General features: G+C 63.2%; 105 protein-coding genes, 2 tRNA genes, 1 pseudogene and 1 riboswitch (2 of these 109 cut by a window edge). Of the genes and pseudogenes, 57 read left to right on the plus strand and 51 right to left on the minus strand.

Going from position 1 to position 113185, the window contains the following annotated elements:
- Both BLW25_RS09615 and BLW25_RS09620 read right to left on the minus strand, forming a co-directional pair.
- Positions 1–452, minus strand: partial view of an HAD family hydrolase gene (locus BLW25_RS09615; RefSeq protein WP_092898524.1) — the 5' portion only. The gene continues 241 nt to the left of window position 1, outside the view; the window shows 452 of its 693 coding nt (coding positions 1–452); its start codon is at positions 450–452; the stop codon falls past the left edge of the window.
- A 111-nt stretch (positions 453–563) separates the two neighbouring features.
- Positions 564–845 carry a DUF3572 family protein gene (locus BLW25_RS09620; RefSeq protein ID WP_092898526.1) on the minus strand — a complete coding sequence of 94 codons (282 nt, stop codon included), beginning with the start codon at positions 843–845 and terminating at the stop codon, positions 564–566.
- 466 nt (positions 846–1311) lie between these two features.
- Between BLW25_RS09620 and BLW25_RS09625 the strand changes: the two genes are divergently transcribed.
- Positions 1312–2697 carry a diguanylate cyclase gene (locus BLW25_RS09625; protein ID WP_092898528.1) on the plus strand — a complete coding sequence of 462 codons (1386 nt, stop codon included), beginning with the start codon at positions 1312–1314 and terminating at the stop codon, positions 2695–2697.
- A 260-nt stretch (positions 2698–2957) separates the two neighbouring features.
- On the opposite strand, the gene pdxY is transcribed toward BLW25_RS09625, so the two are convergent.
- Positions 2958–3812, minus strand: coding sequence for a pyridoxal kinase (gene pdxY, locus BLW25_RS09630; RefSeq protein ID WP_092898530.1), 855 nt, complete (start codon positions 3810–3812; stop codon positions 2958–2960).
- A gap of 248 nt (positions 3813–4060) precedes the next feature.
- Positions 4061–4256, plus strand: a riboswitch (cobalamin riboswitch).
- Positions 4257–4365: 109 nt separating this feature from the next.
- Between pdxY and BLW25_RS09635 the strand changes: the two genes are divergently transcribed.
- The 5 genes from BLW25_RS09635 to BLW25_RS09655 are packed head-to-tail and all read left to right on the plus strand — an operon-like array spanning position 4366 to position 11051.
- On the plus strand, positions 4366–6507 hold the full coding sequence (locus BLW25_RS09635; RefSeq protein WP_143040485.1) for a TonB-dependent receptor: 2142 nt from the start codon (positions 4366–4368) through the stop codon (positions 6505–6507).
- Positions 6508–6518: 11 nt separating this feature from the next.
- Positions 6519–7472 (plus strand): DUF6925 family protein, encoded by a 954-nt coding sequence (locus BLW25_RS09640; protein ID WP_092898534.1) that lies wholly within the window; start codon positions 6519–6521, stop codon positions 7470–7472.
- Positions 7469–8329, plus strand: a complete 861-nt coding sequence (locus tag BLW25_RS09645; RefSeq protein ID WP_092898536.1) for an ABC transporter substrate-binding protein — start codon at positions 7469–7471, stop codon at positions 8327–8329. Before BLW25_RS09640 ends, BLW25_RS09645 begins: the two co-directional genes overlap by 4 nt.
- Positions 8329–10260 (plus strand): Fe(3+)-hydroxamate ABC transporter permease FhuB, encoded by a 1932-nt coding sequence (gene fhuB / locus BLW25_RS09650; protein ID WP_092898538.1) that lies wholly within the window; start codon positions 8329–8331, stop codon positions 10258–10260. Before BLW25_RS09645 ends, fhuB begins: the two co-directional genes overlap by 1 nt.
- Positions 10261–10265: 5 nt before the next feature.
- Positions 10266–11051, plus strand: coding sequence for an ABC transporter ATP-binding protein (locus tag BLW25_RS09655; protein WP_253188544.1), 786 nt, complete (start codon positions 10266–10268; stop codon positions 11049–11051).
- Between the two features lie 128 nt (positions 11052–11179).
- On the opposite strand, the gene BLW25_RS09660 is transcribed toward BLW25_RS09655, so the two are convergent.
- The 6 genes from BLW25_RS09660 to BLW25_RS09685 form a co-directional block, all read right to left on the minus strand.
- Positions 11180–13297: a TonB-dependent receptor plug domain-containing protein gene (locus BLW25_RS09660; RefSeq protein WP_253188341.1), complete on the minus strand. Its 2118-nt coding sequence runs from the start codon at positions 13295–13297 to the stop codon at positions 11180–11182.
- Positions 13298–13438: 141 nt separating this feature from the next.
- Positions 13439–14224 (minus strand): ABC transporter ATP-binding protein, encoded by a 786-nt coding sequence (locus tag BLW25_RS09665; RefSeq protein ID WP_092898544.1) that lies wholly within the window; start codon positions 14222–14224, stop codon positions 13439–13441.
- A complete protein-coding gene (locus BLW25_RS09670; RefSeq protein WP_092898546.1) occupies positions 14212–15216 on the minus strand; it encodes a FecCD family ABC transporter permease in 1005 nt (334 codons plus the stop codon). The genes BLW25_RS09665 and BLW25_RS09670 overlap by 13 nt, the downstream gene beginning before the upstream one ends.
- A 16-nt stretch (positions 15217–15232) precedes the next feature.
- On the minus strand, positions 15233–16276 hold the full coding sequence (locus BLW25_RS09675) for an ABC transporter substrate-binding protein (RefSeq protein ID WP_092898548.1): 1044 nt from the start codon (positions 16274–16276) through the stop codon (positions 15233–15235).
- Positions 16273–16731 (minus strand): SAM-dependent methyltransferase, encoded by a 459-nt coding sequence (locus tag BLW25_RS09680; RefSeq protein ID WP_092898550.1) that lies wholly within the window; start codon positions 16729–16731, stop codon positions 16273–16275. The genes BLW25_RS09675 and BLW25_RS09680 overlap by 4 nt, the downstream gene beginning before the upstream one ends.
- Positions 16724–16933 (minus strand): TOBE domain-containing protein, encoded by a 210-nt coding sequence (locus BLW25_RS09685; RefSeq protein WP_092898552.1) that lies wholly within the window; start codon positions 16931–16933, stop codon positions 16724–16726. The genes BLW25_RS09680 and BLW25_RS09685 overlap by 8 nt, the downstream gene beginning before the upstream one ends.
- Positions 16934–17116: 183 nt before the next feature.
- Here BLW25_RS09685 and BLW25_RS09690 point away from each other — a divergent pair, with 183 nt between their 5' ends.
- The 5 genes from BLW25_RS09690 (at position 17117) to BLW25_RS09710 (ending at position 21964) form a co-directional block, all read left to right on the plus strand.
- A complete protein-coding gene (locus BLW25_RS09690) occupies positions 17117–17857 on the plus strand; it encodes a metallophosphoesterase family protein (RefSeq protein ID WP_092901822.1) in 741 nt (246 codons plus the stop codon).
- Positions 17854–19263, plus strand: a complete 1410-nt coding sequence (locus BLW25_RS09695) for a bifunctional serine/threonine-protein kinase/universal stress protein (RefSeq protein WP_092898554.1) — start codon at positions 17854–17856, stop codon at positions 19261–19263. The genes BLW25_RS09690 and BLW25_RS09695 overlap by 4 nt, the downstream gene beginning before the upstream one ends.
- A gap of 83 nt (positions 19264–19346) precedes the next feature.
- Complete coding sequence (locus BLW25_RS09700; protein ID WP_092898556.1) at positions 19347–20138, plus strand: dimethylarginine dimethylaminohydrolase family protein; 792 nt, start codon at positions 19347–19349, stop codon at positions 20136–20138.
- Positions 20081–21142, plus strand: coding sequence for a hypothetical protein (locus tag BLW25_RS09705; RefSeq protein ID WP_253188342.1), 1062 nt, complete (start codon positions 20081–20083; stop codon positions 21140–21142). The genes BLW25_RS09700 and BLW25_RS09705 overlap by 58 nt, the downstream gene beginning before the upstream one ends.
- Before the next feature lie 300 nt (positions 21143–21442).
- Positions 21443–21964, plus strand: a complete 522-nt coding sequence (locus BLW25_RS09710; protein WP_092898560.1) for a hypothetical protein — start codon at positions 21443–21445, stop codon at positions 21962–21964.
- A 57-nt stretch (positions 21965–22021) separates the two neighbouring features.
- Here BLW25_RS09710 and BLW25_RS09715 read toward each other — a convergent pair whose 3' ends face one another.
- The gene (locus BLW25_RS09715) at positions 22022–22837 is read right to left on the minus strand and encodes a response regulator (RefSeq protein ID WP_092898562.1); all 816 of its coding nucleotides are present in this window, start codon (positions 22835–22837) and stop codon (positions 22022–22024) included.
- Positions 22838–23025: 188 nt separating this feature from the next.
- Between BLW25_RS09715 and BLW25_RS24325 the strand changes: the two genes are divergently transcribed.
- From BLW25_RS24325 to BLW25_RS09725, 3 genes are read left to right on the plus strand one after another with little or no spacing between them, the layout of a single operon-like run.
- Entirely contained in the window at positions 23026–23202 is a 177-nt protein-coding gene (locus BLW25_RS24325) for a NepR family anti-sigma factor (protein WP_171909517.1), read from the plus strand.
- 59 nt (positions 23203–23261) lie between these two features.
- Positions 23262–23864, plus strand: a complete 603-nt coding sequence (locus tag BLW25_RS09720) for a sigma-70 family RNA polymerase sigma factor (RefSeq protein ID WP_253188343.1) — start codon at positions 23262–23264, stop codon at positions 23862–23864.
- A complete protein-coding gene (locus tag BLW25_RS09725) occupies positions 23861–25696 on the plus strand; it encodes a sensor histidine kinase (protein ID WP_092898566.1) in 1836 nt (611 codons plus the stop codon). Before BLW25_RS09720 ends, BLW25_RS09725 begins: the two co-directional genes overlap by 4 nt.
- Before the next feature lie 155 nt (positions 25697–25851).
- Here BLW25_RS09725 and BLW25_RS09730 read toward each other — a convergent pair whose 3' ends face one another.
- Genes BLW25_RS09730 through BLW25_RS09740 form a run of 3 tightly spaced genes read right to left on the minus strand, consistent with a single transcriptional unit; the run spans position 25852 to position 27723 of the window.
- A complete protein-coding gene (locus tag BLW25_RS09730) occupies positions 25852–26769 on the minus strand; it encodes a hypothetical protein (protein WP_092898568.1) in 918 nt (305 codons plus the stop codon).
- Positions 26762–27253 carry a phage holin family protein gene (locus tag BLW25_RS09735; protein WP_092898570.1) on the minus strand — a complete coding sequence of 164 codons (492 nt, stop codon included), beginning with the start codon at positions 27251–27253 and terminating at the stop codon, positions 26762–26764. Before BLW25_RS09735 ends, BLW25_RS09730 begins: the two co-directional genes overlap by 8 nt.
- On the minus strand, positions 27250–27723 hold the full coding sequence (locus tag BLW25_RS09740; protein WP_143040486.1) for a hypothetical protein: 474 nt from the start codon (positions 27721–27723) through the stop codon (positions 27250–27252). The genes BLW25_RS09735 and BLW25_RS09740 overlap by 4 nt, the downstream gene beginning before the upstream one ends.
- A 1273-nt stretch (positions 27724–28996) precedes the next feature.
- Between BLW25_RS09740 and BLW25_RS09750 the strand changes: the two genes are divergently transcribed.
- The gene (locus BLW25_RS09750; protein WP_394328431.1) at positions 28997–29809 is read left to right on the plus strand and encodes a lytic murein transglycosylase; all 813 of its coding nucleotides are present in this window, start codon (positions 28997–28999) and stop codon (positions 29807–29809) included.
- A 461-nt stretch (positions 29810–30270) separates the two neighbouring features.
- Here the strand turns inward: BLW25_RS09750 and BLW25_RS09755 are convergent, their stop codons facing one another.
- Positions 30271–30699, minus strand: coding sequence for a VOC family protein (locus tag BLW25_RS09755; protein WP_092898578.1), 429 nt, complete (start codon positions 30697–30699; stop codon positions 30271–30273).
- A 325-nt stretch (positions 30700–31024) separates the two neighbouring features.
- Here BLW25_RS09755 and thyA point away from each other — a divergent pair, with 325 nt between their 5' ends.
- From thyA to BLW25_RS09775, 4 genes are all read left to right on the plus strand, one after another.
- Positions 31025–31921 carry a thymidylate synthase gene (gene thyA / locus BLW25_RS09760; RefSeq protein ID WP_092898580.1) on the plus strand — a complete coding sequence of 299 codons (897 nt, stop codon included), beginning with the start codon at positions 31025–31027 and terminating at the stop codon, positions 31919–31921.
- Between the two features lie 310 nt (positions 31922–32231).
- Entirely contained in the window at positions 32232–32711 is a 480-nt protein-coding gene (locus BLW25_RS09765; RefSeq protein WP_092898582.1) for a dihydrofolate reductase, read from the plus strand.
- Between the two features lie 110 nt (positions 32712–32821).
- A complete protein-coding gene (locus BLW25_RS09770) occupies positions 32822–33169 on the plus strand; it encodes a hypothetical protein (RefSeq protein WP_092898584.1) in 348 nt (115 codons plus the stop codon).
- Position 33170: 1 nt separating this feature from the next.
- Entirely contained in the window at positions 33171–33500 is a 330-nt protein-coding gene (locus BLW25_RS09775; RefSeq protein ID WP_092898586.1) for an arsenate reductase family protein, read from the plus strand.
- A gap of 310 nt (positions 33501–33810) precedes the next feature.
- On the opposite strand, the gene BLW25_RS09780 is transcribed toward BLW25_RS09775, so the two are convergent.
- Both BLW25_RS09780 and thrS read right to left on the minus strand, forming a co-directional pair.
- Positions 33811–34017, minus strand: coding sequence for a cold-shock protein (locus tag BLW25_RS09780; protein WP_092898588.1), 207 nt, complete (start codon positions 34015–34017; stop codon positions 33811–33813).
- A gap of 278 nt (positions 34018–34295) precedes the next feature.
- Entirely contained in the window at positions 34296–36242 is a 1947-nt protein-coding gene (thrS, locus tag BLW25_RS09785) for a threonine--tRNA ligase (RefSeq protein WP_092898590.1), read from the minus strand.
- Positions 36243–36853: 611 nt separating this feature from the next.
- Here thrS and BLW25_RS09790 point away from each other — a divergent pair.
- Both BLW25_RS09790 and BLW25_RS09795 read left to right on the plus strand, forming a co-directional pair.
- Entirely contained in the window at positions 36854–37636 is a 783-nt protein-coding gene (locus BLW25_RS09790) for an alpha/beta fold hydrolase (RefSeq protein ID WP_092898592.1), read from the plus strand.
- A complete protein-coding gene (locus tag BLW25_RS09795) occupies positions 37633–38634 on the plus strand; it encodes an alpha/beta hydrolase (protein WP_092898594.1) in 1002 nt (333 codons plus the stop codon). Before BLW25_RS09790 ends, BLW25_RS09795 begins: the two co-directional genes overlap by 4 nt.
- An 88-nt stretch (positions 38635–38722) precedes the next feature.
- On the opposite strand, the gene phaZ is transcribed toward BLW25_RS09795, so the two are convergent.
- Positions 38723–40042, minus strand: coding sequence for a polyhydroxyalkanoate depolymerase (phaZ, locus tag BLW25_RS09800; RefSeq protein WP_092898597.1), 1320 nt, complete (start codon positions 40040–40042; stop codon positions 38723–38725).
- 159 nt (positions 40043–40201) lie between these two features.
- Between phaZ and phaC the strand changes: the two genes are divergently transcribed.
- The 4 genes from phaC to BLW25_RS09820 all read left to right on the plus strand — a co-directional run bounded on the left by phaC (position 40202) and on the right by BLW25_RS09820 (position 44532).
- Entirely contained in the window at positions 40202–42013 is a 1812-nt protein-coding gene (gene phaC / locus BLW25_RS09805; protein ID WP_092898599.1) for a class I poly(R)-hydroxyalkanoic acid synthase, read from the plus strand.
- Positions 42014–42366: 353 nt separating this feature from the next.
- Positions 42367–42816 (plus strand): phasin family protein, encoded by a 450-nt coding sequence (locus BLW25_RS09810; RefSeq protein ID WP_092898601.1) that lies wholly within the window; start codon positions 42367–42369, stop codon positions 42814–42816.
- Positions 42817–43005: 189 nt separating this feature from the next.
- Entirely contained in the window at positions 43006–43563 is a 558-nt protein-coding gene (gene phaR, locus BLW25_RS09815; RefSeq protein WP_092898603.1) for a polyhydroxyalkanoate synthesis repressor PhaR, read from the plus strand.
- 24 nt (positions 43564–43587) lie between these two features.
- Positions 43588–44532, plus strand: coding sequence for a LysR family transcriptional regulator (locus tag BLW25_RS09820; RefSeq protein WP_092898605.1), 945 nt, complete (start codon positions 43588–43590; stop codon positions 44530–44532).
- 76 nt (positions 44533–44608) lie between these two features.
- Here BLW25_RS09820 and BLW25_RS09825 read toward each other — a convergent pair whose 3' ends face one another.
- The 7 genes from BLW25_RS09825 to BLW25_RS09855 all read right to left on the minus strand — a co-directional run bounded on the left by BLW25_RS09825 (position 44609) and on the right by BLW25_RS09855 (position 53804).
- On the minus strand, positions 44609–45787 hold the full coding sequence (locus tag BLW25_RS09825; protein ID WP_092901825.1) for a DegT/DnrJ/EryC1/StrS family aminotransferase: 1179 nt from the start codon (positions 45785–45787) through the stop codon (positions 44609–44611).
- A gap of 194 nt (positions 45788–45981) precedes the next feature.
- Positions 45982–46554: a sarcosine oxidase subunit gamma gene (locus tag BLW25_RS09830; protein WP_171909519.1), complete on the minus strand. Its 573-nt coding sequence runs from the start codon at positions 46552–46554 to the stop codon at positions 45982–45984.
- A complete protein-coding gene (locus BLW25_RS09835) occupies positions 46547–49474 on the minus strand; it encodes a sarcosine oxidase subunit alpha family protein (RefSeq protein ID WP_092898609.1) in 2928 nt (975 codons plus the stop codon). The genes BLW25_RS09830 and BLW25_RS09835 overlap by 8 nt, the downstream gene beginning before the upstream one ends.
- Positions 49464–49757 carry a sarcosine oxidase subunit delta gene (locus tag BLW25_RS09840; RefSeq protein WP_092898611.1) on the minus strand — a complete coding sequence of 98 codons (294 nt, stop codon included), beginning with the start codon at positions 49755–49757 and terminating at the stop codon, positions 49464–49466. The genes BLW25_RS09835 and BLW25_RS09840 overlap by 11 nt, the downstream gene beginning before the upstream one ends.
- 126 nt (positions 49758–49883) lie before the next feature.
- On the minus strand, positions 49884–50402 hold the full coding sequence (locus tag BLW25_RS23945; protein WP_143040487.1) for a hypothetical protein: 519 nt from the start codon (positions 50400–50402) through the stop codon (positions 49884–49886).
- A gap of 392 nt (positions 50403–50794) precedes the next feature.
- Positions 50795–52045 carry a sarcosine oxidase subunit beta family protein gene (locus BLW25_RS09850; protein ID WP_092898615.1) on the minus strand — a complete coding sequence of 417 codons (1251 nt, stop codon included), beginning with the start codon at positions 52043–52045 and terminating at the stop codon, positions 50795–50797.
- Positions 52046–52370: 325 nt separating this feature from the next.
- Positions 52371–53804, minus strand: a complete 1434-nt coding sequence (locus BLW25_RS09855) for a Glu/Leu/Phe/Val family dehydrogenase (protein ID WP_092901828.1) — start codon at positions 53802–53804, stop codon at positions 52371–52373.
- Positions 53805–54126: 322 nt separating this feature from the next.
- Here BLW25_RS09855 and BLW25_RS09860 point away from each other — a divergent pair, with 322 nt between their 5' ends.
- The 8 genes from BLW25_RS09860 to BLW25_RS09905 all read left to right on the plus strand — a co-directional run bounded on the left by BLW25_RS09860 (position 54127) and on the right by BLW25_RS09905 (position 63537).
- The gene (locus BLW25_RS09860; protein ID WP_143040488.1) at positions 54127–56082 is read left to right on the plus strand and encodes a VWA domain-containing protein; all 1956 of its coding nucleotides are present in this window, start codon (positions 54127–54129) and stop codon (positions 56080–56082) included.
- Positions 56079–56669 carry a TadE/TadG family type IV pilus assembly protein gene (locus BLW25_RS09865; protein WP_092898619.1) on the plus strand — a complete coding sequence of 197 codons (591 nt, stop codon included), beginning with the start codon at positions 56079–56081 and terminating at the stop codon, positions 56667–56669. The genes BLW25_RS09860 and BLW25_RS09865 overlap by 4 nt, the downstream gene beginning before the upstream one ends.
- Positions 56670–56742: 73 nt before the next feature.
- The gene (locus tag BLW25_RS09870; RefSeq protein WP_143040489.1) at positions 56743–57276 is read left to right on the plus strand and encodes a hypothetical protein; all 534 of its coding nucleotides are present in this window, start codon (positions 56743–56745) and stop codon (positions 57274–57276) included.
- Positions 57277–57492: 216 nt separating this feature from the next.
- On the plus strand, positions 57493–57777 hold the full coding sequence (locus tag BLW25_RS09875; protein ID WP_092898623.1) for a hypothetical protein: 285 nt from the start codon (positions 57493–57495) through the stop codon (positions 57775–57777).
- Positions 57778–57851: 74 nt separating this feature from the next.
- Positions 57852–59165, plus strand: coding sequence for a homoserine dehydrogenase (locus tag BLW25_RS09880; protein WP_092898625.1), 1314 nt, complete (start codon positions 57852–57854; stop codon positions 59163–59165).
- Between the two features lie 101 nt (positions 59166–59266).
- Positions 59267–60232 carry a class II fructose-bisphosphatase gene (glpX, locus tag BLW25_RS09885; RefSeq protein WP_092898627.1) on the plus strand — a complete coding sequence of 322 codons (966 nt, stop codon included), beginning with the start codon at positions 59267–59269 and terminating at the stop codon, positions 60230–60232.
- A 1381-nt stretch (positions 60233–61613) separates the two neighbouring features.
- Positions 61614–63362: a single-stranded-DNA-specific exonuclease RecJ gene (gene recJ / locus BLW25_RS09900; protein ID WP_092898631.1), complete on the plus strand. Its 1749-nt coding sequence runs from the start codon at positions 61614–61616 to the stop codon at positions 63360–63362.
- Between the two features lie 100 nt (positions 63363–63462).
- A tRNA-Glu gene (locus BLW25_RS09905) sits at positions 63463–63537 on the plus strand.
- Here the strand turns inward: BLW25_RS09905 and BLW25_RS25320 are convergent.
- The 3 genes from BLW25_RS25320 to BLW25_RS23950 all read right to left on the minus strand — a co-directional run bounded on the left by BLW25_RS25320 (position 63497) and on the right by BLW25_RS23950 (position 66220).
- Complete coding sequence (locus BLW25_RS25320) at positions 63497–64306, minus strand: tyrosine-type recombinase/integrase (RefSeq protein WP_092901831.1); 810 nt, start codon at positions 64304–64306, stop codon at positions 63497–63499. The two genes, BLW25_RS09905 and BLW25_RS25320, sit on opposite strands and share 41 nt — an antisense overlap.
- Before the next feature lie 356 nt (positions 64307–64662).
- Entirely contained in the window at positions 64663–64860 is a 198-nt protein-coding gene (locus BLW25_RS09915) for a hypothetical protein (protein ID WP_092898633.1), read from the minus strand.
- A 640-nt stretch (positions 64861–65500) separates the two neighbouring features.
- Positions 65501–66220: a hypothetical protein gene (locus tag BLW25_RS23950; protein WP_143040490.1), complete on the minus strand. Its 720-nt coding sequence runs from the start codon at positions 66218–66220 to the stop codon at positions 65501–65503.
- Between the two features lie 254 nt (positions 66221–66474).
- Between BLW25_RS23950 and BLW25_RS09925 the strand changes: the two genes are divergently transcribed.
- The 6 genes from BLW25_RS09925 (at position 66475) to BLW25_RS09945 (ending at position 69213) form a co-directional block, all read left to right on the plus strand.
- Positions 66475–66849, plus strand: a complete 375-nt coding sequence (locus tag BLW25_RS09925) for a plasmid mobilization protein (protein WP_143040491.1) — start codon at positions 66475–66477, stop codon at positions 66847–66849.
- Positions 66846–67001: a hypothetical protein gene (locus tag BLW25_RS24335; RefSeq protein ID WP_171909520.1), complete on the plus strand. Its 156-nt coding sequence runs from the start codon at positions 66846–66848 to the stop codon at positions 66999–67001. The genes BLW25_RS09925 and BLW25_RS24335 overlap by 4 nt, the downstream gene beginning before the upstream one ends.
- 3 nt (positions 67002–67004) lie before the next feature.
- Complete coding sequence (locus BLW25_RS09930) at positions 67005–67394, plus strand: hypothetical protein (protein WP_092898639.1); 390 nt, start codon at positions 67005–67007, stop codon at positions 67392–67394.
- A 28-nt stretch (positions 67395–67422) separates the two neighbouring features.
- Positions 67423–67785, plus strand: coding sequence for a hypothetical protein (locus BLW25_RS09935; RefSeq protein ID WP_092898641.1), 363 nt, complete (start codon positions 67423–67425; stop codon positions 67783–67785).
- A complete protein-coding gene (locus BLW25_RS09940; RefSeq protein ID WP_092898643.1) occupies positions 67782–68708 on the plus strand; it encodes a relaxase/mobilization nuclease domain-containing protein in 927 nt (308 codons plus the stop codon). Before BLW25_RS09935 ends, BLW25_RS09940 begins: the two co-directional genes overlap by 4 nt.
- A 133-nt stretch (positions 68709–68841) precedes the next feature.
- On the plus strand, positions 68842–69213 hold the full coding sequence (locus BLW25_RS09945) for a hypothetical protein (protein ID WP_092898645.1): 372 nt from the start codon (positions 68842–68844) through the stop codon (positions 69211–69213).
- Positions 69214–69234: 21 nt separating this feature from the next.
- Here BLW25_RS09945 and BLW25_RS09950 read toward each other — a convergent pair whose 3' ends face one another.
- From BLW25_RS09950 to BLW25_RS24920, 3 genes are all read right to left on the minus strand, one after another.
- The gene (locus BLW25_RS09950; RefSeq protein WP_092898647.1) at positions 69235–69783 is read right to left on the minus strand and encodes a hypothetical protein; all 549 of its coding nucleotides are present in this window, start codon (positions 69781–69783) and stop codon (positions 69235–69237) included.
- A gap of 94 nt (positions 69784–69877) precedes the next feature.
- Positions 69878–71254, minus strand: coding sequence for a protein rep (locus tag BLW25_RS09955; RefSeq protein ID WP_143040492.1), 1377 nt, complete (start codon positions 71252–71254; stop codon positions 69878–69880).
- A 955-nt stretch (positions 71255–72209) separates the two neighbouring features.
- Positions 72210–72647 (minus strand): GNAT family N-acetyltransferase, encoded by a 438-nt coding sequence (locus tag BLW25_RS24920; RefSeq protein ID WP_253188546.1) that lies wholly within the window; start codon positions 72645–72647, stop codon positions 72210–72212.
- Between BLW25_RS24920 and BLW25_RS24925 the strand changes: the two genes are divergently transcribed.
- The gene (locus BLW25_RS24925; RefSeq protein WP_253188563.1) at positions 72636–72962 is read left to right on the plus strand and encodes a hypothetical protein; all 327 of its coding nucleotides are present in this window, start codon (positions 72636–72638) and stop codon (positions 72960–72962) included. The genes BLW25_RS24920 and BLW25_RS24925 overlap by 12 nt on opposite strands.
- On the opposite strand, the pseudogene BLW25_RS24930 reads toward BLW25_RS24925, so the two are convergent.
- From BLW25_RS24930 to BLW25_RS09975, 4 genes and pseudogenes are all read right to left on the minus strand, one after another.
- Positions 72915–73154: pseudogene (locus BLW25_RS24930) on the minus strand (MarR family transcriptional regulator); the annotation flags it as partial. The gene BLW25_RS24925 and the pseudogene BLW25_RS24930 sit on opposite strands and share 48 nt — an antisense overlap.
- A gap of 520 nt (positions 73155–73674) precedes the next feature.
- Positions 73675–74142 (minus strand): hypothetical protein, encoded by a 468-nt coding sequence (locus tag BLW25_RS24935; protein ID WP_253188345.1) that lies wholly within the window; start codon positions 74140–74142, stop codon positions 73675–73677.
- Positions 74143–74692: 550 nt separating this feature from the next.
- The gene (locus BLW25_RS09970; protein ID WP_092898654.1) at positions 74693–75385 is read right to left on the minus strand and encodes an MgtC/SapB family protein; all 693 of its coding nucleotides are present in this window, start codon (positions 75383–75385) and stop codon (positions 74693–74695) included.
- A gap of 835 nt (positions 75386–76220) precedes the next feature.
- Positions 76221–76427, minus strand: coding sequence for a cold-shock protein (locus BLW25_RS09975; protein WP_092898656.1), 207 nt, complete (start codon positions 76425–76427; stop codon positions 76221–76223).
- 220 nt (positions 76428–76647) lie between these two features.
- Here BLW25_RS09975 and BLW25_RS09980 point away from each other — a divergent pair, with 220 nt between their 5' ends.
- On the plus strand, positions 76648–76902 hold the full coding sequence (locus tag BLW25_RS09980) for a DUF982 domain-containing protein (RefSeq protein WP_092901834.1): 255 nt from the start codon (positions 76648–76650) through the stop codon (positions 76900–76902).
- A 595-nt stretch (positions 76903–77497) separates the two neighbouring features.
- Here the strand turns inward: BLW25_RS09980 and BLW25_RS09985 are convergent.
- The 7 genes from BLW25_RS09985 to BLW25_RS10015 all read right to left on the minus strand — a co-directional run bounded on the left by BLW25_RS09985 (position 77498) and on the right by BLW25_RS10015 (position 84591).
- Positions 77498–77573: transfer RNA gene (locus tag BLW25_RS09985), tRNA-Lys, on the minus strand.
- Positions 77574–78221: 648 nt separating this feature from the next.
- Complete coding sequence (locus tag BLW25_RS09990; RefSeq protein WP_092898658.1) at positions 78222–79550, minus strand: sulfite reductase subunit alpha; 1329 nt, start codon at positions 79548–79550, stop codon at positions 78222–78224.
- Positions 79534–80571: an FAD:protein FMN transferase gene (locus BLW25_RS09995; protein ID WP_092898660.1), complete on the minus strand. Its 1038-nt coding sequence runs from the start codon at positions 80569–80571 to the stop codon at positions 79534–79536. Before BLW25_RS09995 ends, BLW25_RS09990 begins: the two co-directional genes overlap by 17 nt.
- Before the next feature lie 12 nt (positions 80572–80583).
- Complete coding sequence (locus BLW25_RS10000; RefSeq protein ID WP_216279346.1) at positions 80584–81225, minus strand: PepSY-associated TM helix domain-containing protein; 642 nt, start codon at positions 81223–81225, stop codon at positions 80584–80586.
- A gap of 8 nt (positions 81226–81233) precedes the next feature.
- Positions 81234–81776 (minus strand): DUF2271 domain-containing protein, encoded by a 543-nt coding sequence (locus BLW25_RS10005; protein WP_092901839.1) that lies wholly within the window; start codon positions 81774–81776, stop codon positions 81234–81236.
- A gap of 105 nt (positions 81777–81881) precedes the next feature.
- Entirely contained in the window at positions 81882–82496 is a 615-nt protein-coding gene (locus tag BLW25_RS10010; protein WP_092898662.1) for an EF-hand domain-containing protein, read from the minus strand.
- A gap of 91 nt (positions 82497–82587) precedes the next feature.
- Complete coding sequence (locus BLW25_RS10015) at positions 82588–84591, minus strand: TonB-dependent receptor plug domain-containing protein (RefSeq protein ID WP_092898664.1); 2004 nt, start codon at positions 84589–84591, stop codon at positions 82588–82590.
- A 457-nt stretch (positions 84592–85048) separates the two neighbouring features.
- Between BLW25_RS10015 and BLW25_RS10020 the strand changes: the two genes are divergently transcribed.
- Entirely contained in the window at positions 85049–86476 is a 1428-nt protein-coding gene (locus BLW25_RS10020; RefSeq protein ID WP_092898666.1) for a YncE family protein, read from the plus strand.
- Positions 86477–86561: 85 nt separating this feature from the next.
- On the opposite strand, the gene BLW25_RS10025 is transcribed toward BLW25_RS10020, so the two are convergent.
- Entirely contained in the window at positions 86562–88220 is a 1659-nt protein-coding gene (locus tag BLW25_RS10025) for an alpha/beta hydrolase (RefSeq protein ID WP_092898668.1), read from the minus strand.
- A 69-nt stretch (positions 88221–88289) separates the two neighbouring features.
- The gene (locus BLW25_RS10030; RefSeq protein ID WP_092898670.1) at positions 88290–89168 is read right to left on the minus strand and encodes a MurR/RpiR family transcriptional regulator; all 879 of its coding nucleotides are present in this window, start codon (positions 89166–89168) and stop codon (positions 88290–88292) included.
- Between the two features lie 254 nt (positions 89169–89422).
- Between BLW25_RS10030 and BLW25_RS10035 the strand changes: the two genes are divergently transcribed.
- From BLW25_RS10035 to BLW25_RS10075, 9 genes are all read left to right on the plus strand, one after another.
- Positions 89423–89929, plus strand: coding sequence for a TRAP transporter small permease subunit (locus BLW25_RS10035; protein WP_092901842.1), 507 nt, complete (start codon positions 89423–89425; stop codon positions 89927–89929).
- Positions 89929–91275 carry a TRAP transporter large permease gene (locus BLW25_RS10040; protein ID WP_092898672.1) on the plus strand — a complete coding sequence of 449 codons (1347 nt, stop codon included), beginning with the start codon at positions 89929–89931 and terminating at the stop codon, positions 91273–91275. Before BLW25_RS10035 ends, BLW25_RS10040 begins: the two co-directional genes overlap by 1 nt.
- 46 nt (positions 91276–91321) lie before the next feature.
- Complete coding sequence (locus tag BLW25_RS10045; RefSeq protein WP_092898674.1) at positions 91322–92365, plus strand: TRAP transporter substrate-binding protein; 1044 nt, start codon at positions 91322–91324, stop codon at positions 92363–92365.
- A gap of 202 nt (positions 92366–92567) precedes the next feature.
- Positions 92568–93935: a glutamine synthetase family protein gene (locus tag BLW25_RS10050; protein ID WP_092901845.1), complete on the plus strand. Its 1368-nt coding sequence runs from the start codon at positions 92568–92570 to the stop codon at positions 93933–93935.
- A gap of 70 nt (positions 93936–94005) precedes the next feature.
- Complete coding sequence (locus BLW25_RS10055) at positions 94006–95388, plus strand: aldehyde dehydrogenase family protein (RefSeq protein ID WP_092898676.1); 1383 nt, start codon at positions 94006–94008, stop codon at positions 95386–95388.
- A gap of 1 nt (position 95389) precedes the next feature.
- Positions 95390–96559: an iron-containing alcohol dehydrogenase gene (locus tag BLW25_RS10060; RefSeq protein WP_092898685.1), complete on the plus strand. Its 1170-nt coding sequence runs from the start codon at positions 95390–95392 to the stop codon at positions 96557–96559.
- Positions 96560–96628: 69 nt separating this feature from the next.
- The gene (locus BLW25_RS10065; protein ID WP_092898687.1) at positions 96629–97879 is read left to right on the plus strand and encodes an NAD(P)/FAD-dependent oxidoreductase; all 1251 of its coding nucleotides are present in this window, start codon (positions 96629–96631) and stop codon (positions 97877–97879) included.
- A gap of 78 nt (positions 97880–97957) precedes the next feature.
- Positions 97958–99313 (plus strand): phospholipase D-like domain-containing protein, encoded by a 1356-nt coding sequence (locus BLW25_RS10070; protein WP_092898689.1) that lies wholly within the window; start codon positions 97958–97960, stop codon positions 99311–99313.
- Entirely contained in the window at positions 99310–100050 is a 741-nt protein-coding gene (locus BLW25_RS10075) for an endonuclease/exonuclease/phosphatase family protein (RefSeq protein WP_092898691.1), read from the plus strand. The genes BLW25_RS10070 and BLW25_RS10075 overlap by 4 nt, the downstream gene beginning before the upstream one ends.
- Here BLW25_RS10075 and BLW25_RS10080 read toward each other — a convergent pair.
- Both BLW25_RS10080 and BLW25_RS10085 read right to left on the minus strand, forming a co-directional pair.
- Positions 100038–100829, minus strand: coding sequence for a sulfotransferase family protein (locus tag BLW25_RS10080; RefSeq protein WP_092898693.1), 792 nt, complete (start codon positions 100827–100829; stop codon positions 100038–100040). The two genes, BLW25_RS10075 and BLW25_RS10080, sit on opposite strands and share 13 nt — an antisense overlap.
- A gap of 79 nt (positions 100830–100908) precedes the next feature.
- A complete protein-coding gene (locus BLW25_RS10085) occupies positions 100909–101895 on the minus strand; it encodes a 2-hydroxyacid dehydrogenase (RefSeq protein ID WP_092898695.1) in 987 nt (328 codons plus the stop codon).
- Positions 101896–102025: 130 nt separating this feature from the next.
- Between BLW25_RS10085 and BLW25_RS10090 the strand changes: the two genes are divergently transcribed.
- The 3 genes from BLW25_RS10090 (at position 102026) to BLW25_RS25325 (ending at position 105862) form a co-directional block, all read left to right on the plus strand.
- Positions 102026–102715 (plus strand): SH3 domain-containing protein, encoded by a 690-nt coding sequence (locus BLW25_RS10090; RefSeq protein WP_253188353.1) that lies wholly within the window; start codon positions 102026–102028, stop codon positions 102713–102715.
- A 167-nt stretch (positions 102716–102882) separates the two neighbouring features.
- Positions 102883–103785 carry a cation diffusion facilitator family transporter gene (locus BLW25_RS10095; RefSeq protein WP_092898697.1) on the plus strand — a complete coding sequence of 301 codons (903 nt, stop codon included), beginning with the start codon at positions 102883–102885 and terminating at the stop codon, positions 103783–103785.
- 175 nt (positions 103786–103960) lie between these two features.
- Positions 103961–105862, plus strand: coding sequence for an aminotransferase class I/II-fold pyridoxal phosphate-dependent enzyme (locus tag BLW25_RS25325; RefSeq protein WP_366268011.1), 1902 nt, complete (start codon positions 103961–103963; stop codon positions 105860–105862).
- A gap of 32 nt (positions 105863–105894) precedes the next feature.
- On the opposite strand, the gene BLW25_RS10105 is transcribed toward BLW25_RS25325, so the two are convergent.
- Positions 105895–107040: an MFS transporter gene (locus BLW25_RS10105; RefSeq protein WP_092898701.1), complete on the minus strand. Its 1146-nt coding sequence runs from the start codon at positions 107038–107040 to the stop codon at positions 105895–105897.
- A 238-nt stretch (positions 107041–107278) separates the two neighbouring features.
- Between BLW25_RS10105 and BLW25_RS10110 the strand changes: the two genes are divergently transcribed.
- Positions 107279–107878 carry a 50S ribosomal protein L25/general stress protein Ctc gene (locus BLW25_RS10110; RefSeq protein ID WP_092898703.1) on the plus strand — a complete coding sequence of 200 codons (600 nt, stop codon included), beginning with the start codon at positions 107279–107281 and terminating at the stop codon, positions 107876–107878.
- Positions 107879–107960: 82 nt separating this feature from the next.
- Here the strand turns inward: BLW25_RS10110 and BLW25_RS10115 are convergent, their stop codons facing one another.
- Both BLW25_RS10115 and BLW25_RS10120 read right to left on the minus strand, forming a co-directional pair.
- Positions 107961–108275: a heme-degrading protein HmuQ gene (locus BLW25_RS10115; RefSeq protein WP_092898705.1), complete on the minus strand. Its 315-nt coding sequence runs from the start codon at positions 108273–108275 to the stop codon at positions 107961–107963.
- Between the two features lie 36 nt (positions 108276–108311).
- Entirely contained in the window at positions 108312–109022 is a 711-nt protein-coding gene (locus BLW25_RS10120; RefSeq protein WP_092898707.1) for an FkbM family methyltransferase, read from the minus strand.
- Positions 109023–109135: 113 nt separating this feature from the next.
- On the opposite strand from BLW25_RS10120, the gene pth reads away from it, so the two are divergent.
- Both pth and BLW25_RS10130 read left to right on the plus strand, forming a co-directional pair.
- Positions 109136–109852 carry an aminoacyl-tRNA hydrolase gene (gene pth, locus BLW25_RS10125; RefSeq protein ID WP_092898709.1) on the plus strand — a complete coding sequence of 239 codons (717 nt, stop codon included), beginning with the start codon at positions 109136–109138 and terminating at the stop codon, positions 109850–109852.
- A 69-nt stretch (positions 109853–109921) separates the two neighbouring features.
- Positions 109922–110206 carry a hypothetical protein gene (locus BLW25_RS10130; protein WP_092898711.1) on the plus strand — a complete coding sequence of 95 codons (285 nt, stop codon included), beginning with the start codon at positions 109922–109924 and terminating at the stop codon, positions 110204–110206.
- Between the two features lie 70 nt (positions 110207–110276).
- On the opposite strand, the gene BLW25_RS10135 is transcribed toward BLW25_RS10130, so the two are convergent.
- From BLW25_RS10135 to acs, 3 genes are all read right to left on the minus strand, one after another.
- Positions 110277–112061 carry an MFS transporter gene (locus tag BLW25_RS10135; protein ID WP_216279347.1) on the minus strand — a complete coding sequence of 595 codons (1785 nt, stop codon included), beginning with the start codon at positions 112059–112061 and terminating at the stop codon, positions 110277–110279.
- A 282-nt stretch (positions 112062–112343) separates the two neighbouring features.
- Positions 112344–113015 (minus strand): adenylate kinase, encoded by a 672-nt coding sequence (locus BLW25_RS10140; protein ID WP_092898715.1) that lies wholly within the window; start codon positions 113013–113015, stop codon positions 112344–112346.
- A protein-coding gene (gene acs, locus BLW25_RS10145; protein WP_092898717.1) for an acetate--CoA ligase crosses the window boundary here: on the minus strand, positions 113012–113185 show its final stretch. The gene runs 1791 nt beyond the window's last position; the window shows 174 of its 1965 coding nt (coding positions 1792–1965); the start codon falls outside the window, past its right edge; it ends in the stop codon at positions 113012–113014. Before acs ends, BLW25_RS10140 begins: the two co-directional genes overlap by 4 nt.

Below are 113185 nucleotides of genomic sequence, written 5' to 3' on the forward strand. Positions count from 1 at the left end.
TGGCCGCTGTCATAGCCGGCGATGAAATCAACCAGCCCGGTCAGCCCATGCGCCGCCATATGCGCCCGTGCCGGACGTTCGGAATCATTGGTGACGATGCCAAGTTTCAGCCCGCGCCCCCGCAGCGCGGTGAAAAGCGGCACCAGCGGCACCGCCTCGACCATCCCCGCCAGGGCTGCCGCCTGGTCGATCCGCCCGGTCAGTTCGGCCAGCCCGGCCCCGGGCAGATGCGGCTGCAGCGTTGCGGCAATATCCGCCGCCGTCGCCGCGATGACCGGGCTGTCAGGGTGAAAATCATTGGTATCAGGCAGATAGCCCACTGCCGCCGCCAGCCGGCTGGCATGATCCGCATCGGTCGCGATCTGGGTCAGAAAGCTTTGCGCCCAGGCGCCCCAGCTTTTGCGGAAGTCGAAAAGCGTGCCATCCTTGTCGAAAAGCAGGGCGTCGATCATCACTCGGGTTCCTCTGGCTGCGGCCCTTTGCACCATAGGACCGGGGGGATGTATCAGGATCGTCTCACAGATCGCAGCAGCCGCCGAAAAATACGGCCGGATCGGGGCGGCTCAGGTCCAGTCGGGCACCTCGCCCCCGGGCAAAGCCGCCCGCGCTGCCGCCACCTCTGCGGGCGCATGCCCCGCCCCGGCCGCGAACTCAATGACCCGCGCATCATCGCCCAGCAGGAAATCCATCACCGCCGCCAGGACCTCTGTCTCGCCGGCCCGCGCCTGCAATTCCAGGATCCCGATGCCGCTTTGCTCCAGGAACGGGCCAATCCGGTCTTCATCCGCCGCAAGCCAGGCCAGGGCCTGAAGGGCCAGGATCTGCGCGTTTTCCTGCTGCGTCATCGGGGGGATCTCCTGCTGTCATCGCGCGCATCTGAAGCTTCATCCATCCCACAGCCATGGGCGGCCAGCAATGCCGCATGTCCCGGCTGGGCCGGGCCGGGTCGCGAAAAAAGGCAGGGAACCCACACGGGGTCTTTGGAAAGATTGCTGACAATTTACCTTCCGGGAGAATGTTTTTCTAACCGTGACCCCGGCCTCAGACCTGGTCCTTGCTGTTATCCAGAGCTTTACCCACAGATTCCAGGATTTATCCGCGAAAGGTGAGCAGGATCGAAGCGATTTGAAAGGATTTATTAACCATCCGCATAACAAGATCCTGACTGATGAAACCGCACTGTCTTTCCTGCATCCGACCAACCGATGATCCTCAATCAGACTTGCCGTCCCGCCGCCCCCATCCTCCGATAGCCCCCGTCATTGCCCGCCGCGCCCCGTTCCGACCGACCTTCCAGCAGGGAAGCCTGATATGCCACGCCGTATCCTGATCGCGGACTCTATCCCGGCAAACCGGGTCATCTTCCAGGTCCGGCTGAGCGATGGTTTTTTCCGGCCCCTGCTGACGGCGGATGCCACCTCCTGTCTGCGCGCGGCACGGCGCGAACGTCCCGATCTGATCGTAATCGATTGTGACCTGCCCGATATGCCCGGCCCGCAGGTGATCACCGCGCTGCGCAGCGATCCGCGCACCCGCAACCTGCCGGTGATTGCCCTCATCGCGCCAGACACGCCAGAGGGCCGGCTGGCCGCGCTGCAGGCGGGCGCCGATGACGTGATGGTCAAGCCTCCCGATATGTTTGTCCTGCTGGCGCGGATCCGAAATCTGCTGCGCCAGCGCGAGGAAAGCCAGATGATGTCGCGCGCCTGGGGGTGCGAGATCCCCGAAATGCTGGGCCTCGCAGACCGCAAGGGCAGCTTTCTGCCGGTCGGCCCAGTCGGCCTGATCGCCGCCCGGCCCGAGACCGCGCAGGCCTGGAAACAACAGCTGGACCCACGGCTGCGTGATCATGCGCGCGTACATGCCCCTGCGGAAGTGGCGAGCTATGGCGAACAGGCGGCCCATACCCATGTCTTCCTGATCGAGGCCGATACCGGCACCCATGGCGGCGGTCTGCGACTGATGACCCAGCTTTCCGGCATCTCACATTTCCGCCACAGCATGTTCTGCATTCTGGCGCCGGAAACCAGTGACACCGCCGCCCTGGCCTTTGATATGGGCGCCCATGACGTGATCGACCCTTCTGTCAGCGCCGAAGAACTGGATCTGCGCATCCGCCTGCTTTTGCGGCGCAAGCAACAGGCTGATGCCGAGCGGAGCTCGATCGAGGCCGGGTTGCGGCTTGCGATCATCGACCCGCTGACCGGTGCTTACAACCGCCGCTATGCTTTCCCGCGCCTGGCAGGCATCGCCGAACAGGCGGCCGTCGAGGGCAGCGAATTCGCGGTGCTGGTGATCGATCTCGACCGGTTCAAATCCGTCAATGATTGTTATGGCCATACCACCGGCGACACTGTCCTGGTCGAAGTGGTCCGCCGCCTGCGCGACAATCTGCGGATCGACGATATGCTGGCGCGGATCGGGGGCGAGGAATTTCTGATCGCCCTGCCCGAAACCACTGCCGCCGAGGCGCAGCGCATTGCCGAACGGCTGCGCTGCGTGGTCGGCGCTACACCGGTCGATGGCGGCAATGGGGTCGCGCTCAGCGTGACGGTCTCCATCGGCGTGAAAACCGGCGGCGGCCCGATGGCGCCTTCCGAGGATATTACTGCCATGGTGGATGCGGCCGATGGCGCGCTTTTGCGGTCGAAGACCCTGGGCCGCAATGTTGTGACGCTCAGCCATTCCCCGGTGTGACGCCAACACGTGACGCCATCCTGTGGCGCCCCGATGATCTGGCCCGGCCGGAAGTGCCCGCGTCCAGCGCCTTGCCAAAACCGGACGCCAGACCTCGCCGTCGCGTCCTCAGGCCAGGCAGGCCGCAACTGTCTGTGCATGAGAGCTGCGGGCAGCCCCTGCGCCATGGTCAGGAAGACCCGCTGGCGGAAACCGAGGCCACGGCCGCCCCGCTGCGGTCACCACAGGCAGAACAGCGCGGACGCTCCCGCTGCGTCATCTCAGCGGCGGATCGCCGCCAGTTCCGCGAGGCCCGCAAGGAATTCCGCGTTGCTCAGCATGACCTCCTGCCGGCCTAGCGCCGCCGCCTCCCCCATCGCAACCCCGGTGAGCTTTTGCGCAAAAACAACGGCTTCTGAGAGAGAACGACCACGCCCCAGCCCGGCGATGATCAGCGCCGCGAACAGATCCCCGGTCCCCGACAGCGCCAGCGGCAAATGCGGCGCGGGGTGACGGCTGACGCCTTCCGGCGTAATCACCACGCTTTCAAGACAGCCCTCGGGGCTGTCTTCCAGCACGCATCCGGTCGCAATCACCCGCGCCCCGGGGCGCAGGTTCAGGCCCGCCCGCGCCAGCGCCAGATCTTCGAGCCGCGCGATCTTCTGCCCCGACAAGAGTGACAGCTCAAACGGGTTCGGCGTGGTCAGATCGGCCAGCGGCAGCAATTCATCGCGGATCACCGCCACCACCGCTTCGGGCACATAACGCCCCGGCTTGGCATCGCCGATCACCGGATCGCAGAGATAGACCAGACGCGGGTTGATCTCGCGCGCTTTCGCGATGAAGTCCGCCGCCATATGTGCGATCGCGGCCGAGCCGATATAGCCCGTCACGATGTAATCGGCCCGTTCGGGGAGCCCACGCTCCATCGCGCCCAGAAGCAGATCGGCGAAAAAATCCTCGGGCAGCGCGCGGCCGCGCAGGCTCGGGTAATCGGGGGTATTCGAGAACACCACTGTCGGGATCGCCGCCACCTCCAGCCCGGCCGCACAAAGCGGAAACAGCGCCGCCGAATTGCCGACATGGCCGAACACGACCTGGCTCTGGATCGAAATGACGAAAGGCGGGGTCTGCATTGCTATGTCCTTCCCGCGCAGGATCCCGGTCATGGTTCGGGGCGCGCGGGCAGAGGTTACAACCGCTCGCGCGCAAAAGGCCATGGGGTAAACCCCGGGTCTCAGGGGAATTTCCGCAAAGATCTGCCGTCATGCGCTGATGACGGGTCCGGGATGGCGGATCCCTGGTCCGCCTCGCAGGACAGGTCCCGGATGCGCCCCCTGTAACGCGCCCGTGATAACTGGCGTTGACAGACCACCACCCCGGCGGGTAGCGCTGAGGCGACGGTTCCCGCGAGGGAGGAAAGAGGGAACGCAGCAGGGCATCCGCCCGATCTGCGGCTGCCCCCGCAACTGTGAGCGGCGAGGGTTTCGCAATATGCCACTGGGGTTCAGGGACCCTGGGAAGGCGCGAAATCCACAGACCCGCGAGCCAGGAGACCTGCCGTCGGCCATATTCACGGGCAGGCGCATCAGGCGGGGGTTCCTGATGGCAAGGATGACATGCGGGTGATTGCCCGCCTGGTCCTGGCAGTCTGCAGTGACGAGCGATTCACCTTTCGGGGTAAAATTCATGCCGTCCATTTCGCGCCGCACATCTGTGCGGCTTTTGCTGACACTTACCGCTCTCACCCCCATCACCGCTGCGCCGGTGCTGGCCGAAGAGACCACCATCGGCCTCGGCACCATCTGGCTGCCGGTCGATGACGAGGCGGGCCAGGGGCTTGAGGCCACCGCGCCCACCGCGAGCCGGCTGGGTGAAAAGATCCGCGATATTCCTGCCGCCGTCGAGGTGATCGGCACCGAGACCATGGCCGAACGCGGTCTCCATTCGATCGCCTCCGCCGTATCGCAGACCGCAACCGGGGTCACCTCGATCGCTGCACCGGGCTATGACAATGCCTTCGCCGCGCGCGGCTTTCAGGGCACGAGCTCGGTGATGATGCTGTTTGACGGCACCAGGCAGTTTCCCGGGCGCGGCAATATCTCTTTCCCGGTCGACAGCTGGCTGATCGAGGAATTCGAGGTCCTGAAAGGCGGCGGCTCGGTGATCCATGGGCATGGCGCGATTGGCGGTTTCGTCAATGCGATGCCCAAACGCCCGTTTGACGGTGCGCCGCGCCATCTGTTGACCGCGCTTGCAGGGTCAGATGGCAGGCTGCGCTTTGGCGCCGACAGTGGCGGCTCGCTCTCGGACACACTTTCTTACCGCATCGCGGTGATTGCAGATGGCTCCGACGGCTGGATCGACGGTGCGGATGACAGCCTCGGCGCCGTGACCGCTGCGCTGAGCTGGAAGGCGACGCCTGATCTGACCTTCACCCTGTCGGCAGATTACGCGAAGCGCGAGCCGATGACCTATTATGGCACGCCCCTGCGCAACGGCATCCTCGTCGCCGGGACCGAGGCGCTGAACTACAATGTCGAAGACGCGAAGACTGACTTCACCGATCACTGGCTGCAGCTGAAAACCGAATGGGCGCCTTCGGACTCGGTCCGCGTCTCGGCTGTGCTGTACCGCATCGGGTCTGACCGCAGCTTCCGCAATGCGGAAACCTATGAATGGGATCCGGTGACCGATACGGTATCGGTCGGCGAATTCGTCGCCATCGACCAGGATCAGGATCAGACCGGCTTCCGGCTGGATGCCGGCTTCCGCCACGGGATCGCGGGCTATGACAGCCATACGGTGATCGGCTTTGACCTGAACCGCTCGAAATCCGGCTATGCCAGTGCCTTCAACTTCGGTTCGGTCACGGTCGACCCGTTCAACCCGCGCCCCGGCCGCTTCCCCGCCAGCCTGACCCCGGTGGCACAATACCGCTCGACCCTCGACCAGCGCGCGGTCTTTCTGGAAAACCGCACCGACCTTGGCCAGGGGCTGGCGCTCAGCCTTGGCCTGCGCCAGGACTGGTTCGATCTGAGCCGCGAGGGTATCGCAACCCCCGCATCGAGCTTTGACGCCAGCTACAAGGCCCCATCGGCGCGGGTCGCGCTCAGCTGGGCGGCGAATGAGACCACGGTGGTTTACGGCCAGCTGGCCTGGTCCACCGACCCGGTGAACATGCCGCTGATGGATTACGCCGCGAATTTCCGCGACTTCGATCTGACCACGGGGCGGCAATTCGAGATCGGGATGCGCCAGAGCTTTGCCGATGGCCGCGCCGAATGGTCGCTTACCGCCTATGATATCGTGAAGCGCAATGTGCCGGTGCTGGCGCCGGGGTCTTTCACGCTGCAACAGGCCGGGCAGCAATCCTCACGCGGGATCGAGCTGGCAGCCAGCGCCACGGTGACCGACACCCTGCGGCTCAGTGGCAATATTGCCCGCACCAAAGCGCGGTTTGACGATTTCACCTTCTTCGATTTCAACACCTTTTCCTGGGTGGATTATTCGGGGAATGTGCCGATCCTCGTGCCGGAAACCTCGGCCAATCTCTGGGCATCCTGGGGTTTCGCCGATGCCTGGACCGCGCATCTGGGTGTGCAATTCGTCGGCAAGGCCTGGTATGACTACGCCAATACCGAGAAACGCGGCAGCTTCTCGCTGATCAATGCCGGGCTTGACTGGCAGGCGGGCGAGACCTCGACCCTGTCATTGCGCGTGACGAACCTCTTCGACAAGAGCTATGCGGCATATCTCTACCCCGAAAAGGGTCAGGTGGTTCTCGGTGCGCCGCGCCGGTTCGAGTTGCAGCTGACCTCGAAGTTCTGAAAGCCGCCCCCATGACCGACGCCTCACAAGACGAGACCTTCGCGTTGCTTGCCCGGCTTTTCGGGGCCGAAGGGCATTTGTGGAGCATCGGCACCCTTGCAGGGTTCATGGGGTTTGACCTGACCGGTATCCCGCAAAACATCGGCGGGGCACTGGTGCTGGAAGGTGAGACCGGGCGCGCCCGTCTCACCCCCGGCGGAAAGCTCCTGGCGTTCGAGACCCTCAGCAGCGAGCCGAAGGGCTGGAACCACGGGATCGCGCTCTGCCAGGCGGGTGGGCTGCCCCCCCGCCCCCGCGACCGCCACCTCAGCGTGGTCGCGGATGATGCAGCCCTGGTTGCCGCAGACCAAAGCGCGCCGGCGCTTGATCTGGGGCTGGGCCATGCCGGGCTTCGCTGCCTTTTTCGACCTGCGGCGACGGCCCGCGCCCAGGCCCTGCTGCTGGCCGGCCAGCACTGGAACGATTGCCGCGAGGCGCTGGCCGCGCTGCCGGGTGCCTGGATTGCCGAGACACCCTTTCTGCGCGCCGAGCGGGTGGCGGATGGCACCTGCCCGATCCATGCGATCCCTTCGGCCGGGATCCGGGGCCTGACCCATGCCGCGACCACGCCGGTACCAGAGGGCTGGCTGCCCTTTGCCCATATATTCCCGCCGCATCCGGCGCGGGTGCGCCCGGGGCTGCGCCGCCCGTTCGATCCCGATATCCATACCGTATTCCAGTCCATCCTCGCGCGTCATGGCCGCCCCGACCTGACGGCGCTGAAAGCTGCGACCCGCGCGCGGCTGCAAAGCAGCCTGCCACCCGAGGTGGCCGACGCGCCCGGCCAGAGGCCCGACCGCCACGCCCAGGCCGTCATCCGCGTCACCCTGCGCCAATGGCTCGCCGAAACCGGCCTGGCCCCGCCCGGAGCCTGGCTCTCGCGTTATGACCGCCCGCTTCTGGCTGCGGTCCGGAACCAGACATGACCCAATTCCCCCCACTGACCCGGCGCGGGGCGCTGGCGTTCGGGTTGTCGGCGCTCCTTCCGACCCTTGCGCCGCGCGCGACCCGTGCACAGGGCGCGCGCGCGCTCCGTTTTGTCACGACCGAACTGATCCTGACCGAAACCGCGCTGGCGCTCGGGCTCACCCCACTCGCCGCCGGCAATCTGCCGCTCTATCGCCGCCTTGTCGGCGTTCCGGCATTGCCCGATGGCCTGCATGACCTCGGCCCGCTCAATGAGCCGAATATGGAGCTGCTGGTTCACCTCGCCCCCGATCTGATCATCGCCGCCGACTGGCAACGCGGGCCGCAGGCAGGGCTGGAGCGGATCGCGCCGGTCCTCTGGCTCGAGACAATGCCCTTTTCCCGCCCCGGTCTTGAGATCGCGACCGATCTGGCCCGAGAGATCGCCGATGCGGGGCAGATCAGTGCGGATAACCTCGTGACCGGATTTGACCGCGCGCGGAACCGCCTGACCCGGGCCATTGCCAGCCGCAACCCACCCGCCGTTCTGCTGGCCCGCTTTCTGGAAGATGGCCGACATGCGCTGGTTTTCACCGAAGGCTCGCTGCCCGGGGATCTGCTGGCCGGGGCCGGAGGACGCAATGCGCAGCCCGGCAGCGGCCCGCCGGGTGCCTTCCCCCTTGGCCTCAGCGAGATCCTCGCGACCGGCGCCCCGATCCTCGCCACCGGGCCGTTGCCGCAAGGCGCGCTCTTCACCCGCGTGATCGAAAGCGGTGCGCTGCGCGCCATTCCCTTGCCGCCGGTCTTCCCTGCCGGCGGCCTTGCCTCGGCCACACGGCTCGCCGATGCCCTTACCAACGGGATTGGGCTGATCTGATGCGCGCTTTGCTGATCCTTTTGCCCGGGCTGACCGCCCTGGTACTTTTCGCGCTGAATGCCGGGACTGCGCTGCCCGGCCGCTGGCCTGCGGCGATCCTCTGGGCGGATCCGGGCGATATCCCGGCGCTTATCCTGCATCTGAGCGCCGCGCCGCGCCTCGTCACCGCCGCTCTCGCGGGGGCCGCGCTCGCGCTGGCCGGTGCTTTGCTGCAGCGCGTTTTCCGCAACCCGATTGCCGAGCCCGCGACGCTGGGGATCACCGCCGGGGCGCAATGTGCGCTGACGCTGACACTGCTGAACGCGCCGGGCCTTGCGCCGGCCTGGCTGCCGCTGCCGGCTTTTGCAGGCGCGCTTGCGGCGCTGGCGCTGGTGATGGCTCTGGCCGCGCTTCAGGGCGTCTCGTCGCTTACGCTGATCCTGTCGGGGCTGGTGGTGACCACGAGCCTTGGCGGGCTGAATGCCGTGCTGACGCTGTTTCACCATGAGGTGCTGCAAAGCCTGTTCCTGTGGCAGGCGGGCTCGCTGGAGCAGGAGGGCTGGACCATTGCCACGCGGCTTGCCCCGGCACTGGCGCTGGCGCTGGTGCTCGCGCCTTTCGCGCGGCGGCCGCTCGGGGTGCTGGCGCTTGGCGATCAGGGCGCGCGGGTGCTGGGGCTGGCGCCGGGCGGCTGGCGGGTCATCCTGGCGACGGCGGCGGTGAGCCTCGCCGCGCTGGTGACCGCGCTGACCGGGGTTTTCGCTTTTCTTGGCATCATCGCGCCGCTGGTGGCCCGCGCGCTGACCGGCCGGACGCCGGGTTCCGGCGTGATTGCGATAACGGGCGCCGGGATCCTGATGCTGGCGGATCAGCTGGTCCAGCTGATCCGCCCCTGGATCCCGCTGCAGACCGGCACGCTTCTGGCCCTGATCGGGGCGGTGCTGATGATCGCGCTGTTGCGCAAAAGCAGCCAGCCCGCGCCGGAGCATCTCCTGCCCGCTTTGCCGCGCCGCGCGCGGCCTGCACCCCGGCTGCCCCTTCTTCTGCTGGGGCTTCTGGCGCTGTTTGCCATTGCCCTTGCCATCGGGCGCGGTCCGGAAGGCTGGGATATCTCGCCCCTCGCCATGCTTGACTGGCGCTTGCCGCGCGTGGCCGGCGCGGCGGCAGCCGGGGCAGCCTTCGGTCTTGCGGGATGCCTGATCCAGCGACTGACCGGCAATCCGCTGGCCAGCCCCGAGCTTCTCGGCATCAGCGGCGCTGCGGCACTTGGCCTCGTGCTGGCCGTCGTGGTGACGGGGGGCGGCGGACGCGGGCTGCTTTACGGTGCCACCAGTCTTGGTGCCCTCGCAGGTCTGGTCCTGATCCTTGTGGCAGGGGCGCGGCTGCGGTTTTCATCCGAAGGGCTGCTGCTTGCCGGGCTGGCGGTCTCGCTCCTGCTGTCGGCGGTGCTGGCGATGCTGCTGGCCTCGGGCCATCCGCTCGCGAGGCAGCTGATGACCTGGCTCTCCGGCTCCACCTACCGGATCGCCCTTTCGGATGCCGTCATCGCGTTAAGCGTGACGTCCGGGCTCCTTGGCGTCGCGCTGCTGCTCCGCCGCTGGCTCGACCTGCTGCCTCTCGGGGCGGACGCCGCACGCCTGCTGGGGCTGCCGCTGACACGGGCCCGCGCAAGCGTGGTGGTGCTCGCGGCGCTGTCCACGGCTGTCGGCACGATCCTGACCGGGCCGCCGGGCTTCATCGGGCTGATCGCCCCCGCCATCGCGCGGTTTTGCGGCCCGCCCCGCGCCGGCGCACAGCTGCCGCTTGCCACGTTATGCGGCGCCGCGCTGATGGTTCTGGCCGACTGGCTTGGCCGCAATCTGGCCTTCCCCTGGCAGATCCCTGCGGGGATGATGGCGCTGCTTTGTGGCGGGGTTTTCCTCATGATCTTTCTCGCAAGGAGACCGGCGTGACCCGCATGACCATTGGCGACCCCGTTGGATTTCATCTGGAAAATCTGGGCCTTACCCTGAACGGCCAGCCGGTTCTGCAAGAGATCAGCCTGCGCCTGGCCCCCGGTCGGGTCTGTGGCGTGATCGGGCGCAACGGCTCGGGAAAGTCGAGCCTGTTGCGGGTGCTCGCCCGGCTATCCCCGGCCGATGCCGGAACATGCCGCCTTGACGGCAAACCGCTTGCCGACTGGAAATCGCGCGATTTCGCCTGCCGCGTCGCGCTGATGCCGCAAAGCGCGCCCGCCACGGCGGTCATGGTGTTGCAGGATTTGGTGGCGCTTGGCCGCTATCCCTGGCACGGCGCCTTTGGCCGTACAGGTACCGAGGACCGCGCATCCATTGCGCAGGCCATCGCGCTTTGCGGGCTGGAGGGTCTGGCCACGCGCCCCCTCGACAGCCTCTCGGGCGGTGAGGCGCAACGCGCCCGACTTGCGATGATGCTGGCCCAGGGCGCTGACTGGCTGTTGCTTGACGAACCCTCGGCCTCGCTCGACCTGGCCTGGTCTTTTGACCTTTTATCCGCCCTGCGGGGCCTTGCGCGCGATGCCGGGCGCGGTGTGGTAATCGCGCTGCATGACATGAACCTCGCGGCGCGGTTCTGCGATGATCTGGTGGCACTGAAGGGGGGGCGGGTGACCGGCGCCGGACCGGTCGCCGATGTCTTCTGCGCGCCGATCCTGAGCGAAACCTTCGGCCTTGCTGTCACTACGGGCAGCCTTGCAGGCCTGCCGGTCGCGATCCCCGCTCCCTGAACGGTCGCGCGCCCTGTTCTCTCCCTCAGGCCCCATGAAAAACGCCGCCCCCATCTGGTGGGAGCGGCGTTCAGAAGACTGACCCCTGTAAGATACGTGAAGCCCGGCCAGCCCGTCTGCGGGATAGATCAGAACCTGATCTGAGAGGTCAGGTAGAAGGTGCGCCCGGCCTCGGGATAGCCCTCGACCACCGAGACATTGCGGTCAAAGAGGTTGCGGATGCCAAAGCCCACATTCGCCTGATCGCTGACCTGCCAGGCCATATCGAGATTGGCCAGCGCGAAGCCTCCCATTTTCGTATAGATCGGCGCGTTGCGGTTCCCCGAGCCAATCGCCGGATCCGACCAGCGGCCGCCATAGACCTCGACCGAGGGCGAGACCGTCAGGCGGTCCAGCGCCTGCCAGTCAAGTCGCAGATAGGCCTTGTGGTCCGGCAGATCGGTCACTTTCGCGGTGGTGACAATCGGATCTTTGACGCTGGTATGCAGGTAGGTGTAGTTCGCCGTCAGCGCGACAGTGTCATTCACTTCCCAGTTCGCCGCGACCTCAAAGCCCTTATAGGTGCCTTTCGCAAGGTTCTGGCGCTGCGATTGCGGAAGACCGGAAATCGGATCGGTCGTCCCCAGATCAATCGACTGGATCAGATCGGTGATGCGGCTGTAGAACACCGCGCCTTCCAGCTGCACCGGGCCAAGATCGCCCTTATAGCCCAGTTCGAAATTCAGCGCGCGCTCCGCATCCAGATCCGGGTTGGGCACCATCGAGCCGAAACCGGTCGAATAGCGGTGGAAGAGCGTCGGGAAGCTGGTCCTGGACGAGACGCTTGCATGATATTCGCCGCCAGCACCCGGGGTCCAGATCGCAGCCAGCTGCCAGTTCACTGCATCGACCGAAACCGTCGGCTTGCCCGGATTGGCAGCAGTGCGGTCGGCCTCGAGCACTTTCGCCTTGTCATAGGACAGGCCTGCAACAATGCGCAGCTCGTCATTGACGCGCCAGGTGTCCTCGATCGCCAGCGAGAGCGTCTCTTCCTTGCTGTGCTCGGTCGGGTCGATCCGTCCCAGCGTCGGATGGTCGGGGCGCGCGTAATTGGTGGAACGGTGGACATCGCGGCGGAAGAAGGACGCGATCCGCAGATCGTGATCGCCAAAGCTCAGCCCATATTCGACGCTGCCGCCGACCGAATAGTCGTCATAGATGCTGTTGAAGGCCCGCGGCAGGGTCTGGGCGGAATGGTTCGCATTGTCCCAGGCCGAGAGCGTATTGTCGAACGTATTGTAGAAAAGCTTGGTCTTCAGCGTACCGGATCCGACTTCGGTCGTCGAATAGAAAGCGATGCTGCTGATATCCCATTGCGGCCAGGTCCAGTCCCGCTGGTTCGACCCCGGACCGGTGCCCGGATAGCCCATGACCGGCAAAAGCGTGCTGTAAGGCGCCGATTTCGACCCTTCCTGGCGGGTATAGCTCAGAACATATTCGTCGGTCGCATTGGGCGTATAGCCGACTTTAAGGTTCAGACGGCTGTCATCGGTGGCGCTGTCTTTGCGCAGACCTTCGCCCTGATAGGGGTAGCGCGGATCAGGCACATAATCGCGCGACAGATAGAAGCCGTCGACATTGCGCCGCATGTAAGAAACCTGGCCGTACCAGAATTCCTGTTTGGTGCCGAGCGAGAGATAGCCCGTGCGCCCCGTCACATCGCCGCGATTGCCGGCCTCAAGGCCAAGCCGTGCCTCGCCCTCGAAGGGCTGCGTCGGTTTGCGGGTCACGAGGTTGATCGCGCCGCCCATGCCGCCCGGGCCGTTGATCACCGAGACATAGCTTTTCTGCACCTGGACCTCGGCAAGATCCGGGGTCAGGAAGCGGCCATGATCCAGCCGGTTATCGGCGGGCAGATAGATGCGGATGCCGTCGATCGACAGCGGCACATGCCAGCGGTCAAAGCCACGCACGAAAACCTCGCGCTCGTTTCTGGATCCGCCGCCCGAGGGGGTGGAAGACACACCGGGCAGAACGCTGAGCGTGTCATCAAGCGTGGCGCGGTTCTGTTTCGCTGCCTCTTCGCCGGTCACTTTGGTGACCGAGCCGCCCTGACCTTCGTCATCGACGCCAAGCCAGATCGTGCCGAGCGCGAAGGCGGTTTCCTCGGAAGACTGGGCGAGAACAGGGGCGGAAAGCCCGGGAAATAACAGGCCTGCAATCACCAATCGCTGCAACAAAGACATTGGGAATCCTTCCAGTGGCATGGCTTTTTATCCGCGCCCGCCCACCCTTCGGCGGATTTTCGCGAATCGATATGTATGATGAAATATATCGTCACGAAATTGGCAAGAAGCCCGGGCGCAGGATTCGGGCTCTTTTTCCCGGGCGTAGCAATCCGATCACTGTCAGTAGAAATGCGGCCTTCCGTCAGGCCCCTCGATCCGGCGCACCGCAATGCCGTAAAGCCGGCTCAGGGCGGCTTCCTGCATGACATCCGAGACCGGCCCCGAGGCGATCACACCGGCGCGGCTGACCAGCAGCGCCTCATCGCCCAGCATCGCCGCCTGGCCCGGATCATGGGTCGAGACCACCACCGCCTGGCCCGCTGCCGCCAGACCAAGGATCGCGGCCTCCACCGCTTTCACATTGGCAAAATCGAGGCTGGCGGTCGGCTCGTCCATCACCAGAACCTGCGCTTCCTGCGCGAGGGCGCGGGCGATCAGCACCATCTGACGCTGGCCACCCGAAAGCCGCGTGACATCCTCATCCGCCAGATCCGCAATGCCGAGCCGGTCGAGCGCGGCCAGGGCGCGGGCCTCTTCGGCGCGCCCGGGCCGGGCAAAGGCACCAAGGCCCACCGAAGCTCCCATCAGCACAACATCCCGCGCCGTATAGGCAAAAGGCGAGGCCAGCGCCTGGGGCACATGCGCCAGCCGTCCGGCAATCTGGCTGCGGCTCAGGCCGTCCAGATCGGCACCACCCAGCAGGACCTTGCCCGCAACCGGCGGGATCAGCCCCAGAAGGGTGCGAAACAGCGTGGTTTTCCCTGCCCCGTTCGGCCCCAGAAGGCACAGAACCCGCCCCGCATAAAGGTCGAACCCAATGCCCCGGATCAGCGCCCGGGCGCCATGGCCAACCGCCAGATCACGCGCCGACAGCAGCGGCGCGCCAGCCCCAGTCAGCCGTTCCATGCCCGCGCCCCCCTTGCCAGCAGGATCACGAAAACCGGCGCGCCAAGCACGGCGGTCAGGATGCCCAGCGGCACTTCCATCGGCGCGATCATCCGTGCGGCGGTATCGACCAGCACCATGAATGATGCCCCCGCCAGCAGCGCCGCCGGCAACATCCGGTCAAAACGCGGCCCCGCCACCAGCCGCGCCATATGCGGCACCATAAGCCCGATCCAGCCGATCACCCCCGCCAGCGCCACCGCCGCCGCCGTGATCAGCGTCGCCGCCGCAATCACCACAAACCGCAGGCGCCCGGCCTCGATCCCCATCGCACGGGCCTCGTCATCGCCCATTGCCAGAAGCCCGATCCGCCAGCGCAGCGCGATCAGCGGCACAAGGCCAAGCACCACCGCCGGCGCCGCTGCCAGCAGATCGACCCGCTTGACGCCGGCAAGGCTCCCCATCAGCCAGAAGGTGATCGCCGGAAGCTGTTCATCGGGATCTGCGAGCAGCTTCACCAGCGAGATCCCCGCCCCTGCCAGCGCGCCGATCACGATACCGCATAAGACCATGACCAGAAGCTGCGCGCCGCCTCTGAGCGCCAGTGTCAGCCCGATCACCAGCGCCACCGTTGCAAGGCCAAAGCCAAAGCCCATCAGCTGGATCGCCATCACCGGCAGGCCCAGCAATATCCCGAGAACCGCACCAAACCCTGCCCCGGCCGAGACGCCAAGGATATCGGGCGAGACCAGCGGATTGCGGAACACCACCTGATAGGCCGCCCCCGCCGCCGCCAGCCCCGCCCCGATCAGCGCCGCAGAAATCACCCTCGGGCCGCGGATATTCCACAGCACCACCTGCGCCTGGCGGTCCTCCGCCGCCCCGGTCAGGCCTCTGGTCAGCCCCCCGGTCAGGACGTCGAAAATCTGGCCGGGGCTGAGCGGATAAGGCCCGAGGCCGATCCCCAGGATCAGCGCGAAAACCAGCGCCAGCGCCAGCAGGGAAAGCCGCATTCTTCTGGTTCCGATCCTATTCGCCCAGCAACGCGTCCAGCGCTGCCGCATCTGGCGTGACCTGGTAGAAGAGCGTGTAGAAATCCGCGATCTCCTGGCGCAGATCGCCCTGTTTCGGATCTCCTCCGGCCAGGTCCGGGTAGAAGACATGTGCCAGATATTTCAGCCCGATCAGCCGGTTGACCGAAGGCGGCGCATCGATAAATCCAAAGGGTTCACCGGGAGCAAGATAGACGCGGCCCTGATCGACCGCCGGGATCCCCTGCCATTCCGGCATCTTGCGCACATTGGCCGCGAAATCGCGATCCACAGTCAGGATGATATCCGGCGCCCAGGCCTGGATCTGTTCGGGCGAGACCGTCACCAGCCCGCGCGTCTCGGCCTCGACCACGTTGATGCCGCCCATCCGTTCAATGATCTCGGCATTGATCGAGCCGCGCGCCGGGCTCTCCAGCCCCTCCGGACCACGGGCCAGGTAGACGCGGGGGCGATCTGGCGCGGGCACCTGCGCAAGCAAAGCGTCCGCCTCCGCATAAGCGGCCTCGGCGTAAGTTGCGAGCAGCTCGCCCCGTGCTTCGACCCCAAGGATCGCCGCCATCTCACGGATCGCCTGCGGCGTCGCTGCGAAACTGCCATCGATCAGCACATAGGGCAGCCCCGCCTGATCCTGCACCCGCGTCGCGAGGTCGCGGTACGTGGCATTGACGGTGCCGAAATCGACGATCAGCTCGGCCCCGGTGGTCAAAAGCACCTCAAGGTTCAGCGTATCGCCCTTGCCGGTCAGCCGCCCGAGCGCCGGCAGGCCGCGCGTCTCAGGCAGAAGATAAGGCAGATCGACGGGTTTTGGCGCCATCACCCAGCCGACCATCGCTTCGGGCTTCAGCGCATAAAGCAGCACCGAGGCGGGCGGCCCGGCGGCAAAGACCTTTTCCGGATTCAGAGGCACCAGCACGTCGCGGCCGGTGGCGTCGGTGACGCTTTGTCCGTCAAATGCCAGAACCGGCGCGGCCAGAGCGACAAAAACCGCGGCCAACACGGCGCGGCGGGTTGGGAAGCTCATGGAATCGCTCCGAATTCGCCTTTGATATCAACAAGCGGCGTGCGATCGACACAATCGAGACCGCGCACATGCAGAACCGCGCCTTCAACGCGCAACAGCCGCACCACCGTCGCCGCTATCGGATTGGGCCGGACCGGCGAGCGCAGCGAGAATGTCCCGACCGAGGCATCGCCAAAATTCGGGTTCTGCCGCATGAGATCGCGGCGCGAGAGATGCATCCAGTATAGCAGCTGGATCCGCTCGCGCCCCTCGACCCCCGCCAGACCCTCGATCCAGCGCGGGTCAAGTTCTACCCGGCAATCGGGGCCGGTCTCGGGATCACCCCGGCGCGGGCATTGGCTGCGATCCGTCCAGGGGGTGCGCAGCCGGCCGATGAACCAGATCGAGGCGTCGAATGCCCCGGGGAGTGGCACCGCCACCTCATGCGGGCGCAGGTCGGTCACGTGGTCAGTCATCGGTGCCGATCATCACATCCGAGGCCTTGATCACCGCCGAGGCCTTTGCGCCCACGGTCAGACCCAGCTCTTTCACCGCCTCATTGGTGATCGCAGCCGTAACAATCGAGCCGCCAAGATCAAGGCGGACATGGCTCGTCACCGCGCCGGTGACAATCTCGATCACCGTTCCCGGCAGGACATTTCGGGCGCTCAGTCGCATCTCGGTCTCTCCCCCTGATGGCGGCCATATGGCCGCGCCTTATGTATGGTGCAATACAACGGAGGGCGCGGCAAGCCCCGGCGCCCCGACCAGTTTGCCAGCCTGGTGCAAAGCTGCGCGGAAAATATGCGTTTTGCCCGGGGCCGCGCTCTGCCAGGATGGGCAGAGCAACCGGAGAACCGCATGCGGATCGCCCTTCTCAGCGATATTCATGGCAATCGCGAAGCGCTGGAGGCTGTGCTTGCCGATGCTGAGGCGCGGGATATCGGGCGCTGTGTGATCCTTGGCGATATAGTCGGATATGGCCCGGATCCGGCCTGGTGCGTGAAGCGGGTCCAGAAGCTTGAGGCCGCCGGCGCTCTGGTGATCCGGGGCAATCATGATGCCGCCATCGCAGGATCGGCGCGCGATATGAACGCCACGGCGCGGGCATCCATCGACTGGACGCGGCCACGGCTTTCCGCCGCTCAGACCGGCTGGCTTGCCGCGCTGCCGCTGACGATCCGCGAGGAGGACCGGCTTTACACCCATGCCTCGGCCCATAGCCCAAGCGACTGGATCTATGTCACCTCGGAACGCGATGCGATGGCAAGCTTTCGCAGCACTGACGCCTGCGTGATCTTTTGTGGTCACGTTCATGTGCCGGCGCTGTACAGCAGTGACATCCATGACCGGATCCAGGCCCATGCAGAGAAACCCCGGATCCCGGTGCCGCTTTTGTCGTCGCGGCGCTGGCTGGTGGTGGCAGGCTCGGTCGGGCAGCCCCGTGATGGCAGCCCCCAGGCCGGCTGGGCCATCTTTGACACCACAACCCGCGAGCTCAGCTTTCGCCGCACGCCCTATGATACCGCCGTCACCGCCGGAAAGATCCTGGCTGCCGGCCTGCCCGAAGAGCTTGCCCTGCGCCTGAGGAGCGGCGAATGAGCCGCAGCCAGAAACGCCCGGTCGAGGGGCTTCAGATCGACGGATTCACCCTTGGCCCGCTTTTGCATCGCGGCGGCTTTGCCACGATCTGGGAGGTCACCCATCCGAACCATCCCGGGCCAATGGTGATGAAAGTGCCGACCATTCTCGACGGTGATGACGGGCCGACGATTGTGGGGTTCGAGATCGAACAGATGATCCTGCCACGCCTTTCGGGTCCGCATGTGCCACAGCTGATCGCGGCGGGCGATTTCGCGGTCATGCCCTATCTGGTGACGGCAAAACTGCCGGGCGCCTCGTTCCAGGAGCTGTTTGACCGCGCGCCGCTGCCGCCCGATCAGCTTGTCGCGCTGGCCATCGAGATCGCGTCGGCGCTGCATGAGGTGCATCGCCAGCGGGTGATCCATCTGGACCTCAAGCCCGGCAATCTGATGCGCGACGAGGCCGGGCGGCTGGTGCTGATCGATTATGGCCTCGCGCGCCATCTTGATCTGCCGGATCTGCTGGGCGAGGAATTTGCCATTCCGATGGGCACCTTCCCCTATATCGCGCCCGAACAGTATCTGCATCACCGCGATGATCCGCGATCGGATATTTTCGCTTTCGGTGCCATGCTTTACGAGCTTGCAACCGGAAGGCTGCCCTTTGGCCAGACCACCACGCTGCGCGCCGTACGCCGCCGGCTCTGGCGAGATCCGCTGCCGCCACGCGCCCTGAACCCCGAGCTGCCGCCCTGGCTGCAGGAGATCATCCTGCGCGCGCTGGAGGTCGAGCCGGAAGAGCGCTTTCAGTCGGCGGCGCAGATGGCCTTTGACCTTGGCCATCCCGATCAGGTGCAGCTGACCGCGCGCGCGACAAAGCTGAGCCGCGACGGGATCTGGCCGGTCCTGCGGCGACGCTGGCGCGCGCGACGGATCCGGGGCTACCTGCCTGCCCCGACCGCCGAAGACACCGCCCGCGCCCAGGTGGTTATGGCCGCCGTCGACCTCTCGCCCGAGATGGAGGCTTTGTCACAGGAGATCCTCAGCGCCACGCGCGAGATCCTGCATTTCCGCCCCGAGGCGCGGCTCGCCTGTGTCAATGTGCTGCGCAGCGCGCGGATCCAGCTGGATCAGGGCACCGATGAGGCGGGCAACAATCTGCATGTCGCCCGCCTTGTCGCACTGAAAGCCTGGGGCGAGGCGCTTGGCCTGCCCGAAGGCCGCGTGACTTATACCGTGCTCGAGGCCCCCGACCCCGGCAATGCGCTGACCGAACACGCGACCCGTATCCTTGCCGGTCATATCGTGATGGGCGCGCGGGCAAGTTCGGCGCTCCGGCGCTATCTTGGCTCGGTCTCGGCCCAGGTGGTGGCCGAAGCGCCCTGCACCGTGACCATCGTGCGTCTGCCCGCCCCCGGAGGCTGAGACCTCTGCGCTGAGAGCTGGGCCTTTTCGTGCCCGCCAAATCAGGCTAGCCATGGTCGGAACAATTTTCCCGGGGAAATCCGATGCCGCGCTCCTATTCTTTCAGCCACGCAATCAGCCGAAAACCGGCGCAGTCGATCATCCGGGGGCTGCGCGCCGTGGATACCGGCAACCCGGACCTTGCCCTGATGGAAGCGCATCACACCGCCTATATCGCAGCTTTACGCTCCACCGGGGCCGAGGTGACGGTGCTGGACGCGCTCGACGCCTATCCGGACAGCGTTTTTGTCGAAGACACCGCACTCTGCCTGCCTGAAGGGGCAGTGATCATGCGGCCCGGCGCGCCCTCGCGCCTCGGCGAAGCGGCCGAGATGGAGCCGCATCTGCGCGCACTTTACAGCGAGATCCGCCGCATCGAGGGCGAAGACAGCTTCATCGAGGGCGGCGACATCCTGATGGGCGAGACCGAGATCCTTGTCGGCCGCTCGGCGCGGACCAATGAAGCCGGGATCGCGGAGCTTGCGCGTCTGGTCGCCGATTGGGGCCAGGTGGTGCGCGAGGTCCATACCCCCCCGGGCGTGCTGCATTTCAAGACCGACTGCTCGCTGATGGATGCGGAAACCGTGCTCGCGACTGATCGGCTGGCGGCGTCGGGCTGTTTCACCGGCTATAAGGTGATCGCGGTTGCCGAAGGGGAAGAGGCCTCGGCCAATGCGATCCGCTTCAACGGGATCGTGCTCTTCCCCGCCGGCTTCCCGAAGACCCGCGACCGGCTGGTGGCGGCGGGCTACGAGGTGGTCGAGATCGGCAATTCGGAATGCCAGAAAATCGATGGCGGCATGTCCTGCCTGTCGTTGCGCTTCACGCCGCGCTGAGCGGGGTGGCTCCGGTGCCCCCTGCCCGCCCGTTCAACATCGCCGCCGTGGTGCAACGCGGCCGCCTTGGCTATGAGGCGCTGTTGCTCGCGGCCTCGCTGCGCGCGACGGATCCCGGTTTTCAGGGGCGGCTCCTGCTGGCCGAGCCGCAGCCGGGCCCTCTCTGGCCCGAAGATCCGCGCCTGCCGAAAGGCGCGCTTCGCGACCGGCTGGAAGAGCTGGGCGCCGAGTTCGTGCCCTTTGACAGCAAAGTCTTCGGCGCCGCCTATGCGATCGGCAACAAGATCGAGATGCTGACCGCCCTTCCCGATGAGCCTTTTCTGTTTCTCGACACCGATACGCTAGTGACGGGGCCGCTGTCGACGCTGGCACCGGATTTCTCGCGCCCCTCGGCGTCAATGAAACGCGAGGACACCTGGCCGGTGATCGAACTTTACGGCCCTGGCTATGCCGAGACCTGGGCCGCGCTTTATGACCGGTTCGGGCTGGATTTCGCGGGTTCTCTGGATCTGTACTGGCCCGATGAACACTGGCAGCGCTACATGTATTTCAACGCGGGCTGGTTCCTGCATGAAAGCCCGCAGGACTTTGGCCGCCGGTTTCTGGATTACGCGGAGACCATCCACAAGGACCGCCCGGCGGCGCTGGTCTGTCAGGAGCTCTGGCCCTGGCTGGATCAGATCGCGCTGCCGCTGGTGATCGCTTCTTTCGGCGGCGGCAGGCCAGAGGCTGACCTGGCCGGGCTCGATGGCGATCTGACGCTGCATTACCGCACGCTGCCGCTGCTTTATGCCACCGGGTCTGATCGGGCGGTTGAGGTGCTGGAGACCGTCGCGAAAGAGAAAGAAAACCGCCGCCTGCTGCGCGACTGGGAACAGGCAAAACAGATGGTCTATCAGAACCGGGGCCGCAAGGCGCGGGCGCTGTTTGACCAGAGTGATCTGCCGCGCCGCGAGAAGGTGATCCGCAACACGCTCAGACGCGAAGGGCTCTGGCTGCGCTGAGACGGCTGCGCCGAGATGCGGCCAGGCCGGTTTCCGCGTGCAGCTTGCGCCAAAACCGGCATGATTTCGCGCATTCCTTGTCCACCATTTCGCCTGACCGGCGGCCCTTCCCCGCCGAAATCTATCAGAACTCCTTTAAAATCATAAAGATAGAAAAGAAGACTTCCGGTTCCCTGCTCTGATCCGCCTCTGCGGCACGGGAACCGGGATGCTGGCCACCGTGTTTTCCCTGCATCTGGAACCGTGCCGCGTAAGATCCCGGACTTTCCCGGACGTGGCCGCAGAACAGGAGTATTTCGCATGACGTTTACTGTGACCCGGATGAAAACCACCATCGCCGGAACCATGGCCGCCGCCCTGACAATGACCACGCTGGCGCTGCCGGCCTTTGCCGTTGATCGCGCGGATGCTGTGAAAAGCATCGAGGTGACCGCAGATATGGGCTCGGTTCAGAATACCGCCGCAGCCACATATTGGGCAACGCTCGACAAGGATCTCGAAACCGCGATCCTGACCAAAGTGACCGACCGGATGGGCGATGAGGGCGCCGCGATCACCGTCGATATTGACGAGGTTTCGCTGGCCAGCGGCTTCGCGGAAACGCTTGGCCTGGCGGATTCGAAGCTTTCGGGCCTCGTCAAGGTGTCCGACCCGACCCAGCCGGGGCGCGGCGATTCCTATACGCTGACGGTTGACATGAATTCGACACTGCCTGCGCTTGGCGCCGGGTTCGATATCGCCTCACCCGAAGTCGATACCGCCGCCGTCTATGCCGCGATGCTTGATACATTTGCGACCCAGGTGGTGACCAACCTGAAGTAACGCAAAAAGGCGCGGGAGCAATCCCGCGCCTTTTCAACCTTTGATGCCCTGCCCTTGTCAGCTGTTCAGGGTCTCGGTCGAAGAAAAGAACATCGCCTGGCTCACCGCCGAGCGCACCTGCTCCTCGGTATAGGGTTTGTTGATCAGGAAGGTCGGCTCCGGCCGCTCGCCCGTCAGCAGGCGTTCGGGGAAGGCAGTGATGAAGATCACCGGGATCGATCCGAGATCGGCCAGGATATCATTGACCGCATCAATGCCCGAGGAATTATCCGCGAGCTGAATATCGGCAAGGATCAGATCCGGCACCTTTTGGGCGGCAAGCGCCACCGCCTCGCCGCGGGTCCTCGCAACGCCGGTTACCGCATGTCCCATCGCCTCGACGATGGCGGTGATATCCATCGCGATGATCGCCTCATCCTCGATCACCATGACCTTACCGAGGATCGAACTGGCCATTTCGGCAAAGGCGCGCTCAACCAGCGCTGTGGCGCTGGCGGTGTCAACGCCAAGGATCGCCGCAACCTCGGCCGGACTGAAGCCCTCGATGGTCTGCAGCAACAGCGCCTCGCGCGAATTCGGGGTCAGCCGCGCCATATGCTGCTGCGCCGCAACCGCCAGACGATCTTCTGCGGCAGTTACCGGAGAATCGGCTTTTTGCCAGACCTCATGAAAGCAGGCGAAAAGCCCGACCTTCACCGAAACCGCCCTCAGCACCGGGGACGGATCCGCCAGAACCGCCTCGATTGCGGCAATGGCATAGGCATCGCCGCTGGCCTGGTTGCCGGTCAATGCGCGCGCATAGCGCCGCAGATAGGGCAAATCCTGCGCAACTGCGCGGGAAAGATCTTCGCCAGACGTCACCTGGCCGGCCATTTGCCCCCCGGCAGACATCGCAGCCGAAGCATCACCTGCCGCTGCCCCCGTCGTGGCTCCCGTAGGAGCCCGGGCCGGAGCCCTGGAATCGGCCATAAAAAAATCTCCGTTCTGCGTACTTCTTACGGAACCAAACGCGATGAAGCGGCGTTTGGTTCCGTAGAGCAATGGCAGGACCACGAAAAAAAATGCTACCAGGCAAACCCGCAGTCGCGACAGATCGCTCAGCGATCCGCACTCAGATCGATGAAAATCTGAGGCGGGTCTATGATGAGGTCCTGACTGAAGCAGTGCCTGACCGCTTTCTGCAGCTGCTCGCCCAGCTGAATTCTGGCCCGCCTGCCAATACCGATACCGATAAATGACCCCGCCAAATGACCCCGCTTCCGGCCGGACTGCCGGGTCCGGAGCCACGCAGGACAAGGTGGTAAAAGACAGGACCGCGAAAGATCAGTCTCCTCCTGCTCAGGCCGTATCTGATCCGCGCGAGCAGCTCGCAGCTCTCCTGCCCAATCTGCGGGCATTCGCGATCAGCCTGTCGCGGAATGTAGTTCTCGCCGATGATATTGTGCAGGAGACCATCCTGAAAGCCTGGTCGAATATGGACAAATTCGACCCTGCAACCAATCTGGAAGCCTGGCTCTTCACCATTCTGCGCAATACCTATTATTCGTTCCTGCGCAAAACGCGCCGCGAGGTGCAGGACAGCGACGGCGTCTTCGCCGGCAGCCTCTCTGAAGCCCCGGCCCATGACAGTCGTCTCGCCTATGGCGATTTCCAGCGCGCCTTTGATCAGCTGTCGCCGGAGCATCGCGAGGTTCTGATCCTGATCGGTGCCTCCGGCTATTCAGTGGAAGAAGCGGCGCAGATGATGGGCGTGGCACCGGGAACCGTCAAAAGCCGCGCCAGCCGCGCACGCAAGCGCCTGTCCGAACTGATGGGCCTTGCCGAGGGCGAGGATCTGTTTTCTGGCTTCAGCAGCGTCACCGCTGCCGTGATCAGCCGGCCGACCACCCCGGCGACATGAAACTCTTCGCGGCACGTGAGATCACGTCCGGCCTTGCGCTGCGGCTGGCCGCGATGGTTATGCTCGCCCTTTTGCCGCTTGGCCTGCTGGCGCTGGCCCAGACCTATATGACAATGCGACAGACCGACGAGACCCGCCTTGCGGCCTCTGTCGGACGGACCCTCCAGGAAGCACTGCACGAGATCCGGCTGATCCGTGCCTCGCAGGTGACCGCCCAGCTTTTGGCCAGCAGCCTGCGCAATCATCCCGCGGATTGTGCCAGCCGGATCGCGGCCTATGCGACCAGCGACGGGCGCATCTCGCGCGCGGGGGTTGTCTCGGCAGATGGCCGGATGGTCTGCAGCTCTGACGGCAGCACGCGCGATTTCTCGCAGACCGAGCGCTTTGCCGAAATCCTTGCCTCGGACCAGCCGCGCATCTTTCACGACCCGCAATGGTCCGACCCCGGGCAATCCGATATTTCTCTGACCTGGCCGCTTGGCGATGTCTCGGAGCAGCCTGAGGGGTTTGTCCTGCTCTGGCTCCCCGAAAGCGCGCTGATTGACCTGCCCGATGACCTCGTTTCCCTTCCCGGTGGTACAATACCCAGAACCAGCGACCGACCTCTGGCCCTGATCGCAGCCAACGGCGCGGGCGAGGTGATCTATGCCTCGACCGGGATTGCCAATGCCGGGTTATATCTGCCCGGCCAGGCCAGCCTGAAAAGCCTGATCCCGCAGAAAGCCCATAGTTTTTTTGACCACCCCGAAGGGTGGGAAACCCTGATGTACTCCTGGGTGCCGGTCAATCGCGATCTCTTTTTGCTGGGCGCCTGGCCCTTGCCGGTCGAGGAAAATTTCCTGAACCGTCATGTGCTGCCTTATCTTTTTCCGGCGCTGATGTGGCTGACCGGGGTTGGCGTGACCATTCTCGGCGTCGAGCGGCTGGTCACCCGCCATGTCCGCCACCTGTCGCGGGCGATGCGCGATTTCACCTCGGGGAACCGGCTCTCCACCCAGGATGTCACCCTCGCACGGCCCCCCGCCGAAATTGCCAGCCTGGCCGAGGAATACCGCTCTCTGACCGCCACGATCCTGCGCGATGAGGCCGAGCTGGAAAACCTCGTGCGACAAAAGGATGAACTTCTGCGCGAGGTGCATCACCGCACCGGCAACAGTCTGCAACTGATCGCTTCTTTTCTGCGGATGCACCGGCGCGAGGCAGAGGACGAGACCATGCGTCTTGTGCTTGACGATCTGCATAACCGGGTGATGTCGCTTTCTTCGGTGCATCTCGGGCTTTACCGGATGGCAGGGGGAACCGGGGTCACCGTCGATCTTCTGATGGCCGAAGTGATCACCAAGGTCGATCTGATCCATGGCCGGGCGGGGATGAAAGGGGCGGTCCAGGCGGATCTGATGCCCCTTCTCCTCCAGGCGCAACAGGCGGTGCCGCTGGCACTGTTACTGGCCGAGATCCTCTCCTGTTTCCCGCCTTCCGAGGCCGGAAATCAACCGGTGCGGATCAGGCTGAGCCATGGCCGCGCCGATGATCCGCCGGGGCCTGCATCTGCCGATGTCGCAAGGCCCGACACCAAGGTCGTTTCTGGCGCGGGCACCGAGATCGCCCGGCTTGAAGTCTCCGGCGCGATTTCCGCGCGGGGCCGATTGACCGGTGAACATGCCGGGGCCCCTTCTGTGATCGGCGCAAGGCTGATCCGCGGATTTGTCACGCAGCTGCCCGGGGACCTGCAGATCATCGAAGACAGCGCGCGGGTCCGGGCGGTGGTCACTTTCGCCTATGATCCGGCCCTGACGCAGGTGGCAGAGGCTGCCACCATCAGCCGCGCCTGACAAAGGGCGCGCGGGCACCGAAGCGCGTCGCATCCTGAAACAGAGCGCCGCCCCTGCCTTACAGAAAAGCCGCCCGAAACACCGCCCGGGCAGCCCCCCTTTGCAACGGAACCACGACTGCTCCTCAGCCTGACGCCTGATACCGATCGATGCCTTCAGGCCGCGCCCGCATTTTTCTCACGCAATGCCGCGTCCGCCGGTGTCTCGTCGCGCCCTGTCGCGCTGCTTTCGTCCCGTGAGACGGTCTCGTCCACCACTGACCGCAAGGTCGAAGTCAACCGCGCCACAAGCAGGCTGAGCTGCTCCAGATCCTCACGCAGCTCTTCACGCGCCTCGGTGTCTTCCATCCCGGCTTCATCGCGACCTCCTGCCGCAGCCGCTGCAGATGGCTGGCCCCGCGACAACAGGCTGGCGACAAAGCCACCTGCCGCCGTCAGCGCGGCGCCGGCCGTGACGATCTTCCCGACCCGGCCAAGCGTCGCCCCAATATGTCCGGACGCACCGGCCCCATCCTTACCGAATTCGCGCCTGCAGGCAGCCTCGCGCGCGGCCAGCGCCGCAGTTCGGGTCTCTGCATCCAGCCCGTCCAGGCCCCGCCCGATTTCATGACGGATCGCATGGTCCAGCGAGGCCGCGATATCTTCGAGACTGTCACGCGCCGCAACGTCATCCAGCGCACCGCTGTCTCTGGAGCGCTCCACACGGGCGCGCAACCGGTCGGCCTCCTCCCGCAGCGCGGCGATCCCGTCCAGCCATTCCGGGCGCGCCTCGGGCGAGGACGTCGCGCGGCGCCGAACCCCGCTCCAGGCGAGCCAGGCCAACCCCGCGCCGGCCAGCGCTGCCGCGCGCGGATTGGCCCGGATGGCGGCGCCTGCCGCCTCGATCACCGGCATCACCGCCGCGCCCGGCTGCGCGGGACCTGAATGGCCTGACACATCCGGGCCTGATGCACGGCCCTGTCCCCCCCCGAAAAACCTTGTGATATTAAAATTTTGTCTGAGCGCCGCAATGGCCTCGGCCAGATCCTGGCGGCTGCGGGCGATCTCTTCACCGATCCGGTCCCGATCATCCATCTTGCGTTCCTCCACCATTGGGTTCCCGTTCACGTGCCCCCCGCTCACCGGAAACCCGCTCACTGGCAACCCGTTCGCCGGCTGCCGGTTCCTCCGCCGTGCCACGCCGAAGTGCTCCGCCTCGCGCGAAGATTTCACGACGCGCGAAATAGGAGGCATGGCTGATGCGGCGCAATTGCCACCAGATCAGACCGGCGGCGATGAGGCACAACCCGAGCCCCAGCACCAGCGAGGCCCAGACCGGTGCCAGCCCTGCCATAACGAGAAGCGCATGACCCGCCGCTGCCAGCTGAACAAGCCCCAGCAAAACCAGCGCAAACCCGATCAGAATAACCACCAGTGCCCGGATCACGATCAGCGCGATCTCGCGCGCCTCGGCCTTGCGCATCGCGATCTCGCCGCGCAAAAGCCGCATCGCGGCACCGGCGATCTGCAGGATCAGACCACCAGGCGTCGCCTCTTCATCTTCCGGAGCGCCACTCAATCCCTGCGATCTCCGCGCGGGGTCAACAGTCGCGCAAGGGCAAAGCCCGCCAGAGCCGCACCTGCCATGAAGACCCCGGGATGCCGCTTTGCCATATGCCGCAGATCAGCCGCGATATCACCGGCAGCACTGCCTTTCAGCCGCGCCGCCACATCTGACGCCGCTTCAGACGCGCGCGCCGGAATGTCACGGGCATAGCTTTCCGCCGAAGAGGCCGCCTTGCGCAATTTGTGATTCAGCCGCTCGCCGGATTCGGTCAGCGCATCGCGCGCGGACGCAGCCCGGTCCAGCACCGCCTCACCGGCCGCACGTGCCGGACGGCTTATCCGCCGCAAAACTTCCTGCCCGCTGTCCTGAACGCTTTCGGCAGCATCGGTCACCGCCTCGGCCATGGTCTTTGCCGCGCCGGACTGTCTGGCAGCCCGTTTGGCCGACGCTTGCCGCGGGGGTTGCTTGGGGGATTGTGCCATTTCAACGCTCCTGTCTTCGGGTTTCGTCTTAAGGTCCCGGCTTTTGCAGATGTGGCTGATCAACCGTGACCGCAATCCTATTGGAGACAATTCGGGGTCTCCTGTCGCCAGAAGATCGGCAAGCAGGCCGTCTTTCGCCGATACTGAGCTTCAGCTTCGGCAATTCTTCCGGGTTTTGCAATTGTGGATTGTGTCACGGACCGAGGCAAAACACGCGCCGGATGAAAAGATCAAAAGGTCAATTTTTTTTTGGGTTTTAGCGGGAACCGCGCGTGCTGCGCTGCGTTAACGATTTGACAGGACATGGAGCAGGCTGAAAGGCATAACTCTTTGACCAGGCTAAAAAATATGGTGCCGCAACTGCATAAAGGATTATGAAAGGGTGAAGGGAACGAAAATATGCACCGGCAAGATTTTGCCGGCTTATCTTTCGAGAAACCGATCCTGTAGCAAACCCTTCTTCCCAGACCGATAAAAGGCAGGAGCAGGGGTGGCAAAACCCCGCATGGCCCTGCCCCGACCAGGTCGCGAAACTCAGGCTCAGCCCCTGAAAAACGGAGCGTTTTAAGGCGGCACCAACCGCCCGCCGTCGTGCTGTCTGCTGGCAGGTGACGGTCAGAGGACAGATGTGCTTTGCCGCCCCCAAAGGTTCAGGTTCAGAGCATATCCAAAACCCGCAGCCAGCCCCCAGACTGGCTCGGTCGCACCCCCGGTCAGGGAGGCGAACAGGACGTGGCTTTCGGCATTACGAGTAATTTGTTTATGTGCCAGTCTCCGAAAGCAACGACCACAAAACGACGGGCCCGGCGCCGGGTAATCAGTGCGATTTTTTTAGTTGCCGGGCCCGTCACCTTATCTTGCGCCGTTGCGCGGGATAGCCTGAGGCCGCTGTACCTCCACTGTATTCGGTTATGTGACCGGGGGGCAGCGGCCTTGCATTTCATCTGTGCCATTTTTTTGCAGCGAACCGGGCTGGCCGATGAAACCCAGTATGAAACCCATGGAATCATTCTCGTCGCTGCACGTCCGGGGAATGCGTGCAAAGCGGGATTCGGAACGGCTTCGGCCCTGATCCGCCTGCCACAGGGTCGCCAGGGCATTCTGCATATTGTGGTGCCGACGCAGTCCCGCACGACAGCATCCGGAATTCCCGACCCCTGCCATCAATCTGCTCAGCTCCTGGCAATAATGTGAGAACAGCCCTGCCGGCAAATGCTTGATTATGTGCGCAATCGCATTAGACTTGAGCGAAATTCAGCCAGCAGGTGAACAAGTGCGCCTTTCCAGTATTCTCAGCGGCCTTTCTGCGACGAGCGCCGTGCTCATCGCTCTCTCCTCTCCGGCTCTCGCGGCGTTTTGTTCGGACAGCGGCGGTCGCTATGAAGAGTGGAAGCCCGTTATCGCCCAGGAAGCCCGTGCGGCCGGCGTCGGAGAGCGCGGCATCCAGGCCCTGATGGGCAGTTCTTATTCCAAGGCCACGATTTCGGCCGACCGGAACCAGAAGAGCTTTAAATATTCGCTTGAAAAATTCATGCAGGTGCGCGGCGCCGATACGATCGTGAAACAGGCGCGGTCGCGCAAGGCGAAGAATGCCGATTTCTATGCTTCGATCGAGCGGCAATATGGCGTCCCGGCTGGGGTACTTCTGGCCATTCACGGCATGGAAACCGCCTTTGGCAATTATATGGGCGATACCAATGTGATCTCCGCCATTGCCACGCTGTCCTATGACTGCCGGCGCAGCGACTTTTTCACACCTCATATGATTGCCGCCCTGATTCTGGTTGATCGCGGCTCGATCAGCCCGCAGAGCATTGGTGCAAAGCATGGCGAGCTGGGACATACTCAGTTCCTTCCCGGCAATGCGCTGCGCTATGGTGTTGATGGCAATGGCGACGGAAAGATCGACCTGAACAATGTGACCGATGCCCTTGCTTCTACAGCGAATTTCCTGCGCCAGAAAGGCTGGCAGCCCGGTCAGGGTTATCAGGAGGGCCAGCCGAATTTCGCGGTGATCCGCGAATGGAATGCCGCAACCGTCTATCAACAGGCCATCGCCATCATGGGCAGCCGTATCGACGGCTGAGCCTGGCGCTGACAGCACGGGGGTGCCCCCGTGCTGTTTCCACCTGCGCGCTGGCGATGCTGCCTTTGCCGGTTACGCTGGCATGGCCCAGATCGACAGTGATCCGCCAGTCGGCATTCAGCAGCGGCCTATGCCACAGCACCGCGCAAGATATCATCCCATGCGCCGGTCGGGGCCTGATCGCCCTGCCCCGCAGACCAGGCGGCAGCGGTGCGACCGGCAGCAAGAAAAGCTGCGAGGGCGAGTGGTTCAGCCGGGGTGACAGAGATACGGCTCGCTCATGCGGCGCGATGGTCCCGCAACTGATGTCGACAAAGCCCGCCAAGCGGGCCAGTTGCCCTGGCCTCCGGCAATCGAAATGGCAGCGGCAACAACGCGTTAGCCAGTTTCGCCAGCGGATGGAGGCGGCCTTCAGAGCAGCGTCCCCTGACCTGCCGCAGATCAGGGGGCGCTTCACAGATTTACCAGTGACCGATATTCTGCTTCGAGCTCCAGGGCTCTGCCGGCGGCAGCGCGCCGCCCTTTTGCAACAGCTCGATCGAGACATTGTCGGGGCTGCGCACAAAGGCCATGCGACCGTCGCGCGGGGGGCGGTTGATCACAACGCCATTGGCTTCGAGATGCGCGCAGGTGGCGTAAATGTCGTCGACCTCATAGGCGAGATGCCCGAAATGACGGCTGTCCGAGGGCAGCCCGTCATCGCCATCCCAGTTGAAGGTCAGCTCGACCGGGCATTCCGGCTGGCCGGGCGGCGCGAGAAAGACCAGCGTGAAGCGGCCACCCTCATTGTCGGTGCGGCGGGTCTCTTCCAGCCCGAGAAGCCGGTAGAATGCCATGGATTTCTCAAGGTCCAGCACCCGGACCATGGTGTGAAGATAGCGGATCGTCATCCTGATTTCCTTTGCCAAAGGGTGTGTTATGGCTAACACGGCACAGGGCAAGGCGACAGACGGGATTTCCCGCCGATGTCCCGCATCTGGCGCAGTGCCGCATAGCAGCCCCGTCGCACCGATCTAAGCCCTTGCTCAAAATGTCAATTTTTAGCGCAGGCAGATCGAGGCTTCCCGCCCCTGGATCTGTGATATTGCCGAAGCCTGCGGGCCTGCCTATAGTCCGGGGAAGTCAGGCCCCGTGGCCCGCGCGCATCGCCCTGTCGGCTGTCGAATGGCAGCCCCCGGGCCAGACCCGCCACCACCTCACCAGGAAAGCCCCGCAGTGCGACACCCGGAATATCAGTATCTCGACCTCATCGAGCGCATTTTGCAAAGTGGCGATGAGAGGGTCGACCGGACGGGTGTCGGCACGCGGTCAATCTTTGGCGCAATGACCCGGTTTGACCTCTCCGCCGGGTTAGCCCCCATCCTGACGACGAAAAGGGTCTATTGGAAAACCGCGATCAAAGAGATGCTCTGGTTCCTGAAAGGCGGCACCAATATTCAGCCGCTCCTGCAGGAAAATGTGCGGATCTGGACCGACTGGCCGCTTGCGAAATACCGCAGGGAAACCGGCACGGAGATCTCTCAGGAGGAATTTGAGCGCCGCATCATCGAGGATGACGCTTTTGCGAAAACCTGGGGCGAGCTTGGCCCGGTTTATGGCAAGCAATGGCGCAAATGGGTCGGCTCGGATGGGCGCGAACATGATCAGATCGCGACGCTGATCCATACGCTGCGGACAAATCCGTCCAGCCGCCGGATGCTGTTCCACGCCTGGAATGTGGGTGAGCTGGAGGAGATGGCCCTTCCGCCCTGCCACATGGTCTATCAATATCACGTCACCAGCGATGGCAGACTGAACAGCCTTTGTTTTCAAAGATCTGCCGATCTTCTGCTGGGGGTTGCCTTCAATTGGGTCGGGGCTTCTGCCCTGCAACTGATGATCGCACAACAGGCGGGGCTGAAACCCGGCGAGCTGGTCTGGTGCGCGGGCGATGTTCATTTGTATCTCAACCACCTGGACCAGGCCCGGGAACAGCTGCAAAGAGAGCCCCGCGAGATGCCGAAGCTGCGGATCATTCGCCAAGTTGCGCGCATTGAAGACTATCGGATCGAGGATTTCGAGGTCGAAAACTATGCGCCTCATGCGGTTATCAAAGCCGAAGTTGCGGTCTGACCGCCCCTCAGAGATGTAAAATCCTGCATCCGAAGCGCAGTGCGGGCCCGGCCCCTTCGCAGTTCCGGTCGCCCCGAAACAGGCTTATAGCTTTCCATCATTCGCCCCGGCTGTCGGGCAGGGAGATCACAGTGAAATCAAGACATTCCGGGCGGATCAGAACGCCGCTCACCATCGCCCACCCGCCACTTATGCAGGCACGCCCTATGCAAAGCGTCAGTAAAGAGGCCGGTGAAATCCGGCCTGCCCCCGGCGGTGCCTGTCTCTTTTCAACCCTGACCGGGCGTAATGGCGCCAGAGGCGGTGCTTCATGCTGAGCCTTATCGTTGCCCGCTCGAAGGAAGGTGCCATCGGCCGCGACGGTGATATTCCCTGGCACGCGCCCGAAGATCTCGCTTTTTTCAAGCGCGAAACCCTTGGGGGGGCGGTGATCATGGGGCGGCGCACCTGGGAAAGCCTTCCCTTCAAGCCTTTGAAAAATCGTGACAACATTGTCGTCTCTTCGACAATGGAAACAGATTTCGCTGTGCCGTCGCTGGAAGACGCCCTCGCCCGCGCTGTGGCACTCGGCCATCGCCGGATCTATGCGATTGGCGGCGCCAGCATCTATGCGGCGGCGCTGCCGCTGGCCGACCGGCTGCTGATCACCGAGGTTGATCTCTCGGTCCCCGATGCCGATACGTTCTTCCCACGCTTCGCCCCGGAGGACTGGCGGCTGGCGGGCTCGCAGGATCTGCGCCGCGAGGCACCGTCATGCCGGCTGGATGAATATCTGCGGCGCCAGCGCTGAAGCCGCCCACAGCTGGTATATCCGGGAAAGACAGAACCCGGCCAGGGCGGAGGCCCCTTCCGGGACCGCCGCCTTTGAGCTAGGCTGCCGCCTGATACAGGAGTTCCCCCATGTTCTTGCGTATATCCGCCCTTGCCATGATGCTCGCCTCGCCTGCTATGGCGCAGATGTATTACGAACCTTTCGAACCCAATGCCGAGCGCACCCGCGTCACCGGCGGTTACGAGCGCTATCAGACCCATGTGCTGAAACTGTCGAAGCATCGCTATGCGGTGCTGTTCCAGCCGGGCTTTACCGATTTCGACACCGCTGTTCGCGCGGTGACCCCGCTTTGCGCGGCGCAGGGACGTGTGGCCCAGGGCGACAGCAGGGTCGCGCCGGTCGATGTGCTTCTGGAGAACGGCGCACCTGCTGTGCAACAGGGCATCCGCGTAACCTGCGTGAAATCGGAGAAGTGATATGATCCTTTACGGCATCCCGACCTGTGACACCTGCAAAAAGGCGATCCGCACGCTGGAAGCCGCCGGGCGTGACGTCACGTTCCGCGATATCCGCAAGGATCCGCTCTCGGAGGCCGAAATTCAGGAGATCGTCACCGAATTCGGCGAGCGCGCGATCAACAAACAATCGACCAGCTACCGCGCCTTTTCCGATTTCCTGAAAGCATCGGAACCGGAGGCGCAGATCGCCGCACAGCCCACCGTGATGAAGCGTCCGCTGATCCGCGACGGGGTGAGCTGGACCATCGGCTGGGACGAGGCCATCGAGAGCCGTCTGACCGCAGGTTGATCCCGGTCAGAAAAGCGCGGTAAAATCAGGGGGAAATCGTTGCGGGCCAGAGGTTTCGGACCAAAGGCCGACGACGCGTCTTTCGCAAATCTCCCCCTGCCCTCGTGCGGGAAACGCCGGGTTCCCCATTTGCAGGTAGAACCGAGCTGTCTTGCATCCGGTTCAGTTACCGCGCCCGGCGAACCGGACGGCGGCAAAGACTTTGCGTCCTTAAGACTTTCGTCCTCAAGACTGGCAGGCAACTGACGGGAAGGCCGGCTCCGCTCAGGGTCCGGCCGCGCCATCAGCGCTCAGCTGTCAACGCGGGCGGTCAGAGCAGTTTCAGTTCGCTGGCCGAGGACTTGCCGTCACGTCCGGTTTGGAGCTCGTAGCCGATCTTCTGATTGTCGTTCAGACCCTTGAGACCGGCGCGTTCAACCGCCGAAATATGCACGAACACATCTTTGCCGCCATCATCGGGCGCGATGAATCCGTAGCCCTTCGTTGCGTTAAACCATTTTACGGTGCCAGTCGGCATTCCCGTCTCTCCCTTAGTAACCCTCCGGGCTGCGGAATTGCGGCCCGGTCGTAGCCGCCAGGTCTTCCGGGCCTGTCAGGGTAGAGAGGCTAGTCAGAAAGTCTGTCGTTACAGGGGCAGGATGCCACGGAGATATTGGAAATCAAGAATTTTGCCGCGATTTCACAGGGAATCGCGGTTTCATGCCGGGTTTCAGAGCGGGATCTCTTGTGAAACCGGCCGATCCCGGTGATTTTTCTGACCATTTGATCGAAAAACCACCAGAATCGGGCCGTTCCTCAGTTCAATGGCGGCGGCAGCGCGTCAAAGGCCAGCATGGTAAGAGCGGATTCGAATCCCATGTTTTCGGTACGGTTTTCGCCCAGGCGGCGCAGCGAGACACTGCGCTCCTCGACCTCTTTCATACCGACGGCCAGAATCACCGGCACTTTGCCGACGGAATGCTCGCGCACCTTATAGTTGATCTTCTCGTTGCGGGTATCCGCCTCGGCCCGCACTCCGGCCTTGCGCAGCGCTGCGACAACTTCGTTCACGTAAGGGTCGGCATCCGAGACGATCGAGGCCACAACCACCTGGCGAGGCGCCAGCCAGAACGGCAGTTTGCCCGCATAGTTCTCGATCAGAATGCCGATAAAGCGCTCGAACGAGCCGAGGATCGCACGGTGCAACATATAGGGGCGGTGTTTAGCACCATCCTCGCCGACATATTCCGCATCCAGCCGCTCGGGCAGGTTCGGGTCGACCTGGAACGTGCCGCATTGCCATTCACGGCCAATCGCATCGGTCAGTTTGAAATCAAGCTTTGGCCCATAGAAAGCGCCATCGCCGGGGTTGATCTCATAGGGCAGACCGAGATTCTCAATCGCGGATTGCAGCGCGCCCTCGACCTTGTCCCATTGCGCATCGGTGCCGATACGGACCTCGGGGCGGGTCGAGAGTTTGATGTCGAATTTTTCAAAGCCCAGGTCGCGATAGACGGTAGACAGCAGTTTGATGAAAGCGCCGCATTCCGATTCAATCTGATCTTCGGTGCAGAAGATATGCGCGTCATCCTGCGTAAAGCCACGCACCCGCATCAGCCCATGCATTGAGCCCGAGGATTCGTAGCGGTGGCACGATCCGAATTCGGCCAGACGCAAAGGCAGGTCGCGGTAAGATTTCAGACCCTGATTGTAGATCTGGACGTGGCAGGGGCAGTTCATCGGCTTCAGCGCGTTGATGCGCTTTTCCTTCGCGCCCTCTTCGTCGACCTCCACGATGAACATATTCTCGCGGTAAGCTTCCCAATGGCCGGATTTCTCCCACAGCACCCGGTCGACGACCTGGGGCGTGCGGATCTCCTGATAGCCCGCGGCGCGGAGCCGGCCGCGCATGAAATCTTCCAGCCCGCGCCAGATCTGCCAGCCATTGGGGTGCCAGAACACCATGCCCGGCGCTTCTTCCTGCAGATGGAACAGATCCATTTCGCGGCCAAGCTTGCGGTGGTCGCGTTTCGCGGCCTCTTCCAGCATGGTCATATGCGCCTTGAGGTCGTCGCGGTTGCGGAAGGCCACACCGTAAATGCGCTGCAGCATCGGCCGGGACGCGTCCCCCAGCCAATAGGCGCCGGCCACATGGGTCAGCTTGAACGCATCCGCCGGCACCTGGCCGGTATGTTGCAGATGCGGGCCCCGGCAGAGATCCTGCCAGTCGCCATGCCAGTACATGCGGATGTCTTCATCGCCGGGGATCCGGTCGAGAAGCTCCACCTTGAAAGGCTCGCCGCGCTCTTCATAATATTTACGGGCACGCTCGCGCTCCCAGAGCTCGGTTTTCACCGGCTCCCGGGCATTGATGATCTGCTTCATCCGCGCCTCGATGGCGCCAAGGTCTTCCGGCGTGAAGGGTTCTGCCCGGTCGAAATCATAGAACCAGCCCTGATCGCGGACCGGGCCGATGGTGACTTTCACATCCGGCCAGAGCTCCTGCACGGCACGCGCCATGATATGGGCGAGGTCATGGCGGATCAGCTCAAGCGCCGGGGCCTCATCCTTCATCGTATTGATCGAAAGGGCGGCATCCGCCTCTATCGGCCAGGCCAGATCCCAGTGCTTGCCGTCGACCTGTGCCGAGATCGCTGCTTTCGCGAGCGAGGGCGCAATCGAGGCCGCAACCTCGGCAGGCGTCACACCGGCCTCATAGGTCCGGACATTGCCATCGGGAAAAGTAAGGGAAATCTGGGCCATCGGCCTTGCTCCTCGTCGGTCTGGCGCCCACTGCGCGCCCGGTTGCGGGTTATATCCGCGCCCATTTGCGCCTGCGCCGGTCCAAGGTCAAGCGCCCTGGCGGAAAATTTGCGATGGCGACCATTGAGCGCCGCAACAGCTTTGCCGTGCCTGTTGCTCTAACCAGATGCGGGCGTTTACGCAGAAAAAGCGCCACGTGATCCCGCCGCCGGTGATGCGCGACCAGACGGCAAGCGACAGGCGCAAAATGGCTTTCGGATCGCAGTCTTGCCGCACTGTCGCGAAGCGGTTCCACTGGCAGTCGAAGGACGCTTCTACCCGCCAGGATGCGCAATTCTTCCGCAGTGCATCGCCACCCGACATATCCCGAACAGCCCTGATGCCGACAGGCCGCGCCGGTGATCGTCCCATATTGCGAAGCAGACAGCTCAGTCAGTGTAATGATTTCGACGTCAGACACCTGAGGCCAGACCCGTGCCACGGGCGCGGAAACCGAAACGGTTTCCGGCACGATTTCTTTGAAGAAATCGTGAGGCGCGCGATACTGGCGGGGGTAGTTCGGCTCTGATAGGCTGCGGGTCGCGCGAAAGACGCCCGTGAAGGAGCAGCAGTTGACCCAATTCCTTACCTCGCCCCAGGGCCGCAGGCTCGCCTTTTCCCAATCGACCGGAAGCGGCCCGACTGTGGTATTCCTCGGCGGGTTCAAATCCGACATGCAGGGATCAAAGGCCCTGTTCCTGGAGGCCTGGGCACGCGACCAGGGCCATGCCTTCCTGCGGCTCGACTATTCCGGTCATGGGCAATCCTCGGGTGATTTCGAGGCGGGCTGCATCGGCGACTGGGCCATGGATGCGCGCGCGGTGATCGGGGCCCGGACGGAAGGCCCGCTGATCCTTGTCGGCTCGTCCATGGGCGGGTGGATCTCGCTCCTTCTTGCCCGTGCGATGCCGGAACGGATCGCGGGCCTTGTCGGCATCGCGGCCGCCCCGGATTTCACCGCCCGCACCTGGGCGGAAGCGCTGACTGACGCCCAACGTGATCAGGTCACCGCCGAGGGCAGGATCGAGATCGCCTCGGATTACGCCGATCACCCCTATATCTTTACCCGCAGGCTGTTTGAGGATGGTGCACAGAACCTGGTGCTGGAGCACCCGCTGCCGCTCCCCTTCCCGGTGCGGCTCCTGCAGGGTACTGCGGATACTGATGTGCCGCCTTCGGTCGCGCTGAAGCTCCTTGCGCATGCCGATTGTCCGGATCTGCAGCTTTCTCTGGTGAAGGGCGCGGATCACCGTTTTTCGACCCCGGACTGCCTGGCGCAGATCGCGGCCAGCGTGAGCGAAGTCATCGCGCGCGCAGCCGGGCCGCAGGCAGCACAGGACAGGGCCGCGCGGTGATACACCGCCTTTTCACCGCTTTGCCGGTGCCCGCACGGCTTGTCGCCGTATTGCTGATCGCCATGGCGCTGATCGCCGCGCTCTGGGTTTTCGCCCCCCGCGAAAGGGTCGGGCGCGACATCAGTTTTACCCCTGCGGTCCTGGGCGATGATCCCGAGGTCTGGCTCCAGGTGAGCGAACAGCAATATGCCGATATCCGCCCGGGCGCCGCGAAGCGCATTCTCTGGGCCGGTGAGAAAGGCCGCAAAACGCCGCTTGCCATCGTCTATGTGCATGGTTTCACCGCCTCGGCCGAGGAAATCCGCCCGGTGCCGGATGAGGTCGCCCGCGCGCTTGGCGCCAATCTCTATTACACGCGGCTGGCCGGCCAGGGGCGCGCGCCTGAGGCCATGGCCGGGGTCGAAGCCGGTGCCTGGATTGAAGACATGGCCGAGGCTATGGCGATCGGGCGCATGCTGGGCGACCGGGTGATCGTGATGGGCACCTCGATGGGGGGCGCGCTGACCGCATTGGCAGCGACCGACCCGCAGCTTTCCGAAGCCATGGCCGGGGTGGTGCTGATCTCGCCCGCCTTCGCATTGCACAATCCGGCAAACTGGATGATCGACGCGCCCTTCCCCCGGCTCTGGACACCTTTGGTTCTGGGGGCGACCCAATCCACAGCACCGGTCAACAGCGGGCATGAGAAATTCTGGGCGACCCGCTGGCCGACCGCCGCGCTCTACCCCCTGGGCGCCCTGATGCGCGAGGCGCGCGCGGCCGATTTCACCGCTGCGATGATGCCGCTTCTGGTGCTTTACGCGCCCGCAGATCAGGTGATCGATCCCGCCGCCATCGCGCCGGTCATTGCGACCTGGGGCGGATCGGTCGCGGTGAACGAGCGCCGGATGCAGGCCGGCGATGACCCCTATGCCCATGTTATCGCGGGAGATATCTTCTCACCGGGGCAAAGCGAGGCCGTGGCAGAGCTGATCGTGATCTGGGCGCGCGGGCTCTGACCCCGCCTGCCCGCCGCCATGAAAGCAAAAGGCCCCCGTCGGGGGCCCTTTGCCATATATCTCGCATGATCTGTAGCTGGCCCGGGGCTCAGCCCGCCAGATCGGCCGGATTGTCCCGGACGCTGGCCAGCCGGATCGGCGTCACGGTTCTGGCCCGTTTGCGTTCCGGCTTCGGGGCGGCCGCATTGGCATCGATGAAATCCAGCACCAGCGGACGGATGTTCAGCCGCCAGGATTTGCCGGCGAAGATACCATAATGACCGGCGCCGGGCTCCAGATGCTGCGCTTTTTTCTCAGGCGGCAGGCCTGTCAGCAGATCGAGCGCCGCAAGGCATTGGCCGGGCGCGGAAATATCGTCATTCTCACCTTCAACGATCTTCACCGCCACACGGGTGATGGCCCCGATATCGACATGCCTGCCCTTCACGGTAAAGGCGTTGCGCGCAATCTCGCGGTTCTTGAAGATCCGCTCGACGGTCGAGAGGTAGAACTCTGCGGTCATGTCCATCACCGCGAGATATTCGTCATAAAAGCGGTTATGCCCGTCCTGGTCCGAAGCCTCGCCCCGCGCCTCGCGCATGATCTGGTCGGAAAACGCCTTGCTGTGGCGTTCCCCGTTCATCGAGATAAAGCCCGCCAGCTGCAACAGCCCCGGATAGACCAGCCGCCCCGCGCCCTTATACTTAAAGCCGACGCGCTGGATCATCATATGTTCCAGCTGGCCCATGGTGACGCGGTTGCCGAAATCGGTCACTTCGGTCGGCGCCGCATCGGGATCGACCGGCCCGCCCATCAGCGTCAGCGAACGTGGCTGCGCATCGGGATCTTCCTGCGCGAGCCAGGCGGTGGCCGCAAGCACCAGAGGCACCGGCTGACAGACCGCAACGACATGGGTGTCCGGCCCCAGCTCTTTCAGGAATTCCGCGATATAAAGCGTGTAATCCTCGACATCGAAAGTGCCCGCTGACACCGGAATGTCACGCGCATTATGCCAGTCTGTGACCCAGACATCTGCATCCGGCAAAAGTGACGCAACCGTAGACCGCATCAGGGTGGCATAATGGCCCGACATCGGCGCAACGATCAGGATACGGCGCGCCATCGGATCGCGGCGCCGCACCGAGAACTGCAACAGATTGCCAAAGGGCCGTTCCAGCACGATTTTCTCGTCAACCAGGTGATCCTGGCCCTCTGGCCCGACCACGGTACGGATGCCCCAGTCGGGCTTGGCCACCATCCGCGCAAAGCTGCGCTCGGTCACTTTGCCCCAGGCCGCCATCATCGGAAGCATCGGATTCATCGAAAGCGCGAAGACCGGATAGCTCGCAAGCGCCTGCATGGACGCGCCCAGCCACTCATTTGTGTTACGGGCGCTTTCCATCACGTCATAGGTGGCCATATACTTCACGTCACGTCTCCATACCCGCCGGGATTTGCCCGGCCTGCGACCGGAGAACTCCCGTACCTGCGCCCTCATGTGCGACTGGTCCGGGCCCTCATGGTCAAGGCGGGGCGGGGCTGGAGTCGTTATGCTGCGCAGCAGCAAAGTTAGGGGGGAATTTTTTGTATGACAACTACCGAAAGAAAAGAAGAAACGGATAGTGTCGCACGGATGGAACGGCTGAATGCCAATCTTGCCCGTATCGAAGAGCTGACGCAGCGCCTCACCGCCGCCATTTCCGCCCGGCGCAGCCATGATGCCGCCCTCGATGGTCCCGCCTCGGATGTCTATCTCAAAGCCGCCGCTTCCTGGGTTGCGGGCATGATGCGCGACCCAGGCCGCATGCTGGAACAACAGATCGGCTATTGGGGCAAGACCCTGAAACATTATGTCGAAGCAAATCAGGTGCTTGCCAAAGGCGAATTCAAAGCCCCCTCTGATCCCTTCCCGAAAGACCGCCGCTTTGCCAACCCGCTCTGGGAGACCCATCCCTTCTTCAACTACCTCAAGCAGCAATATCAGCTGAATTCAGAGGCGATGACCGGCGCGGTCGGCCAGATGGAGACGCTCTCGCCCGAGGATAAAAAGCGGGTCGATTATTTCACGAAACAGATTGTTGACATGTTCTCGCCGACGAATTTCCTCGGCACCAATCCCGATGCGCTGGAACGCGCGGTCGAGACCGATGGCGAAAGCCTTGTCCAGGGGCTTGAGAACCTCGTCCGTGACATAGAGGCCAACAGCGGCGAGCTGATGGTGACGCTCGCTGATAAGGAGGCCTTTACCGTTGGCGGCAATATCGCGACGTCTGAGGGCGCGGTCGTCTATCGCAACCGGATGTTCGAGCTGATCCAGTACACGCCGACAACCGATAAAGTTCACAAGACGCCGCTGCTGATCTTTCCGCCGTGGATCAATAAATTCTACATCATGGATCTGAAGCCGCAAAACTCGCTGATCCGCTGGATCGTCGATCAGGGTTTCACGCTGTTTGTCGTGTCCTGGGTGAACCCGGATGCGTCTTATGCCGATGTCAGCCTCGACGACTATATCCGCGACGGCTATCTGCGCGCGATGGCCGAGGTGCGGCGCATCACCGGCGAAAAGCAGATCAATGTCACCGGCTATTGCATCGCCGGCACCACGCTGGCGCTGACGCTTGCGCATCTGCAAAAGGCCGGCGACAAGACGGTCAAGACCGCGACCTTCTTCACCACCCTCACCGACTTTTCGGATCCGGGCGAGGTGGGGGTCTTTCTCGACAATGATTTCGTCGACGGGATCGAGCGGCAAACGGCCCAGGACGGGATCCTGTCGAGCCTGTTCATGCAGCGCACCTTCAGCTTCCTGCGTTCGAATGACCTGATCTACACGCCGGCGATCAAAAGCTACATGATGGGCGAGGCACCGCCGGCCTTTGACCTGCTTTACTGGAATGGTGACGCCACCAATCTGCCGGCGCGGATGGCGGTCGAATATCTGCGTGGATTGTGCCAGCAGGACGGGTTCGCAAAGGGCGAGTTCCCCGTTTTCGGCGAGCCGGTGAACCTGGGCCAGGTTCAGGTGCCACTTTGTGCGATCGCCTGCGAGACCGATCACATCGCACATTGGAAGGGCAGCTTCAACGGCATCAAACAGATGGGGTCAAAGGACAAAACCTTCATCCTGTCGGAATCCGGTCACATCGCCGGGATCATCAATCCGCCCTCCAAGGGGAAATACGGCCACTGGACCAGCGCGGCCCAACCCGGGGGAACACCCGAGGCCTGGCTCGCAGGTGCAGAAAAGACGCCGGGCAGCTGGTGGCCCCGCTGGGGCGCCTGGCTCGCCGCCTCTTCCGGTGCGATGGTGAAGGCCCGCGCGCCTGGCGGGCCGGAAAACCCGGTTCTTTGCCCGGCACCCGGAACCTATGTGAAACCGGCCGCGGCTCAGAACTGAGCCCCGGATGCATCTGGTTATGCCCCTTGGGCGATTCGAAAAAGCCAGGTTTTCCTGGCTTTTCCTGTGTCACCCCGCCAGAAATGAGCGATCTCCCGCTACGTCACCCTTGCTTCTGCCGAAGCCCCGATCCGCCTCAAAGGCGCACCGGAAAGCAGGGCAGATAAAAATAGCGTTGAATCACAATTGCCTGCGAGAAAGGCGTCGTGGCAGCCTTTGTCACTGCCCTGTGACCCGGCCATGTTAATGCTGCATTGCAGAATAATCCTTGAAATGCTGCGCTGCAGCATGTATATAGTCCTTCAGGAAACGGGCTGACCCGCTGCAACCGCCCGATATACAGGAGAATTGCAATGACCAAGACCACCGACTTCACCAAAGTGTTCCAGGACGTCCTGGCTTCTTTCCCGGTTGACGCTTCGGCTTTCCAGAACGCATTCAAAACCCAGGCCGCTTTCGGCGAGAAATTCTCGAAAGTCGCTCTCGAAGCCGCCGAGAAATCGACCGAACTGTCGGCCGTCTGGGCCAAAGAGACCTTCTCGCGTCTCTCGGACATCACCAAAGCCAAGACCGATCCGGCTGACTACACCAAAGCTGTGACCGATTTCGCCTCGAAAGCTGCCGAAGCTGCTGCCGAAAACATGGCTGCCTTCGCTGAAATCGCGAAAAAAGTCCAGGTCGAAACCGTCGAGCTGCTGCTGGCCGCCGGCAAGGAAGCCCAGGACGACGCATCTGCCGCTGTGAAAAAAGCCGCTGCCGACGTGCAGTCGGTTGCCAAAAAAGCCACCGCTGCCGCGAAGTAATCGCAGCCTCGAAACAGTCCCCGGCCGGCGCGCGCCCTCCCCGGGTGCCGGTCAGGATCCAGGTTTGAGCGGGCTCGGACGAGCCCGCTCTTGCTTTTTGATCAGACGCGCCGCTAAGCTTCTCTGCAAGCGCAAACGGAATTGATGCCCTGCAGCGTCGGTCACCGTAAATCCCGGGAGGAGAGCAGAATGTCCGCCACTGACAAGCCATTGCTGATCAAGCGCTATGCCAGCCGTCGTCTCTATAATACCGAGACCTCGGATTATGTGACGCTGGAGGATATTGCCGGCCTGATCCGCAAGGGGCGCGAGGTGCAGATCATCGACCTGAAAACCGGCGATGACCTTACGCGGCAATATCTGCTTCAGATCGTGGCGGAACATGAATCCAAGGGCCAGAATGTGCTGCCGGTGAATGTGCTCACCGATCTTGTGCGCAGCTATACGACCGGCATGCAGGCGGTGATGCCGCAATTCCTTGCAAGCTCGTTTGAAATGCTGCGCAACAGCCAGTCGAAAATGGTCGAGAACCTGTCCACTTTCCCAAATCCGATGGCCACGATACCGGGCTTTGATGCGCTCCGGAAACAGCAGGAGGCCTTCCTCAAGACCGTGATGAACGGTATGCCGGGCTGGCCCGGGGCCACGTCTGCACCGGAAGCCGAGCCGGAAGGGGAAAAGGGGGAAGACCTCGCCGATATCCGCAAGCAGCTGGCCGAATTGCAGGCAAAGCTCTCGAAACTCTGACCCCAGCCCGCTGCGGAGGCCAAAATGGCGGAAACCGAGGGCCGTGTAACGCTCTGGGGCATCGAGGTGTTCCTCGCCGCCGCCGAGGAAGGTGCGATTTCCGCAGCCGCGCGGCGGCTCGGGGTCAGCCCGTCGGCGGTCAGCCAGCAGCTGAGCGGGCTTGAAGCTGCGCTTGGCACGGTGCTGCTGGATCGCGGCGCGCGGCCGGTGCGGATGACCCCGGCGGGGACGATGTTCCGCCGCCATGCCCAGACCATACTGAATGCAGCCCAGGAGGCGCGGGCGGAACTTGCGCGATCTGATCTGGCCGGGCTGACGACGCTGCGACTTGGCATGATCGAGGATTTCGAAGCCGATGTGACGCCCCGGCTTTTATCGGCGCTGGCACGCGAATTGCCGGGCTGTCGCTTTCTGCTCGAGACCGGGCCATCGCACCGTTTGCTGGAAAAGCTCGACGCACGGGCGTTGGATATCGTGGTGGCAGCGGATCTGCCCGGCGAAGTGACCTGGGAAGGCGAGCGCGAGCAGCATCCAATCCTGCGCGAGCCGTTTCTGGCAATCCGGCCGAAAAGCGGAGCGGCGGATCTGCCGCTGATCCAGTATTCCGCCAGGCATCTGATGGGCCGCCAGATCGCGGCGCATCTCTTGCGCGAAGGCCAGCGCCCTGCGGCGCGATTCGAGCTCGACAGCTATCACGCGATCCTTGCCATGGTGGCCGGGGGCGAAGGATGGGCCATTCTGCCACCGCTGGCGCTGCATCAGGCGCGGCGCTTCCGCGCCGAGGTCGAAGTCTCGCCTCTGCCCTTCGCCGCCCTGTCGCGCAGCCTCTCGCTGATGGCCCGCGCGGGCGTCCTGCGCGACATCCCGGCCCTGATCGCGGGCCGGTTGCGGATCCTTGTGCGCGAGGAAGTTCATACCCCTGCGCTGAAAGACTGGCCCTGGCTGAAAGACCAGCTCTCGGTCCTGTAACCCACGGCCCGCCACAGACGCGCCGAACGAAATCTTCAAAGATTTCGTGCCGGTTCCTTGTAAGGAACCGGGCGTTTCAACCTTTGACGGCTTTCACCGCGTCAAGCACCGCCATTGCCAGATAGTCCAGGTCCTCGCGGCTGAGCCGCACCGGCAGCCGCATATCGCAGGCCCGCATCAGCATCGCCCTGGTCATCGGCAGCTCGGGCGTCTCGCCAAGGAACTGCCAGTTCCAGAAGGCCCGTGCATTGCCCTCGGAGAGGCCGAAAATCTGCACCGGCACACCACGCGTTTTCGCTTCGGCCTGGAATTCCCGCGCCTCGGTATCGCTCCATTCGCCGATCAGGCTGAACTGGATCGAATCCGGCGCGCGTTCCTCTGGCGCCAGTGCCTGCGGCACAGAGAGCCAGGGGCTTTCATTCAGCAGGAATGCCACATGGTCGTGATTGGCCCGGCCCTTCGTCACCCGATCCGCCAGCATCGGCAATTGCGGCCGGATCACTGCCGCCGATAGGTTCTGCATCCGCACATTGTACAAAGGCAGCTTGTTCTGCCAATGGCCGAAGCTGTTTTGCAGCCCGCCATGTTTCTTCCAGTTTTCCTCATAGGCGCCCGACATGATGATCGCGCGCGCCGCGAGTTCCGGATCATCGGTGATCATCATGCCACCTTCGCCGGCATTCACCATCTTGTAAGACTGAAAGCTGAAACAGCCCGCCTTGCCGATCGTTCCCAGCTTCTTCCCGTGCCAGAGTGTGCCAAGGCTATGGGCCGCATCCTCGATCACCGGGATACCCGCCGCATCGGCAAGCTGGCAGATGGCATCCATATCCGAGGTATGGCCGCGCATATGGCTGATCAGCACCGCATCGGCATCGGCAAGTTTCGCTTTGAAATCAGCGATATCGAGACGCATATCCTGGCCCACTTCGACCAGAACCGGCACGCATTCCGCATGTACAACGGCCGAGGGCACCGCCGCAAAGGTAAAGGCCGGGATCAGCACTTTCGCACCGGGTTTCAGATCCAGCGCTTTCATCGTCAGGAAGAGCGCCGCTGAACAGGAGGACACGGCGAGGGCATATTTCGCGCCCAGAAGTTCGGCGAATTCGGCTTCCAGCAGCGCGACCGGCGCGTCTTTCGGCGCATTGTAGCGGAAGAGGTCGGCCGATTGCAGCAGCTCCTCGATCGCCGCACGGGCCGCCGCCGGGATCGGCTCTGCTTCATGCAGATCGGGGGCGTTGTGGGCGTTCATACGGGGGGTGTCTTCGATCACCGGGTTCTGACCATCGGCAGCCATGTTCAGCTTTCCTGAAAACTCTCTTCAGGAAGCATTTAAACCCGCGCCTTGCGACATGCCAGTGACGAATTTTTAACTGGCCGGTTTCCGCCAGTCTTTTCTCCTCTCGCGCATGCTGAAAAGGGAAAGATTTACCCTTCCCTCATCCCTCAGCCTGTTCTGGCCGGAGCCGATGCGCCGCCCTGCACGGCCACTGCACGGGCCGCAAGATGCTCCAGCACTTCGACCAGCTCAGCCCAGGCGCTGCGTGCCATGGACCGAAACACCCGGATATGAAATTCCGTCTCGCCTTCGCGCAGGATGATTGCCGGGATATGGTTCAGCCCGGTCCGGACCACATGACCAATCGGGAAAGCTGCGAGCCGCAGATCCGGCGTGACCAGCCGCGCAAGCGCCGCCTCACCGCCCGCCCCCGCAAGCGAGAAGCCGGCCCAGGCGCCGGACTGATCGGTCACCGCTGCCGCCAGCCCCTCGGGCGGGCGCCCGCCGAGGAGGAAGGCCTGATCGCGCCCGGTCCAGATCAGGCTGAGGTCCCCGGCACTGTTGCTGCGCCCCGGCGCCGGAAATTCAAGCCCGAGGGTCGCCAGCGCGGGCGTAAGATCCTCGCCCGGAAAGGGCGCAATCGACCAGACCGGCGAGGGTGGCAGCACAGAAAGCACCAGCCCCGCCCGTGTCACCGGCCCCTGCCCGTCCAGCGCCGCTTTTGCGATCAGTTCAGCCACGCATCCGCCCTCCATCCGCGTCGAAGAACACCGGATGGGTGACTTCGCATTCCACATCAATGCCGCGCAGATGGTCGACCAGCCGGATCTTCTCGCCATGCCGTGCGCGGCCATCGGTCAGAAAGGCCAGCCCGAGCCAGCTGTCGAGCGTCGGCGACCAGCAAACCGAGGTGACATAGCCCTGGTCATTCTCACGCTCGACGGCAAAACCCGGGCGGAAGAGATGCGCGCCGGCGGAAATGGCCCCGGAAGCCTTCAGCCCGACCAGCTGTTCGCGTTCGGGCCCCCAGAGGCCGGGGCGCTGGCTTGCCGCGCGACCGATGCAATCCTTCTTCGTGCTGACCATGGCCCCAAGGCCGACATCATCAGCCGAGACCCGGCCATGGATCTCGGCATGGGTCAGGAAGCCCTTCTCGATCCGGAGCACATTCAGCGCCTCCATCCCGTAGGGGCCGCCGCCCATGGTCTCGGCCCGGGCGACCAGGTCACGAAACAGCGCCTCGCCGTAATCGACCGGCACCGCCAGCTCATAGCCTTCCTCGCCGGAAAACGAGATACGGAACAGCCGCGCCTCCACCCCGCCGACCGTGACCGGCCGGACCCCCATGAAGGGCAGATCGCCCAAAGGCTGATCCAGCACCGTGTCGATCAGCGCGCGCGCCTTCGGGCCGGCAATGGCGAATTGCGCGAAGGCCTCGGTGACCGAGATCACCCGCAGCTTCCAGGTCGCGCAAAAGGCCTGCTGCACGAAATCGAGATGGCGCATCACCTGGCCCGCCGCGGTCGTGGTGGTTGTCATCAGATAGTGGGTCTCTGACAGGCGCGCCGATGTGCCGTCATCCATGACAAGCCCGTCCTCGCGCAGCATCAGCCCGTAGCGGACCTTGCCGACCGGCAAGGTGCTGAAGGTATTGGTATAAACGAAATCGAGAAACCGCCCCGCATCCGGCCCCTGAATGTCGATCTTGCCAAGCGTCGAGACATCACAGACCCCGACCGCACCGCGCACCATGCGAACCTCGCGGTCGCAGGCCTCGCGCCAGGTCGTTTCGCCCGGTTTCGGGAAGTAGGAGGGGCGATACCAGAGCCCGGCCTCGATCATCGGCGCCAGCCGGTCGCGCGATGCCTGGTCCGAGGTCAGGAACCGCTCGGGCGCGAAGCCTTTTGCGCGCCCCCCCGCCCCCATCGCGGCAATGGAAACCGGCACATAGGGCGGGCGGAAAGTGGTCGTCCCGGTTTCCGGGATGCCACGTCCGGTCGCATCCGCCAGCACCGCCAGCGCCGCCACATTCGAATTTTTGCCCTGATCCGGCGCCATGCCTTGCGTCGTGTAGCGCTTCATATGCTCGACGCTGGCGAAATTCTCCTGGGCCGAGAGCTGCACATCCTTGACCGTCACATCATTGGCAAAGTCGAGCCAGGCGCGGCCATTGCGGCCCTTTGCGCCCTCGACCGACCAGATCGCGCGATGGGTATAGGGCGTGTCTTCTGCCGCCGGCACAGCCAGATCCGGCGCCCGCAGATCAAGCGCCGCCAGCGCCTGCTCTGCGACCAGCCTGCCTGCCGTCAGTGCGCCATGGGTCGAGAAAGACCCATTCGCAGCACCTGCCGCAGCAAGCCCCGGCACCGCAGCTTCGACCGGCACGAAAGCCGCGATCTCCTCCGACCAGCGCGGGCGGCTGTTCATATGGCAGGTCAGGTGCAGGCCCGGGTTCCAGCCGCCCGAAACCGCAAGACAATCGGTCTCGATCCGGAAGGTCTCGGACCCTTTCCTGACGGTGATCGCCTGCAAAGCGTGGCGGCCTTTGGTGTCGATCACCACTGCACCGGCATGGACCGGGCAATCCTCGACCACCGAAACATCTTCCCTCGGGTCGATGATCGCTGCGACCTGGACGCCTGCCGCCATCAGATCGCGGGCGGTCTGGCGGGCCTGGTCATTGGCAGCGAACAGCGTCACGCGCTTGCCCGGCGCCACGCCAAAGCGGTTCAGATAGGTCCGCACCGCCGAGGCCAGCATGATCCCGGGGCGGTCATTCATCGGAAAAGCGATATGGCGTTCCTGCGCCCCGCTGGTCAGCACCGCGCGCCTGGCCACGATGCGCCAGAAGCATTCACGCGGCAGATTGGGCCGGGGCGAGCGGTGGAGACCCACGCGTTCAAGCGCGCCATAAGTGCCGTTGTCATAGGCGCCGGTCACGGTTGTCCGGGTCATGATGCGGACATTGGGCATAGCGCGCAGCTCTGCCTCGACCGTATGCACCCATTGCGCCGCCGGATCGCCGCCGATCAGCCCGCCATCCGAGATCAGGCGTCCACCGGTCAGGGGCTGTTCCTCGGCCAGGATCACATCGGCCCCGGCCCGCGCGGCAGTCAGCGCGGCCATCAGCCCCGCCGGCCCCGCCCCGATCACCAGGAGGTCACAATGCGCCCAGGCTTTCTCATAGACGCCCTCGTCATGGGCCTTTGCGAGGCTGCCAAGCCCGGCTGCACGGCGGATGACAGGCTCGTAAAGCCCCTCCCAGAAATGGCGCGGCCACATGAAGGTTTTGTAGTAGAAACCGGCGCTGAGAAAGGGCGAGACAAGATCATTCACCGCCATCAGATCCTGGCGCAGGCTGCCAAGCCGGTTCTGGCTGCGGCTTTCCAGCCCGTCGAAAATCTCTTGCATCGTGGCGCGGGTATTGGGGGTGCGCGAGGTCTTGCCGATCACCTCGACCAGCGCATTCGGCTCTTCCGAGCCTGCCGTCAGCAGGCCGCGCGGGCGGTGATATTTGAACGAACGCCCGAAGAGCTTTACCCCATTCGCGAGCAAAGCCGAGGCAAGCGTGTCGCCGCGAAAACCGCGATAGTCGCGGCCGTCAAAGCGGAATGACACCTCGCGGGTGCGGTCGATGATGCCTTTGCCCTCAAGCCTCATCGCGCGCTCCTTTGCGGGCGGCGACCAGCTCGACCCCGGTGATTTCATGGGTGACCGTGTTGCGGCTGACAAGCAGCCAGGCGGCGCAGCCCTGGTCGTGATACCACAGATCGCGGGTCGGACCGGCGGGGTTGTCGCGCAGATGCAGGTAATTGTCCCAGGCCCCGCCTGGCGAAAGATCGGGCGCGCCGTCCGGGCCCGGGCGGTGGAGGTAATCCTCCGCCCCGTAATAAGTGAATTCACGGCGGTCGCGGGGGCCACAAAGGGGGCAGGTCAGTCTCACGTCAGGCACTCCGCAAAGGGCGGCAGGGATGATGGAAGGGGGCGGAAAAGGGGGCACAGCCCCCCGGCCCTCGCGGGCACCACCCCGGGATATTTCCGGGCAGTAAATGAAAGGAGTGGCATCGGTTTACTCCCAGGGCGGGCAGGCAGAAGCCGGCGCGCGGGTCAGGCGATAGATGGTTTTGGCGCTGCCGGCTTCCGCCAGATCGCTGAGCCCGCCGCAGCCTGTCTCGTCTCCGACATCAGGAACCTCCAGCGTGAAACTGCTGGTCTCGATTTCGAGACTGTCGCCGCGCGCGCTGCGGATGGTGAAATTGCCGCCATCGCATTCCACCTGGCAGGTGGTTTTGCCGCCACTCTCGCCGCAGAAAGCCGCCTGGCGGAAGCTGTGTTTCGAAAACCCTTCGCTGCGGGCGCGGCCCTGGTCGCTGAAGCGGCCGGTCACGATGGCCGAGATAAATCCGTTCCCCCAGGGGTCGGGGCCGAGGCTGATCCGCAGCGCGGCGATATGTTGTTTTGGCGTCTTTGCGAGGTGGTCAGCGGTATAGTCGCGGGCAAAACAGCCCTGCGGGATCCGGGCCCCGGCCGGCGTCACAGCAGCGGATGCGGTCAGGGCGGCAAGGGTAAGACCGGTCAGAAGGCGCATCTCAGTCATCTCCTTTACAAATCGCGGGATCGGGCGGCGTCGGGTCAGACGCGCCGCTTTCGGGCAGCGAAGGGCCGGAGACCGCCCGCTTAACACGATGTTCCGGTTCACCACGCGAAAGCACAAAGCCGGCAAGGCGCAGCCTGCCCGATCACGCGCGCCCCCTGCTTTGGGAAAGGTTTCAGCCATGTCAGCGCGCAGCGGAGCCCCTGCCGGACGCCCCCTCTCACGCAGGTGTTGCCGCGCGGCACAGGCGGAATCTGCCCCGCCAGGCCGCAGATGCAAGGGGTCTGGCAGCACATCGCCCGGGCAAATCTCCGCGCGGGCGCGCGTCAGAGCCGGGCCTGCCACCATCACCGGCCCGGGGGCGGCGATCTTATGCAGGCGCCCGCTCAATGCAGGTTATGCTGGCTGCCGGTGCCTTCCTCATCGAGGAGATGCCCGGTCGCGAAACGGTTCAGACGGAAGCGGCGGGCGAATTCATGGCTTTCACCGGTGGCCATCAGATGCGCCATGCACCAACCCGAGGCGGGCACCGCTTTGAAACCGCCATAGTTCCAGCCGCAATCAAGGAACAGCCCGTCGATATGGGTCTTGTCGATGATCGGCGAGCCGTCAGGCGTCATATCCATCACGCCGCCCCAGGACCTGAGCACCTTTGCCCGCCCGATCATCGGCATCAGCGTCATGCCGGCCTCCATCACATGTTCGACCATGGGCAGATTGCCGCGCTGCGCATATGAGGTGTAGAAATCCAGGTCGCCGCCAAAGACAAGCCCGCCCTTATCGGACTGGCTGATATAGAAATGGCCCATGCCAAAACTGATCACATGATCGATCACCGGCTTCAGCCCCTCGGTGACAAAGGCCTGGAGGATATGGCTTTCCACCGGCAGCCGCATCCCCGCCATCGCCGCCACCTGCCCCGACCGCCCGGCGGTGATGATCGCGACCTTATCGGCGCGGATCACACCGCGCGTGGTCTGGACGCCGCGCACGCGGCCGCCCTCCACATCGATGCCGGTCACTTCGCAATTCTGGATCAGATCGACGCCGCGCCGGTCGGCGGCGCGGGCATAGCCCCAGGCCACCGCATCATGGCGGGCGGTGCCGCCCCGCGGATGCAACAGCCCGCCATAGATCGGAAAGCGGGTCTGTTCGAAATCAAGGTAAGGCAGCATATCGCGCACGCCGTCCCGGTCCAGCAGCACCGCATCATCGCCCTGGTTGATCATCGCATTGCCGCGCCGCACGAAGGCATCGCGCTGGCCGTCGGAATGGAAGAGATTGATCAGCCCGCGCTGGCTGTGCATGACGTTATAATTGAGATCAGCTTCCAGCCCTTCCCAGAGCTTCAGGCTGTGCGAATAGAATTCGGAATTGCCGGGCAGAAAATAATTCGCGCGCACGATGGTGGTGTTGCGCCCGATATTGCCGCCGCCGAGATAGCCTTTTTCCAGCACCGCAATATTGGTCATGCCGTGGTTTTTCGCGAGATAATATGCGGTTGCCAGCCCGTGACCGCCGCCGCCAATGATCACCGCGTCATAATGCGGCTTCGGGTCGGGCTGGCGCCAGACCGGCTTCCAGCCGCGATTGCCGCGCAGCCCCTCAAGAATGACTTTCCAGCCGGAGTAACGCATCAGACACCTCGGGAATCTCTGCCCCTATCAGACAGCGAAGCCGGCAGAATTACAACGCCCGGGCTCTGCCATGCCCTGGCACCAGGGGCCCTTTGGCATGACGCTGCCTTATTTGGCCGGGCCCGGGCCGTTCTTTTGATCGCTGCGCCGGTTTCTGCCCGTGCTGCTCACCGGAAGCGGCCAGGTGAGGCCGGCACCAGATCGCCTTCACCCGGAGCCAGCCCGGGAGTTCGATACCGACGATCCGGGGCCCATGTCGCACCCGGATAACAAAAAAGGCTGGGCGTGATGCCCGGCCCCCTGTCAGAGATCCATCAGACCAAGGTCAGAGCCCCTTGGACCGGTAGGTCTTGGCCACGCGGTCGATGGCGACGATATAGGCCGCGGTGCGCAGATCCTCGACATCCTCGCGGCCGTGCCAGACCTCGCGCATTGACTGATAGGCGGTGCGCATCGTGTCATCGAGACCCGAGCGCACCAGCGCCAGCTCGTCCGAGCCGGTCAGGAAGCGTTCTTTGAAATCATCCGACAGCGTCCAGCCAAGGCCCTTATCGGCCGAGAGCTGCTCCAGTTCTTCGACCAGCAGGCGCGAGCGCGCCTCTTCTGCCCGGCGCTGCATGCGGCCGAAACGGATATGCGAGAGGTTCTTGACCCATTCGAAATAGCTGACCGTCACACCACCGGCATTGGCATACATATCCGGGATGATGATCTTGCCCTTATGGCGCAGGATCTCGTCGCCGCCAAAGGTGATCGGCCCATTCGCCGCCTCGATGATCAGCGGCGCGCGGATGCGGTCGGCATTCGACTTGTTGATCACCCCCTCCATCGCGGCAGGGATCAGAATATCGCATGCGGCTTCCAGCACCGAGGCACCATCCTCGATGAAATTGCCGCCGGGGAAGCCCTTCACGCCCCCATTGCGGGCGATCCAGTCGCGCACCGCATCGACATCAAGGCCCTTTTCATCGGTCAGCGCGCCGTCGCGTTCGATGATGCCGATGATCTTGCAGCCATCCTCGCCCGAGAGGAATTTCGCCGCGTGATAGCCCACATTGCCAAGCCCCTGAACGATCACGGTCTTGCCCTGCAGGCCGCCTTTCAGCCCGGTCAGTGCCACATCGCCAGGATGGCGGAAAAACTCGCGCAGGGCATATTGCACACCGCGCCCCGTGGCCTCGACCCGGCCCTGGATGCCGCCGGCATGGGGGGGCTTGCCGGTAACGCAGGCCTTGGCGTTGATATCGGTTGTGTTCATCCTGGCATATTGGTCGGCGATCCAGGCCATCTCACGCTCGCCCGTGCCCATGTCAGGCGCCGGCACGTTCTGCGCCGGATGGATCAGGTCGCGCTTGATCAGCTCATAGGCGAAACGGCGGGTGATCAGCTCCAGTTCATGCTCTTCCCACTGGCGCGGATCGACGCAGAGCCCGCCTTTCGATCCGCCGAACGGCGTCTCGACCAGGGCGCATTTATAGGTCATCAGCGCCGCCAGCGCCTCGACCTCGTCCTGGTGGACAGAAAGCGCGTAGCGGATGCCGCCCTTCACAGGTTCCATATGTTCGGAATGGACCGAGCGATAGCCGGTGAAGGTCTCGATCTTGCCGCGCAGCCGCACACCGAAACGCACCGTATAGGTCGAGTTGCAGACCCGGATCTTCTGCTCCAGCCCCGGAGAAAGATCCATCAGCCGCACCGCGCGGCTGAACATCAGATCGACGGAATCGCGAAAGCTCGGCTCGTCGGCGGTCTGCAGCATCTTCATCTTCCTCCAGGGTGTGCCATGGCTTCCCGCCATGTTATCACAAGGTGACCGCTCTTTCCGCCTGACCCAAGGGCCAGAATGATCAAAAAACAGTCAGACCTGGACTGGTTGCAGCGTCTTTTCGTCAATGTGATTCGTATCAGCAGGTGTTTGTTAAAGGTTAATGCGCGAAAAACCTTTCTCAGGTTGTGCGGCGCTGTTCTCTCTCTCCGCACAATCCAAATTTGGGCAGGAACATCGTTTCTTTGCCACCGGAAAACCCGGGCCGGAACGAAGCTCCGCCACATTTCAGCCTGATGATTGAAGCAGTTTCACCGTGGGTCAGAGCGCCCCCGGTCCGCTGTTATGTCCCGCAGGACGGTACCAGCTGCCGGCGGGATGGATTTTTAGTGGTAAACGAACCGGGCTGATGTGCGAACCGGGGCAACAGGGGCGTATGTTTATGAAGAAGAAGGCATTTGAGGACCTGTCCGTGCGCCTTTCGCGCCAGATGCAGAGATTCACGCTGGAAGAGCACGGCTCCATAGGGGCCGTCATGGTGTTCTTCTTCTTCCTGATGATCCTTCTTGGCGGCATCGCTGTCGATGTGATGCGTTTCGAGACCCAGCGTGTCGCGGTACAGAATACGCTCGACCGGGCGACACTGGCGGTTGCCAATATGAACTCGGCCCTCAGGACCGACGACGTCTATACCACGCGCGAGGCGAGAGCGCGGTTTATTGTCGCCGATTATTTCAGGAAGGCGGGCCTTCCCGACAATCTTGCCTATGTACGTCTCGATGACGGGATGAATTACCGCGTGGTGGAAGCGCGCGCCGATGTGCTGTCGCATAACATTTTCATGAATCTCATGAATATTCCAACCCTCGAGGCCGTGAACACTTCGGTGGCAGAGCAGAAGATCACCGATATCGAGATCATGCTGGTGCTCGACGTGTCGGGTTCGATGGCAGGTGCCAAGATCAACAACCTGCGCGTGGCTGCAGCGGATTTCATCGACCAGGTGAAGGCCACGGATGACGAGAACCGCATCTCGATCGGTGTCATCCCCTATAACGCGCAGGTGAATCTCGGCGATGAATTGCGGGCGCGCTACAATATCAGCGATCTGCACGGGGTCCGGCATTCGAACTGCGTCGAGCTCCCGATCGGGACCGACCGGGACAACATCTTCCAGACGCTGGCCCTGTCAACATCCCTGGAGATGCCGCTGATGACTGCGGCGGATACTGAGAACTCATCTGCGAACACTGACAGCTATTTCAACTGGCGGAATTCCAACCAGGCCACCCTCGAGAACAACGCCGCAAAACGCTGGTGCAACCCCAGCACCACGACGGAAATCACTCTGCCGACCAAGAGCATCACCAGGGCGAAAGCCGGGATCCAGGCGTTGCAGGCCAGCGGCAATACCTCGATCCTGCTGGGAATGCGTTGGGCCACCGCCCTGTTGGATCCGGCCGCTCGCGACGTCTACGATTCCCTGATCTTTCGCCGCGTGATGGACGACGATATGGACGGCCGTCCCTTTGCATATAACAGCGCAAGCTCTGTCGATGAGGATGCGCTGAAAGTGATCGTTCTCATGACCGATGGCGAGCATGTGGCCCATAACCGCATCGCCGATGGCTATAAGACCGGCCCGGCGACCATCCGCTTTTCCTATCGCCCCAATGGCGCCAGGACCGATTCAACGGATACCGCGACGATCTGGCGTTCAACCGCAGGCGAATGGTCGGTCTTCTTTGAAAGCAAGGTGGGATCAAATGTCTGTAACAGCAAGCCTTTCTGGGTGCCATCAACGGGATCGTGGCAGAACCGTCCGCTCGGTCTGACAGATACCGGATGCTTCAATCCGACCCGGGTCGTAAGGCCCGCTGACCCGGCCTATATCGCAACCTGGCAGGAGGTCTGGGCGTCCGTCAGGATGAACTATGCAGTGCTGCAGTTCTTCGCTCGTCCGCTCGGGGCAAACAACCAGACCAACCGCACCAACGTCTATAACGGTGTGCGCAAAATCCTCTACACCAGCTACGCCGATGCGGCCACGATGAACCGCCGCCTGGCCTCCAACTGCGACGCCGCCCGCAATGCCGGCATCCTTGTCTACGGCATCGCCTTCCAGGCGCCCGATGCCGGCAAGGCCGCCATCCAGAGCTGCACATCTACCCCCGCGTCGACCTATTACTTCGACGTAACCGAAACAGCGAAGATCCAGGACGCGTTCCGCCTGATCGCAACCAATCTTAGCCAATTGAAGCTGACGCAATGAAATCCAGGTCCTTTTCTGTCGGTCGTCGCCTGCGCCGTCTCTGGCGTCGCGAAGACGGCGTGGCTTCGATCGAGCTCGCCTTCTGCCTGCCGGTCCTGCTGATGCTTTTCATGGCTTCGATGGAGGCCGGCCTCTTCATGGTGCGCAGCGCCATGCTTGATCGTGGTCTCGATATCGCGATCCGCGATTACCGGCTCGGGCATATGCGGAGTATGGATGCTGAACAGATCCGGAACCGGGTCTGCCAGTTCACGCTTGCAGTGGCGGATTGCAAGAACAACCTGAAGGTCTGGATCGAGCCGGTCAACACAAGCACCACGCCCTGGACCCTTCCGTCGCGCTTCGATCCCCGGACCGGCCAGCTTCGGGTGTTCTGTGGCGACCGCAACGATCCCCTGGTCTCGCCGATTCCCGGCACGGTTCCGGACGAGGCTCATGACCAGAACCGGATCATGCTGATCCGCGTCTGCGCGCTTGAGGATCCTATTTTCCCCTCGACCAGCTTCTCGATGCGCCTGACCCAGGACTCGGCCACCGGAAAATATGAGCTGGCCAGCGCAACGGTCGTTGTGACCGAACCGATCTGAGGAGATGCGCGTAATGTTTTTCCTGTCCCGTAAAAAATTGCGGCAGTTCGCCAGGGACGAATCCGGTGTCATCATGACCGAATTCCTCATTGTCCTGCCCCTGTTGACCTGGACCATTATGGCCCTGGTGGTCTGGTGGGATACCTGGCGTACCATCAACGAGGGCCAGAAAGCCGCCTATGCCGTGGCCGATCTGGTTTCGCGTCAGAAGGAGGTGGACATGAACTTCATCAACGGCATGGAAACCGTGATGGAGGGGCTGATGGAGCGCCCGAACGTCATCTCGATGCGCATCACATCGGTCAGATGGACCTATGACGAGATCAGAGAAACCGGCAGATATTCCATGATATTCTCGCGCTCGCCCAATGGAAAGTTGACCCCGCTGACAGCGAGTGACGTGAACAACGACCTCCGCCATCTGATCCCGGTGATGAATTCCGGCGAGTCGACCGTTATCCTTGAGACCTGGACCAAATACTATCCGGCCTTCGATGTCGGCATACCGGTGTCAGACTTCCGCAATTTCATCGTGACGAAGCCGCGCTTCTACCTCAGTGTCTGCCTGAGCGAGAACATGACCCCCTGCGAGAGCGCGGCGAGCTGAAAGACGTCGGGCCCGCTATGTCTTTGCAAAGGCCGCGCGCCTCCACGCGCGGCCTTTCGCATCTTCGCCTGCTTCCCGGGCGAATATGGCGGGCGGGCTTTCGCGGGGCGCGCAGTCGGGTTAGTGTCCGCCACAGATCCTGCGCATGCACCCGCGCCGCCCTTACCCGCCTTATCCTACATCCGCCCTCCTCTTCACCCCCAGGCAAGCCCGCAGATGACACGCCTTCCGATCCTTCTTCCGCTCATCGCGCTTCTGGGCTGCGCGCCCTTTCCAGAGGTCGGCCCCCTGCCCGATGCCTCCGGCGCACCGCCCTCGCTTTTGCCGATGGACGAAGTGCTGGCGCAGGCGCCATCCGGGCGTATATCGGCGTCAACCGGTGAGGCTCTGGCCGCCCGCGCCGCCCGGCTGCAAAACCGCGCCAGGCTGATGCAGGGGCCGGTGCTTGACCCGGCCACCCGTGCCCGCCTGGCCGCGGCCATCGCGGCGGGCCGGGCCTGAACCTTCTCGCCGCCGTTGCGCCCGGCAAGGCCTTGGGCTAACACCCTGGGCGGAACAGCAATATGAGGCCTCCCATGTCGAGCACGCCGTCTGAAACCGGACCCCTCCGTCTTGGGATTGCCGGCCTCGGCACTGTCGGCATCGGTGTGGTGAAAATCATCCAGCGCGAGGTCGAAACCCTCGCCGCACGCGGCGGGCGCCCGCTGGTGATCACCGCCGTTTCCGCCCGGGATCCCAAGAAGAACCGCGATGCCGATCTCTCGGGCTATGCCTGGGAAACCGACCCCGTTCAGCTGGCAAAACGCGATGATGTCGATGTTTTCATCGAGGTGATGGGCGGCCATGAAGGCGCGGCGAAAGACGCGACGGAAGCCGCGCTGGCGCTTGGCAAACATGTGGTGACCGCGAATAAAGCGCTGCTCGCGCATCACGGCCAGGCCCTGGCAGAACTGGCAGAAAAAACCGGTGCCGCCCTGCGGTTCGAAGCGGCTGTCGCCGGTGGCATCCCGGTGATCAAGGCCCTGACCGAGGGCCTTGCCGGCAACCGCATCAAACGCGTCATGGGCGTGATGAACGGCACCTGCAATTACATCCTGACCCGGATGCAATCGGCCGGCCTGCCCTATGAGACCGTGTTCGAGGAAGCCCGCCAGCTGGGCTATCTCGAGGCCGATCCGAACCTTGATGTCGGAGGGATCGATGCGGGGCATAAACTCTCGCTCCTGGCCGCCATCGCCTTTGGCACCCGTGTCAGCTTTGACAAGGTCGAGCTGGAGGGGATCGGCAATGTCTCGATCGACGATATCAACCTTGCCGATGATATGGGCTATCATATCAAGCTGCTGGGCGTGGCGCAGATGACCGGGCGCGGCCTGGAGCAGCGCATGACCCCGTGCCTCGTGCCGGCGGAAAGCCCGCTCGGCCAGCTTCAGGGCGGCACCAATATGGTCGTGCTCGAAGGCGATGCGGTCGGCCAGATCGTGATGCGCGGCGCCGGGGCCGGCGAAGGCCCGACCGCCAGCGCGGTGCTGGGCGATGTGATCGATATCGCGCGCGGCTATCGCCGCCCGGTCTTCGGCATCCCCGCCACGCAACTGGCCGATCCGGTGGCGGCACGTTCGGCAACGCCCGCGCCCTATTATCTCAGGATGCGGCTCCAGGACAAACCCGGCGCCCTGGCCAAGGTTGCGACCTGCCTCGGCGAGGCCGGGATCTCGATCGACCAGATGCGCCAGATCAACCAGCCCGATGCCGATGACGGCGATGCGATTGTGCTGATCGTCACCCATAAGGCGGCCCCTGCCGATGTGAGCCATGCCCTGTCGCAATTCAATGCGACCGGCGTACTGGTCGAGAACCCCGTCGCGATCCGCATCGAAGAAGTCTGAAAGTTCATCGCCGCCGCTGCTTTTGCGCTACCGCGCTTGCGGCAGGCGGCGGTGGCGGCTAAGCCTCGGGTTAACTCCACGCCATCAGGGATATCCGCAAAATGGCCGATCAGGCTCAGTTCCAGGACCGTATGCTCTCACTGGGCCTTGCCCGCGTTTCAGAGGCCGCCGCTTTGGCGTCCGCCCATCTGATCGGGCGTGGCGATGAAAAGGCCGCCGACCAGGCTGCGGTCAATGCGATGCGCGATCAGCTGAACACGCTTGATATCAAAGGCGTCGTGGTGATCGGCGAAGGCGAACGCGACGAGGCGCCGATGCTGTTCATCGGCGAAGAGGTCGGCACCGGGAACGGGCCGGAAATGGATATCGCGCTCGACCCGCTGGAAGGCACCACGCTGACCGCAAAAGACATGCCGAACGCGCTGACCGTGATCGCGATGGCACCGCGCGGCACCCTGCTGCATGCGCCCGACGTCTATATGGAAAAGCTGGCCGTCGGCCCCGGCTACCGCCCCGGCGTGGTGACGATGGACATGACGCCCTCCGAGCGGATCTCGGCGCTCGCGGCTTCGAAAGGCGTTTCGACCGAAGACATCACCGCCTGCGTGCTGGAGCGCCCGCGCCATGAGGCCCTGATCGAGGAAATCCGGTCGACCGGCGCCTCGATCCGGCTGATCACCGATGGCGACGTGGCCGGCGTCATGCATTGCGCCGAACCGGAAGTGACCGGCATCGACATCTATATGGGGTCGGGTGGCGCACCCGAAGGTGTGCTGGCGGCCGCCGCGCTGAAATGCATGGGCGGGCAGTTCTTCGGCAAGCTCCTCTTCCGCAACGAGGATGAAAAATCCCGCGCCCGCAAGGCCGGTATCACCAATTTCGACCGCGTCTATACCCGCGACGACCTCGTGCGCGCCGATGTGATTTTTGCGGCGACCGGCGTGACCTCGGGCTCGCTCCTTTCGGGCATCAAGCGCGAACCGGGCTGGGTGACGACCGAGACGATCCTGATGCGGTCGAAAACCGGATCGGTGCGGCGCATGTCCTATCGCAGCCCGCTGCGGTAAACCGGGCCAGGGGGGCCAGCCCCCCTTCTCCCTGCGGGAGAATCCCCCCGGGATATTTAGAGACAGATGAATGCCATTTTCATCTGTCTCCGGACCTTTCCGATGGCTTTCCGACAGGAGATCTGGTGTCGGCGCGGCCGGATCAGGCCCTGATCGCGCGCTTCGGCTCTCCACCTGCTAATCGGCGGTGAAAGTGACGCCTCTTGCGACCCTGTGAGCAGGCCCGTGGCGGCGTGGCTTACCTGTGGTCTCCGCTGACCTTGCCCTTGCTTTTATCCGGCGCGAGCTGGACACCGGGCCTGAACCTGCCTGTCTCTGTGTGAGTCGGGAAATGGTTTTTTTTTGCAGAGCTTTGCGCGTGGCCCGGGGCCCAGGAACGGGAACGGGGTCTCGTTCAAATAACTCAACACGCAGACTGTCGCTGAGGCTCTCGAGGAAGGCGTGTCCTGGTTCGGCTTTCCGGGCGCCATATTGCACCAGTCGATCTTACGGTCATCGGCGAAGGCCTGAACATGTTCCGGGTACATCCGGTGTCCTTCCTCAACGAAGCCCAGCTCCTCCCTCGCCTCCGGCATCAGTTCAGGCCCGCCATCCTCTTTGGCCAGATGTTTGCGTTCCTGCTTGCGCATTTTCAATCGCTCGGGCCTGAGCCAGCCCACTGGTCACAAGGAATAATGGATCGCTTACCTCGACCAGCCAGGGCGGCACAGTCGGGAGAGATGGTGGCGCAACCACAGGCACAACGCGTATGCTCACCCCAATCCTGGCCCATGATGGGGGGCCGATGTTCCGGCCAGGATATCCGCCCCGCTGCTGAGGTCCTGGCCGCCCTCTGCTGTACCAGGTCTCCGGCAATGCCGGTTTCCACGTTCGGCATGGCACCCCTTTGCGCATGGGCCGCCGCCCGCCCCTCAATCAGCAGGCCGCGCAGTTGCGGAAATTCGACGTTTTCAAACGGGCGCTGATCTCCGGTCGGAGCCCTGCAGTCGGATGCTATCCCGCGCATCCGCGCCTCGGACCGCCCCGCCGGCTCCGTCCTCATGCCCAGATGCACCCTGCGGATCCGGGCAAGTTCTTCGGTGACAACATGGGGCAGCCATTTCCCGGCATCCTCCACGGAAGTCACATAACGCGTCAGGCCATCGGACACGCGGGCACGATCAACGGTAAATTTATGAGAGATAGTATAAGTTTCCGACCGGGCCTCAGTGTGCAGAATCAGCTGCAGCACGTCGACAGGCGTGGATTGCCCGGCCACCCGTCCGCACCAGCAGAACACGTTCCCGCCGCAGGCCTCCGCCGCCGCATCTGAAATGACCGAGATCGCCGGATCTCCCCGAACACCCTTGAACCCGGCCCCGTTTTCCGCCAGCCATGAAGCATGTCACAAGATCATGCATTTCTGGGTGTCGCGGCCTCTCTGAACGGGCGTCGCTGGGTTGGACCTGACGCAGCCGCAGAACGGCTTGCCGAGGCGATGGGGCAACAGACCCGCCTGCCATTGCCGCTTTGTCGCATTCTGACCGCCCGGGGCATTGCCGCCGAAAACGCAGAGGCCTTTCTCAATCCGCAACTGCGCGATCTGCTGCCCGATCCGCGCCGGCTGAAGGATATGGAAAAAGCGGCGGCGAGATTTCTGGCCGCACTTCAACGGCGCGAGAAAATCGCGGTTTTCGCCGATTATGATGTCGATGGCGGGTCTTCGGCTGCGCTGCTCCTGATCTGGCTGCGCGAAATGGGGCATCAGGCAACCCTCTACATTCCCGACCGCATCGATGAGGGCTATGGCCCTAATATACCCGCGATGCAGGCGCTTGCGCGCGACCATTCTCTGATCATCTGCGTCGATTGCGGCACGCTCAGCCATGATCCTGTGGCCGCTGCCCGGCCCGCCGATGTGGTGATCCTCGATCACCACCTTGGGGCCGAGACCCTGCCGGAGGCGCTCGCGGTGGTGAACCCGAACCGCCAGGATGAGGATGGCAGCCTTGCCCATCTCTGCGCCGCAGCGGTCGTCTTCCTCATGCTGGTCGAAGCCGGGCGCCAGCTGCGGGAAACGGGCCATAAAGGCCCGGATCTTATGGGGTTTCTCGATCTCGTAGCCCTCGCAACCGTGGCGGATGTTGCCCCATTGACAGGCGTGAACCGTGCCTTTGTCCGCCAGGGTCTCAGGGTGATGGCGCGACGCGACAGGGTGGGCCTGCGCGCGCTTGCCGATGTTTCCCGCATGGATCAGGCGCCGACGGCCTATGCGCTCGGCTTTCTGCTGGGCCCGCGCATCAATGCCGGTGGCCGGATCGGCGAAGCGGATCTTGGCGCCAGACTGCTTGCCACCGCCAGCGAGACCGAGGCTCTTGCTCTGGCGAGACGGCTGGATGATCTGAACACGGAACGTCGCGAGATTACCGACCGCGTGCGTGAGGAGGCCCTCGCACAGGCCGAGGCGCGCGGCACAGAGGGGCCGCTGGTCTGGGCCGCTGGTGATGGCTGGCATCCCGGCGTCGTCGGCATCGTCGCCGCCCGGCTGAAAGAGGCGACCGGCCGGCCGGCCGTGGTGATCGGCTTCGACGGAGATCACGGCAAGGGCTCGGCCCGCTCCGTACCCGGGGTCGATCTCGGTGCCTCGATTCACCGGATCGCCGCCGAGGGATTGCTGGAGAAAGGCGGTGGCCACAAGATGGCGGCAGGGCTCAGCCTGACCCGCGCCATGCTGGAACCCGCCATGACGCGACTCGCCGAATTGCTGTTGCGGCAGGGCGCCGGCGGAACCGGCCCCGAGATGCTGCGAATCGACTCGATCCTGCTGCCCGAGGCGGCAAATGTCGAATTCGTCGAACAGATTGCGCAGGCCGGTCCGTTTGGGGCCTCCGCACCGTCGCCGCGATTTGTGATTCCCTCCGTCGCGTTGCAGGGCCGCAGAATCGGCAGCTCGCATCTGAAACTCACCATCCGGGGTCAGGCCCAGGGCCCCGAAATCATGGCTTTTGGCGCTTTTGACGGCCCGTTGGGGCCACAGTTGGAGAACAGCGGTCACCGGCTTTTCCACCTTGCGGGACGCCTGGAGATCAACACCTGGGGCGGAAAATCCAGGGTTCAGCTGCGTCTGGAGGATGCCGCAGCAGCTGATTGAGAATTTTGTTATTTTTCCTCTTGTGCATCCTGTGAGCGCCGACTAAACACCGCCTCACAGAGACGCTGGGACGAAAAAGAACAGCGGCGAAGAAGAAAGTGGCCCGTTCGTCTATCGGTTAGGACGTCAGGTTTTCAACCTGAAAAGAGGGGTTCGACTCCCCTACGGGCTGCCACTTCCATATTATTCTCCATATTATCAAGCCGTTGCATGATAGAAGCGGCCAACTCGACAAGTTGGTTGGCCCCCTGCACCGGGCTATCCGCGCCATTAAGGCGCTCAAGCCCCGATTTCGTCAACCTCTTCCGGGATGCTGCGACCGTATATGTCCGGGCTTCCTCTGTGGTGGCATGCGCCAGATAGCTCATGACCTCGTTTTCCGTGCCGCCCGCCTCCGCGATGGCGGTGGCCTGCCCCTTCCGGACGCCGTGAATCGTAATCGCAGGCACCCCGGCGGACTCGGCCCACTTCTTAAATATGTTCCCAAGAGATTCCGCCTTATAAGGTCTGTCCCGCTTGTTTTGCGCGATCAGATAGACCTGTTCCGACGGAAGCCGGCTCAGTTCCTCCGCCAGTTCCGGCCCGATCTCATACACCCCTTCAATGCCGGTCTTCTGGCGGCTGTAGTGGAGGCAGCCATCCCTGATATCGCTCCTGTCCAGTCCGGACAGATCTGCCCGTGCGGCCCCGGTGTTCTGCGCCAGCAGGAAGGCCAGCCGCGCCTTTGTCCCCGGCCCCCAGTGGGCCAGATACCGGGCCATCTCATCAGCGGTAGCGGTGTGATACCCGCCCTTCCGCTCTTTCCGGCTCACCGCATGGCGGGCCGGGTTGTCGATCCGGAGGCCAAGACCGCCCGCTTTCGACGGCTTCGCGGCGAAGTTGAACAGCATCGACAGGTTTTTCTTGACCGTGTTCGCGGCGGTCGGTCCGGTCTTGCGCTCCATAAGCGCCTGCACATGCTCGACCCCAAAACGGGCCAGCGGCAAATCCCCGGCCTGTTCCCGAAGCCAGTCCAGTTCCCGGCGGAGCGTGCCCTTACGGGCTGCGGACAGAGTGGCCCAATGCGCGTTGGAAAGGTATTTCGTCACCGCCCACCCGAGGGAGCCATACGGTGCGACTACCGAAGGCGCTGCCAGCGCTTCCGACGCCTCCTTATACGCCCGTTTGAATTCGGGCGACCCGTAGGGGCCGGGCAGATAGCAGCTAAAGCCGCCCCGGCGTTTAGTCTTATAGCGGAGCCTCTCTTTGCCGTGCCTGTCCTTCACCCGGACCAGGCCCGGATACGGGTTCGTTCGCTTCGTCACTTCATTCCGCCCTTCAACAACCGGTCGCAGGGATTGGCCCCGCGCCCATCGTCCTGATCGTCACCGCGCAGGATGATTTCCATCGTTCCGGCGCTGTCGATTACGATCCGCGCAGCCTGCAACCCCGCAGCCCGCACCCCATTCAGGGCGCGGGTCAGGTCGGATTGGCGAAAAGTGGCGGCGCGGTTGCTCATGCGGATAAAGATATGCCGAGGCCATGAAAATCCCGAGGCCCGAAATCGCCGATATCCGGGCCATATGTCGGGATTTTGGGGATAACCTCCGGGGCGGATACGTATCGCAGACCAAAAAGGGGCGAGTTGAAACGTCATCGAGAAGGCGTTCCGTCGAATGCCCGGGCCGCAAGCGGCCCGCCCGCTGGGTATCGGCATTCGACACCGGCCCGAAACCCCCGACACCCCATAGGGGACCCCTCGGGGGGCCCTCGGTCCTACGCCCAGACGGACAGCGCCAGCGGATATGCTTTTTTGCTGGGGATGAGGAAGATGGGAAAGACGGAACCGGCGGCTCATCCGGATGGATGCGGCTTGCGCAGATCAGCACGGACTTTTGACGCCATAGCCGAAACCGATGCAAGCGCAGCACCGCCCTTGCCCTGATCTGACCTTTTTCCGGAATCCCGGCGGCGACTGGACCGCCAGTCATCCAGCATTTCCCGCCGCCGCCCCTTGCCAGCCTGATCCCAGAACCGGAGTCCGCCAGCTTTCGCGGCCCCGCTCGTGTCGTCTTTCTCGGATGGCTTTCTGCGCGCGGTGACGGGGCGGAGACGGAAGCGCGGAAACCTCATCCGGGGCAAGCGAAACGGGTTGAACATCATGGGCATGTGATCCTGACGACTGAATCCCATTTCTGGACGGCCCACGGTCCATTTGGGGCCGTTCCGGGCGGCTGGCGGTCAGGGCCATATCGCTCAACCACCTCACCAGCACCGCCCGCACACGCCGCCAGAACAGCAGGGCATTTGGGTAGGCCGGGCTGATAGCCGTAACCATGCTGCGTCATCAGGGCGCGCCACTCATCCACTTGCGGCCCCACGGATGCCCATTCGGGCGGGCCACCATCGACAGGGCAGGCCCAGCTACGCCACAAAGCACCAGATGGGGACTCGAGCCGCACCACCACCTTTGCCCCAGCTGCACTGGCGACAACCGGCACCACGACAACAACAAGCGCCAACAGAGCCGCAGCGGCACACATCATCAACCGTCCCGTCTTCGGGCGCGAAAGTTGACGGACGATGCGCCGGAGACCCGCCGACATGTCCGGCAGGTCGGCCCCGGCGCGTTGATGATCCGCAAGGCGCACAATACACTCCTCGCCCAGATCAATATATCCGGAATATGCAGCAACCAATTCCGGCTCAATTGTTGCCATAATTTTTATTGCCTCCAATTCCGAATATACTTTATGCCAGTGTAAATCGCGGTAGGCGATATGGGCACATTCGTGCGCAATAACATCCCTGCGGCTGTCACCATTTGACAGCGGATAAAATATATCCACTCTCGGAACGGATCGGCCCGGCGTGGACATGCCATTAACGTCCGGATGCATCGAAGGCGGGCGAGGCTTGTCCCGTAATACAACGGGTTTTCCGGCCCAAGTCGCCGCCAGCGCATGATACTTTATGCGCGTCCGTATATCCGGATAATTCACAACATCCCCCATGAATTAAGTTGATCCGGATCATCCGGAGCCTTATATTGATCTAAGGTTGTATCAGTAATTAGCAAGAAATGTTTTCACCGGGAAAGACCCGTATGAAAACTAATTCCGGGTAAACCGGAATGTCGCGTGAACGCTCCGGAGAAATTGAAATGGCACGGCCTCGAACCCCGAAATTCGCCAAGCGCCTGCACCGCATGGAGGTCCAGTTGAACGACCCCGAGAAGGCCGAGATCGCCGCTCGGGCGGATGCGCTCGGCCTGCCTGTTGCGGCTTATATGAGGTCGGTCGTTCTGGGATCTGAGCCGCCTTCGCGGCGGGCCGGGGTCGACGCCGAGGCGGTCGCCGCCCTCAATCGCGTTGGCAGCAATTTGAATCAGATTGCAAAAGTCGGCAACAAAAGCGGCACCCTCACCGCCGTGCAAATCAAGGCGCTCGGCGCACTGCATGCGCAGATCGCCCGGACCGCCGCCAAGATCGGGGATGCGCTGGCATGATGCTGCGAGACGCGAGACGCAACAACCGCATGGCCCTCTCCGCAGGCGTAGCCGCAATGGCGGTATCCGTCACTATCATCACCGCCCTGCTGCGCGGCGCGGTCACGCTGACCGCCTTTGTAGTGCGGGCAATCTTCAAGAGAAGGAAATAATAAATGTCGATCAGCGATCACATTATTCCGGACGGTCCGGCGCGCATTGCCGGGGCAGACCGCATTGCCACCGTCTTTTGCGACGATATTGAAGCGTGGGACGCGCTGGCAGCACTCACCGCCGCAGAAACAACGCCGGGTGGCGATTGGGCTATGGGCAACAGCGGTTTGGAGGATATTTCCCGGGCGGCCTCCGAAATACAGGCCGCGCATGTTTTCTTCATCCCGGTAGGGGCGGCGAGTTGCCGCGTCTACTTCAAGAATCCCCGAAAGCTGGCCGCTTTCATGCAGGCTTTGGAGAAGGCGGGCGGACACCGTGTCCCTTACTCCGACATTCCCAATCCGATCTACATCCCGGCGGCGGCGGCGCGGGATATGGCGGCACGGCTTTAATCTGGCCAAAAGTCTAAGGAGTTAAACCATGACTGATAGCGAAAAAATCCTGCGGGCCGAACTGGCTGTTGCCCGGGCGGAGCTTGCCGAAGAATGTGCCGCACACGACCTGACCAGCGCCAGATTGGCCGTTGCCAGCGCCGAGCGGAATATCAGTCTTGGTATCGAAGCAAAGCGGGTCGGAGCGGACATCCTGAATAATCCGACTTCTACCGATGATATGCGGGGCGCCGCTAACAATAGCATTGCATGGGGAACCGGCATTGTCGCGGAATCGAAAGAGCGAGAAGCGCGGGCGAAGGCCAGCGAGGCCCATCGTGCCGAGGCTCTAAAAGAGGCTGAGCGGCGCACAAGCGGGGCGCGCGCTGCGCTTGGCGCACTGGGGGCATGATCGCTAAAATCATCAAGGGGCGGGACTTTTTCCGCCTCTCGACTTATCTCACGCGAGATCGGCGCGGCGAGGTGCTGGACATGCGGCACCTCTCATCCGACGACCCAGAAGCCGCCGCCAGCGAAATGCAAACTGCGGCATCGGTCAGCGTCCGGACGCAGCAGCCAGTTATGCATATTGTCGTCAGCTATGACCCGGCGGACGCGGAGCCGAGCAATGCTGATATGCGGCAGGACGCCGCCGGGGTGTTGCGCGGCCTCGGGCTGGCCGAAAATCAGGCCATCGTCGTGCGGCACCATGACCGCGACCACGCGCACATGCACCTGATGGTCAATCGGGTCGGGGCGGATGGCAAGTCCGTCAGCGACAGCAACAGCTTTGCAAGGGCCGAGGCCGCTTTGCGGCGCATCGAGGCGCGGCGCGGCCTCACGGTCACGCCGGGACGCCACGCCCCGGCCCCGGACACCGGGCGCAGGATGCGAGGCGATCGGGCCACACCAGACCCGCGACAACACAACGCCCCCGATGGCGTCAGGCGGACGCTATTGACCGCAGGGTCATGGAAAGACCTGCATAGCGGCCTAGCAACGCAGGGCTGGCGCGCGGAGACGGTCCAGCGCGGTCGTGGTCAGGGCCTTATATTGATCGGGCCTGACGGCCAGCGTATCGGTGCGGGTCAGATCGACCGGGCCGCTACGCTGTCACGCATTCGGCAGCGGCTCGACCCGCGCCCTGTCCAGACCGCAGCCCCAACCCCGGCTGGCGGGCGTCCCCGCGTCACGCAGCAAGCCCCGGTTTCGCCAGGGCGGTGGTATCCACCGCCCTGGCGAAACCGCTGGGCAAACTATCGACCAAAGGAAAGCGCCGAGGCGGCGCGATGGATGGGCGCAGCGCGCAGGCGGTGCAAATCGGTGTTCAACTGATCGGCACGATGGCCGGGGCGGCTGGCAAGTCACTCATAGGCGGCAAGCGCCCCAAGAGCGGCGCGGCGGGTCTTATCGGAAAAACCATGCGCCCGATGGGCGGGCGCAGATTTGGGCTGTAGGAAACCAAAATATGAACGACATCATCGACCCATTCGGCACGGACCCAGATCAGCCCTTCACCGCTGGCCAGCAGGCCACGGCCAACGGTCTGGCCTTGACCTCTATTCGCCACCTGCTAACCAACCCGAAAATGGCTGATCTGGACAAGCTGGCGCTGACTCGAGCGGCGATCTGGATCGCACATTCTGATGGATATGGCTCCGGAGTCACATACGATGAGTGCAAAGGCCTGCGGGATACGCGGGCGACTGAAAAAGCGCCGGGCGTGGCGCGCGCCATCGTCCTGCGCCTGTCTAAGACCGTGACCGCACCGGATGCAGATGCGCTGGCAGTAGTCAGGTCTGATGCGCTGTCCGGGATCTTGCCGGACGACCCGCAATAAGCCTGTAAATGGACAGCCCTGTTACCAGCGGTTCCGCCAGTGGAATATATCTTGCATGCTATCAGCATTCGGAACATGCAGTTCCTCTTTGTGCTCAAGCAGAAACTTCCAGACGTCCTCTTGCACAACGTAAGGCCATTCCAAGACGGAGTTGGTTCCGCCGAGCCTTAATATCAGTCCCTTTGCCACCAGAGGTGCGAGCCTCCTGTTATTGAACTCTGCGGCAAAAGCCCTCCTGCCAGTCGTCACCAGATATGCCAAGATCATCATCTCTTCCGGGGGCGCAGCGGACACCTCCGCCTCCACGGCGGCTTTAAACCTCTTCCTCGCCCTTGCCCGCTTGATAGAATTCCATACCGCGATGGGAGCATACACGATGTTCGCCGCCAGAATGCTGAAAGAAAACACCCCCACGATTACGGCGGTGGTGAGCAGGAAAGGCGGAGTGCTCGACAGGTAAGGAAGCTGATACCAGTCCCCCGCTATCACAATTGCACAACCCACCAAAGCAGCGAGGGCCGGAAACCAGCCAGCCTGCAAGGCGGCTATGAAATCCTTTAGGCTCGGCAAACTTAGTTCCTCCGTCAATGCTGCGAGCCTAGCGGCACCCCGAGATTTGGGGAAGAGGGAGCAATGGCATTCAAACCGCCTGATGCGCAGGCGGCTATGCCGCCGCCCGCACTTTCTCCCACCATAGTCCGGCCCGCTGCCGAAAATCGGCGCTGCGGGCCGCGTCCGCCGCCGCCTGCACATCGGGCGGTGCATCGAACAGCGCCAACAGCGCCAGCATCTCATCCCCCGCAGTGTCTGCATCATGATGCGCGGCCTCTCCATTGCCTCCCGATGTGGGGTGCGGATTGGCCGGGGCAGCTGCGGTTTCGACCAGTTTCGGCGATGCCTCCGCCTCATCATCATCCCGCCCAGCCATCGCCACCGCAACCGCCGCCGCGCCCCCGATTTCCGCCGCTTCCATCATCCGGACCCGCTTTCTGGCGACCGCCGACCATTCCACTCCCCACTCAAAAACCGGCTCCGATATCTGCCCATCTTCGGATTCCTGCGCCGCCGCCGCCTCGTCCGCGACCTCGGCCACCCCGCATTCGGCCTTCAGGCCGCGAGACCATACCAGTTGCCGCCGCCGCTGGCCGCTAGTGGCCTCGAAATACTCCAGCCACAAATGTGTCTCGCAATTTCCTCCTGCGGCAGCGAGGCGGGCCAGTTCCAGCGGGATACGGCCCTTCGCACCCGCCTTTCCGGCACGCCCCGCTTTGCTGTCCCGCAACGTCATTTCCGCCGCGACGCCCCATTTTGTCACATAGTCGCCCGCCACAGCAGCGCCCTGCGCATCGAAAGCCGCCGCCGCGCCGTCCAGATCGAAGGCCCGCAGTGATACGCGCCACGCTTCCGCAAGTGGCTGGACCATCGCCAGAGCCTCCGCCTCGTCCGCACAGCGCAGCAAGACGATCTCGTGGAAATGAGGGTGCCACCCATGCGCGGTGCCGTGCGTGATTTCTGTGGCAGTAACGGACCCGGCATAGGGCAGCGCCCGCCATTCCGCCCGTTGCCGCAAACGGCGCTTTGCGTTCTTCATGCCTTCCAGCAGATCGGCCAGCCTGTCGGCGCGGCCATGGCGAGCGGTGAGCGTCAGCATGACCGGCACCAACTTCTGCTCCCGCGCCCACGCTAGGAGGGTGTTCATTTCGCCACGCCGAACGCGGCTCACACGCGCCCCGCAGACAGGACAGCCCCACACGTTGCCGCAGATCACAAGCCCCTTATAGCTGGCCCGCTGCACTGCGTCAGAACCTTCACCATAGCTGTTCAGGTGCAATTCTACCTTCGCCGCTATCTTGCACCATTTACACTTCCCAATGCGATGATCGTGGCGGACATGGCGCTGCACCAGTCCTGCAACCGCCCGCTGGTCGGCATGGACTTGCCGCCGCAAATCCCTGAAAACCTCGGCTTTCTTTGCCTTGTCCCGCTCGGGGTTCTTGCACTTGCGCGCCTTGGGTTTCCCCTTCGGCGGGGCCTTCCGCACGGTCCGTTTGTCAACGGATTCCGTGTATATACCAAGGGGGGCGCTGCCCCCGGCCCTGCGGGCCTCCCCCGTGACCCCTGCGGGGGTCTTTTTGCCCTTGCCAGCGGCAGGGCTGACGCCTGCGGCGTTGCGGCTCTGCGAGCCGGGATTCTTGTAGACAGAAGCAAGGGCAGAAGCTTCCGCGCCGCTGGCAGAATGCAACGCAGTGGCAGAAGTTTGCGAAAAAGTAAGTGTGATGGGCCGATCCCGATTGATCGGCTGCCGCCAGACGTGTTATTTCAGGAATCGAAGGGCTGAAACGGTCAGGGCGGCAAAGCCGATCTGTCTGCTGTTGGCCTTCCGATGCGCCGATCCGCCAAGATACATGCGCGAAGGATAGGCCCTTCCATTTCAGTCCTGCCCGGTCGGGCTGGACGCATTCAAATCGTCCGATTGGACGCTTTCCTGCAAATTGGGGTCATTTGGACGAATCAAGCCCTTGATTTCGTTCAGAACATCAAGCGCCCTACGGGCTGCCACTTCTTAATATATTGCCCCCACAGATCAAGCACTTATAAGATCAGCAAAGACTGGCTCCCAAGCTATCCCCCAAGTACCATTTCGCGGTATGGTGGGTGTACTGCGCCTCTTGCGTGGCGTCGTTAACAGTCCGGCAAAAATCTGGAACAATTTCTGAGGCTGAATCGGGGGCGCGATCCCAATCTTGCGCCGGGCGCCTTCCCTGCGAATTGGTAACATCGATTTAACTAGCTGGCTCGGCGCAGCACCTACCTGCCCCGCACATCGAGCCTCCATATCCCCTTAGAAGCTCCAAAGCTGGCTCTACCCCTGCCCCACTATGCGGACCTCCACGACTGCACCCTGCCAGGCGCTTCATTAAGTTGCCGCGGGCGCAAACTCTGTGAAGTCCACTTGCCGGGGCAAATGTCGAAAGAGCCCATTCCAGACGGTCGCGTTATGCCTGTCTCGGCCTGACAAACCGCTGCTCCATGACTTCGCGCCCCCACTGGCTGCCCCGTCGCTCCTCAGCGAGGACAAAACCGCTCGCCTCGTAAAGATGGCGCGCGGAGGTCAGGCTGCTGAATGTCCAGAGCTGCGTCTGCCCGAACCCCTGCGCATCCGCAAAGGCCAGGGCCGCAGACAGGAGCTTCCTCCCCGTGCCCGTGCCCCTGAGCGCATTATCCACGATAAACCAGCGCAGATGCGCGATGTCCTCGCCCATATCCTCCCCGTCAATCGCGATAGACCCGAGTATCTGTTCGCCCTGCCGTGCTGACCAGATTGCGTTTCGCGGATTGTCGATCCGGTTGCAGAACTCCGCCAGCCCGCCCGCGACGACAGCCTCGAAACGGCGTCCAAATCCGGAGGCCTGCGCATAGTAATGGGCGTGCATCTGGGTGATCCGGGCGATGAGGCCCGTGCAATATCCGAGCATTACCTCAACCGCGGGCCCGTGCTGCCCTTTCCGACGACCGGAGAGAGCCGCAGAATAGATGGACAGCCCGTCGAGAACGAGGCGATCCTGCCCGGGTTCAAGCTGTTCCAGCGCAGCAAGAATCTGATCGCGCGCAAAGGCATGGATATCACTCACACGCCTCCGGCCAGCCTTCGTCAGCGTCAGGAGCTTCATGCGCGCATCCGTGTGGCCGCTTTCCTGCGCAACATCGCCCGAAGCAACGAGCTTCCGGAGCATCCTGCTGACGCTTGATTTTTCAAGTTTCAGCAGGGGCGCAAGCTCGCGTGCCGTTAACCGGCCGGCATCTATCTCGATCAGCGCATGGACAGCGGAGGGAGGAAGATCCGTGCCTGCGAAACTTCCCCCCATGAAGCCGAGTTCCCGGACCAGCTGGCGGGAAGCGAGCCGCAGATTCTGCACGAGATCTTCAGGAGGTGTCATCATGGCCCTCAAATTAGATGTATTATGCAACTAATTTGAGGCGCCGCGCAATGTCAACAGGTGGATCGAATGACGACAATGTCCTGAGTGGATGGCTGCTGCAAAGCATGACTTTTATGACTGCCTGGCGTTCTGTCAGTAGCGGTCTTGTGTTCGGCCTGTTTGTGCAGTTCATCCGACCACTGGCCCTGATGGTTTCCGCGAACCAGGTTCCCGTTCTCGCAATCGGACTATATGTGTCCTGGACAAAGCCCGGGGGATCCTGATGTTACGGCTGACTGATTGCCATCACTTCATGGGCCTTGCTTTCTCGCTGTCTGCCTGCCGCTGTCAGGCGGCTCTGATCTTGTAAGGCTCGTTATGAGTGACGATGGCACAGATGATCCTGGCTGTTTTGTTGACCAGCCTGATTTCCCCATTGCGTTGTCGGCGAAGTTCCGGATTTCCGCTACGACTGCTCCAGAGCCTTGTTCCGCCGCCAGCTGCAGCTGCGAACCACGCGCCACGGTCACATCAGCGGTGGTCAGCAGGGCTTTGCCAGCGGGGTGCCGCTTGGCCCGGTCGTGGTGTTGGCCGTCATGAAGCGCATAATGGCGGCACGGAACGCAGCCCAATCCGCCGGGCCATCAATTGCACCCGTGGCGATGCCATAGATTGTCGCGCAGGGAATGACGCCGAGGGGTTGCCCGCTGGCGCCGGGAAAAATGGCCTTGTCCAGCTCTGCCGTCATGGTGCCTCTCCTATTACGGCGGCTTGCAGCTTTCAGCGCCTCGCCCGATTGCAGCAGGGCATTGCGGGTGCCGCAGCACCGGCATTTCCTGCCATCCCGCTCAAGAATGACATGGCGCATCGCCCCGACAAGCTCCCCGCGACGGTAGCGGTCGCCAACGCCGGCCACCGCGCCGCGATCAGTCGGAGACGGATTGTTTGCGAAAGTGCCGAGGGTTTCCAGTCGCCCGGTTTCGGGCCAGTGGAATGTCGCTGCCGACAAGGACCGGGAGCCGCCGAGGTCGCTCCCGAGGACGCAGAGCCATCACGGCCGGGCAGCTGATCCGGGGAGACTTTGGCACTCAACCATTCGTCGACAGTGACCAGCACTGAGCGATCTTCGGTCGAAACCCGTCCGACACACTTGCCGAAGCCGGAGAGGAGAGCGTTTCTCCATGGCATCGCCCTTTTCGCGATCCCATGCCGCCCGCTCATCCATGATTGCGAAGGTCGGAGCGCCGCCGGGGACAGACTTGCCATCAGCTGCGATCAGCGAAGTTTCGGAACGGCCTGGGGTGAGCAAGCACTCGCTCCGCACCCGGCAGCGCCAGTTCGCCGGGATGGCGGGGGGAACACCGAAAAGATGAGCGAGAGAGGGCGCGCACCTTCGGGGAACGTCAACTCCTGACAAAAGCCACGGTGGTCGCATCAGGGTCACAAGAGGCTCGGCTAATTGCGCAATATAAAATCCTGAGGGATGCGGCAGGACGCTCCCCCCTGACACAGATTGGGGCCTCGGCGCGGGCGAGTCTGGCGGCCCCTTCCTGTGCGCCCTATCCCTCTTCCGAGGCTGACCAGCGCAACCGCAACAGCCCCGGCTCGGCTGCAATGCGTTGCACCGCCTGTTCCAGCCGGGTTTCGACAGTCGCGTCACCGCTGACGGTGGCAATCAGTTCCACCGCGTCGGCCGCCTCGCGCAGCTCGATCCCCGTCAGATGCAGCCCGCTCAGCGCGAGCGTGCCCAGAAGCAGGCTGCGGGCCTGCGCCTCCTGCGCCGCCGGCACCAGAATCCGCAGAGTGAATGGCCGATGTCCGGCGCCGGCAGCCCCCATCCGACGCTTCATCCACTGAACAAATGGCCGCAGCGCGAAATTCACGAATACCACCAGCCCCGTGGCGACCATGGCATAATCCCAGTGGCCTCCGCCCGCGAGCAATCCCACTGCGGCGGCGCACCAGAGCGTCGCGGCGGTGGTCAGGCCATGGACATTGGCCCCGTCACGAAAAATGATCCCTGCGCCCAGAAAGCCGATCCCGCTGACCACCTGCGCCGCGACGCGGCTGGGGCTCATATCGCCGTCGATCAGGGTCGAAAACACCATATAGGCCGCAGCACCAAGGGCCACCAGCGCATTGGTCCGCAGCCCGGCTTTGCGCTGCCGGATCTGCCTTTCCATTCCGATCAGCGCGCCGCAGGCCACGGCGACAGACATATTGGCAGCAGCGGCAAGAAGATCGGCAGGCATCGGGCGCTCCCTCTGGGGAGGGCAACGTTACGCCATCGCGCGCCACCTTGTCACCTGTTTGTGACGATCCCCCCCTCCTCCGGGAGGCAGGTTGTGCAAGGGCAGTGATGTGCTTCGTGTCTCAGCCCGGGCGGCACGCAGGCCCTTCGCCGACACAGCGCCCGCTTTCAGAATTTCCGGTCTGTCCTGCGGTGGCAGGCGGCCCCGTTTGCCCATGTCAGGAGCCTGACCGTGAGGTCCGTCGTGAAAACCTCCGGCAACACGGAACCTCAGGCTGGACCAGCGACAAAGCACGCCGCCAGAAGACGCGCCCTTCTGACAAACAGCGCCGCGCGGCAGCGACCGCAGGGCGCGTCCCGGACGAAAAGGCGGACCGCCCCGAAACCGAGACACGCCGAAACCGGGACCGGCCGCTTTAAGGGATTCTGAGGTCAGGCCTTGTGCCGAAGCGCCGCTTTGTTTCTTGCGGGCCGCCATTCCCCTTTGGATTTCCGCGGGAGTCGCCGGACGGGCCAGATGTTCGGCGAGGTTGCATGGTGTTTTCTGGGAAAAATTGGGCAAAATCCTCTGCAATACAGCCAGTCGCCAGCACGCTGGCTGACAGACCAGGGCAAAACGTCGGCCCGATACACAAAAACGCCCGGAGCCTTATGCTCCGGGCGTTTTTTCTGTCTTCCGACCTTCCACCATTTTAACCGCGTTTGCGATCCGGCCCGAGCAGTAAACGCCAGCAAGACCGGCGCAGGATCGGCGATTTCGGCTGAGCAGATTGCCGTTTCAGGATGGGCCGTGGTTCGTCTCGGAGATCCGTCACATCTGAACGGATCAAAAAATATCAGGCGAGCTTGATGTTGATCGCCGATTCGCGGCCATCGCGGCCTGCTTCGATGTCGAAGGTCACTGCCTGACCATCGTCGAGGCCACGGATGCCAGCGCGTTCCAGCGCGGTGACGTGAACGAACACGTCCTTACGGCCACCCTCGGGAGCTATGAAGCCGAAACCTTTGGTTGCGTTAAACCATTTCACGGTGCCGTTGGCCATCGTGATATCCTTTTCTGATACATGCCGCCCACAGGAAGTGACAGCCCGGCACAAGCGATTATCGAAAACTGCGCCGAATGGATCAGGGTTCAAAAACGTAGATGCAGGCGATTCTTACCACGAAAGCTTGCCTGTGGCAAATCCCGGATCCTCCTGCCCGCATCCGGTCGGAAGAAACCGGCCGGTTGCAGACTGCCCTTGCAATACCCATATGGGCGGAATGATAGAAACAGACTGGGGTAAACCCCTGCACATCGCCGTCACCCCCCAGGGTGATATTCAGAAATTCACCACAATCGAACAGGCACGGTACTGGCTTCGTAAGCGCTGGCCGGTCGAAGACGAGGCCCGGACCACAGCGCTCACCCGGATCGAGGCCGCCATGGCATGTATCGGAAGCGTTGGCTCCGCCAGGCGGGCCTTCCTTGCGGCAGCCAGTTCTGCCGGGTTCAGAACAGAAACCCGCGTCGCCTGAGGTTTGAAACGAGAGGTCAGAGCCGCCCCTGAATGCAGAGGGCGGCTTTTTCGTCTGGGCGACCTTCAGGGCACGAGATCTTCGGAAATATTGCGTTTAATTCCGGATCAAAGGGGGGGGGCGCCAGGTGTTCAGACCCGACATCTGGTTGATCGGTTCGACCTGGCCGCCCTCGGGAAAACGGTCCCCGGACTGTTTTCTGATCCTCGCGGCTCCAGGGATGGTTGGGCCGGGTCAGCCGGTGTTCGATACCCCCTCGCCATAGTCTCCCGGACCTGTTCAGACCTCACCGGGCCGAACAGCGCTGGTGTTACCGGTCATACTCCGCCAGGGCGAGGCATCAGGCCGGAATCTTGCACCCGGTGATCAAGCGCCCATAGCTGTCAGGATCCATGCAGGAACTGACGCAGAGTTAAGATCCTGACCGTAAAATTTTCCTGCCAAAGCTAACCGTAGTTTCTGCCAGAGCTGGCGGCGCGCAACACCGTCAATCTCCATCGAAGTGCCGTTGAAAGATTGTAACCCCGGATATTACCCGGCAATCCCAACCAACTGAAAAGGGCTCAGGCATTTCTGCCTAAGCCCTTGATTTCAGTGGTGAGCCCGACAGGATTCGAACCTGTGACCCACTGATTAAAAGTCAGTTGCTCTACCAACTGAGCTACGGGCCCACTGTGGATGTGGCGTTTAAGGAAGGTCGCCGGGAGGGTCAATACCCATGGCTGAAATTTCTTAAACAAATTTCTCCGGGAGGCGATTTTCCTGAAAACTGCCGTCCTCAGAGCCTGCGATGCCCTGCACCTGGCCGGGCATCTCGGTCGGGAACCCGTCAATCGGGTCCGGATCAATGATTCACGAGCGCCGGCTCTGCCGCATGTGACCTGGCACCAGTCAGTTCCCCGCATAATCGCCGAAGCGGGAACAGTCTGACTGCGCCGGCCCCTGGCGCGACACAAGGTAAGGGGCTCTGCCAGTCTCGTTTCCGAACAAAGATCTCTGACCCGATTGATCGGGTCGCGCCAGGCTGTCCGGGGCTATGACGACATATCTCTGCCAGCGGATCCTGAGGAAGCAGGCTATCCCTGACAGAGCCGGAACAGTGCCAAAGCAAGGACCGTGAAGGAACCGTGCTCGCACTCGGAGGAGCCGGAGCCTCTGCCCTGTGCCTGAGAGGCGCAGGGAAGGGCCGCAAAGGGACAGGCAGCGGGAGAGCGGGTCTCGACTATGGATGCTGCACCAGACGGCCACCAGATGGGCACTCCGGCGGCGAGGCAGGCAGCCGCCTGCCTGTCACCGCGATGTGGCGGCAGGTCGGGGCGTCAATAGATATCGCGGCGCAGACGGCGCTCTGTCATCAGGCGCGCGGTTTCGTCCTTGCCCAGCACCTCTTCCAGCGCCTGCTGCACATCTGTCGCCATCCCCTCACGCCGGCCGCAGATCCAGATACCGCCACCCGCCGCGACATGCGCCCTTACCGCCGCCGCCGAATCGCGCAGGATTTGCTGCACATAGCGCGGCCCTCCCCCTCCGCGCGAAAAGCTGCGGTCAAGACGCGCAAGCCCGCCACTGGCCAGGTAGCCGGACAGTTCCTCTGCGAAAACAGCGTCATGGTCCGGGCTGCGCTCGCCGTGGATCAGCCAGACAGGGCCGCTTGCCTTCAGGGCCGCGCGGTGGCGCAGATGCGCCAGCAGGCCGGCCAGACCCGATCCATTGCCGATCAGCAGCATCGGCATCGCGTCATCCCCGGCATGAAAGCCGGGATTGGCACGAATCGACAGGTCAATGGCACCGCCCTCGCCCAGTTGCCGGCAGAGCCAGTGCGAACCGGTGCCGGGGCGACCGTCCTCCGAAATCACCTCGCGCAGAATCAGTTCCGCGCGCCCGGAGGCCGGCAGCGAGGCCAGCGAATAGTCGCGTCTGACCGGGCCTTCGGGGCTGGGGATGGTAATCTCGGCGATATCTCCGGCCCGCCAGGCCGGCAGCGGGCCTTCGGGTTCCAGCACCAGATGCCAGAGCGGGCCGCCCGGGCTGCCGGGGTTCAGATGATGCCGCGCCGCCAGACGCCAGCGTCCGGGTGCGGCGGCAGATACCGGCGCTCCGGTGTTCGTGGTCTCCCCCATCCGGGCGCGCCAGGTGGCAAGCGCAGTCGGCTGGTCACGGTCGACCTCGGTCAGCGGGAAACGGGGCGTGGCGCCGCAGGCCCGCAGCCAATGGTCAAGGCGATGCGCAAAACCGCAAAAGCGCGGATAGTGGCGGTCGCCCAGCGCGAGTATCGCATAGCTGAGCCCGCCCAGCTCCGGACACCCCGCCATCACGCGCGCGAGGAACATCGTGGCATTGTCGGGCGCGTCGCCATCGCCGGTGGTGCTGATGTAGAACTGCGCCTGAGCCGTGCCGGCGAGATCCGCCACCCCGATCTGGTCCAGCGACAAAAGACGCGCGCCCGGGGATGCCGCCGCTGCGGCACGCGCCAGCGCCTCGGAACTGCCGCTCTGGCTGGCATAGCCGATCAGAAGACCGCCTGGACCGGTTGCAGCCACCTGCCCCGCCCGCCGCGCGCGGATCAGGGTCCGGACTGTGAGCCCGGACCAGGCGGCACCGGTCAGCGCTGCCATCGTCCAGTGCAGCGGATCAGCGCTGAGAATCATCGTCAAGCATCTCCTGCAAGGCGGGGGAAATCTCGGTCACGGCACCTTCCGGCCCGCGCCGGATCATCAGGGCCGCAACCCCGGCGATGCGCGCAAATGCCATGCCCCGCGCAGCCCCCTGCACCAGAAGCGCCGTCGCCAGGGCATCGGCCTGCATCACCGTTGGCGCCAGCACAGAGACCGAAGCGAGGTCATTTTCCACCGGCCAGCCGGTCGCAGGGTCGATCGTATGGGCATAGCGGCGCCCGCCATGCTGAAAGCCGCGCCGGTAATCGCCCGAGCTTGCCAGCCCCCAGCCGTTCAGCGCGATCACCAGCGGGCGCTGCCCGTTATGGAGCCCCCCCGGCGGCGACTCGATCCCGACCCACCAGGGCCGCATATCGGGCCTGAGGCCGCGTCCGTAGAATTCCCCACCGATTTCAATCAGATGCGATCCGATGCCGGCCCCGGCCAGCCGGGCACTGATCAGATCAACGGCATGGCCCTTGGCGCTGCCACTGAAATCAAAGCGCAGACCGGGTGGGAAATGCAGACGGTTGCCCTCCAGCCGCAATCGCGCATGGCCGCTGATTTCGCGCGCCACTGCGATCTCTCGCGGCTGCGGCAGCTGGGCCAGGGCGGAACGCGGGCCCGGCGGGCCAAAGCCCCAGAGATCGACCAGCGCGCCCAGCGTCGGGTCCGAAGCGCCTCCGGTCTGATCCGCCAGCTGCAGAAGCGGCGCAAGCAGCGCCAGAAAGCCTTCAGACAGTTCCGCTTCCCCTGCCCCGTTGCGGTGGAGGCGCGAGACCTCGCTTTCCGGGGTCCAGGGGCTGAAGAGCGCGATCACCCGCGCGCATTCCGTCTCGACCAGGCGCTGCAGCCCGGGGCCTGCGCCGGGCGGCGCCCAGGCGATCAGTGACCAGCCCGTGCCCATGGTCTCGCCCGCAAGACGGGTCTCGACCCAGCCGGGCGGCGGCGGCAGAACCGGCCCCCGGACCACCAGAGGCGGGAGGATAACGCGGTTGCGCGACAGGGTTTGCATCGCGGACCGGCCCTAATGGATGAACAAAAGCGCGATGATCAGCGGCAGAGCAAAACTTGCCCAGCCGAGCGGCCAGGTGGCCGGGCGTAATTTCGCATGCATCCAGAGCAGCCCGAAGCCGGTAAGGGTGAAGATGACACAGGCCAGCGCCAGAAGGTCAATGAACCAGGACCAGACCGGCCCGGCATTGCGGCCCTTGTGCAGATCATTGAGCCAGGCCAGCCAGCCACCATCGGTCAGCCGGTAGGTGACATCACCACTGGCACGGTCAATGGCCATCCAGGCATCGCCTCCGGGACGCGGCAGGGCGATATAGACCTCATCGGCATTGGTCTCGGTCGGGCGATGGTCAAGCGTCACGCGGAACTCACCAGCCGCCCAGGCGGCGACAGCCGCGGGCACCGGGGTCTCGCCCGCTTCTGGCATAGCACGGATCGCGGCCAGAAGGTCAGGCGGCAGGCTCGCGCTCAGCTCGACCGTCTCGGGACGCGTGGCGAAGAGGCTGGCATTGTTAAGCGTGAAACCGGTGACCGCGAAGAGGAACATCCCCGCAAGGCTGAACGCTGCGGAAACCCAGTGCCATAAACGGAACTGGCGCAGCCAGAAGCTGCGCCCCAAAGTTGTCGCCAGCAGATTGCCTGCTTGCATGAGCATCCCTTTCCTCAGGGGTTCGCGGTCACTTTCAACCGGGTAATCTCACGTTCGCCGGTCACTTCGGCGCTGTTCTCCGCGTCGCCCCAGCGGAAGGGCGCGCGCAGGGTTTCCCGCCCGCCATCCTCGCGCGAGACCTCGACGGCCAGCACATAATCGCCGGCGCTCAGCCCGGTAAGCGCGGCATTTTCAGGGGCGACCGCAACTTTATGGGTGCCGGGGCCACGGGTCGGCCCGCTCAGCCCATCGGCCGGGAGATCGAGCTTTTCGCCCTCGGCCCGCCACCAGCTGCGCAGATCGCGCAGGAAGCCGCGGCCGAGATTGTCGCGCAGCCTTGTGTCATACCAGACCGCCACGGTGCCGCGGATCTCTTTCGAGCCCGGCTCTTCGATCCAGGCCGCGAGATAGGGGCGGTAAGCGGGGCTGGCCTCGGGCTGGGGCAGCGTCACCTCGAATTCCAGCCCGGCAGCCAGAGCCGGGCCGCTCACCAGCGCCAGCGTCGCCGCAACGGCCAGGCGCGCGGCGGGCATCGGGCGGGTATTGTCATCTGTCATCATCAGCACCAGTCATCGTCAGCACCCGGGGGGCAAAAGCGGTATAGATGCCTCACGGCGGGCGGGAAGCCGTCACCCGCCGCAAGGCCAGGGACGGGGCTGCGATCAGTTCGCAGCGCCGTCCTTTTTCTCGTCTTTCTTATCGGCCTGATCATTGCCGTCATCCTCGCGGACAGGCGCCGGATCGGCGGCCGAGACGAAGCCATCGCCATCGGTGTCATTGCGGGCAAATGTCTTGCGGGCGGATTCGAGATCTTCTTCCAGCGACAGGAACCCATCCCGGTCACGGTCAATCAATGCGAACCGCACGCCGGCCTGTTTCAGGCTGGCCTCAAAACGCTCACCGCTCGGATCGCGGCCCTGATCGGCATATTGCTGGCGCAGGCGGCCCTCGAATTCAGCAACATATTCCGCCTCATTGAGCCTGCCATCGCCATCCTTATCGGCGCCCCGGAAACGCTCGGTCCGCACCTCGATCAGCTCCTCAAGCGAGACCTTGCCGTCGCCATTCTTGTCATAAGAGGCGATAAAGGCCGCCTGGCTGTGGCCGCCGGCAATGCCCGGCTTTGGCGAGGCATCGGCCGGATTGTCGGCCGCCGTTTCGGTCGTAGTGCCGGATTCGGTGGCTGTGGTCTCTTCGCTTTGCGCGAAAGCGGCGCCGGACAGGGCCGCGATCAGCGCGAGGCTGAGGCTCAGGGTGGTTTTGCTGCGGTCGGCCATGGGGGGACTCCGTTCCTCTGGCTGTGGTCTGGCCGGGGATCCGGCCGGGAAAGAACGAACCGGCCATCATAAGACGGCCGGTCCGGATGGATCAGAAGGTCTTGATAATACCAACCTTGAAGTTGCGGCCCGGGCCGTTGCGGGTGGCCAGCGCCTGCATGTAATCGCGGTCAAACAGGTTCTCGACACCGAAGCGGATTTCGGTGCCTTCAAGCACTCCCTCCTGCGGACGGTAGGTTGCGCGCAGGTTGTGAACTGCAAAGCCCGGACGGATCACCGATTCGTCGTAGCGGTCATAGGCAACCATTTCCCAGCTCAGATCGAGTTCACGGTCCCAGCGTTTCCCGGCGACGACACGCACGGAATTCGGCGGTGTCTGCGCATAGTTCGGGCGATCAACCAACTGGATCGTTTTCGATTCGAAATTCACGATGCTGGTGCTGAGTTCGCCGTAATAGCCACTTTCCATGCTATAGGCGGCCTCAAGCTCGAACCCGGTGCCCGCGATCCAGGCCGTGCTGGGCTCTGACGTCGCGTTCCAGACATTGGTGTCGTAGATATTGCCTTTGATGCTGAAGGCATCCCCCGCCGAGAAAAGGTCAGCGGTACGCCAGGACGCCCCGATTTCAACGGTGCGCGACTGTTCGTTGATGGTCATGTAATTTGCGCGCGAACCGCCCACCCAGGCCTGGTTCTGATTCTCGAAGTCATCAAGGATCGGCAGGCCCTCAGTATAGGCCACGCTGCCGAACACCGCCGCACCATTGGCGAATTCATAGCGCACATCGACGCCGCCCATCAGTGCGTCATTGTCGAAGTTTGTGACCGGGATCCGGGCCTGCGGAAGGCCTTTATAGGTGATATCCTGGGTCTCATACCGCATCGCGGGCGTGATGGTCAGGCCATTGCCAAAATCGAATTTGTTGATCAGGAAGAAGGCGGTGCGGTCATCCGTGCCACCCGGCGCCGAACTTGCGGTCTTGCGGTCTTTCCGGATGAATTCGACACCGGCGCGCAGCTCGTTTTCGATGCTGCCAAAGGTAAAGCGCGCGGTGTTCTTCACCGTGAGCTTGGTCGTCTCATAGCGGTGATCGGCATTCCTGAGCCCATCGGTGGGAGCATAGGGCACCGAGGTGCTGTCGATCTGCTGATCGGCATAGGACAGGATCACCCGCAGGTCGACCAGATCATTGTCGAGCGGGTTCCAACCATAGGTCAGCACCGCATTGCGGCTTTCAACATCGCGGTCGACATTGCCGAAAGCATTGCCCCCGATCGCGTCATAGGGCACGTCGCGTTCGGCCATGGTGGTATTGGCCAGCGAGAGGCTGACAAACTGGTCGCGTTCCTGGCCGAAGGTGAATTTGCCCTTGAGACCCCAGGACGGCGTTTTGAAACCTTCGGCCCCGAGGTTGACGCCATTGCCATCGACCTGTTCGCCCAGGCGGCGCCAGATGTAATTGGCCACGAATTCAGCGTTTTCCGAAGGCTGCCAGGCCAGGATCGTCGACGAGGTGATGCCGTCGCCATTCGAGTTGAAACTCAGCCCCTGGCGGAGCTTGTAGCCGATCTCGCCGCCGGTGAAATCCGAGGCATCCTTGGTTTCCAGCTGCACGATGCCGCCGACCACGCCTGAGCCATATTCAAAACTCCCGATGGTGCCGCGCATCACCGAGACGCTTTTGAACAGCTCCGGATCGGTGAACAGCTGCGTGCCGATCCGGTACAGCTCTTCCGAACCCTGGGTCGCCCCGTCAATCGTGATCAACACCTTCTGATTGGTGCCATAGGTGTTGCCGGCACCAAAGCCGCGAATATTGATGCCGCCGCCAAGTGGCGTCGCGCCATTGATCAGCGTGACACCCGGCACCGAGGAGATCAGCTCGGCGATGGTCGAGGCCTGACGGTCATCCATCTCTGCCTGATCGATGGTGGTGACTGCAACGCCGGTATCGGTCGCCACGTCGCGTTTGGTGTCCAGGATGATGGTGCCGAGGGCCTCAGCCTCTCCGGTCGTCTGGGCGAGAGCCGCCACAGGGAACAGAAGCGCGCAACTGCTCAACAGAGCCGCGCGCAATGAATTGCGTCCAGTCATTACCGCCTCGCTTCGGGTCAGAATTTTGGGAGAGCGCTGGCGGTGCTATGCTGGCGGATGTGCCTGTTTCTGTCCTGATGCCTTGCAAAGTGAGTCTGCAGGCTGATCATGGGCACGGCGCATAACTGCTTAATCCTGGTGTTACTGTCAAGATTTGCAATGATGCTGCCGGAAAGCCGTACTGCACCGGTGTGACATCCGGGTAACGGAGCATACGGACCGGTGCCGCAAGAGGCCACAGGCGGCCCCCGGCGGGGCCGGACGATGACAGGACCGGACCGCAGTAACGCCCGCGCTGCGCCGCGCATGACAGGCCGCATTGTCATTGCAGCTTGACATCCCCCCTCCGCTCGCGGTCTGTCGCGCTTAGTCCTACGGTCCCCCGCCGCCGCGCCAAGCGCCGCACCTGCCAGGTTCCCGCCGGTCCCCCTCGGTCAATCTGAACAGGAGTCATGTGATGGGTTTCCCCTTCCTGACAAACGGTTATCGTAAATCCGTTTTCGGTCTTACGCTTGCAGCCCTCGTACTTCCGGGCGCGGTTCTCGCCGAAAGCAGCTTCCCCGCCCCGGTTGAATTCGAAGGTCGATTCCGGGTGATCCCCGCTGAACCCGGCAAGCCCGTGCTGCCCGGCAGCAGCGTCACCATCGAAGGCTCGGGCCTGAAACCGGGTCAGACCCTCGTGCTGCAACGCGGCACTGCGGTTCTGAGCAGAGATGCCCTGACTGCCGATGACAACGGCGCCGTCAGCTTTACCTTCACCCTGCCCGAAGATGCCGCTACCGGCCTGCATCCGGTGATTGCCATCATGGACCAGCCCTCTTCGACCTCGCTTTTCGATGTGAAAGTATCAAAGGATGTGCCGCTTTCGGGCACGGACGGGTTCAGCGTGACCCGCGTGAAATCGGCGCCCGGCCTTTATCAGTCGGTCTATAGCGCGAAATCGAATGCGCTCTTTGTGGCGGCTGCGAGTTTCCGCCCGCCGGCCGCTGCACTGCTGAAGCTGAACCCCGAAACGCTGGACGTGGTCGCCGAAGTCACGCCACCGCCGCTGCCCGAAGACCAGCGCCGCGCACCGGCGGAAGGTCAGCCCGATAACGGCCCGCAGCCGGTGGCGCTGTTCGGCCTGGCTGTCGATGATGAAAAGGGCACGATCTGGGGCACCAACACCTTTGACAATTCGGTGGCGGTCTATGCTCAGGACGATCTGTCGCTGATCAGACAATTCCCGCCCGGCGAGGTCTATCACGCCCGTGACGTCAAGGTGGATGCAAAGCGCGGTCGCGCCTATGTCTCGGCCTCGGCCACTAATGGCGTGCATGTGTTCGACACCGAAACCCTTGAAAAGGTTGCAGTCATCGAGATCACCTCTGGCATTCGCGGCGGAGAGTTCTCGCTGATGAGCATCGCGGTCGATCCGGATGGCAACCGCCTTTTCGCGGTCAGCCGCAAATCGAACGAGCTCGCGGTGATCGACCTGACCAGCAATACCGTGACCCAGGTCCTGCCGCTGCCGGGCGCGAAAAACGCCTCCGGCGTCGATTTCGACGCGGCGACCGGCACGATCTATGTCGCCTCGCAAGACAGCGACAACCTGCTGATCGTCGATCTGGCCTCGGGTGAGGTCAGGCATGATGTCACCACCGGCGCCGGCGCGCTGAATGTGGTGTTTGACCCGGTACAAAAGCTCGCTTTCGTGTCGAACCGCGGGGCAGGCACGGTGACCGTGGTGTCGCCCGAGGGCGAGATCGTCGCCAATCTCGACGGCGGCAGCTATCCGAACCATGTCGCAACCGATGGCAAAGGCAATGTCTTTGCCGCCAATAAGTCGCTCGGCGCCGAGGATGCGACCGCCGACCATATCGCGCTGATCCATAAGGCGAACTGATCGCCGCAGATCTGTCACGACAGACCATCTGAAACCCGCAGCCGGCGACCCGGCTGCGGTTTTTTGATGGCCACCGGATGCGGTATCAGATGCCCTGCCCGGCGAAAATCGTCTCGATCCGCGCCATCATCTCGGGTTTGTAGTCGCCGCCCAGCACCTCGGCCCAGGCTCTTAGATAGTGTTTCGCGGCATAGACATGGCCGTGCCCGGGCGGCGTCGTGGTTGCGGTCATCATGTCAAACCCAAGCTGAAGAAAGGTCACCACCGGCCACCATCTGAGGCTCGGGCTGACATCGGGGCCGCGTGATCCCCTGAGCCAGGCCGGCGCGCGCCACAGCGTCCCGGTCGAGAAAAACACAATCGGGTCAGAGGGATATTCCAGGTAAATCATCCGCATGACCCCCCAGGGGGCGTAGGTGTGGGACTGAGGCTGCTGCGTCATCACCCTGATGGCCGAACCGTCGCGGTAGCGCGGTGCCCAGGCCGGGCTGTCCGGCACACGGCTGGCCAGAAGCTGCTGCCAGCCGCGCATGGCAAAGGGCGGTCCGGCCCAGAGCGCGCCCTGCGGCGGGTCTGACAAAAGATCCTGCCAGGAGATCGGCAATTCACCATTGCGGGCCCCCAGCGACAGGCCGAACAGATAAAGCTCGGGCCGGCTTGCCTCCGGCAGGTTGCGCCAGTGGCCATAGATTTCGCGAAACACCGCCACCGCGCTTTCAGCGCCATATTCCGGTTGCAAAATCAAAGACATCCAGCTCGGCAGATAGGAATATTGCACCGCAACCACCGCCACATCCCCGCCGGTGAGGTAATCCAGCGGCTGCATCCCTGCCGGGTCCATCCAGCCGGTGCCGGTGGGGGTTGCGATCACCAGCACGCGGCGGTCAAAGGCGCCGACGCGCAGCGCCTCTTCCAGCGCCAGCCGCCCCCGCTGATCGGCGTCAGGGGCCGAATTCAGCCCGACATAGATGCGCAGCGGCTCCAGCGCCGGCGCCCCGGTAATCGCAGTGATCGCCGCCGCATCGGGCTCTGCAAGGACCCAGTCACGCCCAGCAGCGCCCAGCCCGTCCCATCCGACAAGCGAGGCGGCAGAGCCCGATTTCAACGCATCATCGGGTGCCGCCTTTTCCGGCGGGATCAGCCGGTCAAGGGCTGCATAGGTCTCGTCCAGTGCCTGCAACACGCGGCCCAGCATCACATCATTGCCGACCGCCCAGAAGAGCAGCAGCGCCAGTGTGATCCCGGTCAGTTTCGCCAGCCGGCGCGGGATGAAGGCTTCAAGCTGCGTCGCAATCACGCGCCAGAGCCGCCGGAACAACCGACCCAGAAACACCAGCACCAGCGCGACAAAAGCCGCGACCGCGAGAATCGTGAAAGGGCGCGCGGTCTCGACCGGCGGGATCCCCATTGCGGCATGGATGTCGTTTTGCCAGCCGGTGACATTCCACAGCGCCCAGAGGATCGCCGCCCCCGCAATCAGCAGCCCGAGCGTCATCTTGATCCGCAGCACCCTGGGCGCGGCGGGTCCGGATTCGACCACCCACTGGCGCAGCACCATCAGCGTATATCCCACCAGATAGCCAATCGCGAAACAGATGCCGCCAAGCGCCCCCTGCACCAGAGCGGCGCGCGGAATCAGCGAGGGCGATAAAGAGACCGCGAAGAAAAGTGCCCCAAGCGCCAGACCCGCCGCCGAGGGCCGACCAAAAAGTGAGGCATCTTTAACTCTGCGCCAACGCAACATTCCGGGCTCCGTCCTGAAGTGATGGGCAGTTTCGCCGCCCGCACGGCGGGGTCAAGGCCCGGCGTTCCCTTACCGCCCCTGGGCCATTTTCGGCGCGCGAAAGACACGGGTGCTGGCAAAACAATCCTCAAGCCGGTTCAGCCGGTCCCGGACCTGATCCGGCATATGCGACTGGACCTGCGCCAGCAGTGCCTCGACCACCATCAAAAGCACCGCGGTCGAATCCCAGGCTGCGGGCATTTCGATATGGCAGGGCAGCACATGGCGCGAATGCGAGGCCGCGGGCGAAAGCCAGCGATCGGTGATCAGCACCACCTCGGCCCCCTGGACCGCCGCGAATTCGGCAAATTGAACCGCATTCGATTCGTAGCGGCGGATGTCGAAGATCACCACCACATCACCGGGCGCGAGATCAAGCAGCGCCTGCTGCCAGTCGGTGAGGTGATCGGCGATCCAGGTGACATCGGGGCGAATGACCCTGAGCAATGTCGCCATGTAATCGGCCAGCGCATGGGTCAGCCGCCCGCCCATCACCACCACCCGGCGCGACATATCCGCCATCAGCGCCGCAGAGCCGTTGAAATCCGCCGCCGGAATCAGGTTAAGCGTTGCGCCGATATTGGCCACGACCTGCGCGGCAAAGCCCTGAAGCGGGTGGCTCCGTCCTTCTCCCGGTACGGCCGGGGCGCCAAGCGGGGTCACGAGAAGGTCTTCGACTTCGACCCGCAGCGCCGCCTGGTAATCCGACCAGCCCCTGAAGCCCAGCTTTTGCACCAGCCGCACGATGGTGGGCGAGGACACATCCGCCGCGCGCGCCAGCGTGGTGATCGAGCCAAGCGCTGACATCGGAAAATGCGACAGGATATGGGTCGCGACCTGGCGCTCGGCCCGGGTCAGATCGTTGAGCGAGGCCCGCATTCTGTTTTCGATGCTCAGGCCCTGGTCCATGCGCCCCCCTTTGCGGCAGTGTCCCCCGGGGCTTTGTCACCCCGGAAATATCACGGGCAGGGTTGCAGAAAAGATTGTAACAGGAAACAGCATTCTGAAATAATCTTGACAGCGCCCCCGCCAGAGGGTGACCCTTAGGAAAAAACAGGGAGCCGACTCGTCCATGTCCTTTCCGGGATCATCCTCCTGCCGGCTTTGCCGGGCGGGCTATGTCTGTCGACCTTTGTTCCCTGCCGGCTGCGGAGGCTGACACGATGCCGATATTCCTTATCCGGCTGGTGCTGATCATCGAAAAGATCAACACCATCATCGGCCGCCTCGCGATGTATCTGATCTTCGCGCTGGCCGGCGTTCTGCTTTACTCTGTGATCGCAAAGGCGTTTTTCCGCCCCGCGCTCTGGACCCAGGAAATGGCCCAGTTCACCATGGTCGGCTATTTCGTCCTTGGCGGTGCCTATTCGCTGATCCTTGGCGCCAATGTGCGGATGGATCTGCTTTACGGTCGCTGGAGCGTGAAAACCCAGGCGCTGGTCGATTGTTTTACCGTATTCTGCATGATCTTCTTCCTCGTCATCGTCCTTTGGGGCGGGATTGAAAGCACGATCTACTCGTTCGAATTCGGTGAGCGGTCCCGCACCGTCTGGCGGCCCTATATGGCCCCGATCAAGATCGTGATCTGCTTCGGCGTCTTCCTGATGATCCTGCAATCCATCGCCTTTCTCATCCGCGACATTGCGACTTTGCGCGGAGTGAAAATCTGATGCCCTACGAATATATCGCCATCGTCATGTTCATGGGCATGATGGCCATGCTCATGACCGGCCAGCGGGTCTTTGCCGGCATCGGTTTTGTCGCCGTGGTCGCCACCATCGCGCTTTGGGGGGATCGGGGGGGCTATGACATCGCCTTCACCACCACCATCAAGCTGATGAACTGGTATCCGATGCTCACCCTGCCGATGTTCGTCTGGATGGGCTATGTGATGTCCGAGGCGCGGCTGGCCGATGACCTCTACAAGATGTTCCATGTCTGGTTCGGGCCAATCCCCGGCGGTCTGGCTATTGGCACGATCCTTTTGATGGTGCTGATCTCTGCCATGAACGGGCTGTCGGTCGCAGGTCTTGCGATTGGCGCCACCATCGCCCTGCCCGAGCTTCTGAAGCGCGGCTATGACAAACGGATGGTAACCGGGATCATCCAGGGCGGCTCGTCGCTGGGGATCCTGGTGCCCCCCTCGATCGTGCTGGTGCTTTACTCGATGATCGCGCGCCAGCCGGTCGGGCAGATCTGGCTTGCCGGCGTCTTTCCGGGCCTGCTGATGGCCGGGTTCTTCCTCCTTTATGTGGTGATCCGCTGCGGCATCAACCCGAAGCTCGGCCCGCCGCTGAGCCAGGAGGAGCGCGATTCCATCACCTGGGGCGAGAAGATCCGCCTGCTGCGCGCCGGTATCCTGCCGGTGGTGATCTTTGCCTCGATGATGGGCCCCTTCGTGCTGGGCTATGTCAGCCTTGTCGAGGCCTCGGTGGTCGGCGCGATGATCGCGACGCTGGTGGCGCTGGTGAAAGGCCGCATCACGAAAAAGGTCTGGGAGAACTGCCTCGTCAACACGCTGGGCGTCACCTGTATGTTCATGTGGATCCTGCTGGCGGCGATGGCCTTCGGTGCGGTGTTTGACGGTCTGGGCGCGGTGAAGGCGATTGAGGCCTTCTTCCTCGAAGATCTCGGGCTTGGCCCCTGGGGGATCGTGATCCTGATGCAGGTCTCGTTCCTGATCATGGGCATGTTCCTTGATGACACCGCCATGCTGGTGATCGTGGCGCCGCTTTATATTCCGTTGGTGGCCAAGCTTGATCTTGGCATGCCGCCACAGGATGTGCTGATCTGGTACGGGGTGCTTTACACCATCACCTGTCAGGTGGCCTATATCACGCCGCCCTTCGGCTATAACCTGTTCCTGATGCGCGCCATGGCGCCGGACCATGTTTCACTCTCCGATATTTACCGCTCCATCGTGCCGATTGTCGCGATTATGATCCTGACTCTGGCTGTGATCATGACCTTCCCCGAGATCGCACTTTGGCTGCCACATCAGGTTTACGGACCATAACCGGGCAAACCGGAATTCAATTAAGAACCCACCAACGGAGGTAAAAATGACGACGAACAGACGGAAATTCCTGACCAGCGGGGCGCTTGCCGCCGGTGCAGCCGCCCTCGCCGCCCCCGCCGTTCGCGCGCAGGCCGCGCCGATCAAATGGCGTATGCAGACCTATGCCGGTGCGGCGCTTGGCGAGCATGTCTGCAAGCCCGCGATTGACAAGTTCAACCAGATTGCTGCCGGCCAGATGGAGATCGAGCTTTATTACGCCGATCAGCTGGTTCCGACCTCGGAACTGTTCCGCGCCATGCAATCGGGCACCATCGACGCAGTGCAGTCTGATGACGATTCCATGCAATCGCCGACCGAAGTGACCGTGTTCGGCGGCTATTTCCCCTTTGCCTCGCGCTATTCGCTCGATGTGCCGGTTCTGTTCAACCAATATGGGCTGAAGCAGATCTGGGAAGAGGAATATGCCAAGGTCGGCGTGAAGCATATTTCAGCCGGATCCTGGGATCCCTGCCATTTCGCGACGAAAGATCCGATCAATTCGCTGAAGGATCTTGAGGGCAAGCGCGTCTTCACCTTCCCGACCGCCGGGCGGTTCCTGGCGCAATTCGGCGTGGTGCCGATGCAGCTGCCCTGGGAAGATATCCAGGTCGCGCTGCAAACCGGCGAACTGGACGGCATTGCCTGGTCGGGGATCACCGAGGATTACACCGTCGGTTGGGCCGATGTGACCAAATACTTCCTCACCAACAACATCTCCGGCGCCTGGATTGGCCATTTCTTCGCCAATGCCGACCGCTGGAACGAAGTCCCTGACCATCTGAAAGCGCTGATGGAAGTCTGCTTCGAGCAATCGCATTACTACCGTCAGTGGTGGTATTGGGGTGGTGAGGCCGATCTGCGCGTCAACGGCCCGAAACTGCAACTCACCTCGATCCCGGATGAGGAATGGAATACGGTCGAGGCGAAAGCCCGCGACTTCTGGGATGAGATCGCGACAGAATCCGAGACCAAAGCTAAGGTCGTCGAAATCTTCAAAAAATACAACGATGTGATGGCCAAAGCCGGTCGTCCTTACCGTTACGGCTGATCCAGTCGGGGCAGTGGTGGCCATTCCACCCTGCCCCATTACATTCGGGCAGGTGAATTACCTGCGGGGAGAGAAAAGGACGTGAGTGTGATGCGGATTGCTGAGGATTGCTGGCCCAGAAAGCCGGAATTCGGTGGTGGTGGATCTTTATCTGCTCCTGCATCCAATTCCTGATCCTTCTGAAAAAAAATCGAGACCAACTATGCCCGCAAATCTTACACTCGAAACCCTGAAAGTCGCCTTCGAAGCCGGTGAGATCGACACTGTTCTGGTCGTTGCTCCGGATATGCAGGGCCGGCTGATGGGAAAACGCTTCCATGCCGGTTTCTTCCTCGACAGCGGCTATAATGAGACGCATTGCTGCAATTACCTGCTGGCGCTCGACATGGAAATGAACACCGTGCCGGGTTATAAATCCGCCGGCTGGTCACAAGGCTATGGCGATTACGTCATGAAGCCCGATCTGGAGACATTGCGTCGCCTGCCCTGGCTTCCCGGCACGGCGATGGTGATGTGTGATCTGCTGGATCACCACACCCATGAAGAGATCACCATCTCTCCGCGTGCGATCCTGAAGAAACAGGTGAAACGCGCACGTGCCATGGGGTTTGAACCCATGATGGCGACCGAGCTGGAATTCTATCTTTTCGAGAACAGCTACGAAAATCTGCGCGACGATGGCTTCGGCAATCTGCGCCCGATTTCGGCCTATAATGAAGATTACCATATCTTCCAGACCTCGAAAGAAGAGCCGGTCATGCGCAAGTTGCGCAATGATCTTTATGCGGCCGGTATCCCGGTTGAAAATACCAAGGGCGAGGCCGACAGCGGTCAGGGTGAAGTGAATTACCGCTATTCCGATGCCATGGATACTGCGGATAATCACACCATCATCAAACAGGCCGTAAAAGAAATTGCCTGGACCATGGGTAAATCCGTGACCTTCATGGCGAAATATCAAACGGATAAGGCCGGCTCCGCGGCCCATGTCCACCAGTCGCTCTGGACCCTCGATGGCAAACCGGCCTTTTTCGATAAAGACGCCGATCACAGCATGTCACAGGTGATGCGCCATTTCATTGCCGGCCAGTTGGAAGCAGCCGAAGAAATGACCGTGTTTTTCGCCCCCTATGTGAACAGCTATAAGCGTTTCTGCGCCGGTCTCTTTGCCCCGACCAAAATCGTATGGTCCGGCGACAATCGCACTGCGGGTTTCCGCGTCTGCGGCGAGGGCACCAAGGCCGTCCGCGTCGAATGCCGTATCCCCGGCTCGGATGTGAACCCCTATGTCGCCTGCGCCGCGCTGCTCGCAGCGGGCCTTGACGGCATCGAGCGCAAACTCGAGCTTGAGCCCGAAATGACCGGCGATCTCTACGCCGCCTCCGGGGTACGTGAAATCCCGAAGAGCCTCCGCGATGCAGCGGCAAAGCTGAAATCCTCGGCGATGCTTCGCAAAGCCTTTGGCGATGACGTGGTCGATCACTACCATCATGCAGCACAATGGGAGATCTCTGAGACCGATCGCGTGGTTACAGATTTCGAACTGAAACGGCTGCTTGAACGCGCCTGAACCGCGGTAAACTTGCATATTTCCGACACAGGGGGGCGCGCGCCTCCCTGTCCTCTCACACAGGTGAAACATGAATCCGATCAAACTGATCTCGCCGGTCGACGGCTCGACTTATGTCGAGCGCCAGCCGCTTGACCTCGCCAGCGCCGAGGCTGCGGTTTCCCGCGCCCGCGCTGCACAACCGGCCTGGGCCGCGCGCCCTTTGTCTGAACGTATCGCGCTGGTGAAAGCCGGCGTCGCGAAACTGACCGGGCTGAAAGACGCAATCGTGCCGGAACTCGCCGCCCAGATGGGGCGTCCGGTCAAATTCGGCGCCGGCGAGTTTGGCGGCGTCACGGTGCGCGCCGACTATATGGCCTCTATCGCCGAAGAAACGCTGGCGCCGAAAGTCATTGAAGACAGTGATAAATTCCGCCGCTATCTCGCACGCGAGGCCCTTGGCGTCATCTTCGTCATCGCGCCCTGGAACTACCCCTTCCTGACCGCAATCAATACGATCATCCCCGGTCTGATCGCTGGCAATACCATTGTTCTGAAACATGCGAGCCAGACCCTTGTGGCAGGCGAGCGCCTTGCCGAGGCGTTCCACGCCGCCGGGATTCCGGCAGATGTGTTCCAGAATGTGGTGCTCGACCACGCCGTGACCGAAAAGCTGATCGCGGATCGCAGGTTCGATTTTGTCAATTTCACCGGTTCGGTGAATGGTGGCAAGGCGATTGAGCGCGCGGCTGCCGGCACCTTCACCCCGCTTGGGCTGGAGCTTGGCGGCAAAGACCCGGGCTATGTCCGCGCCGATGCGAATGTCGATGCGGCGGTCGATACGCTGATGGATGGCGCGATGTTCAATTCCGGACAGTGCTGCTGCGGGATCGAGCGGATCTATGTCCATGAGTCGCTCTATGACTCATTCGTTGAAAAAGCCGTTGCCTGGGTAAATGGCCTGAAACTCGGCAATCCGAACGATCAGACCACGACGCTTGGCCCGATGGCGAATGTCCGCTTTGCGAAAGTCGTGCGCGACCAGATCGCAGACGCCATTGCAAAAGGCGCAAAGCCTCTGGTCGATCCGGCGCAATTCCCTGCCGATGATGGCGGCGCCTATCTCGCGCCTCAGATCCTCGTCAATGTCGATCATTCCATGTCGGTGATGACGGAAGAGAGCTTTGGCCCGGTTGTCGGAATTATGAAGGTTTCCTCGGATGAGGAGGCTTTGCGGCTGATGAATGACAGCCCCTATGGTCTCACCGCCTCGATCTGGACCGAAGATTACGACACCGCCGCCGAACTGGGTCAACAGGTCGAGACCGGTACCGTTTTCATGAACCGCGCCGACTATCTCGACCCTGCCCTGTGCTGGACCGGCACCAAGGATACCGGCCGCGGCGGTTCGCTCTCCTATCTGGGTTACCATTCGGTGACCCGCCCGAAATCCTACCATCTCAAGAAGGTGTAATATGTCCACCGTTGACAAACAGGGCGTTCCCGACCGCAACTGGTCTTACCCGACCGCGATCAAATTCGGCGTAGGCCGGATTGCCGAACTGGCCGAACATGCCAAATCCACCGGCATGAAAAAGCCGCTGCTGGTGACCGACAAAGCGCTCGCCGCCCTGCCGATCACCGCGCAGGCGCTGGACGTGCTCGAGGCTGCCGGCCTTGGTCGCGCGGTGTTTTCCGAGGTCGACCCGAACCCGAATGACAAGAACATGGCCGAAGGCATCGCCGTCTATAAGGCGGGTGGCCATGACGGCGTGATCCTGTTCGGGGGCGGTTCGGCGCTGGATCTGGGCAAGATGATTGCGCTGATGGCGCATCAGCGCGCCGATCTTTCGGTCTGGGATCTGGAAGATATCGACGACTGGTTCACCCGCGCCGACAGCGACAAAATCGCGCCGATGGTGGCGGTTCCCACCACTGCCGGCACCGGGTCTGAGGTCGGGCGCGCCGGCGTTCTGACCAATCTCGCGACCCATAAGAAAAAGATCATCTTCCATCCGAAGCTCTTGCCGGCTGTCACCATCTGCGACCCGGCCCTGACCGTTGGCATGCCGAAATTCATCACGGCCGGCACCGGCATGGATGCGCTGGCGCATTGCCTCGAGGCCTATTCCTCGCCCTTCTACCACCCGATGAGCCAGGGCATTGCGCTGGAAGGTCTGCGGCTGGTGAAAGAGAACCTCGTCACCGTTTACAACGATCCGGGCAATCTGCTGGCGCGCGGTCATATGATGTCGGCGGCGGCGATGGGGGCGGTTGCCTTCCAGAAAGGCCTTGGCGCGATCCATTCGCTGTCGCACCCGGTTGGCGCGGTCTACGGCACCCATCACGGCACCACCAATGCCGTCGTGATGCCGATGGTGCTGGATTTCAACCGCCCGGTGATCGAGGACCGGATCAATGCCGCAAGCGCCTATCTGGGGCTGAAAGGCTTTGACGGCTTCCGCGCCTGGATCATGGAACTGCGTGAGCAACTGGCGATCCCGGCCAATCTGACCGCAATGGGGGTCGAGGCTGCACGTCTTGACGAGCTGACCGAAATGGCTCTGGAAGATCCGTCCTGCGGCGGCAATCCGATTGCTATGACGCGCGAGAATACCCGCGCGCTCTATCAGGCCTGCATGTAAGATAATGTGAACTGAATCCGCCGGTCCCGCCATTGTGGGGCCGGCATTTGTTCGAAAAGTGCAAGCAGCATGGGTCGTTACTCCTCCGACATTACCATTATCGGCGCCGGGGTGATCGGCCTTACCATCGCTGCGCGGCTGATCGCCGAGGGGCGTGAGGTTACCCTGATCGAGCCGGGTGAGCCGGGCATGGGCGCCTCTTATGGCAATGCCGGGACAGTGGCCGATTATGCGGTGGCGCCGGTTGGTACGCCCGATGTGCTGAAATCCCTGCCCTCCTTGCTTTTCAACCACAATTCGCCGTTGGCGATCCGCCACTCGGCGCTGCTTTCGCTGACGCCCTGGCTGGTGAAATTCGCACGCCAGAGCCTGCCCGGCCCGGCCCGGCGCAATACGGAGGCGATTGCGGGGCTGCTTGCCGGGGCCAATCCGCTGTGGAAAGCGCTGGCTGCCGAGGCCGGTGCCACAGATCTGATCCGGCCGCGCGGCTGCCTTTACATCTTCCGAGAAGAAAGCCAGCTCGGGCCCGCGAGGATCGAGATGGAGGCGCGGCGCAGGTTGGGCGTTCAGGTCGAAATGCTGACCGGCGGGCAGCTCGCCGGGCTGGAACCGGGCCTGCCCTTCCATGCCGGTGCCGCCTATTTCCCACAGGCGATTTTCCTTTCGGATCCCGGGCGGATGATGCAGCGCCTGGCTGCACTTGTGATGCCGCGCGCACAGCTGATCCGGGGCCGCATCGACCAGCTCCGCCGCGACATCACCGGTGTTGTGCTGAACGGCCGCTCCGATGATGGCAGCCCTTTGCAGATCCTCTCGCGCCGGGTCGTCATCGCCGCCGGCGCTCATTCGCGCGCCCTCGCAGCCCAGGCCGGCGACCGGATCCCGCTGGAAACCGAACGGGGCTACCATGTCGAATGGGATATGGCCGAGCTGCCACTCACCCGCCCCGCCTGCGTGACCGAACGCGGCTTTTACCTCTGCCCGATGCAGGGGCGGCTGCGGGTGGCGGGCACGGTCGAGCTTGGCGGCCTCAGGTTGCCGCCCTCGCCGCATCGTATCGCGAAACTGGTCGAGGGCGCGCGGAAGCTGTTCCCCGACCTGCCCGGCCCCTCGCGCAGCTGGATGGGGTTTCGCCCTTCGATCCCCGATTCAGTGCCGGTGATCGGCCCGTCGAAAGGCGGTGCCGATGTGCTCCTGGCCTTCGGGCATGGCCATATCGGCCTGACGCTGGCACCAAAGACCGCCGATCTGATCACCGATCTGATCCAGGGCCGCAGCCCGGGCGCGGAACTCACCCCCGCGCTGCCGTCGCGTTTCTAGAAGCGGCCCTGCCGCAGCCAGCGGCTTTCCCTTGCCGCAGCCAGCGGCTAGCATGGCCCCGGATCAGACAAAGCGGCCATGTATTACCTGTTCGAACATTTCCTGATCGTGTCTGGCGTCCTCGCGGTTGCGAGCGCCATGGTGCTGGCGTTGCAGCCGCGCCGCACGCCGCAAAGTTCGGCCGCCTGGATCCTGTTCATCATCATGGTGCCCTATGTCGCGGTGCCGGTCTTCCTGGTGCTGGGCTTTCGCAAATCGGGCCGCAGCTTTCCGGCGATCCGCTTTTCGCCACATCCCGCCCTGCCCGAGACCGAGCCGCCACCGCTTGCGCATGTCTTCACCAGTCTTGGCGCGCCGCCGGCGGTGGGCGGCAATCTGATCCGCCTGCACGAGACACCAGAGGCCGCGAGCGCCGCGCTGGATGAGGTGATCCTTGGTGCAAAGACGCGGCTGGATATCCTGATCTACGTTCTGGCCCGCGATGAAAGCGGCTACCGCTTTCTCGATCTTCTCAGGCGCAAGCTGCATGAAGGGGTCAGGGTGCGGCTCTCGGTCGACTGGCTTGGCAGCCATTCCCGCCCGCGCCGCGCGCTGCGCGAATTCGTCGCCGCCGGGGGCGAACTGCGCTATTTCTCGCCGCTCGACCATCTGACCGACACCGCCCATCTGAACCTGCGCAATCACCGCAAGATGGTGATCGCCGATTGTGCCCTTGTCTGGTCGGGTGGGCGCAATGTCGGCGATGAATACCTCGCCTCGCCGCCCGGCAAATGGGTGGATCTGAGCTTTACCGCCGAAGGCCCGGTGGTCGACAGTTTCAACGCGGTCTTCGCCTCGGATTGGGAAGTGGCGGGCGATCCCCTGTCTGATCCGGTGCCGCCCGCCGTCGCACCTCGCGGCGAGGCGCTGTTGCAGCTGGTTCCCGCCGGGCCGGACGAGCCGCAGGATGTGCTGCATGACGGGCTGGTCGCCGCGATCTACCGGGCGCGCCGCCGGGTCTGGATCGCGACGCCCTATTTCGTGCCGACCGATGCGCTGGCCCAGGCGCTTGCGACAGCGGCGCGCAGCGGGGTCGATGTCCGGGTCTTTCTGCCGCGGAAATCAAACCAATGGACCACCGATCTGGCGCGCGGCCCCTATATCCGCGCCTTGCAACCGACCGGCGTCGGCTTTCACTTTTTCCGGCCCGGCATGATGCATGCGAAAGCCGGGCTGATCGACGATGGCTGCTGGATAGGATCGGCGAATTTCGACGTCCGCTCGATGCTGCTGAATTTCGAACTGGCAGTGATGGCCTGGGATACGGCCACCGTCGCGGCCATCAGCCGCTGGTTCGACCGCCTGTTGCCCGATTGCGATGACAGCCTGCCCGCCCCCGGTTTCCTCCGGCGCCTGACCGAAGGCGTCTTCCGTCTCGGAGCGCCTATATTGTGACCGACACCTCCCTGCGTATCGCCAGCTACAATATCCGCAAGGCGCTTGGCACCGACCGGCGGCGCGATCCGGCCCGGGTCCTGCGGGTGATTGCCGCGCTCGGGGCTGATGTCGTCGCGCTGCAGGAGGCTGATCTGCGCCTCGGCCAGCGCCGCCCGATCTTTGACGAGGCCGAAGTGTTTCGCCGCACCGGCCTGCTTCCGGTCCGTTTTGACCATGGCCGCGACAGCCTCGGCTGGCACGGCAATGCGCTGCTGGTCTCTCCCGGGTTCAGGGTGATCTCGCAAAGCCATCACGACCTGCCGGGGCTGGAGCCGCGCGGCCTCGTCTCAGCTTTGCTCGAACGCGACGGCCGGCGCCTGCGGGTCACCGGTGTGCATCTGGGCCTCTTGCGCCATTCGCGGCGCCGGCAACTCTCGGCGCTGCTGGATATGCTGCCCGAAGAAGAAGACACCGCCATGCTGATCGCCGGCGATTTCAACGAACGCTCGCTGGAAGTGGGTCTCGGGCGGCTGTCGAAACGGTTCCGGATCCTCTCCGGTGGCCCGACCTATCATTCCCGCCACCCGGTCTTTGCGCTGGACCGTATCGCGATCTCGGAGGGGTTCACCATGGCCGAGGCCTCTGTCCATCGAAGCCCCGAGGCCAGCCGCGCGTCAGATCACTTGCCCCTGGTTGCAGATTTGCGCCTGTCGCATATGGCCGATGACGGCGCAGATATCTCTCAGCTGCTGTAACCGAAGCACTTCTGATAGGCGACACTCGCCTCTCCCGCAGCGATATCATTGATGATGTCGGCAGCATCAGGCGGCAGGACGCGGGCCTCGCCCTCCAGCCTGCGCTTGACTTCATAGCCGCGACCAAAGCTCTCGAAGCCCGCGAAAGGGTCACCGTCAAGCGGCCAGTCCAGCCAGTCACCAAGACTGCGTTGTGCGGCCGGATCCAGCATCAGCTCTTCGAACCGACACACCCTGAGCCGGTCACCATGCGTTCCGGCAAGCGATACCAGCGCGCGCGTCGCCGTCTGCAAATAGGCTTCGATCCAGGCGCGCCCATGGGTGGCTTCGGTATTCTGCCGGCTCTGTTTTTCAAGCAGGCTGCGGATGACATCTCGTATATCGCGCACGAGGACGATGATCTTCTCGGGCCGGATGGTTACAATGGTTGGCTCATGAAAATCGCCGCGCACCTCTTTCACGCCCCAGGCGTCGAGACCTGCCAGATGCGGCGCCAGAAAATCGGTATAGCGTCTCACAAACCCTTCATGGTTGCGCTGAGCGGGCGGTAAAAACCAGTCGGTGTCCCGGTCCTCCCACGCGAATTCTTTCCATCTCGCCCGGATGGTCTTCGACATTACCCCATGGATGAACCAGGGCTCACTCAGCAGCCAACGCTTCGGCGGGGTTGTCAGCATATTGGACAGAGCTGTGCTCCCCGAGCGCCCCATCGCAGCGATATAGAGCTTTGCGCTGAAAAGCGGAGGATCTTCACCGCTCAGAAATCCGGTCTCTGCCATCGGTAACCTTGCGCCCCTCTTTCGCCCGGCTGTGTCAACGATATGGCCAAGCCCGTGATCAGCCCTGAAAGCCTCTGCCTTACATCATCCCCGGGACAACCTGATCCGGCGGGCGGTGGCCATCAGCGAAGGTCTTGATATTGATCAGAACCTTCTCGCCCATCTCGATCCGCCCCTCGATGGTCGCCGATCCCATATGCGGCAACAGAACCACATTCGGCTCTTCGCGCAGGCGCGGGTTGATCTCATTGCCGCGCTCATAGACGTCAAGGCCCGCGCCCGCGATCTCGCCCGCGCGCAGCGCGCGTGTCAGCGCATTCTCGTCGATCACCTCGCCACGCGAGGCATTCACCACCACCGCTGTGGGCTTCATCAGCTTGAGGCGCCGCGCATTCAGGAGGTGAAAGGTCGAGGGCGTATGCGGGCAGTTGATCGAGACAATATCCATCCGGGCGAGCATCTGGTCGAGGCTTTCCCACCAGGTCGCCTCCAGCTCGGCCTCGACCTCGGGGCGCACGCGGCGGCGGTTGTGGTAATGGACCTGGCAGCCAAAGGCGCGGGCACGCCGCGCCACCGCCTGGCCGATCCGCCCCATGCCCAAAATCCCCAGCCGTTTGCCTGCAAGCCGCGAGCCGAGAAAGGCCATGGGCGTCCAGCCTTCCCATTTGCCACTGGCCATCGAGGCGATGCCTTCCGGGATGCGCCGCGTCACCGCCATGATCAGCGCCATGACCATATCGGCAGTGTCCTCGGTCACCACACCAGGCGTGTTCGACACCAGGATCCCGCGCGAGCGCGCCGTGGCCACGTCAATATGGTCAACCCCTGCGCCATAATTCGCGATCAGTTTCAGCCGGTCCCCGGCCTGGCCGATCAGCCCTGCATCTATCTGGTCGGTAATCGTCGGCACCAGAACATCGCAGCTTTGCAGTGCCGCCAGCAGCTCATCGCGGGTCATTTTCACATCCGGATCACGCAGCCGGACGTCGAACAACTCCTTCATCCGGGTCTCGACCGGCTCGGGCAAGCGTCGCGTCACAACAACAGTCAGGCGTGGCGATGGCATGGCGTCTCCCTCAACTCTTCCATCAGGCGCGTCTTGGGTGCACAGTGGGGTCAAGCGGGGCGGACCACAAGCCCCCGTCTCTGAGGTCATAAAAAATGCGGGGCACAGCCCGCAAGAGCAGGCAACGGATATGAGCATCGCATCTTTCAGGAACGGCCAGAAGCCGGAGCAGATGACCCGCCAGACCAGACGCCCGATGCTGGCGGCGGCCCTGTTCTGTGCGACCCTCTTCTCTGCGACCCTCGTCCTGACCGGCGCGCCGAAAACCGCGAAGGCCGATGAAGCCACCGAAACCGCGATCGAAACCGCGGTGGCCGCCACCTCGTCCGGCGCGACGTCGGGCACCTCCGGCACTGCCCCGACCACGCGCACGGTCAAGGAATGCAAGCCCGGTATCGGCTGTGTCACCAATCTGCCCTTGCCGCGCTATGTCTCGCTCAAGGGCGATCAGGGCAATGCGCGGCGCGGCCCCGGGCTCACGCATCGCATCGACTGGGTGTTCACCCGGCCCGGAATGCCGCTGCGAGTCACCGCTGAATATGAAAACTGGCGCCGCGTTGAAGACCAGGACGGCGCCGGGGGCTGGGTGCATTATGCGCTGCTTTCGGGGGTGCGCTCGGTGCTGATCACCACCGATATGGCCGAGTTCCGCGACGCGCCGCGCGCGGATGCACGGGTCAGCGCCCAGGCCGAAATGGGTGTGGTCGCGCGTATCCTGCAATGCAATACCGACTGGTGCCGGATCTCATCCGGCGGCGAGCGCGGCTGGGTGCCGAAAACCGCGATCTGGGGCGTCGACCCGGACGAGACCGTCGAATAATATCACCACCAACCAGCACCAGCCCCCTCTGGCCGGCCTGCGCCTCGGGCGGGCGTATTTTCGTCACGGGGAAATTGCAGTCCGCCCGATAACATATTCCGGGCGAGGCATTCGCCAGGATGGCGGGGGCAGCGCCCCCCTTTCGATGCCCGCTACAGGAGCCTGTCATGCCTGAGAAAGATCCCCGCACCAGGCTGAGCCTTTCCGCCGGCATCGCCTCGGTCATGGTCGCGTCGGTGCTGGTCGGGCTGAAGCTCTGGGCGGTGGTGGCGACTGGCGCGCTGTCGGTTGCCGCCTCGCTGGCCGACAGCGCGGTGGATCTGGTGATGTCGCTCGCGGCCGCCAGCGCGATCCTTTACGCGGCGCGTCCGGCGGATGAAGACCACGCTTTCGGGCACAGTTCAGCCGAAGATCTGACCGCGCTGGCCCAGGCGCTTCTGGTCACCGGATCGGCCGGTTACATCGCCTGGTCTGCGCTGGACCGGCTGATCAATGGCGGCGTGGCCAGTCTTGGTGCCGAGGGAACCGGCACCCTGGTGATGGTCATCTCGATCCTGCTGACACTGGCGCTGGTCTGGTGGCAGGGGCGCGTGGCGCGGCTGACCGGCAACCGCGTGGTGGCTGCTGACCGGCTGCATTACCTTGGCGATCTGATGCCCGCGGTCGGTGCGGTGATCGCCTTGCAGGCCTCGCAGCATCTGGGCATCACCGGGCTGGATTCCTGGGTCGCACTGCTGGCCGCCGGGGTCATGCTGATCGGCGGGGTGCGCATCGGCAAATCGGCCTGGGATGCGCTGATGGACCGCCGGGCCGATCCCGAGATCATCCGGGGCATCGCCGAACTTGCCGGGAGCTGGCCCGGCATACGCGGCTTTCACGACCTCAAGACCCGCACCAGCGGCAGCCGGGTCTTCGTCAACCTTCATATCGAGCTCGACGGCGATCAGAGCCTGCGCGAGGCCCATGACATCGGCGCCGCACTGCGCCGCGAAATCCTGCGGCGCTGGCCCGGTTCAGATGTGATCATCCACAAGGATGTTGCAGCGACGGATGGGCAGCCCGGCACCTGAGCCCTTCGCGCTGTACCTTCTCGGCCAGCGGAGGGCCGGGTTGCGATCACGGCAATCCCGAAGCCGGGCAAGCAACGATCTTGCCGCGCCCCGCTGGCTGTGTAGAATAGGCAATTATTCGTTCGTACAATTCCCGACGAATCCCGTTCCCCGCTGCCGTCACAGAAAGGCGCCGATGACCAGTTCCGACAGTGCGGAAAAAAGAGCTGCCCCGCCTGGTGACATCCGCCAGTCCGGCTCCGAACGCCGCCCCTATATTCGTGACACTGAAGAGAACCGCCGCGAAGCGCTTGTGGCAGCGACGCAGTCACTGGTGGCCGAGGGCGGGCGCCCGGCGGCAACGGTCAGGGCGATTGCGGCGCGGGCGGGGGTCACTCCGGGGTTGATCCGTCATTACTTCGGATCGAAAGAAGATCTGCTGCGCGCAGCCTATGTCGCGCTGATGGATGGCATGACCAACAAAGGCGAAGAGGCGCTTGCCGCCGCGGGTGCCGTGCCGGCCGAACGGCTGGCAGCCTTTATTGCTGCCACCTTACGCCCGCCGGTGCTCGATCCGAAGGCGGTCGGGCTCTGGGCGGGCTATCTGCATCAGGTTCAGTCCGATCCGGGGCTTCTGGCGCAGCACGAAAGTTCATATCTGCAATTCCGGAACCGCCTCCAACAGCTGATTGCCGATCTTGGCCGCCCGGTCGCGGATGGCCAGCTGCGCCAGGAGGCCATCGCCTGCAATGCGGTGCTTGACGGGCTCTGGCTCGAAGGTTCGGTTTTGCCTGGTCACTTCGCTGAAAACGAGGTGATCCGGATCGGTTTGCGCTCGGTCGGCGCAATTCTGGGCGTCACGCTCACAGACTTTACCCCCCGCCGGCAGGCAGCTCAGACCAGGAGAGAAATGATGCGTTATTCCGCGGTGTATGAACGGCTGTCCGGCCTGGGTTCGGCGAAATGGGCGGTGCATCGCCTCGCGCGCGAGATGGCGGAGGAAGGGATCCCGGTCATCGAGCTTACCATCGGCGAGCCGGATTCCCCCACGCCCCCCGAACTGATCGAGGCCGCGAAATCCGCGATGCGCCCCGGGCGCCTGGGCTATTCCGATGGCAGGGGCGAGCCCGGCCTGCGCGCGGCACTGGCGAAACGTTACTCGGAACGGCGCGGCCGCGCGATCGATCCCGATCAGGTGATATGCCTGCCAGGAACTCAGACCTGTCTCTATGGCATCCTTCGCACCCTTGTCGAAAACGGCGATGAGGTGCTGATCGGCGATCCGATGTATGCGACCTATGAAGGGCTGATCCGCCAGACCGGCGCCAGCCCGGTGCCGGTGGCACTGCGCCCCGAACATGGCTTCCGGATGCGGGCGGCGGATCTGGCGGCCAAGATCACGCCCGCGACGCGGGTGATCTTCCTCAACACGCCCCATAATCCGACCGGTGCCGTGCTGACCCGCGAGGATATCGCGGAAATCGGTGCGCTTGCGGTGAAACATGATCTCTGGATCGTCTCGGATGAGGTCTATGAGGATCTGATTTTCCCGGGCGTCACCTTCACCTCGCCGCTTGACCTGCCCGAACTGGCAGAGCGTACCATCTGTGCCGCATCGATCTCGAAATCGCATGCTGCCCCCGGCTTCCGGTCGGGCTGGGTGATCGGGCCGCAGGAATTCGCCGCCAAACTGCTGCCGCTTTCCGAAATCATGCTTTTCGGCAACCAGCCCTTCCTGGCTGACATGACCGAACTTGCGGTTTCGCATCCGTCGCCGATTGCGGCCGGTATGGTCGAACGCTTCTCGCGCCGGGCGGATCTGGTGGCGACGGCACTGGATGGCAAGGCCGGGCTGAAGGTTCACCGCCCCGAAGCCGGCATGTTCGCCCTTGTGGATATTCGCGCCACCCGCCTTTCGGGCCAGGAATTCGCGCTCGGGCTCCTGCGCGAGCGCCATGTCGCGGTCATGCCCGGCGAGAGCTTTGGCGAAGGGCTGGCGGGCTGGCTGCGACTTTCGCTCACCCAGCCCGATGAGGCCATCGCCGAGGCCTGCACGCAGATCCTCGCCCATGCTCAGGCGCAGATGGCCGCAGCCTGAAGCAGCTGCCCGAACCAGCCATCTGAAGATCCTCAGCTGCGCGCCGCCCTTCGCATCAGCGGCGCCAGCACCAGGATGAACATCAGCATCACGGCGGCAAAGATAAAGGCCGCGCGCAGGCTGAACGTGCCCGCGATGATGCCAAGCGTCGGCGGCCCGACGAAATAGCCGAAATAGCCGTAAAGCGTGGCCCGCGCCACGGCCCGCGCCCGGGTGCCTTCCGCCGAATGCCGCCCGACCAGCGAAAAGGCGGTCGGCGCGATCACCGAAGATCCTACCCCCATGATGATAAACCCGGCATAGGCTGCATTGGGCGTCCCTGCCTGCGACGCGATCAATGCGCCGCAGGCGGCAATCAGCGCGCCGCCCATCAACAGGCGGAACGGGTCCAGCCGCGCGACGAGCCCCTGCCCCATCAGCCGCGCGACCCCCATAGTCAGCGCCAGCACCGCCGGGCCAAGCGCGCCCTCCTCCGGGCTGCCGCCGAGCGTCTTTTCGATATGCAAAGCCGACCAGCCTTCGGCGGCGTTCTCGGTGAGAAACGCGATCAGCACCATGCCGCCGCCAATCAGCGGCACAAGGCCCAGACCCGGCCCGCCGGCCTCGGGCCGCTTCAGCCCGTGAATGGCGCCATCGCGCTCAAAGGTCAGAACCGCAAAGACCAGCGCCAGCAAGGCCATGGTCCCCAGAACCAGATCCGGCGTCCACCCAAGCCCGCGCAATTGCCCGGTGCAGATCGCCCCGCCGCCATAGCCAAAGGAATAGGCGGCATGGGCAAGGTTCATCAGGTGAACCTTGCGCGTGGTCTCAAGCTCCGCCGTGCGGGCATTCATCAGAACATCGGTCAGCCCGGTGCCAAAGCCACAAACCATCATCGCAAGCGGAAACATCCAGGGCACAACCACCGTCCCCGGCAATGTGAAAGCCAGTGCCATCGCCCCCGCTGACAGCGGCAGCGCCACTTTGCCAAGACGGTGGCCGATCAGCGGCGCGAGCAGCATCGCCGTCACCGCCGCCAGCGGCGTGAACAGCAAAAGCCCGCCCAGTCGTGCCTCATCGACGCCAAGCTGCGCCTTGAGATCCGGCATCACCGCCGCAAACGACCCCCAAAGGATCCCCATCGCCGCAAAAGCAAAAACCACTGCCCGCGCGGTGATTACGGTTTTCAGAAAAGACATAGGGGGCCTCCGATCCCAGCCCTTCTGCCAGGTGCTGTCGCCCCCGTCCATCCTGTAAGCGACACGACCGCCGCAGGATTTCGCCATCCTTTCCCCTTGACTGAAATACTCCCGCCGGAGGCAATCAGCCCCCGTCGCCGCGCCGGTTTTCCCTTTTCTTCCCCGCGATTCCCCGCTATAGGCCCCCATCCGCCACGCACCCTTGGAGGGTGGCGGTTTTATCAAATGGAGAATACCAATGGCACGCGAGATCCCTGATCTTCTGGCCGTGGTGCGGACGGGGACAGGCAAGGGGGCCGCCCGTCAAGCCCGTCGTGAGGGCAACGTACCCGGCATCATCTACGGCGACAGCAAAGAGCCGACGCCGATTTCGGTCAAGTACAACTACCTGCTGAAGAACCTGAAAAAAGGCCGCTTCCTGCAGACGCTGTTCAACCTCAAAGTTGAAGGCCAGGCTGATCAGCACGTGATCTGCCGCGGCGTGCAGCGTGATGTGGTCAAAGACCTGCCGACCCATGTCGACTTCATGCGCATCCACGACAATTCGCGCATCAACCTCTTCATCCATGTTGATTTCATCAATGCGGATAAAGCACCTGGCATCAAGCGTGGCGGCACCCTGACCGTCGTGCGCGCCGAGGTTGAGCTGGAAGTTGTTGCATCCGACATCCCGGCCCAGATCACCGTGGATCTGGAAGGCAAGCAAATCGGCGATGTGATCCATATCGAAGATGTCGCGCTGCCCAAAGGCGTGAAGCCGACCATCGGCCGCAACTTCGTGATCGCGAATATCGCGGCCCCGTCCGGCCTCGCAGCTTCCGCTGACGAAGAAGAGTGATCCTTTCGGATCGCAGAATGTGAAACGGGGGGCTTTTGCCCCCCGTTTTCATTTCACGCCATCGGCGGCGCGGCTAAGCGGCTCACGCGCCGATGAATTGAACGGATTCGAACACTTCCAGTTTCGGATGCTCCAGGATCACCCCCTTATGCCCGCCGGCCCCGCCATGGGCGGCCCGAAACGCCTCTGATTTCGTCCAGTCGCGAAACGCCGCCTCGCTCTCCCACATCGTATGCGAGGCATAGAGGCGGACACCGTCGGCCTCGGCCCCTTTCATCAGGTGAAAGCTGACAAAGCCCGGCACCTGTGGCAGTTGGCTTTCGCGGTTTTTCCAGATCGCCTCGAATGTGGCCTCCTCGCCGGCCTTCACTTTGAAACGGTTCATGGTGAGATACATTCAGTGCTCCCTCTGTGCTCTGTTTTTGCGCCCGGTTCAGGGGCTGCCAATTCGGCGAAACACCACCGTCGCGCCCCGCGAGCCTTCCGGCTCATAAGCGAAACCCTGACGCGCCAGCGCATCGAAGATCTGCCTTGTGCCCTCTGGTCCGTACAGCGCGGGATGGATCTCGCAGATGATAAGCCGCAGCGCGGCAGGCATGTCAGCGCGCAGGACCTCAAGCTCTGCCCCTTCAATATCGCAGCTGAGGACAGTGGGCTGCAATTCATCAAGCAGGCGTGCCGCAGGCAGCGCGGGAACCTGCGTGACCGGCACCGATTGCGGCAGGTCACGCCCTGCCCTCTGCGCCAGATTTCTGAGAGACGAGGCCCAGAACGCCTGTCGCTGGCAGAATTCGACCTCTGCCGCAGTTTCCCCCTCGCCGGTCACCGCACCATGGATAAGCCGCACCTTGCCAAAGCCATTCTCCTGCAGGTTTTTGCGGGCAAGCCGGATCGTCTTCGGCCCGGCCTCGACCCCTGTTACCGCAACCGCGCCGATCCGACGTGCCGCCAATGCGCAGAGATACCCCATCCCTGCCCCGAAATCGGCGAAACGATCGCCTTCGACAAGGTGGCGCTCTACCGCATCCGCTTCGGTATGTTCATAACGCCCGCTTTCAAGCGCCTTGCCCAGCCCGCCTCTGACAGCCGTCTCGGGCAGCGAAAATTCCATGCCCCGCAGGGTGAAGGTCCGCATCTGGTCCATGACTCCAGCCCTTGGTTGAGGGGAAAGGGCCGTTCGGCTATAGGTCGACCAGTGGCGTGGCCCTGCCCGACATGCCCAGCAGCGCGGTCGCACCCGGAATGATCGGAAACACTATGAAACTCTTTGCAGGCCTTGGCAATCCGGGCGCGAAATACTCGGGAAACCGCCATAATATCGGCTTCATGGCGCTGGAACGGATCGCTGCGGATCACGGCTTTACCCCCTGGCGCAAAGCGTTTCAGGGCGAGGTGTCAGAGGGCCGGCTGGGGCGCGAGAAGGTCATCTTGCTGAAACCCGCGACCTTTATGAACCTCTCGGGTCAGTCGGTGCGGGCGGCGGCGGATTTCTACAGGATCGACCTCGCCGATATCACGGTTTTCCACGATGAGCTGGATCTGGCGCCGGGCAAGCTGAGGGTGAAACAGGGCGGCGGCCATGCGGGGCATAACGGGCTCAGGTCGATCCATGCTCATCTGGGCGAGGCCTATGGCCGGGTCCGGCTCGGGATCGGGCATCCCGGCCATAAGGATGCGGTCGCGCATTATGTGCTGAGTGATTTCAGCAAGGCCGACCAGGCCTGGCTTGATGATCTTCTGCGCGGGATCTCGGACGGTGCGTCCGCCCTGGCCGAGGGCGACAGCACCCGGTTCATGAATGCGGTCAGCCTGCGCACCGCGCCGCCGCGCTCATCTGGCGGGGGGTGTTCCGGCGGCCCGGTGGCAGGCCCCCCGGGCCGCAAGCTGCCGCCCGAGCCAAAACCTGCGCCAAATCCCGAAGTGGAGCCAGATACGCGCAGCGCCATGCAAAAGCTGATGGATCGCTTTCGCTGAACCCTATGAAATCATAGACCAACGGCCTGCTTTGCCTTATCCCGGAACAAGGGAAAAGGGAAAGATATCATGACATTCAGCCAGATCATCGTCTCGCAATTCGCGGATCCGTTCCGCATCATTCTGCTGATCGGCCTCGTCTGGACCATGATGCGCACCCGCGCGGCCAGTGGCACGCTGATCCCGCTTGCCGCCGGGATCGTCTTTGTCGCGGTGCTGATCCCGATGACCCTGACCGCTGCCAGCGAGATCCCGGTGAAAGATCAGATCCTTGCGGGCCTTGTGACGAATACGGTGATCACCGGCATCGTCCTCGGGATCTGGGAAGCGGTGAACCGGGCGCGAAAAGGCTGAACGAAACAGCGGATAAAGGAAAACGGGCCGGGGAAATCCCCGGCCCGTTTCTTTTGTCGCCTGCGTCAGATTACTGGTTCTGATCCGCGAAGATGTCTTTCTTATGCGTGCCGCCCGGGACAAACAGCGCCCCGATCACCACCGTCATCAGTGCGACGACGATGGCATACCACAGACCCGCATAGATGTTGCCGGACTGCGCCGAGATCGCGAAAGCGGTCGCCGGCAGCAGGCCCCCGAACCAGCCATTGCCGATATGATAGGGCAGCGACAGACCGGAATAGCGGATCCGCGTCGGGTAAAGCTCGACCAGCATCGCAGCAATCGGGCCGTAAACCATCGTCACAAGAATGATCAGATAGGTCAGGGTCAGAACGATGGTCAGCTTCTGGGCCGAGAAGATGTCGAAGAAGTTCTTCGCCACCGCCACGGTCTCATTCGGCTGACCTGCAACCGGGTAGCCTGCGGCGCTCAGCGCGTCATTCAGCTCGGTGTCGAAACGCTTCTTCTGGTCCGCCGCATCCGCTGCAACACCCGAATAGCCCTCGATCACAGTTTCGCCGATTTTCACCGAAGCCACGGTTCCGGCAGCGACATCGACGGTCTCAGAATTGGCCGAACGAGCAGTCAGGCCCGCTTTGATGATGTCGCAGCTGTTGGTGAATTTCGCGGTACCAACCGGGTTGAACTGGAACGAGCAGTCAGCCGGGTCGGCGCTCACCACGATCGAGGTCTGATGCGCCGCATAAAGCATCGGGTTCGCGGTCTTGGTCAGGAAACCAAAGACCGGGAAATAGGTGATCGCCGCGATCAGGCAGCCGCCGAGGATGATCGGCTTACGGCCGATCCGGTCCGAAAGGCGACCGAAGAAGATGAAGCCATAGGTGCCGAGGATCAGCGACCAGGCCACAAAGACGTTGGCGGTGAAGCTGTCGACCTTGATCACGTTCTGCACATAGAACAGCGCGTAGAACTGGCCCGAATACCAGACCACAGCCTGGCCCGCGGTCAGACCGAACAGCGCGATCAGAGCAATCTTGCCGTTTTTCCAGTTGCCAAAGGCTTCGCGCAGCGGTGCTTTCGAGGCCGCACCCTCTTCCTTCATCTTCTTGAAGGCAGGCGATTCATTCATCGTCACGCGGATATAGAGCGAAACGAGCAGCAGACCGATCGAGCCGATGAACGGGATCCGCCATCCCCAGGCGTTGAAGGCCTTCATCATCTGCTGGGTGCCATCGGGGTTCAGAACCGGCTGGCTTGCCGCGTCCAGCACCGGCTGGTCGGGGTAATTGCCATTCACATAGCCCTGCACCATCAGGATGACGATCAGCGACAGAAGCAGACCCAGCGTCGCCGTGGTCTGGATGAAAGCGGTGAAATAGCCGCGCTGGTTTTGCGGCGCATGTTCCGCCACATAGACCGCCGCGCCACCATATTCACCGCCAAGCGCCAGACCCTGCAACATGCGCAGGATGATCAGGATGACGGGCGCCGCCACACCCCAGGAGTGGTAGCTCGGCAGGATGCCGACGATGAAGGTCGAGATACCCATGATGAGGATTGTCATCAGGAAGGTGTATTTCCGGCCGACAATGTCGCCCAGCATCCCGAACACCAGCGCGCCGAACGGGCGCACAATGAAGCCCGCCGCAAATGCCAGCAGCGCGAAAACGTTGCGCGTGGCTTCGGGGAACGGCGTGAAGAACTGCGCACCGATGATCGCGGCCAGCGATCCGTAGAGGTAGAAATCATACCATTCAAAGATCGTGCCCGCAGAAGAGGCGAGAATGACCTTCTTCTCTTCCCGGGTCATGGGGCGTGAGCGGTCGCGCACGTCCGGTGTTGATGCTGCCATCTGGCTTCCTCCATGTCTGCCGCCCGTTCCGGGCCGGCCTCTCCCTGTTTCCCCCGCCCCCGCACCAGAAAAGGCGCAAAGACAAACCGACGCCCGAAAGCGTCATGCGCCCGGGCGGTCACCGGCAGATCACCCCCTTACCCGGGGCCCCTGCCAGCCGGCCCCTGGCGGGTCCGGCGGTTTTTGCTGGTGAGCGGCAGCCGGGCTTGCGTGCCCTGATCCTCTGCCGGCCACTCCCTTATCCGATCACCGGGGGCCCTCCTCCGCCCGGAAACCGGTACTTCAGACCGCAACCCGGCCGGTGATCCGGCCAAGCGAAGCGGTCACCTCGGCGATGGGTTGCATCGCGTCGATCTTTTCCAGCACGCCCTTCGCCCCGTAAAAGGCGATCAGCGGGGCGGTCTGGGCGTGATAGGCCTTCAGCCTTTCGCGCACGGTGATGTCATTGTCATCGGTGCGGCGTTTCATCTCTGTGCCGCCGCATTTGTCGCAACTCCCGGCATGAGCGGGCTTGCGAAACGTGTCGTGATATCCCTCGCCGCAGGATCCGCAGGTGTAGCGGCCCGAAACCCTCTCCACCATCGCCTCGTCATCGACCTCAAGGCTCACCGCCGCCGTGATCCGCCGCCCCTGCACCGCCAGCAGCTGGTCCAGCGCCGCCGCCTGGGCCTGGGTCCGCGGAAAGCCGTCCAGGATGATCCCCTTGCCGCAATCAGGCTGCGCCATACGGTCCTTCAGGATCGCCAGCACGATCTCATCCGAGACCAGCGCGCCGGCCTCCATCACAGCTTTCGCGGCAAGGCCCGCGGGCGTGCCGGCGCTCACCGCGGCGCGCAGCATATCGCCGGTAGAGAGCTGGACGAGGCCATGCTCCTCTTCCAGCATCCTGGCCTGGGTGCCTTTGCCTGCACCGGGGGGGCCGAGAAGGATCAGAACCGGGATCTCGCGGGTCATCCCTTGTTCATCCTGTTCTCAATAAGGTCTTCGACGACGGTCGGGTCCGCGAGGGTTGAGGTATCCCCGAGGGCGGCAAAATCGTTTTCGGCGATTTTGCGCAGGATGCGGCGCATGATCTTGCCGGAACGCGTCTTCGGCAGGCCCGGGGCGAACTGGATCAGGTCGGG

This window comes from Rhodobacter sp. 24-YEA-8 (assembly GCF_900105075.1).
Lineage (GTDB): Bacteria > Pseudomonadota > Alphaproteobacteria > Rhodobacterales > Rhodobacteraceae > Pseudogemmobacter.

Excerpts from the sequence above, each read along its gene's own strand:
- BLW25_RS10085 (WP_092898695.1), bottom strand. The coding sequence starts at position 101,895 with ATGCCATCGCCACGCCTGACTGTTGTTGTGACGCGACGCTTGCCCGAG.
- BLW25_RS09975 (WP_092898656.1), bottom strand. The coding sequence starts at position 76,427 with ATGGCCAACGGCACCGTGAAATGGTTTAACGCAACCAAAGGTTTCGGC.
- BLW25_RS10030 (WP_092898670.1), bottom strand. The coding sequence starts at position 89,168 with ATGGACCAGGGCCTGAGCATCGAAAACAGAATGCGGGCCTCGCTCAAC.
- BLW25_RS10130 (WP_092898711.1), top strand. The coding sequence starts at position 109,922 with ATGACATTCAGCCAGATCATCGTCTCGCAATTCGCGGATCCGTTCCGC.
- BLW25_RS09665 (WP_092898544.1), bottom strand. The coding sequence starts at position 14,224 with ATGGAACGGCTGACTGGGGCTGGCGCGCCGCTGCTGTCGGCGCGTGAT.
- BLW25_RS10135 (WP_216279347.1), bottom strand. The coding sequence starts at position 112,061 with ATGGCAGCATCAACACCGGACGTGCGCGACCGCTCACGCCCCATGACC.
- BLW25_RS09680 (WP_092898550.1), bottom strand. The coding sequence starts at position 16,731 with ATGACTGACCACGTGACCGACCTGCGCCCGCATGAGGTGGCGGTGCCA.
- BLW25_RS24925 (WP_253188563.1), top strand. The coding sequence starts at position 72,636 with ATGGGCGTGCATCTGGGTGATCCGGGCGATGAGGCCCGTGCAATATCC.
- BLW25_RS09710 (WP_092898560.1), top strand. The coding sequence starts at position 21,443 with ATGACGTTTACTGTGACCCGGATGAAAACCACCATCGCCGGAACCATG.
- BLW25_RS09640 (WP_092898534.1), top strand. The coding sequence starts at position 6,519 with ATGACCGACGCCTCACAAGACGAGACCTTCGCGTTGCTTGCCCGGCTT.
- BLW25_RS09990 (WP_092898658.1), bottom strand. The coding sequence starts at position 79,550 with ATGATTCTCAGCGCTGATCCGCTGCACTGGACGATGGCAGCGCTGACC.
- BLW25_RS10050 (WP_092901845.1), top strand. The coding sequence starts at position 92,568 with ATGCCCGCAAATCTTACACTCGAAACCCTGAAAGTCGCCTTCGAAGCC.
- BLW25_RS09660 (WP_253188341.1), bottom strand. The coding sequence starts at position 13,297 with ATGCCACTGGAAGGATTCCCAATGTCTTTGTTGCAGCGATTGGTGATT.
- BLW25_RS09765 (WP_092898582.1), top strand. The coding sequence starts at position 32,232 with ATGCTGAGCCTTATCGTTGCCCGCTCGAAGGAAGGTGCCATCGGCCGC.
- BLW25_RS10000 (WP_216279346.1), bottom strand. The coding sequence starts at position 81,225 with ATGCTCATGCAAGCAGGCAATCTGCTGGCGACAACTTTGGGGCGCAGC.
- BLW25_RS10025 (WP_092898668.1), bottom strand. The coding sequence starts at position 88,220 with ATGTTGCGTTGGCGCAGAGTTAAAGATGCCTCACTTTTTGGTCGGCCC.
- BLW25_RS09870 (WP_143040489.1), top strand. The coding sequence starts at position 56,743 with ATGACCGAATTCCTCATTGTCCTGCCCCTGTTGACCTGGACCATTATG.
- BLW25_RS09620 (WP_092898526.1), bottom strand. The coding sequence starts at position 845 with ATGACGCAGCAGGAAAACGCGCAGATCCTGGCCCTTCAGGCCCTGGCC.
- BLW25_RS10035 (WP_092901842.1), top strand. The coding sequence starts at position 89,423 with ATGCCGATATTCCTTATCCGGCTGGTGCTGATCATCGAAAAGATCAAC.
- BLW25_RS09880 (WP_092898625.1), top strand. The coding sequence starts at position 57,852 with ATGTCGAGCACGCCGTCTGAAACCGGACCCCTCCGTCTTGGGATTGCC.
- BLW25_RS10040 (WP_092898672.1), top strand. The coding sequence starts at position 89,929 with ATGCCCTACGAATATATCGCCATCGTCATGTTCATGGGCATGATGGCC.
- BLW25_RS09700 (WP_092898556.1), top strand. The coding sequence starts at position 19,347 with ATGCCGCGCTCCTATTCTTTCAGCCACGCAATCAGCCGAAAACCGGCG.
- BLW25_RS09670 (WP_092898546.1), bottom strand. The coding sequence starts at position 15,216 with ATGCGGCTTTCCCTGCTGGCGCTGGCGCTGGTTTTCGCGCTGATCCTG.
- BLW25_RS09775 (WP_092898586.1), top strand. The coding sequence starts at position 33,171 with ATGATCCTTTACGGCATCCCGACCTGTGACACCTGCAAAAAGGCGATC.
- BLW25_RS09715 (WP_092898562.1), bottom strand. The coding sequence starts at position 22,837 with ATGGCCGGCCAGGTGACGTCTGGCGAAGATCTTTCCCGCGCAGTTGCG.
- BLW25_RS23950 (WP_143040490.1), bottom strand. The coding sequence starts at position 66,220 with ATGTCCACGCCGGGCCGATCCGTTCCGAGAGTGGATATATTTTATCCG.
- BLW25_RS10060 (WP_092898685.1), top strand. The coding sequence starts at position 95,390 with ATGTCCACCGTTGACAAACAGGGCGTTCCCGACCGCAACTGGTCTTAC.
- BLW25_RS09685 (WP_092898552.1), bottom strand. The coding sequence starts at position 16,933 with ATGCGACTGAGCGCCCGAAATGTCCTGCCGGGAACGGTGATCGAGATT.
- BLW25_RS23945 (WP_143040487.1), bottom strand. The coding sequence starts at position 50,402 with ATGCGCCTTCTGACCGGTCTTACCCTTGCCGCCCTGACCGCATCCGCT.
- BLW25_RS10020 (WP_092898666.1), top strand. The coding sequence starts at position 85,049 with ATGGGTTTCCCCTTCCTGACAAACGGTTATCGTAAATCCGTTTTCGGT.
- BLW25_RS09635 (WP_143040485.1), top strand. The coding sequence starts at position 4,366 with ATGCCGTCCATTTCGCGCCGCACATCTGTGCGGCTTTTGCTGACACTT.
- BLW25_RS10095 (WP_092898697.1), top strand. The coding sequence starts at position 102,883 with ATGCCTGAGAAAGATCCCCGCACCAGGCTGAGCCTTTCCGCCGGCATC.
- BLW25_RS10140 (WP_092898715.1), bottom strand. The coding sequence starts at position 113,015 with ATGACCCGCGAGATCCCGGTTCTGATCCTTCTCGGCCCCCCCGGTGCA.
- pdxY (WP_092898530.1), bottom strand. The coding sequence starts at position 3,812 with ATGCAGACCCCGCCTTTCGTCATTTCGATCCAGAGCCAGGTCGTGTTC.
- BLW25_RS09875 (WP_092898623.1), top strand. The coding sequence starts at position 57,493 with ATGACACGCCTTCCGATCCTTCTTCCGCTCATCGCGCTTCTGGGCTGC.
- BLW25_RS10105 (WP_092898701.1), bottom strand. The coding sequence starts at position 107,040 with ATGTCTTTTCTGAAAACCGTAATCACCGCGCGGGCAGTGGTTTTTGCT.
- BLW25_RS10045 (WP_092898674.1), top strand. The coding sequence starts at position 91,322 with ATGACGACGAACAGACGGAAATTCCTGACCAGCGGGGCGCTTGCCGCC.
- BLW25_RS09740 (WP_143040486.1), bottom strand. The coding sequence starts at position 27,723 with ATGGCACAATCCCCCAAGCAACCCCCGCGGCAAGCGTCGGCCAAACGG.
- BLW25_RS09925 (WP_143040491.1), top strand. The coding sequence starts at position 66,475 with ATGTCGCGTGAACGCTCCGGAGAAATTGAAATGGCACGGCCTCGAACC.
- BLW25_RS09780 (WP_092898588.1), bottom strand. The coding sequence starts at position 34,017 with ATGCCGACTGGCACCGTAAAATGGTTTAACGCAACGAAGGGCTACGGA.
- BLW25_RS10080 (WP_092898693.1), bottom strand. The coding sequence starts at position 100,829 with ATGGCAGAGACCGGATTTCTGAGCGGTGAAGATCCTCCGCTTTTCAGC.
- BLW25_RS10090 (WP_253188353.1), top strand. The coding sequence starts at position 102,026 with ATGAGCATCGCATCTTTCAGGAACGGCCAGAAGCCGGAGCAGATGACC.
- BLW25_RS24920 (WP_253188546.1), bottom strand. The coding sequence starts at position 72,647 with ATGCACGCCCATTACTATGCGCAGGCCTCCGGATTTGGACGCCGTTTC.
- BLW25_RS09865 (WP_092898619.1), top strand. The coding sequence starts at position 56,079 with ATGAAATCCAGGTCCTTTTCTGTCGGTCGTCGCCTGCGCCGTCTCTGG.
- BLW25_RS09940 (WP_092898643.1), top strand. The coding sequence starts at position 67,782 with ATGATCGCTAAAATCATCAAGGGGCGGGACTTTTTCCGCCTCTCGACT.
- BLW25_RS24325 (WP_171909517.1), top strand. The coding sequence starts at position 23,026 with ATGCTACCAGGCAAACCCGCAGTCGCGACAGATCGCTCAGCGATCCGC.
- BLW25_RS09930 (WP_092898639.1), top strand. The coding sequence starts at position 67,005 with ATGTCGATCAGCGATCACATTATTCCGGACGGTCCGGCGCGCATTGCC.
- BLW25_RS24335 (WP_171909520.1), top strand. The coding sequence starts at position 66,846 with ATGATGCTGCGAGACGCGAGACGCAACAACCGCATGGCCCTCTCCGCA.
- BLW25_RS09970 (WP_092898654.1), bottom strand. The coding sequence starts at position 75,385 with ATGCCTGCCGATCTTCTTGCCGCTGCTGCCAATATGTCTGTCGCCGTG.
- BLW25_RS09980 (WP_092901834.1), top strand. The coding sequence starts at position 76,648 with ATGATAGAAACAGACTGGGGTAAACCCCTGCACATCGCCGTCACCCCC.
- BLW25_RS09705 (WP_253188342.1), top strand. The coding sequence starts at position 20,081 with ATGCCAGAAAATCGATGGCGGCATGTCCTGCCTGTCGTTGCGCTTCAC.
- BLW25_RS09655 (WP_253188544.1), top strand. The coding sequence starts at position 10,266 with ATGACCATTGGCGACCCCGTTGGATTTCATCTGGAAAATCTGGGCCTT.
- BLW25_RS09820 (WP_092898605.1), top strand. The coding sequence starts at position 43,588 with ATGGCGGAAACCGAGGGCCGTGTAACGCTCTGGGGCATCGAGGTGTTC.
- BLW25_RS09645 (WP_092898536.1), top strand. The coding sequence starts at position 7,469 with ATGACCCAATTCCCCCCACTGACCCGGCGCGGGGCGCTGGCGTTCGGG.
- BLW25_RS09725 (WP_092898566.1), top strand. The coding sequence starts at position 23,861 with ATGAAACTCTTCGCGGCACGTGAGATCACGTCCGGCCTTGCGCTGCGG.
- BLW25_RS09935 (WP_092898641.1), top strand. The coding sequence starts at position 67,423 with ATGACTGATAGCGAAAAAATCCTGCGGGCCGAACTGGCTGTTGCCCGG.
- BLW25_RS10115 (WP_092898705.1), bottom strand. The coding sequence starts at position 108,275 with ATGTATCTCACCATGAACCGTTTCAAAGTGAAGGCCGGCGAGGAGGCC.
- BLW25_RS09755 (WP_092898578.1), bottom strand. The coding sequence starts at position 30,699 with ATGACGATCCGCTATCTTCACACCATGGTCCGGGTGCTGGACCTTGAG.
- BLW25_RS09850 (WP_092898615.1), bottom strand. The coding sequence starts at position 52,045 with ATGCGTTACTCCGGCTGGAAAGTCATTCTTGAGGGGCTGCGCGGCAAT.
- BLW25_RS10055 (WP_092898676.1), top strand. The coding sequence starts at position 94,006 with ATGAATCCGATCAAACTGATCTCGCCGGTCGACGGCTCGACTTATGTC.
- glpX (WP_092898627.1), top strand. The coding sequence starts at position 59,267 with ATGGCCGATCAGGCTCAGTTCCAGGACCGTATGCTCTCACTGGGCCTT.
- BLW25_RS09695 (WP_092898554.1), top strand. The coding sequence starts at position 17,854 with ATGAGCCGCAGCCAGAAACGCCCGGTCGAGGGGCTTCAGATCGACGGA.
- BLW25_RS09730 (WP_092898568.1), bottom strand. The coding sequence starts at position 26,769 with ATGGATGATCGGGACCGGATCGGTGAAGAGATCGCCCGCAGCCGCCAG.
- BLW25_RS09825 (WP_092901825.1), bottom strand. The coding sequence starts at position 45,787 with ATGAACGCCCACAACGCCCCCGATCTGCATGAAGCAGAGCCGATCCCG.
- recJ (WP_092898631.1), top strand. The coding sequence starts at position 61,614 with ATGTCACAAGATCATGCATTTCTGGGTGTCGCGGCCTCTCTGAACGGG.
- thrS (WP_092898590.1), bottom strand. The coding sequence starts at position 36,242 with ATGGCCCAGATTTCCCTTACTTTTCCCGATGGCAATGTCCGGACCTAT.
- BLW25_RS09675 (WP_092898548.1), bottom strand. The coding sequence starts at position 16,276 with ATGAGCTTCCCAACCCGCCGCGCCGTGTTGGCCGCGGTTTTTGTCGCT.
- fhuB (WP_092898538.1), top strand. The coding sequence starts at position 8,329 with ATGCGCGCTTTGCTGATCCTTTTGCCCGGGCTGACCGCCCTGGTACTT.
- BLW25_RS25320 (WP_092901831.1), bottom strand. The coding sequence starts at position 64,306 with ATGGAGCGCAAGACCGGACCGACCGCCGCGAACACGGTCAAGAAAAAC.
- BLW25_RS09995 (WP_092898660.1), bottom strand. The coding sequence starts at position 80,571 with ATGCAAACCCTGTCGCGCAACCGCGTTATCCTCCCGCCTCTGGTGGTC.
- pth (WP_092898709.1), top strand. The coding sequence starts at position 109,136 with ATGAAACTCTTTGCAGGCCTTGGCAATCCGGGCGCGAAATACTCGGGA.
- phaC (WP_092898599.1), top strand. The coding sequence starts at position 40,202 with ATGACAACTACCGAAAGAAAAGAAGAAACGGATAGTGTCGCACGGATG.
- BLW25_RS10015 (WP_092898664.1), bottom strand. The coding sequence starts at position 84,591 with ATGACTGGACGCAATTCATTGCGCGCGGCTCTGTTGAGCAGTTGCGCG.
- BLW25_RS09855 (WP_092901828.1), bottom strand. The coding sequence starts at position 53,804 with ATGCTGCAGACCGCCGACGAGCCGAGCTTTCGCGATTCCGTCGATCTG.
- BLW25_RS09770 (WP_092898584.1), top strand. The coding sequence starts at position 32,822 with ATGTTCTTGCGTATATCCGCCCTTGCCATGATGCTCGCCTCGCCTGCT.
- BLW25_RS10110 (WP_092898703.1), top strand. The coding sequence starts at position 107,279 with ATGGCACGCGAGATCCCTGATCTTCTGGCCGTGGTGCGGACGGGGACA.
- BLW25_RS10005 (WP_092901839.1), bottom strand. The coding sequence starts at position 81,776 with ATGACAGATGACAATACCCGCCCGATGCCCGCCGCGCGCCTGGCCGTT.
- BLW25_RS09810 (WP_092898601.1), top strand. The coding sequence starts at position 42,367 with ATGACCAAGACCACCGACTTCACCAAAGTGTTCCAGGACGTCCTGGCT.
- BLW25_RS10065 (WP_092898687.1), top strand. The coding sequence starts at position 96,629 with ATGGGTCGTTACTCCTCCGACATTACCATTATCGGCGCCGGGGTGATC.
- BLW25_RS09945 (WP_092898645.1), top strand. The coding sequence starts at position 68,842 with ATGAACGACATCATCGACCCATTCGGCACGGACCCAGATCAGCCCTTC.
- BLW25_RS10010 (WP_092898662.1), bottom strand. The coding sequence starts at position 82,496 with ATGGCCGACCGCAGCAAAACCACCCTGAGCCTCAGCCTCGCGCTGATC.
- BLW25_RS09625 (WP_092898528.1), top strand. The coding sequence starts at position 1,312 with ATGCCACGCCGTATCCTGATCGCGGACTCTATCCCGGCAAACCGGGTC.
- BLW25_RS09690 (WP_092901822.1), top strand. The coding sequence starts at position 17,117 with ATGCGGATCGCCCTTCTCAGCGATATTCATGGCAATCGCGAAGCGCTG.
- BLW25_RS10070 (WP_092898689.1), top strand. The coding sequence starts at position 97,958 with ATGTATTACCTGTTCGAACATTTCCTGATCGTGTCTGGCGTCCTCGCG.
- BLW25_RS09915 (WP_092898633.1), bottom strand. The coding sequence starts at position 64,860 with ATGAGCAACCGCGCCGCCACTTTTCGCCAATCCGACCTGACCCGCGCC.
- BLW25_RS25325 (WP_366268011.1), top strand. The coding sequence starts at position 103,961 with ATGACCAGTTCCGACAGTGCGGAAAAAAGAGCTGCCCCGCCTGGTGAC.
- phaR (WP_092898603.1), top strand. The coding sequence starts at position 43,006 with ATGTCCGCCACTGACAAGCCATTGCTGATCAAGCGCTATGCCAGCCGT.
- BLW25_RS09835 (WP_092898609.1), bottom strand. The coding sequence starts at position 49,474 with ATGAGGCTTGAGGGCAAAGGCATCATCGACCGCACCCGCGAGGTGTCA.
- BLW25_RS10120 (WP_092898707.1), bottom strand. The coding sequence starts at position 109,022 with ATGGACCAGATGCGGACCTTCACCCTGCGGGGCATGGAATTTTCGCTG.